General features: G+C 67.5%; 96 protein-coding genes. 41 read left to right on the plus strand and 55 right to left on the minus strand.

All coding sequences use genetic code 11. The annotated features are described in order from the left end of the window. The 6 genes from DSD19_RS20345 to fliF all read right to left on the minus strand — a co-directional run. On the minus strand, positions 1 to 891 hold an 891-nt coding region (locus DSD19_RS20345), incomplete at its 3' end, for a HAMP domain-containing protein (RefSeq protein WP_113670911.1). Between the two features lie 26 nt (positions 892 to 917). Beyond that, complete coding sequence (locus DSD19_RS20350; RefSeq protein ID WP_075784586.1) at positions 918 to 1,496, minus strand: hypothetical protein; 579 nt, start codon at positions 1,494 to 1,496, stop codon at positions 918 to 920. Between the two features lie 456 nt (positions 1,497 to 1,952). Continuing rightward, positions 1,953 to 2,690, minus strand: a complete 738-nt coding sequence (gene fliP, locus DSD19_RS20355; RefSeq protein WP_113670912.1) for a flagellar type III secretion system pore protein FliP — start codon at positions 2,688 to 2,690, stop codon at positions 1,953 to 1,955. A gap of 5 nt (positions 2,691 to 2,695) precedes the next feature. Next, complete coding sequence (locus tag DSD19_RS20360) at positions 2,696 to 2,989, minus strand: FliM/FliN family flagellar motor switch protein (protein ID WP_075784584.1); 294 nt, start codon at positions 2,987 to 2,989, stop codon at positions 2,696 to 2,698. Next, positions 2,982 to 3,587: a flagellar biosynthesis protein gene (locus DSD19_RS20365; protein WP_113670913.1), complete on the minus strand. Its 606-nt coding sequence runs from the start codon at positions 3,585 to 3,587 to the stop codon at positions 2,982 to 2,984. The genes DSD19_RS20360 and DSD19_RS20365 overlap by 8 nt, the downstream gene beginning before the upstream one ends. After that, positions 3,587 to 5,281, minus strand: a complete 1,695-nt coding sequence (gene fliF / locus DSD19_RS20370; RefSeq protein WP_337248268.1) for a flagellar basal-body MS-ring/collar protein FliF — start codon at positions 5,279 to 5,281, stop codon at positions 3,587 to 3,589. Before fliF ends, DSD19_RS20365 begins: the two co-directional genes overlap by 1 nt. Before the next feature lie 78 nt (positions 5,282 to 5,359). On the opposite strand from fliF, the gene fliL reads away from it, so the two are divergent. The 9 genes from fliL (at position 5,360) to DSD19_RS20415 (ending at position 15,018) form a co-directional block, all read left to right on the plus strand. Continuing rightward, positions 5,360 to 5,869, plus strand: a complete 510-nt coding sequence (gene fliL / locus DSD19_RS20375; protein ID WP_243628182.1) for a flagellar basal body-associated protein FliL — start codon at positions 5,360 to 5,362, stop codon at positions 5,867 to 5,869. 10 nt (positions 5,870 to 5,879) lie between these two features. Next, entirely contained in the window at positions 5,880 to 6,341 is a 462-nt protein-coding gene (locus DSD19_RS22500) for a hypothetical protein (RefSeq protein ID WP_075784580.1), read from the plus strand. Beyond that, positions 6,338 to 6,955 carry a MotE family protein gene (locus tag DSD19_RS20385; RefSeq protein WP_113670914.1) on the plus strand — a complete coding sequence of 206 codons (618 nt, stop codon included), beginning with the start codon at positions 6,338 to 6,340 and terminating at the stop codon, positions 6,953 to 6,955. The genes DSD19_RS22500 and DSD19_RS20385 overlap by 4 nt, the downstream gene beginning before the upstream one ends. Positions 6,956 to 7,019: 64 nt before the next feature. Then, positions 7,020 to 7,889: a flagellar motor stator protein MotA gene (gene motA / locus DSD19_RS20390; RefSeq protein WP_075784578.1), complete on the plus strand. Its 870-nt coding sequence runs from the start codon at positions 7,020 to 7,022 to the stop codon at positions 7,887 to 7,889. After that, entirely contained in the window at positions 7,886 to 10,300 is a 2,415-nt protein-coding gene (locus DSD19_RS20395) for a hypothetical protein (RefSeq protein ID WP_113670915.1), read from the plus strand. Before motA ends, DSD19_RS20395 begins: the two co-directional genes overlap by 4 nt. Positions 10,301 to 10,740: 440 nt before the next feature. Then, positions 10,741 to 12,828, plus strand: a complete 2,088-nt coding sequence (flhA, locus tag DSD19_RS20400; RefSeq protein ID WP_113670916.1) for a flagellar biosynthesis protein FlhA — start codon at positions 10,741 to 10,743, stop codon at positions 12,826 to 12,828. After that, positions 12,825 to 13,595: a flagellar biosynthetic protein FliR gene (locus DSD19_RS20405; RefSeq protein WP_075784575.1), complete on the plus strand. Its 771-nt coding sequence runs from the start codon at positions 12,825 to 12,827 to the stop codon at positions 13,593 to 13,595. The genes flhA and DSD19_RS20405 overlap by 4 nt, the downstream gene beginning before the upstream one ends. Next, positions 13,592 to 14,671, plus strand: coding sequence for a flagellar biosynthesis protein FlhB (locus DSD19_RS20410; protein ID WP_113670917.1), 1,080 nt, complete (start codon positions 13,592 to 13,594; stop codon positions 14,669 to 14,671). Before DSD19_RS20405 ends, DSD19_RS20410 begins: the two co-directional genes overlap by 4 nt. After that, complete coding sequence (locus DSD19_RS20415; protein ID WP_075784573.1) at positions 14,671 to 15,018, plus strand: hypothetical protein; 348 nt, start codon at positions 14,671 to 14,673, stop codon at positions 15,016 to 15,018. Before DSD19_RS20410 ends, DSD19_RS20415 begins: the two co-directional genes overlap by 1 nt. Before the next feature lie 20 nt (positions 15,019 to 15,038). Here the strand turns inward: DSD19_RS20415 and DSD19_RS20420 are convergent, their stop codons facing one another. Genes DSD19_RS20420 through DSD19_RS20460 form a run of 9 tightly spaced genes read right to left on the minus strand, consistent with a single transcriptional unit; the run spans position 15,039 to position 19,690 of the window. Beyond that, positions 15,039 to 15,584: a flagellar basal body-associated FliL family protein gene (locus DSD19_RS20420; RefSeq protein ID WP_113670918.1), complete on the minus strand. Its 546-nt coding sequence runs from the start codon at positions 15,582 to 15,584 to the stop codon at positions 15,039 to 15,041. Positions 15,585 to 15,592: 8 nt separating this feature from the next. Next, the gene (gene flgH / locus DSD19_RS20425; protein WP_075784571.1) at positions 15,593 to 16,330 is read right to left on the minus strand and encodes a flagellar basal body L-ring protein FlgH; all 738 of its coding nucleotides are present in this window, start codon (positions 16,328 to 16,330) and stop codon (positions 15,593 to 15,595) included. Between the two features lie 15 nt (positions 16,331 to 16,345). Then, complete coding sequence (flgA, locus tag DSD19_RS20430; protein WP_113670919.1) at positions 16,346 to 16,783, minus strand: flagellar basal body P-ring formation chaperone FlgA; 438 nt, start codon at positions 16,781 to 16,783, stop codon at positions 16,346 to 16,348. Beyond that, a complete protein-coding gene (flgG, locus tag DSD19_RS20435; RefSeq protein WP_075784569.1) occupies positions 16,783 to 17,568 on the minus strand; it encodes a flagellar basal-body rod protein FlgG in 786 nt (261 codons plus the stop codon). The genes flgA and flgG overlap by 1 nt, the downstream gene beginning before the upstream one ends. Positions 17,569 to 17,587: 19 nt before the next feature. Continuing rightward, positions 17,588 to 18,310: a flagellar hook-basal body complex protein gene (locus DSD19_RS20440; protein ID WP_113670920.1), complete on the minus strand. Its 723-nt coding sequence runs from the start codon at positions 18,308 to 18,310 to the stop codon at positions 17,588 to 17,590. 3 nt (positions 18,311 to 18,313) lie between these two features. Beyond that, positions 18,314 to 18,580: a flagellar biosynthetic protein FliQ gene (locus tag DSD19_RS20445; protein WP_075784567.1), complete on the minus strand. Its 267-nt coding sequence runs from the start codon at positions 18,578 to 18,580 to the stop codon at positions 18,314 to 18,316. Positions 18,581 to 18,584: 4 nt separating this feature from the next. Beyond that, on the minus strand, positions 18,585 to 18,875 hold the full coding sequence (gene fliE / locus DSD19_RS20450; RefSeq protein ID WP_075784566.1) for a flagellar hook-basal body complex protein FliE: 291 nt from the start codon (positions 18,873 to 18,875) through the stop codon (positions 18,585 to 18,587). A gap of 11 nt (positions 18,876 to 18,886) precedes the next feature. After that, a complete protein-coding gene (flgC, locus tag DSD19_RS20455) occupies positions 18,887 to 19,279 on the minus strand; it encodes a flagellar basal body rod protein FlgC (protein ID WP_075784565.1) in 393 nt (130 codons plus the stop codon). Between the two features lie 21 nt (positions 19,280 to 19,300). Beyond that, positions 19,301 to 19,690: a FlgB family protein gene (locus DSD19_RS20460; RefSeq protein ID WP_075784564.1), complete on the minus strand. Its 390-nt coding sequence runs from the start codon at positions 19,688 to 19,690 to the stop codon at positions 19,301 to 19,303. A gap of 84 nt (positions 19,691 to 19,774) precedes the next feature. Here DSD19_RS20460 and DSD19_RS20465 point away from each other — a divergent pair, with 84 nt between their 5' ends. Beyond that, positions 19,775 to 21,136: a FliI/YscN family ATPase gene (locus DSD19_RS20465; RefSeq protein ID WP_113670921.1), complete on the plus strand. Its 1,362-nt coding sequence runs from the start codon at positions 19,775 to 19,777 to the stop codon at positions 21,134 to 21,136. Between the two features lie 56 nt (positions 21,137 to 21,192). Here DSD19_RS20465 and DSD19_RS20470 read toward each other — a convergent pair whose 3' ends face one another. From DSD19_RS20470 to DSD19_RS20495, 6 genes are all read right to left on the minus strand, one after another. After that, on the minus strand, positions 21,193 to 22,524 hold the full coding sequence (locus DSD19_RS20470) for a DUF1217 domain-containing protein (RefSeq protein ID WP_113670922.1): 1,332 nt from the start codon (positions 22,522 to 22,524) through the stop codon (positions 21,193 to 21,195). Beyond that, the gene (gene flbT, locus DSD19_RS20475) at positions 22,521 to 22,931 is read right to left on the minus strand and encodes a flagellar biosynthesis repressor FlbT (RefSeq protein WP_113670923.1); all 411 of its coding nucleotides are present in this window, start codon (positions 22,929 to 22,931) and stop codon (positions 22,521 to 22,523) included. Before flbT ends, DSD19_RS20470 begins: the two co-directional genes overlap by 4 nt. After that, complete coding sequence (flaF, locus tag DSD19_RS20480; RefSeq protein ID WP_165828196.1) at positions 22,928 to 23,311, minus strand: flagellar biosynthesis regulator FlaF; 384 nt, start codon at positions 23,309 to 23,311, stop codon at positions 22,928 to 22,930. The genes flbT and flaF overlap by 4 nt, the downstream gene beginning before the upstream one ends. An 80-nt stretch (positions 23,312 to 23,391) precedes the next feature. Continuing rightward, the gene (locus DSD19_RS20485) at positions 23,392 to 24,630 is read right to left on the minus strand and encodes a flagellin (protein WP_113670924.1); all 1,239 of its coding nucleotides are present in this window, start codon (positions 24,628 to 24,630) and stop codon (positions 23,392 to 23,394) included. 209 nt (positions 24,631 to 24,839) lie between these two features. Beyond that, positions 24,840 to 25,178, minus strand: coding sequence for a hypothetical protein (locus DSD19_RS20490; RefSeq protein ID WP_075784559.1), 339 nt, complete (start codon positions 25,176 to 25,178; stop codon positions 24,840 to 24,842). After that, positions 25,165 to 25,473 (minus strand): rod-binding protein, encoded by a 309-nt coding sequence (locus DSD19_RS20495; protein ID WP_075784558.1) that lies wholly within the window; start codon positions 25,471 to 25,473, stop codon positions 25,165 to 25,167. Before DSD19_RS20495 ends, DSD19_RS20490 begins: the two co-directional genes overlap by 14 nt. Before the next feature lie 116 nt (positions 25,474 to 25,589). Between DSD19_RS20495 and DSD19_RS20500 the strand changes: the two genes are divergently transcribed. Together DSD19_RS20500 and DSD19_RS20505 are read left to right on the plus strand one after the other, a co-directional pair. Next, complete coding sequence (locus tag DSD19_RS20500; RefSeq protein WP_113670925.1) at positions 25,590 to 27,311, plus strand: flagellar hook-length control protein FliK; 1,722 nt, start codon at positions 25,590 to 25,592, stop codon at positions 27,309 to 27,311. A gap of 12 nt (positions 27,312 to 27,323) precedes the next feature. Next, on the plus strand, positions 27,324 to 27,989 hold the full coding sequence (locus tag DSD19_RS20505) for a flagellar hook capping FlgD N-terminal domain-containing protein (RefSeq protein WP_075784556.1): 666 nt from the start codon (positions 27,324 to 27,326) through the stop codon (positions 27,987 to 27,989). Positions 27,990 to 28,028: 39 nt separating this feature from the next. Here DSD19_RS20505 and ubiB read toward each other — a convergent pair whose 3' ends face one another. After that, the gene (ubiB, locus tag DSD19_RS20510; protein ID WP_113670926.1) at positions 28,029 to 29,564 is read right to left on the minus strand and encodes a 2-polyprenylphenol 6-hydroxylase; all 1,536 of its coding nucleotides are present in this window, start codon (positions 29,562 to 29,564) and stop codon (positions 28,029 to 28,031) included. Continuing rightward, positions 29,565 to 30,317 (minus strand): bifunctional demethylmenaquinone methyltransferase/2-methoxy-6-polyprenyl-1,4-benzoquinol methylase UbiE, encoded by a 753-nt coding sequence (gene ubiE, locus DSD19_RS20515; protein WP_075784554.1) that lies wholly within the window; start codon positions 30,315 to 30,317, stop codon positions 29,565 to 29,567. A gap of 85 nt (positions 30,318 to 30,402) precedes the next feature. Here ubiE and mutM point away from each other — a divergent pair, with 85 nt between their 5' ends. The 9 genes from mutM (at position 30,403) to gyrB (ending at position 40,471) form a co-directional block, all read left to right on the plus strand. After that, positions 30,403 to 31,254, plus strand: coding sequence for a bifunctional DNA-formamidopyrimidine glycosylase/DNA-(apurinic or apyrimidinic site) lyase (mutM, locus tag DSD19_RS20520; protein ID WP_075784553.1), 852 nt, complete (start codon positions 30,403 to 30,405; stop codon positions 31,252 to 31,254). A 62-nt stretch (positions 31,255 to 31,316) separates the two neighbouring features. After that, positions 31,317 to 32,093: an enoyl-CoA hydratase gene (locus DSD19_RS20525; RefSeq protein ID WP_075784552.1), complete on the plus strand. Its 777-nt coding sequence runs from the start codon at positions 31,317 to 31,319 to the stop codon at positions 32,091 to 32,093. A 182-nt stretch (positions 32,094 to 32,275) separates the two neighbouring features. After that, entirely contained in the window at positions 32,276 to 32,542 is a 267-nt protein-coding gene (gene rpsT / locus DSD19_RS20530) for a 30S ribosomal protein S20 (RefSeq protein WP_075784551.1), read from the plus strand. Positions 32,543 to 33,130: 588 nt separating this feature from the next. Further along, positions 33,131 to 34,486 (plus strand): chromosomal replication initiator protein DnaA, encoded by a 1,356-nt coding sequence (gene dnaA / locus DSD19_RS20535; RefSeq protein WP_075784550.1) that lies wholly within the window; start codon positions 33,131 to 33,133, stop codon positions 34,484 to 34,486. A gap of 123 nt (positions 34,487 to 34,609) precedes the next feature. Then, entirely contained in the window at positions 34,610 to 35,728 is a 1,119-nt protein-coding gene (dnaN, locus tag DSD19_RS20540) for a DNA polymerase III subunit beta (RefSeq protein ID WP_075784549.1), read from the plus strand. Between the two features lie 80 nt (positions 35,729 to 35,808). Then, the gene (gene recF / locus DSD19_RS20545) at positions 35,809 to 36,921 is read left to right on the plus strand and encodes a DNA replication/repair protein RecF (RefSeq protein ID WP_113670995.1); all 1,113 of its coding nucleotides are present in this window, start codon (positions 35,809 to 35,811) and stop codon (positions 36,919 to 36,921) included. Then, positions 36,918 to 37,358: a VOC family protein gene (locus tag DSD19_RS20550; protein ID WP_113670927.1), complete on the plus strand. Its 441-nt coding sequence runs from the start codon at positions 36,918 to 36,920 to the stop codon at positions 37,356 to 37,358. Before recF ends, DSD19_RS20550 begins: the two co-directional genes overlap by 4 nt. Then, entirely contained in the window at positions 37,355 to 37,975 is a 621-nt protein-coding gene (locus DSD19_RS20555; protein ID WP_075784547.1) for a LysE family translocator, read from the plus strand. The genes DSD19_RS20550 and DSD19_RS20555 overlap by 4 nt, the downstream gene beginning before the upstream one ends. Positions 37,976 to 38,053: 78 nt before the next feature. Further along, positions 38,054 to 40,471: a DNA topoisomerase (ATP-hydrolyzing) subunit B gene (gyrB, locus tag DSD19_RS20560; protein ID WP_113670928.1), complete on the plus strand. Its 2,418-nt coding sequence runs from the start codon at positions 38,054 to 38,056 to the stop codon at positions 40,469 to 40,471. Positions 40,472 to 40,495: 24 nt separating this feature from the next. Here the strand turns inward: gyrB and DSD19_RS22610 are convergent, their stop codons facing one another. Then, complete coding sequence (locus DSD19_RS22610) at positions 40,496 to 40,621, minus strand: hypothetical protein (RefSeq protein ID WP_256359804.1); 126 nt, start codon at positions 40,619 to 40,621, stop codon at positions 40,496 to 40,498. Positions 40,622 to 40,886: 265 nt separating this feature from the next. Here DSD19_RS22610 and DSD19_RS21550 point away from each other — a divergent pair, with 265 nt between their 5' ends. Continuing rightward, on the plus strand, positions 40,887 to 41,270 hold the full coding sequence (locus DSD19_RS21550) for a hypothetical protein (RefSeq protein WP_133260488.1): 384 nt from the start codon (positions 40,887 to 40,889) through the stop codon (positions 41,268 to 41,270). A gap of 277 nt (positions 41,271 to 41,547) precedes the next feature. Beyond that, a complete protein-coding gene (locus tag DSD19_RS20565; protein ID WP_113670929.1) occupies positions 41,548 to 42,774 on the plus strand; it encodes a S41 family peptidase in 1,227 nt (408 codons plus the stop codon). A 9-nt stretch (positions 42,775 to 42,783) separates the two neighbouring features. On the opposite strand, the gene DSD19_RS20570 is transcribed toward DSD19_RS20565, so the two are convergent. The 13 genes from DSD19_RS20570 to DSD19_RS20625 all read right to left on the minus strand — a co-directional run bounded on the left by DSD19_RS20570 (position 42,784) and on the right by DSD19_RS20625 (position 53,833). Next, complete coding sequence (locus DSD19_RS20570; protein WP_113670930.1) at positions 42,784 to 43,197, minus strand: hypothetical protein; 414 nt, start codon at positions 43,195 to 43,197, stop codon at positions 42,784 to 42,786. Further along, complete coding sequence (locus DSD19_RS20575; protein ID WP_165828197.1) at positions 43,190 to 44,347, minus strand: aldo/keto reductase; 1,158 nt, start codon at positions 44,345 to 44,347, stop codon at positions 43,190 to 43,192. Before DSD19_RS20575 ends, DSD19_RS20570 begins: the two co-directional genes overlap by 8 nt. A gap of 4 nt (positions 44,348 to 44,351) precedes the next feature. After that, complete coding sequence (locus DSD19_RS20580) at positions 44,352 to 45,761, minus strand: radical SAM/SPASM domain-containing protein (RefSeq protein ID WP_165828198.1); 1,410 nt, start codon at positions 45,759 to 45,761, stop codon at positions 44,352 to 44,354. 135 nt (positions 45,762 to 45,896) lie between these two features. Then, positions 45,897 to 46,682 (minus strand): nickel insertion protein, encoded by a 786-nt coding sequence (gene larC, locus DSD19_RS20585; protein WP_113670933.1) that lies wholly within the window; start codon positions 46,680 to 46,682, stop codon positions 45,897 to 45,899. Then, positions 46,679 to 47,314 carry a nickel pincer cofactor biosynthesis protein LarB gene (gene larB / locus DSD19_RS20590; RefSeq protein ID WP_113670934.1) on the minus strand — a complete coding sequence of 212 codons (636 nt, stop codon included), beginning with the start codon at positions 47,312 to 47,314 and terminating at the stop codon, positions 46,679 to 46,681. The genes larC and larB overlap by 4 nt, the downstream gene beginning before the upstream one ends. Next, positions 47,311 to 48,111 carry an ATPase gene (locus DSD19_RS20595; protein ID WP_133260489.1) on the minus strand — a complete coding sequence of 267 codons (801 nt, stop codon included), beginning with the start codon at positions 48,109 to 48,111 and terminating at the stop codon, positions 47,311 to 47,313. The genes larB and DSD19_RS20595 overlap by 4 nt, the downstream gene beginning before the upstream one ends. Beyond that, positions 48,104 to 48,709 (minus strand): nicotinate (nicotinamide) nucleotide adenylyltransferase, encoded by a 606-nt coding sequence (gene nadD / locus DSD19_RS20600; protein ID WP_113670936.1) that lies wholly within the window; start codon positions 48,707 to 48,709, stop codon positions 48,104 to 48,106. The genes DSD19_RS20595 and nadD overlap by 8 nt, the downstream gene beginning before the upstream one ends. Before the next feature lie 97 nt (positions 48,710 to 48,806). Next, complete coding sequence (gene ggpS, locus DSD19_RS20605) at positions 48,807 to 50,309, minus strand: glucosylglycerol-phosphate synthase (RefSeq protein WP_113670937.1); 1,503 nt, start codon at positions 50,307 to 50,309, stop codon at positions 48,807 to 48,809. A 3-nt stretch (positions 50,310 to 50,312) separates the two neighbouring features. Beyond that, a complete protein-coding gene (locus DSD19_RS20610) occupies positions 50,313 to 51,095 on the minus strand; it encodes an HAD-IIB family hydrolase (protein WP_113670938.1) in 783 nt (260 codons plus the stop codon). After that, the gene (locus DSD19_RS20615; protein ID WP_081382041.1) at positions 51,092 to 52,216 is read right to left on the minus strand and encodes an NAD(P)H-dependent glycerol-3-phosphate dehydrogenase; all 1,125 of its coding nucleotides are present in this window, start codon (positions 52,214 to 52,216) and stop codon (positions 51,092 to 51,094) included. Before DSD19_RS20615 ends, DSD19_RS20610 begins: the two co-directional genes overlap by 4 nt. A 211-nt stretch (positions 52,217 to 52,427) precedes the next feature. Further along, positions 52,428 to 52,553, minus strand: a complete 126-nt coding sequence (locus tag DSD19_RS22615) for a hypothetical protein (RefSeq protein WP_256359805.1) — start codon at positions 52,551 to 52,553, stop codon at positions 52,428 to 52,430. A 160-nt stretch (positions 52,554 to 52,713) separates the two neighbouring features. Next, a complete protein-coding gene (locus DSD19_RS20620; protein ID WP_113670939.1) occupies positions 52,714 to 53,436 on the minus strand; it encodes an LrgB family protein in 723 nt (240 codons plus the stop codon). Then, positions 53,411 to 53,833 carry a CidA/LrgA family protein gene (locus tag DSD19_RS20625; protein WP_207802498.1) on the minus strand — a complete coding sequence of 141 codons (423 nt, stop codon included), beginning with the start codon at positions 53,831 to 53,833 and terminating at the stop codon, positions 53,411 to 53,413. Before DSD19_RS20625 ends, DSD19_RS20620 begins: the two co-directional genes overlap by 26 nt. Positions 53,834 to 53,950: 117 nt before the next feature. On the opposite strand from DSD19_RS20625, the gene DSD19_RS20630 reads away from it, so the two are divergent. Genes DSD19_RS20630 through DSD19_RS20640 form a run of 3 tightly spaced genes read left to right on the plus strand, consistent with a single transcriptional unit; the run spans position 53,951 to position 58,683 of the window. After that, a complete protein-coding gene (locus DSD19_RS20630) occupies positions 53,951 to 54,832 on the plus strand; it encodes a LysR family transcriptional regulator (RefSeq protein ID WP_113670996.1) in 882 nt (293 codons plus the stop codon). 57 nt (positions 54,833 to 54,889) lie between these two features. Beyond that, entirely contained in the window at positions 54,890 to 57,754 is a 2,865-nt protein-coding gene (locus DSD19_RS20635) for an error-prone DNA polymerase (protein ID WP_113670941.1), read from the plus strand. Positions 57,755 to 57,801: 47 nt separating this feature from the next. Next, a complete protein-coding gene (locus DSD19_RS20640) occupies positions 57,802 to 58,683 on the plus strand; it encodes a hypothetical protein (RefSeq protein WP_113670942.1) in 882 nt (293 codons plus the stop codon). Positions 58,684 to 58,698: 15 nt separating this feature from the next. Here the strand turns inward: DSD19_RS20640 and DSD19_RS20645 are convergent, their stop codons facing one another. From DSD19_RS20645 to DSD19_RS20670, 6 genes are all read right to left on the minus strand, one after another. Continuing rightward, the gene (locus DSD19_RS20645; RefSeq protein WP_243628183.1) at positions 58,699 to 59,916 is read right to left on the minus strand and encodes a lytic murein transglycosylase; all 1,218 of its coding nucleotides are present in this window, start codon (positions 59,914 to 59,916) and stop codon (positions 58,699 to 58,701) included. Positions 59,917 to 60,174: 258 nt separating this feature from the next. Next, positions 60,175 to 62,430 carry a ribonuclease R gene (gene rnr, locus DSD19_RS20650; RefSeq protein ID WP_113670944.1) on the minus strand — a complete coding sequence of 752 codons (2,256 nt, stop codon included), beginning with the start codon at positions 62,428 to 62,430 and terminating at the stop codon, positions 60,175 to 60,177. Positions 62,431 to 62,496: 66 nt separating this feature from the next. Next, positions 62,497 to 63,636, minus strand: coding sequence for a succinyl-diaminopimelate desuccinylase (gene dapE, locus DSD19_RS20655; protein WP_113670945.1), 1,140 nt, complete (start codon positions 63,634 to 63,636; stop codon positions 62,497 to 62,499). Between the two features lie 146 nt (positions 63,637 to 63,782). Beyond that, on the minus strand, positions 63,783 to 64,469 hold the full coding sequence (locus DSD19_RS20660) for a fumarylacetoacetate hydrolase family protein (RefSeq protein WP_075784482.1): 687 nt from the start codon (positions 64,467 to 64,469) through the stop codon (positions 63,783 to 63,785). A 7-nt stretch (positions 64,470 to 64,476) separates the two neighbouring features. Beyond that, on the minus strand, positions 64,477 to 66,099 hold the full coding sequence (locus tag DSD19_RS20665; RefSeq protein WP_165828199.1) for a D-alanyl-D-alanine carboxypeptidase family protein: 1,623 nt from the start codon (positions 66,097 to 66,099) through the stop codon (positions 64,477 to 64,479). 174 nt (positions 66,100 to 66,273) lie between these two features. Next, a complete protein-coding gene (locus tag DSD19_RS20670; RefSeq protein WP_075784483.1) occupies positions 66,274 to 66,975 on the minus strand; it encodes an HAD family hydrolase in 702 nt (233 codons plus the stop codon). A 139-nt stretch (positions 66,976 to 67,114) separates the two neighbouring features. On the opposite strand from DSD19_RS20670, the gene clpS reads away from it, so the two are divergent. The 3 genes from clpS to DSD19_RS20685 are packed head-to-tail and all read left to right on the plus strand — an operon-like array spanning position 67,115 to position 69,306. Further along, the gene (gene clpS, locus DSD19_RS20675) at positions 67,115 to 67,435 is read left to right on the plus strand and encodes an ATP-dependent Clp protease adapter ClpS (protein WP_075787469.1); all 321 of its coding nucleotides are present in this window, start codon (positions 67,115 to 67,117) and stop codon (positions 67,433 to 67,435) included. Positions 67,436 to 67,455: 20 nt separating this feature from the next. Next, on the plus strand, positions 67,456 to 68,457 hold the full coding sequence (locus tag DSD19_RS20680) for a class I SAM-dependent methyltransferase (protein WP_113670947.1): 1,002 nt from the start codon (positions 67,456 to 67,458) through the stop codon (positions 68,455 to 68,457). Positions 68,458 to 68,496: 39 nt separating this feature from the next. Next, positions 68,497 to 69,306, plus strand: coding sequence for an SDR family NAD(P)-dependent oxidoreductase (locus DSD19_RS20685; protein WP_113670948.1), 810 nt, complete (start codon positions 68,497 to 68,499; stop codon positions 69,304 to 69,306). Positions 69,307 to 69,320: 14 nt separating this feature from the next. Here DSD19_RS20685 and DSD19_RS20690 read toward each other — a convergent pair whose 3' ends face one another. Further along, positions 69,321 to 69,722, minus strand: a complete 402-nt coding sequence (locus DSD19_RS20690; protein ID WP_075784486.1) for a hypothetical protein — start codon at positions 69,720 to 69,722, stop codon at positions 69,321 to 69,323. A gap of 122 nt (positions 69,723 to 69,844) precedes the next feature. On the opposite strand from DSD19_RS20690, the gene hemF reads away from it, so the two are divergent. Beyond that, positions 69,845 to 70,738: an oxygen-dependent coproporphyrinogen oxidase gene (gene hemF / locus DSD19_RS20695; protein WP_075784487.1), complete on the plus strand. Its 894-nt coding sequence runs from the start codon at positions 69,845 to 69,847 to the stop codon at positions 70,736 to 70,738. 21 nt (positions 70,739 to 70,759) lie between these two features. On the opposite strand, the gene DSD19_RS20700 is transcribed toward hemF, so the two are convergent. Both DSD19_RS20700 and hemE read right to left on the minus strand, forming a co-directional pair. Next, complete coding sequence (locus DSD19_RS20700) at positions 70,760 to 71,377, minus strand: TetR/AcrR family transcriptional regulator (RefSeq protein WP_075784488.1); 618 nt, start codon at positions 71,375 to 71,377, stop codon at positions 70,760 to 70,762. 153 nt (positions 71,378 to 71,530) lie between these two features. Beyond that, a complete protein-coding gene (hemE, locus tag DSD19_RS20705) occupies positions 71,531 to 72,562 on the minus strand; it encodes a uroporphyrinogen decarboxylase (RefSeq protein WP_075784489.1) in 1,032 nt (343 codons plus the stop codon). A 104-nt stretch (positions 72,563 to 72,666) separates the two neighbouring features. Here hemE and hemC point away from each other — a divergent pair, with 104 nt between their 5' ends. Then, entirely contained in the window at positions 72,667 to 73,611 is a 945-nt protein-coding gene (gene hemC / locus DSD19_RS20710) for a hydroxymethylbilane synthase (protein WP_113670949.1), read from the plus strand. Between the two features lie 136 nt (positions 73,612 to 73,747). Here the strand turns inward: hemC and DSD19_RS20715 are convergent, their stop codons facing one another. Both DSD19_RS20715 and DSD19_RS20720 read right to left on the minus strand, forming a co-directional pair. Further along, positions 73,748 to 75,166 (minus strand): FAD-binding oxidoreductase, encoded by a 1,419-nt coding sequence (locus tag DSD19_RS20715; protein ID WP_243628184.1) that lies wholly within the window; start codon positions 75,164 to 75,166, stop codon positions 73,748 to 73,750. A 178-nt stretch (positions 75,167 to 75,344) separates the two neighbouring features. Next, positions 75,345 to 75,965, minus strand: coding sequence for an arylesterase (locus DSD19_RS20720; protein WP_243628185.1), 621 nt, complete (start codon positions 75,963 to 75,965; stop codon positions 75,345 to 75,347). Between the two features lie 76 nt (positions 75,966 to 76,041). Here DSD19_RS20720 and DSD19_RS20725 point away from each other — a divergent pair, with 76 nt between their 5' ends. Together DSD19_RS20725 and DSD19_RS20730 are read left to right on the plus strand one after the other, a co-directional pair. Beyond that, positions 76,042 to 76,737, plus strand: a complete 696-nt coding sequence (locus tag DSD19_RS20725; RefSeq protein WP_113670951.1) for an ABC transporter ATP-binding protein — start codon at positions 76,042 to 76,044, stop codon at positions 76,735 to 76,737. Next, positions 76,734 to 79,256: an ABC transporter permease gene (locus tag DSD19_RS20730; protein ID WP_113670952.1), complete on the plus strand. Its 2,523-nt coding sequence runs from the start codon at positions 76,734 to 76,736 to the stop codon at positions 79,254 to 79,256. Before DSD19_RS20725 ends, DSD19_RS20730 begins: the two co-directional genes overlap by 4 nt. A gap of 16 nt (positions 79,257 to 79,272) precedes the next feature. On the opposite strand, the gene DSD19_RS20735 is transcribed toward DSD19_RS20730, so the two are convergent. Further along, positions 79,273 to 80,349 carry an AbrB family transcriptional regulator gene (locus DSD19_RS20735; RefSeq protein ID WP_165828201.1) on the minus strand — a complete coding sequence of 359 codons (1,077 nt, stop codon included), beginning with the start codon at positions 80,347 to 80,349 and terminating at the stop codon, positions 79,273 to 79,275. Between the two features lie 195 nt (positions 80,350 to 80,544). On the opposite strand from DSD19_RS20735, the gene DSD19_RS20740 reads away from it, so the two are divergent. Continuing rightward, complete coding sequence (locus tag DSD19_RS20740) at positions 80,545 to 81,870, plus strand: UDP-glucose/GDP-mannose dehydrogenase family protein (protein WP_113670954.1); 1,326 nt, start codon at positions 80,545 to 80,547, stop codon at positions 81,868 to 81,870. A 65-nt stretch (positions 81,871 to 81,935) separates the two neighbouring features. Here the strand turns inward: DSD19_RS20740 and DSD19_RS20745 are convergent, their stop codons facing one another. After that, a complete protein-coding gene (locus DSD19_RS20745) occupies positions 81,936 to 82,622 on the minus strand; it encodes a hypothetical protein (RefSeq protein WP_075784496.1) in 687 nt (228 codons plus the stop codon). Positions 82,623 to 82,853: 231 nt separating this feature from the next. Between DSD19_RS20745 and pncA the strand changes: the two genes are divergently transcribed. Both pncA and pncB read left to right on the plus strand, forming a co-directional pair. Further along, on the plus strand, positions 82,854 to 83,462 hold the full coding sequence (pncA, locus tag DSD19_RS20750) for a bifunctional nicotinamidase/pyrazinamidase (protein WP_075784497.1): 609 nt from the start codon (positions 82,854 to 82,856) through the stop codon (positions 83,460 to 83,462). A 3-nt stretch (positions 83,463 to 83,465) separates the two neighbouring features. Next, complete coding sequence (gene pncB / locus DSD19_RS20755; protein ID WP_113670955.1) at positions 83,466 to 84,758, plus strand: nicotinate phosphoribosyltransferase; 1,293 nt, start codon at positions 83,466 to 83,468, stop codon at positions 84,756 to 84,758. A 132-nt stretch (positions 84,759 to 84,890) separates the two neighbouring features. On the opposite strand, the gene DSD19_RS20760 is transcribed toward pncB, so the two are convergent. The 3 genes from DSD19_RS20760 to DSD19_RS20770 all read right to left on the minus strand — a co-directional run bounded on the left by DSD19_RS20760 (position 84,891) and on the right by DSD19_RS20770 (position 88,210). Continuing rightward, on the minus strand, positions 84,891 to 85,877 hold the full coding sequence (locus DSD19_RS20760) for a phosphotransferase enzyme family protein (protein WP_113670956.1): 987 nt from the start codon (positions 85,875 to 85,877) through the stop codon (positions 84,891 to 84,893). Beyond that, complete coding sequence (locus DSD19_RS20765; RefSeq protein WP_075784500.1) at positions 85,874 to 87,148, minus strand: aspartate aminotransferase family protein; 1,275 nt, start codon at positions 87,146 to 87,148, stop codon at positions 85,874 to 85,876. Before DSD19_RS20765 ends, DSD19_RS20760 begins: the two co-directional genes overlap by 4 nt. 66 nt (positions 87,149 to 87,214) lie before the next feature. Further along, on the minus strand, positions 87,215 to 88,210 hold the full coding sequence (locus DSD19_RS20770) for an asparaginase (protein ID WP_113670957.1): 996 nt from the start codon (positions 88,208 to 88,210) through the stop codon (positions 87,215 to 87,217). 200 nt (positions 88,211 to 88,410) lie between these two features. On the opposite strand from DSD19_RS20770, the gene DSD19_RS20775 reads away from it, so the two are divergent. Beyond that, positions 88,411 to 88,944, plus strand: a complete 534-nt coding sequence (locus tag DSD19_RS20775) for an invasion associated locus B family protein (RefSeq protein WP_075784502.1) — start codon at positions 88,411 to 88,413, stop codon at positions 88,942 to 88,944. A 51-nt stretch (positions 88,945 to 88,995) separates the two neighbouring features. Here the strand turns inward: DSD19_RS20775 and DSD19_RS20780 are convergent, their stop codons facing one another. Beyond that, a complete protein-coding gene (locus DSD19_RS20780) occupies positions 88,996 to 89,841 on the minus strand; it encodes a PEP-CTERM sorting domain-containing protein (RefSeq protein WP_133260490.1) in 846 nt (281 codons plus the stop codon). 326 nt (positions 89,842 to 90,167) lie between these two features. Here DSD19_RS20780 and rlmN point away from each other — a divergent pair, with 326 nt between their 5' ends. Together rlmN and DSD19_RS20790 are read left to right on the plus strand one after the other, a co-directional pair. Continuing rightward, positions 90,168 to 91,391 carry a 23S rRNA (adenine(2503)-C(2))-methyltransferase RlmN gene (gene rlmN / locus DSD19_RS20785; RefSeq protein WP_113670959.1) on the plus strand — a complete coding sequence of 408 codons (1,224 nt, stop codon included), beginning with the start codon at positions 90,168 to 90,170 and terminating at the stop codon, positions 91,389 to 91,391. A gap of 109 nt (positions 91,392 to 91,500) precedes the next feature. Continuing rightward, positions 91,501 to 92,421 carry a DMT family transporter gene (locus tag DSD19_RS20790; RefSeq protein ID WP_243628186.1) on the plus strand — a complete coding sequence of 307 codons (921 nt, stop codon included), beginning with the start codon at positions 91,501 to 91,503 and terminating at the stop codon, positions 92,419 to 92,421. Here the strand turns inward: DSD19_RS20790 and DSD19_RS20795 are convergent. After that, positions 92,418 to 93,236 (minus strand): TIGR00730 family Rossman fold protein, encoded by an 819-nt coding sequence (locus tag DSD19_RS20795; RefSeq protein ID WP_113670960.1) that lies wholly within the window; start codon positions 93,234 to 93,236, stop codon positions 92,418 to 92,420. The genes DSD19_RS20790 and DSD19_RS20795 overlap by 4 nt on opposite strands. A 91-nt stretch (positions 93,237 to 93,327) precedes the next feature. On the opposite strand from DSD19_RS20795, the gene dapD reads away from it, so the two are divergent. Next, positions 93,328 to 94,155: a 2,3,4,5-tetrahydropyridine-2,6-dicarboxylate N-succinyltransferase gene (gene dapD, locus DSD19_RS20800; RefSeq protein WP_113670961.1), complete on the plus strand. Its 828-nt coding sequence runs from the start codon at positions 93,328 to 93,330 to the stop codon at positions 94,153 to 94,155. After that, positions 94,148 to 94,474, plus strand: a complete 327-nt coding sequence (locus DSD19_RS20805) for a hypothetical protein (protein ID WP_113670962.1) — start codon at positions 94,148 to 94,150, stop codon at positions 94,472 to 94,474. The genes dapD and DSD19_RS20805 overlap by 8 nt, the downstream gene beginning before the upstream one ends. Positions 94,475 to 94,563 lie beyond the last annotated feature (89 nt).

Consider the following 94,563-nt stretch of genomic DNA (forward strand, 5'->3'; position numbering starts at 1 on the left):
CTCGTAATCCTCCGCGAACCGTTCATCGATCCGACTCGTCAGATCGCCGCCAGAAAGCGCCTGAAGCGCGCTGGCAAGGCCTTCGACTGCCTGCGCCTGGTCCGTCCGCGCCGCCTCGCGCCGCATCTCGGCGGCTCTCATCTGACTGAGGTCGCCACGCAGGCTTTCGAGGCTGCGGGCAAGTTCGCCAAGCTCGTCAGCACGGTCCGTCATGGGAATTGAATTGTCGAAATCGCCGCGCGCCAAGCTCCCCATCGACGCACAGAGTGCACTTAGGGGACGGCCCAGCATACGGCGCAACAACACTGCGGCCGCAAAAAGCAACCCCACAAACAGCACCATCGTCACGATCATGCCTGGCACAGCATTCCGAAAAACGGCCGTCACCGCACCTTGCGCAGTCCAGACGGCTCCTACCGCTCCGACAATTGCCTGATTAGGCCCAAACTTGACCGGAACGACCTGGGCGAGCGTTCCTCTTTGGAAGACAGTTTCCCCAGAGGAGATCGCCTGAAGAGCCATTTCCTGCAACTCGGCAGCGGCTCCAGGATCCCCCGTGCCGACCCGGGCGATGCTTTCGGCGTCGGCGTTCCAGACAGCGACCGACACCGCTTTATCGCCAGCGCGCTGAAGCTGACCGTTCAGGTCCTCTTCGATGGCTGCACTGTTCTTGAAACGCAAATGCGGGCCAAGATTTGCTGCGCTGCCGACAAGCACCGATTGCAGCTCTTCGCCAAGCGCATCGCCTACGATATCCAGCGCACTTCGCGTGGCGAACGTAGCCAGGAGGATCGCAACGACACATGTCGTCGCCGCGATCAATCCGGAGATTCGGATCAGAATCGAGCGCCCTGGAAGGGACGCCGGGGCGGCAGAAACTCCGTTCGGCATGGGCGCCACTCCTTTTTCCGGTTCGATCAGAACAGAGCCGCGCCGTCGACGGCGACGGTCATCGCGCCGATCGGCGCCCCGCTGTCCGGGTCGACAAGGGTGAAGGAGACCTGCGCCTGATAGCGCTGGGTGGACTCATCAAGTTCGATCTCGCCGAAATGGACGGCATCGGGCCCCACCGAATAGGTCATGGAATACTTGTCCTCGTCACCCTGCCAGTAATCCGAGGTCACGCCCGATGTCGCAACGTTGAGTCCGCGCGCATCCATCACGATCACTTCCGTCACCTTGCCGTTCGAGGCATCCACCTGGCCGCGCAGGAACTCGGCCGCTGCATTTCCGGTAACCGACGAGATCAGGTCCGAAGAGCCACTGTCGAGTTGCGCCCGCCAGGCCGCGTCGAGTTCGTCGATCTTTTCCTGCGAATAGCCGCCGGTGATGGCATTCTGAGCCTCGACCGCCTCAATCACGATCGGCGCTGCGGCCCAGGGCCGGATCGCGCTTTCGAGAAAGGCCGCCATCGCGGCATCGCCATCGGACGCAGGGGCGGGGGCCGCGAACAGCAGGCCGGCAAGGAGCGGGAAAGTGAAGGCTGTGCGGATCATGGTATTCCTTTCGCTTCGGACGCGGCCGGGACCGTCCCGGTCGCTTAAGAAATACGCGAAAAGACCCAACGGCAGCTTAATCGCGACATGTCGACACATCTTGCTATGGCGTTCTCAAATCGGTCGGACAGACTGGCCCCGCAGCGCCCGGGTCGTCTTCAAGTCATTGTTATGGAGCGCCTAACCGGCCGGTACGTCGCGGAGTCGGCGGCCAAGCCCGAGAACGCCTCCGGGCCGCAGGTGAACGTCGGGTCTCATTTGATCGCCCAGCCGATGGCACAACGGGAACGAGCTCGGGACTGATTCGAAGCCCGGCCAGACACGAAGGGTCGGCATTTTCACGTAGGGTCAAGGGATGGCGGGCAAACTTGGAGTTGCGACAAAGCCGAACGGCCCGCTTGCGAGGAAGCGGGCCGAAGCAGAGATGAAACGTCTGGAGGAGGGAAGACGCCCGGCTCAGCCGCCCGGGAAATACCCGCGCACCAGGGCCTCTGAAATCAGGCTCCAGCCATCGGCCACAACGAAGAAGGCCAGCTTGAACGGCATTGCCACAACCGCAGGCGGTACCATCATCATCCCCATCGACATCAGGATTGCGGCCACCACGAGGTCGATGATCAGGAATGGAAGAAATACCAGGAACCCGATCTCGAACGCCCTTTGGATCTCGCTGAGCATGAAGGAGGGCACAAGAAGCGACAGGGGCGCATCCGCGATCGCCGCAGTGGGATCGGCCTGCGGCCGAAGCGACAGAAGCCGCTCGTAGGTGTCGACATCGGCGCGGCCGGCCATGAAGGTTCGGAACGGATCAAGGATACGCGGGATCGCATCGTCAATTGGCAAGGTCTCGTTCATCATCGGCACCACACCCGCCTGCCAGGCCTGGGTGAAAGTCGGCTCCATCACGAAATAGGTCAGGAACATCGCCAGGCTGACGATCAGCATGTTGGGCGGCGATTGCTGCAATCCGATGGCCTGGCGCAACAGCGACAGGACCGTGACTATGAACGGAAAGCAGGTGAGCATGATGGCCAGACCGGGCGCCAGACTGAGCACGGTCACCAGCAGAATCATCTGGACCCCGCGCCCGGCCAGCGACCCGCCCTCGCCGAGCGAGATCGAGATTTCCTGCGCCTGGGCCGGCACGGCCAGGGAAAGCAGGATAAGAGCGGCCGGCAGCAGGCGCTTGAGCATGTCGGTCAGGCCCCCGAGACGGTGTCGATGATTTCCGTCAGGCGCACGGCGATCTGCCCCGCCTGGGCGCCTTCGACTTCCTGCAACTCTCCGCGGGCAATCAGCCGGTCGCCGATATAAAGCTCGACCGGATCGTCAATCCGGCGGTCGAGCGGCAGCACTCCGCCGCGGTCGATCTGCAACAGATCGCGCAGCAGCGGACGGGCCTTGCCGACCGAGACGGTGATCTCGATCGGAACCTGATCGAGAAACTTGGCACCGAGGCCTTCGCCCGGCGCTTCGGAAGATATGTCAGCCATGGCGGCGTGCCTCCTCTTCGGTGGTCATGAAGTCGTTCAGCGCGCTGCGGATCGCCGCCAGCATGCCGTCAATGTCGATTTCGCGTTCGCCCGCCCCGCCGCGCAGCAGCGCCTGTCCGGGCCCGAGGGTCGCATCGTCGACGATCTGAAGCGGCAGGCCGGGATCGGCCCCCGCAAGCTCTTCGAGCGCGTCGCGATTTTCCGGACAGACCCGAAGTTGAAGCGGCGTGTTGGCCTCGGCCTCGGCCAGTTCGAGTGCAATCTCGACGACCTTGCGGGCAAATCCCTGTCGCGCGAGATCGGGCAGGACACGGTCGACCATCGCGGACAGAAGCGGCTCGAGCGCCTCCATCACATGGGTGCGCGCCTCGTGATAGCTGAAGGAGAGCTCCTGCAGCGTCTTCTCGAAATCGGCACCGATCCGTGCGCGCGACTCGGCCTCGGCGGCGGTGGCATCGTCCCAGCCCGCCCGATAGCCCTCTTCGTAGGCGTCGAGCCGGACCTGCTGGGTGTCCTCGACCGGCGCCGGATCGGGCTCGCGCCCGGCCCGGGGCCTGGCGCCGTGGTTGGAGAAATCCTCCAGCAGCAACCGGGACATCACGCTTTCTCCTGCCGCTCTTCCATCCAGCCGCGCAGGATCGCAATGGACTCGTCACGGCGGCTTTCGATCAGATCGCGCAGACGGTCGACGGGGCTGCCGCCCCCGCCACCGAAGCCGTCCATGCCCAGAGGCTCGTCCGAGAAGTCCGACGGATCGATCGAGGCCATCGTCATCGCAGGCAGCCCGAGATCTCCCGGCAGCCCGCCAAGATCGTCCTGCGGACCGTCGGCCGGATCGATCTCGCCATTGAGCCAGGTCTGGTCGGCGCCACCGACCGGCGCGGGCAGTCCGGCAACCCCGGCCCTGCCATTGCTGGCCAGGATAGGACGGACGACAAAGAGGCCAAGGATCAACGCGACCACGGACAGCACGGCCAGCTGGATCAGCGTCAGCGGATCGAGCGTGAACTCGCCAAAGAGGCTGCTTTGCGGACCGGTGCCGTCTTCCGCGAGCGGCTGGAAGGGCATCGACTTGATGGTCAGCGCGTCACCGCGCTGTTCGTCGAACCCGGCCGCCGAGGCGATCAGTTCGCGCAGCGACTCGAGATCGGCATCGGGCAGCGGCTGCCAGGTCTCGGTGCCGTCCGCAGCGGTCGAAGTCACGCCCTCGACCAGAACGGCGATGCTCAGGCGCCGGATCGCGCCCGGCGCACGCAGGATCTCGCGTTCGGTTTCGGAGACCTCGTAATTGACCACTTCCTGGGTCTCGGTTTCCTTGTGCTGAGACGACCGGTCCGTGGATCCGTCCCCGTTCGGCAGATTGCTGGCCACGGTGACTGAGCCGCCATTGGTGTCGCTGGAGGTGGATTGCCGCTCCTGGGTGTTCTGGCTGATCGCGACACGGCCCTCGGGATCGATGATCCGTTCGCGGATCGACTCGCGCTGGGTTTCGGTATCGACACTGACCTCGACGATGGACCGCCCCGGTCCGAGCCGCGCGGAAAGCAGACGCTCGAGCCGCCCCTTGAGGATCTCGGCACGGTCGTCGCCCGCAGCGGCGATACTCGATTCGTCGGCGACAACGGTTCCGGTAGTCCCGTCGATCACCGACACATCCTCGGGCCTCATCCCCGAAACGCTGGAGGCCACGAGATAGCGGATCGCCTTCGCCTGGGCTGCGGAAATCGACCCGCCGGCCGGGGTCACGGTGATCGCCGCCGAGGGCTGCACGTCGCGGGCGAAGGGGCGCGCGCTGGGCGTGGCGATATGCACGCGCGCCGTCCGGAACTGGGAATTGCCGGCGATAGTGCGCGCGAGTTCGCCTTCCTTGGCGCGCCAGTATGCGGCATCGAACATCTGCGAGGTCGTGCCGAAGCCCGACAGTCCGTCAAGCAGTTCATAGCCTGCCGATCCGTTGGCCGGCAGCCCGTCGCTGGCCAGTGTCATCCGCAGCGAGTCGCGCTGGCTGCTGTCCACATAGATGGCCGGCCCCCGCACCTCGTAGGCGACCCCCGTCTGGTCGAGCGCGCGGATCACGTCCCCTGCGGCCGAGGTGTCGAGCCCGGAATAAAGCAAGGCCATACGCGGCGATGTGGCGACGCGCGACAGCGCCAGTACGGCCGCGAACATGGCGACGGTGGCGATGACCACGACCAGCCTTCTGCGTGGGCTCAGCCCGGTCCAAACGGACAACAGCTGCTGCAACTGAGTTCTCCCATTCCGGGGGGGGCTTCTGCCCCGTTTCTGCCGCACATCCTTCGCAGGCCCGGCTTAACAATCGGTTAGCCCTCATCCGGCTATAGATGGCGGGACACAGAAGGAGCCCAGGACATGGCTGCGACCGATATGGCCGAAGCGGAAGAACCCGCAAAATCTTCGAAGAAGCCCCTTATAATCGGGGTCGCGCTTGCCCTCATCCTGGGGGGCGGGGCTTTCTTTGCGTTGTATTCGGGCATGATTCTCGGGGGCGATACCGGGGCCGATGCGGGACATGGCGGTGGCGGAAAAGAGGGCGCCCATGGGGCCGAATCGGCACCGCTCGACGTGGCGTTCGTTCCGATCGAACAGATGATCATCTCGCTCGGGCCCGACGCCCAGAGCCGTCACCTGCGCTTCGAAGCCCAGCTGGAAGTCGGGCCCGCCTATCAGCAGGAAGTGACATTGCTGATGCCGCGCGTCCTCGACGTGCTGAACAGCTACCTGCGGGCGGTCGACATGGCCGAACTCGAAGACCCGACCACGCTCATTACCCTCCGCGCGCAAATGCTGCGGCGGGTGCAGCTCGTCACCGGCGACGACCGGGTGCGCGATCTGCTTATCACCGAATTCGTGCTGAACTGAGGAGAATCCCATGGCGCTGATCTCGGACATCCTGCTCATTGCCGGGGCACTCGGAGCGACACTCTATTGCTATGTCCTGGCGAGACGACTGCGGCGTTTCAATGACCTCGAAAAGGGCATGGGCGGTGCGATTGCCGTCCTGTCGGCACAGGTCGACGACATGACCAAGGTGCTCAAGGGTGCCCAGTTCTCGGCGAAAAGTTCGACCGACAGTCTCGAAGGCCTGACCGGCCGTGCCGAAGATGTCGCGCGAAGGCTCGAACTTCTTGTGGCGGCAATGCATGACCTGCCCGAAGACGCCGTCCCCGACACCGCCCGAAAAGCCTCGCGGCCCGCGCCCGCCGCAGAAGCGCCGAGCCCGGCCGCTCCCCAGACGGCCGCACCGACCCCCGCCGCACCGGCTTCGTCCGAGACCGGCGACACCGAACCCACGGTCCTGTTCCGCCGCAACGTACGGGAGGCCGCTGAATGACGAAGTCCTCGCGATCGAAACGGGCCAGTGGCGCCGTTCTGCCGGTTGTCGCCGGACTGTTTCTGGCCTCCGGTCTGATCCGCTTCGGCGACGGCACCGCGCAGGCCCTGGCGCAGGAATTGCGGGGCATGGCGGAAGATGCCGCTGCCTCCGGCCAGGGCGGGACCGCAGACCATGCGTCCGCAGCCGACCCTTGCCCACCCCCCGCGGACATTGCGGATCTGCTGAACGCTCTTAAGACCCGCGCGGCCGAACTGGACGCGCGCGAAGCCGAGCTCGACGACCGGGCCGCAACGCTGGATATCGCAGGCGAAGAGATATCAAGGCAGATGGCATCGCTTCAGGCCGCCGAGGACTCGTTGAAATCGACCCTCGCGCTGGCCGATCAGGCGGCCGAGAACGACGTCGCGCGCCTGACCGCCGTCTACGAAAGCATGAAGCCCGAGGAGGCATCGGCGCTTTTCGCGCAGATGGACCCGGAATTCGCGGCAGGATTCCTCGGGCGCATGCGCCCCGATCTTGCTGCCGCGGTGATGTCCGGCCTCGATCCGAACGTCGCCTATTCGATCAGTGTGATCCTGGCGGGACGGAATGCCCGCGCCCCCAAAGAGTAACCACACCTTGTTAACTCGGGTCTGAGACTGTCCCCAACAAGGTCAGAGTAGCGGAGCACCATCCATGATTGGTATCGTCGGGATCATTCTCATCTTCGTGATGGTGTTCGGCGGCTACGTAATGGCAGGCGGCAAGATGGGTATCATCTTGCATTCGCTGCCCTTCGAATTCGCGATGATCGGCGGCGCCGCAGCAGGTGCTTTCGTGATCAGCAACGACATGGCCGCCATCAAGCACACGATCAAGGATATCGGCAAGGTGTTCAAGGGCCCCCACTGGAAGCCCGACGACTACCGCGATCTGCTGTGCCTGTTGTTCGAGCTGATTCGCGTCGCCCGTCAGAACCCGCTGGAACTGGAAACCCATATCGAGGCGCCTGCCGACTCGGCGATCTTCGGGCGCTATCCCAAGATCGTGGCCGACCACGAGGCCGTCGATCTGATCTGCGATACGCTCCGTGCCGCGGGGATGAACTACGACGATCCCCATCAGGTGGAGGAAGTCCTTGAAAAACGCCTTGAGGCCCATCTGCACCACTCGATGCACTCAAGCCATGCCCTGCAGTCCGTTGCCGACGCCCTGCCCGCTCTCGGCATCGTCGCCGCCGTGCTGGGCGTGATCAAGACCATGGGCTCGATCGACCAGCCGCCGGAAGTGCTTGGCAAGATGATCGGCGGCGCACTGGTCGGAACGTTTCTGGGCGTGTTCCTCGCCTACGGTTTCATGGGACCCTTCGCGTCCAAGCTGAAGGCTGTGGTCGAGGAAGACGCGCATTTCTATCTGCTGATCCGTGAGGTTCTTGTCGCCAACCTGCACAATCACCCGCCGGCGATCTGCATCGAGGTTGGCAGACAGAACACCCCCGGCGGCAGCCGCCCCAGCTTCTCGGAACTGGAAGAGGCCCTCAAAGCCTCGAAACAGGAGGCGGCATGAAGGCCCGGCACGTCGTTCTGGCCCTGGCCCTGCTTGCAGGGTCGAAGGCCTTTGCCCAAGAGGTCGAGATCCGGTCCGGCGAGCATCCCGACTATTCGCGTCTCGTGTTCGAAACCGATGCGGCCCAGGCTTGGGTGCTTGGACGCGGGCCGGACGGCTATCTGCTGAAATTCGATAACCCCGATCTGCGCTTCGATCTTGGGGGCGTCTTCGACCGGATGCCGCGCCGCCGTCTGGCCGACGCCGCACTGGTCGCGCCCGGCCTCGTCTCACTCCGCGTGGGCACCGATGCCCACGTCGAGGCCTTCGAACTGCGCCCAGGCGTCCTCGTGCTCGATTTTCGGTCCGGCCCCGCTCCGAACGGCTCTCCGTTCGAGGCAGCACTTCTGCCTCCCGTCTCCGAGCCGACCTCTCCGCCGCCCCAAGCGCCCGAGCCACCCCAGCCGACCGTCCTCCCGGCCCCCCCGGCGCCCTCCCTCACCGCGCCTCAAGGCGACCCGGCGACAATCGCCGAGCCCGCGCCGCCACCGGTCCAACGCACCGAAAGTGCCGCAATACGACTGCCGATCGATCTGGATCTCAGGTCGCCGCTTGCGTCCGCAACCGGCATGAAGCCTCCGGCTGCGATGGTCGAGCAGATGCTCGAGCCGGAAATCCCCCCCGCCGAAACAGATCCACGCGTCGCGATGATGCAGTCGGAACTGATGAAACAGATCGGGCGGGCCACGGCACAGGGGCTTCTTGAACCCGCGGTCGACATCCCCTCGGTGGAGGCGTCGCCCGCGTCCAATGAGCCCCATGGCGATACGACCACCCCCGATCACGGCACCGCCGAGCATGGACAGGCGGAAACGCCCGAGACCGAGCATCATACGCCCTCCGATTGGCGCAACATGCGGGTCGAAACCAGCATGGATCTCGGGCTGGACTTTCCCTCGGGCGATGGCCCTATCGCAGCCGACGGCACGCGGTGTCTGTCCGACAGCAAGTTCGATCTGAATGGATGGGGCGGGGATCGTACGCCGGGCGAGGTCTTCGCCGAAAAGCGCGCGGCGCTTCTTGACATGCGGGATGCAACAGATCCGGCGGGTGCCGTTGGCCTTGCCCAAGCCTATATCGCCTTCGGGTTCGGAGCAGAAGCCCGCGCGGTTCTGAACGTGGCCGGGACCGACACGCCCGACGTCCCCTTGCTGCGCGAACTGGCTGCAATTGTAGATAACGGCCAGGCGGATAACCCCGAATTGTTCGACGGGCAGATGTCCTGCCCAACTCGTGCAGCGCTCTGGGCGGCGCTGGCAAGGCCCGTACTGGGCGATCTGTCGGATCTCGATCGCACCGCCTTGCTGGAAAGCTTCTCCGAGCTTCCGATCCATATTCGTCGCCATCTCGGTCCGACGCTGGCCGAACGGTTTCTGGCTGCAGGCGATCAGGCGACCGCCCTGCAAATCCGGAACGCCGTTGCCCGGACCGGTGAAAGGGGGCGCACAGAAGATCTTACCATCGTCGAGGCGCAGATCGAACTTGCCCGAGGCGCCGATGACAAGGCCGACCGGAAGATCGAGGAAGTGGTTTCCTCGGGCGGACAGGGCACGGCGGACGCTCTCGCACTCCAGATCGAAACCGGACTTGGCCGGGGCCGGGTTCCGTCGGTCGACTCGTTGAACCTCGCCGAATCGCTTGCCTTCGAGCGCCGCGGCACAGCAAGCGGCACCCGACTGTTGACGCTCGCGATCCGCGGACATGGTGCGCGGGGGGATTTTGAAACCGCTTTCGCCATGTTGGCCCATCACGGTCTCGAAGCTCAAACCGAACTGTCTTCCGAACTGCTCGAAGAACTGGCCCAACGAGGTTCGGACGAAGCGTTCATGCGTGAGGTCTATGCCGGCGCGATGACGCTTCCCAAGCTCTCCGCCGATTCCGAGGCCCGTCTGGCCGTCGCGGACCGGCTGACAAAAATGGGTTTCCCGGATCGCGCGTCTGCGGTTCTTCAGCCCGTGAAACCCAGAGGAACCACGCGCGAACGCCTGGTCCGCGCTCGCCTTGCCCTCGCGCAGGCACGCGCAGGAGAAGCCCAACAGTACCTTGCGGGCATCGAAACGGCGGAAGCCGACGAACTGCGCGCCCAGATCGCCAAGCAGCAGGGCAATCTTCAGTCTGCAGCCGACTATCTTGGCGCCGCAGGCGATTCCGAGGCGCAATCGGCAATGGCCTGGCGCGCGCGCGACTGGAACGGCGTCGAAACCCTGGGGGCACCGGAAGAGCGAGCCTTCGTCCAGACCCGGCGTGAACAGGAACCTGCGCCGATCTCGGACGAACCGAGCCTCGCGGTCGCCCGAGACGCACTTGGCGCAAGCGAGACGATGCGCGACCGGCTGCAGGCTATTCTGAACCGCCCGGCCACTCAGAACTGACCGGATCCGTTCCGCCGCCATTCAGCCTTTGTCAATTCCTACCCCATAGGCTGACTAAAAGTTAGAACGAATTGAGTTGGCCAGAATGGCACATGTTCCCTCCCTGCACGCGCCGGATGGCCGTGAAACACTGACCGACCCCCGACCGTTGCGGGCACGCCATCCGCACCGGTCGGCCTGTGTTGTCCGACCGGTCCGACCTAGCCCCGGATCGACACTCGGGCCCGACGCCAGAGCAACTCGGCAGATGTCTTTCCGCCCCCCCGATGACGGAGCCCCCCGCCAACGGGCCGGGCATCGGCGCAAGACCGCGCCGAGCCGTCTCGCGTTTTGGAAACTCACGGCCCGTCGTCTTGCCGCAAGCAGATCGGTGTCGCTCCGTGGCCATGACGCATAGACCCGGCAGCCTGCCGCACCTCCGGTCGAAAAGGATCTGACGCATGCCCGGTTTTTCGATCTCCGAGATCTTCCGCCCGACCATCCTGATGGCCCTCGCCCTCATGGCGATCATTGTCATGATGGTCCTTCCGATGCCTGCCTGGGTGCTCGACATAGGCCTTGCCGCCTCGTTCTCGATCGCGATCCTGATTTTCACGGTCACGCTTTTCATCGAGCGCCCGCTCGATTTCTCGTCCTTCCCCACCATCCTGCTGGCATCGCTGATGCTGCGTCTGTCGCTGAACGTGTCCTCGACCAAGCTCATCATCGGCCAGGGCCATACCGGCACCGGCGCGGCGGGCGACGTGATCGAGGGGTTCGCGATGTTCGTCATGGGCGGCAACGTATTCCTCGGGCTCGTGGTGTTCGGGGTGCTGATGATCGTGAACTTCATCGTCATCACCAAGGGCGCGGGTCGGATGGCCGAGGTCGGCGCCCGCTTCGCGCTTGACGGAATGCCTGGCAAACAGCTTGCCATCGACAGCGACATGGCTGCAGGCGCCATCGACCATGCCGAAGCGAAGGCGCGGCGCGAACGTGAACAGGCCGAGACCACCTTCTTCGGTTCGCTCGACGGGGCCTCGAAATTCGTCAAGGGCGATGCGGTGGCCGGCCTCCTGATTACCCTCCTCAACATGTTGATGGGGCTTGCGATCGGCGTGATCATGCACGGCATGCCGATTGGTCGCGCTTTCGAGACCTATGCCATCCTCACCGTCGGCGACGGCCTCGTCAGCCAGATCCCGGCGGTGATTATCTCGATCGCGGCGGCCCTTCTCCTGTCGCGAGGGGGGACCACCGGCACGGCCGATTTCGCGGTCTTCAACCAGCTCGGCAAGCATCCGGCCGCGCTCGGCACGGTCTCGGTGCTGCTGGGCCTTTTCGCGCTGGTCCCCGGGCTGCCCTTCGTGCCCTTCATCGTCGGCAGCCTCGTGCTGGGCGTCGCGTCCTTCACCCGCTGGCGCGCGATCCAGCGCGAGGCGGCGAAAGCCGCCAAACCCGAGGTCACCGAAAAGATCGAACCCGCAAGCCGCATGGGCGACTTGCTCGACCTTGACGATATTCACCTGGAATTCGCCCCCGATCTGGTCGGCATGGTGCTCGATCCGTCGACCGGAATTGAGGCGCGGATCGTTTCAATGCGGCGGCATGTGGCCGAGAGCTACGGGTTGATCTTGCCCGAGATGCGCCTGACCGACAACGGGGCCTTGCCGCCGGGCACTTATGTCGTGCGTATTCAAGGGGTTGAGCAGGCCCGGGATCGACTGCGGCCCGACCAGGTGCTGGCGTTGCAGGCGGGCGATGTCGCGCTTCTGCCGCGGGGCGAAGACGTGAGGGAGCCGGTCTACGGCGCTCCGGCGCGCTGGGTGTCCGCGGATCGGCGCGAAGAACTGGCTCTGCAGGGCGTGACCGTCGTCAACGCTTCCGAAGTTCTGGCCACCCATCTGCTGGAAGTCATCAAGAACAACTTCGCGCGGCTCCTGACCAACAAGGCCCTTCGCCAGATATTCGACGAATTGAAGAACCTGTCCGATCAGACCCGGGCACAGGCCAACCGGAGAATGATCGACGATCTGGTGCCCGACAAGGTTCCGCCGGACCTGCTGCTGGCGGTCCTCAGGCTGCTGCTGGACGAGCGGGTCTCGATCCGCAACATGCCCCTGATCCTCGAGGCCATCGCCGAAGCCCGTCCGAGCCATGTCGGCGCCGAATCGATCTGCGAACATGTTCGCCGCCGCCTCGGCTTCCAGCTGGTGGCCGAACACCGCCGCGAGGATGGAACCCTGCCGCTTCTGCAGCTTTCGCCGGAATGGGAGTCGCGCTTCTCGACCTATCAGGTGGGTGGCGAGACCGGGGTGCCCGACGTCGCCCTGCCCCCCGAAGACTTCAACCGCCTGGCCAGCGCGGTTTCGGAGAAACTGGCCAAGGCAGGCGAGAACGGCATCTTCCCGGTGATCGCCACTTCGGGCCGCCGCCGCCGGTTTCTGCAGATGGCCCTGTCCGCCAAGGGCATCGCGGCACCGGTGCTGTCCTTCGAGGAAATCGGCACCAATTCGCGCCCGGCGCTGGTCGGCATGGTCGCGGCATGACCCTGGAACTGGCCCCGGCGCTCGAGATCTGGCGGCCTCTGGCGATTGCTGCCTTTCTCGTTTTCCTAAGGGTCGGCGCGATCATGGCCATGCTGCCCGCCTTCGGTGAGCGCGCCGTTCCCACCCGGGTGCGGCTTGGTCTTGCGCTCGCCTTCACGGCGGTGGTGGCCCCGGCGGTCGCGCCCCGGCTCATCGAGGCGCCGCCCTCGCTGGCGGTATCCTTCGCCACCGAAACCGTGATCGGACTGGCGCTTGGGCTTGTGCTGAGGATGATGATCCTCGCGCTGCAGATGGCGGGCGAAATCGCCGCGCAGGCCACCTCGCTGTCCCAGATCCTAGGCGCCGCGTCGATGGACCCGCAACCGGCCATGGGTCGGCTGATGCTGATGGCAGGGCTGACCCTTGCGGTGATGTCGGGGCTTCACGTCCGCGCGGCCGAGGCGATGATCCTGTCCTACGACCTGCTGCCCGCGGGCCGGTTTCCGGACGCAGCCACGCTGGCGGATTGGGGCACCGGCAGCATCGCCAAGGGGTTCGCCCTGGCCGCGACGCTGGCCATGCCCTTCGTCATTGCCTCTCTGATCTATAACCTGGCGCTGGGTGTCATCAACAAGGCCATGCCGCAGCTGATGGTCGCCTTCGTCGGTGCCCCGGCCATCACGGCTGGCGGGCTTGTCATTCTTTTGCTGGCCCTGCCGCCGATGCTGACATTCTGGCAGGACCGGTTGCTGACGGTCTTCGCCGCCCCATTCGGAGCGGGTGGATGAGCGACGAAGATCCCGGCGACAAGCAGTTCGAGCCGACACAGAAAAAGCTCGACGACGCACGCCGCAAGGGCGAGATCGCGCGGTCGGTCGATATCAATACCGCCGCAGTCTATGCCGGTTTTGCCATCACAGCCTTTGCGCTGGGCGGCGCCAGCCTGATCCGTATGGGCGAACTTGGCGCGGGCATGATCAGCCAGGCCGACCGTCTGGCCCCCATGCTGCTTGGGGGGCATGGCACCGCTCCCACGGGAGGCCTGATGGCCGGATTCGGTCTGGCAGCCTTGCCCTGGCTCGGGATCCCGGCCATCGCGGCGCTCGCGGCCATCCTTGCCCAACGCAGCTTCGTCGTCGCGCCGGACAAGTTGATGCCCAAGCTTTCCCGGATCAATCCGATCGAGACCGCCAAAAACAAGTTTGGCAGATCCGGGCTTTTCGAATTCGCCAAGAGCGCGGTCAAGCTGGCGCTTTATACCGTGCTTCTGGCGCTTTATCTCGGCAAGCATCTCGAAGAGATGCTGGGAACGATGTACCTGTCACCGGCGATGGCCGCGGCCAAACTCGTGCGGATGTCGGTCGAGTTCCTGACCGTGGTGGTCGCCATCGCCGCCGCAATTGGTGCCATCGATTATCTTTGGCAGGTCGCCGAGCATCGTCGGCGCCACCGCATGTCGCTTGAGGAATTGAAGGAAGAACTCAAGCAGTCCGAAGGCGACCCCCATATCAAACAGCAACGGCGCCAGCGTGCGGTCGACATCGCAACCAACCGCATGCTGCGTGATGTGCCCGATGCCGATGTCGTCATCGTCAACCCGACCCATTATGCGGTCGCGCTGAAATGGGACCGCAAGAGCCGCGGGGCCCCGGTCTGCGTCGCCAAAGGCGTCGACGAAATCGCCGCGAGAATTCGCGAGGTCGCGGCGGAGGCCGGGGTTCCGATGCGGCGCGATCCGCCGACGGCGCGCGCGCTTTACGGCAGCGTCGAGATAGGTGACGAGATCAAACCTGAACATTACAAGGCCGTGGCCGCGGCAATCCGCTTTGCGGAAGAGATGCGGACCAGGGCGAAGGGGCTGTGATGGCAGAGCGCGACGACCGGCCCGGACGCCTGATGCAGATCGGCTCGATCCTGAAGGATGCGGCGCTGGGCCGGCTGCGGGTGGCAGCCCAGGACCGCCGCCGGATCGAGGCTGCCATCGAGACGCTGGACGACGAGGCGCGACGCGCGGCCGCCGATGACGACATCGCCGTGCGGGCCGTGATGGATGGCAGCCGGATGCTGCGCCATCAGCAACGCCGGACCGCACTGAACGCCCAGCTGGCCCGGGCGCGGGCGCAGGAAGCGGTGTTGATGAAAGAGGCGGCGCGGACCTTCGGGCGCGACGAGGCGCTGCGCGGTCTGTTCGACCGGACGCGCCGCCGCTGAGGCGCGTCCGTCCTGCGGGATCAGGCGTCCTGGCGAACCAGATCAGTAATCAGGATATCGGAGACGATGCGGCCAAGTACGCTTTGCGACGATTCCAGAAGCGCCCGGCGCAGCAGTGTCAGGTTGCCGCTTTCGGTAAAGGCGCCGTCGAAACCACCGGCATTGGCGTGATCGAACAGAACCTGAAGAAAGGCATCGCGCAGCCGGGGTTCTCGCTCGAAGACGAACTCGCTGCTTCCCGAAGGAACTTCGAGGCTGATCGACATCACGACCAGAGCCGCCACCTTACCCGACCGGATGACCGGAACGACGAATTGGTTGTTCAGCTTGGCATATTCGGGTCCTGCCGCCCCGTCGTCGCCCGACGCGCCATGTCCGGCGGTCGAGGATGCGGCGTCGCCATGAGCTTCGGCGGCCGACGCATGCGCGCCGTCCTCCGAAGCCCCCTCGGCCGCAGCGTGATCGGTTTCAGCCGGAGGGGGGGGCGCAGGTTTCAACAGGAATCCTGCCCCGCCTCCGACTGCGAGACCGACGACCGCGATGATGACTGGTAAAAGCTTGCCCATTTCAGGTCTCAGAATGGCAGCACAATATCGGCAATCTGATGGCCGATACGGGGCTGTTGCACGTCCATGATCTGACCACGGCCACCATAAGAGATCCGGGCCGCCGCAATCTTGTCATAGGTGATCTCGTTCTGGCGCGAGATGTCCTCTGGGCGGACATAGCCGCTGACCAGAAGCTCGCGCATCTCGTAGTTGACGCGGACCTCCTGCGAGCCCTCGATCTTCATGACGCCGTTGTTCAGTACGTCGGTGACGGTGGCCGCGATCCTGAGCGTCAGCTTTTCCTTGCGCTTGACCGACCCGTCCCCGCTGTGGCTTGAACTGGAATCCGCCTCGACGGCGTTGTCCATGGTCACCCCATCAGGCAGCGCCTTGTTGATCCGCTGCGGAATGCCCAGCATCTGCGGGATGCCCATCGAGGTTGCACCGCTGCGGCTGCGCGAGGTGCTGTTCGAGATTTCGGCCTTTTCGTCGATCTCGATCACCACGGTCAGGATGTCGCCGCGCCGCCCGGCCCGGTGATCGCCCAAAAGCGACTGACGGCCATGGGACCAGAGCGACGAGCTCTCCAGCGGGCTGCGCCGCTCGACCTGCATCGGCAGCGTCTCGCCATCGGTCATCGCATAATAGGCGTTGGAGCCCTCGACCGGCTTGAAGGACGGGGGACGCCCCACCTCCTTCAGCCGGTCGCACGCGGCCGGAACAAGCAGCGCCGTAGCGCAAAAGGCAATGACAAGGGGTCTCATGGACGGAAAGGCTCCTCAGGGTTTCATGCTGGCGCCGACGACCACACTGCCGTCGGGCGCGACAAATCCGGTGACGGTATTGCGCGAGGCGAGGTTCATCACCCGCAGCGCATCGCCCACCCCGGCGCGGTCGAGCGCCCGGGCGTCGGCGGCGATGACAAGTCCCCCGCTTCGGAAGCGCAGGGTCACGATCTGGTTGCGCTCGATGATCGCCGGCGGACCGACATCGGTGACGCGGATCGGGCGTCCCGCATAAAGATTGACGCGCGCTTCCTGACCGATGGCCTCTTCGGGTGCGATCAGCGTCCCCGCGACATCGCCTTCGATGACGGCGACATCGTCCGGACCGAGGATCGTCTGCCCCCGCACCGACCGGGTCGCAACCAGGATGTCGGCACCTGCGGGCACCGGTAACCCGGCGGCCAGGGCAGCAAGGAGGGCAAGCGTTCGCATCAGCGCACCTGTGTCGTTGCGCTCATCATCTGGTCGGCGGCAGTGATGACCTTGGCGTTCAGTTCGTAGCCGCGCTGCGCCTCGATCAGTTCGGTGATCTCGCGCACCGCATCGACCGAGCTGTCCTCGAGATAGCCCTGACGCAGGGTGCCGAAGCCGTCGACGCCGGGAGTACCCGCGATGGGCGCGCCCGAGGCCTCGGTCTCAACGAAAAGGTTCGACCCGATGGCCTCGAGTCCTTTGTCGTTGGAGAACATGCTCAGGTTGAACTGGCCCAGAAGCTGCGCCGCAACCTCGCCGTCGAAATAGGCGTAGACCTCGCCCTCGGAGTTGATCGAGAGACTGCGGGCATCGTCAGGAATGGTGATGCCCGGAACCACCGTGTAGCCGTCCGAGGTGACGATCAGCCCATCGCCGGTGCGCTTGAGCGCACCGTCCCGGGTATAGGCGGACTGGCCGGATGGCAGCGTCACCTCAAGATAGCCGCGGCCGTCGACAGCCAGATCGAGATCGCCATTGGTCTGCGACAGCGACCCCTGCGACAGAACCACCGACACCGACGCCGGACGCACGCCCAGACCCAGCTGCACGCCGGTCGGCAAGACCGTACCGTCGTTGGCATTGATGGTCCCGGGACGGGTAGCCTGCTGGTAGTGAAGATCGGCGAAATCGGCGCGGCGGGCGTTGTACCCCGTCGTGCTCATGTTCGCGAGGTTGTTCGAGATGACCTCGACCCGCATCTGCTGGGCCGACATGCCGGTGGCGGCGATCTGGAGGGCGCGCATGGGATTCGTCCTTTCTGAATCAGCTGCTGGACCCGAGGGTCCGGATGATGTCGCGGACGCGCTCATCCTCGCGGTCAAGGAATTTCTGGCCAAGCTCATAGGCGTGCTGGACCTCGATCATCCGGGTAATCTCGGTCACCGGCTGAACGTTCGATTGTTCGACATAGCCCTGCAGGATGCTGGTATCTTCCACCGGCTGCGGCGCCCCGCCCGGATCGAAAAGCGTCCCGGCGACATGGGTCATCGCGTTCGGATCGGCGGGAAGATAGATGCCGATCTGGGTCAGGGGGGTGCCGTCTGCACTGACCGTTCCATCGGCGGCAACCGCGAACGAGGTCGCATCCGGCGGCGCGAAGACCGGGGTGCCGCCGGCATCGAGCAGCTGGTGCCCGTCGGGCGACACCAGGTTGCCGGCCGCATCGGGCGTGAAACTTCCGGCGCGCGTCAAGCGCTGCCCCTGAGGCGTATTGAGCAGGAAGAACCCTTCGCCCTCGATGGCGAAATCGAAAGTGCCTCCGGTCTGCGTCAGCGGCGCCTGTCCCAGATCGGTGACGCGCACATTGGCCTCGGCCATCGACAGGGACCCGCCCGGCCCGTCGACATCGGCGATGTATTCCGAGAAGATCAGCCCCTCGCGGCGATAGCCGATCGTGGAACTGTTGGCGATGTTGTTGGCGATGCTCTGCATCTCGCGCATCAGGCCCGATTGCCGGGTGAGTGTGGTGTAGCCGGTGCTGTCCATCGGTCAGATCCCCGCGATCATGGGGACGATCCGGTCGGTGAAGAACCCGATCAGCGTTTCGGTCATGAACGCCATCGAGACCCAGAACACGATCAGGATCGCCGCAAGTTTGGGTACGAAGGTGAGCGTCATCTCCTGTACCGAAGTCAGGGCCTGAAACAGGCCGATCGCCACGCCGGTCACCAGCGCGGCCGTCAGAATCGGCATCGAGATCACGACAGAGATCCAGAGGCCCTGACGCAGGGTGTCGTAGAAGATGAGCTCATTCATGGCACTAGACCGGCATCCTCAGGATTTCCTGATAGGCCTCGACGACCTTGTCGCGGATCGTCACCGCGGTCTCGACCGCCAGTTCGGTCTGCGCCAGCGCCTGCACGAGAGCGTGCGGATCGGCGCCGCCGGTCATCGACGACATCGCGGTCTGTTCGGCGTTCCGGATCGTGTCCGAAAGTCCCTGGGCCGCCGATGCGAAGGTGTTCTCGGCGCTGTCTTCGCCATGCTGGGGTTGGGTGGCCGGGCGCGCCGTGGCGTAACCAAGGGCAGCGGCGCTGGATTTCATGTCCATCTCCGTCTCTCCTATCGGCGCAGCAGGTCGAGCAGACCGCGGGACATCTGCCGCGCCTGGTCGAACATTTTCAGGTTCGCCTCGTAACTGCGCTGCGCCTCGCGCGCGTCGGCGATCTCGACAACCAGATCCACGTTGGACCCGCTATAGTTGCCCTCGGCATCGGCCAAAGGATGCGACGGGTCATGGATCATGCTCAGATCCGACTGATCGAGCGTCACCCGGCCGGTCTGCACCTCGCCGGTCGGACCGTCCGAGGTCAGCTGGGTTTCGAAGGTTGTCAATTTGCGGCGATAGCCGGGCGTGTCGGCGTTGGCGATGTTCTCGGACACCAGCCGAAGCCGCGTCGCCTGGGCTTTCAGCCCGCTGGCCGAAAGGCCGAAACTCTGGCTAAGATCATTCATCTCAGGCTCCTACCATTCTGGTCATCGTTGCCGCCCGAGACTGGTTCTCAGGATCCCGAGCGAGCTTCGGTACACGGCCAGCGCGAGATCGTGCTGACGCTTTGTCTCGACCGCCTTCAGCATCTGATCCTCGACCGAGACGGAGTTGCCGTTCGGCTCTTCCGGATCGGAAGCATCGGCGCGCTGGGTGGCATAGGCGGTCTCGCTCCCGGCCAGATGGCCGGGGCGCGTGGCGCGCATGAGCGCGCCCGTGTCGGACCTGCGATAGGTCTTGGCAAAATCCGCGACATCCTGCGCCCGATAGCCGGGCGTGTCGGAGTTCGCGATATTTCGCGCTATGACGGTCTGGCGCGTTCCGGCATGTTCAGCCAGCCCGGACGCCATCCGGAAGATTTCAAGCTTCTCGAACATCGGGGTTTCTCCCTCGGTCTCAAACGATGCTTAAGCTTGATTCCTTTAGAAACCGTAAGTCATGATCGCCTCGGGAGAATCTTCATGCCACAGAACCCGTTCTCATCCCTGATCGCCCGCATTTCCGCCCTGACTCCGGTCCGGACGGTCGGGCGAGTCGTGGCCGCAGGCAGCGGGACTGTCACGGTGGCGGGCCTCTCCGACAGTGCCGGGCTTGGCGATCTGGTCGAGATCCGGCATGGCCGCGGCCCCCGGCGGCGCGGCGAGGTTCTGGCGCTGGCCGAAGGCACCGTCACGGTGTTGCCCGATGGCACGCCCGAGGGCCTGTCGGTCGGTGACCGGGCGATCCTGCTGGGACCGGGCGAAATCGCGCCGCACAGTTCCTGGCTGGGCCGGGTCGTCGATCCCTTCGGCCAGCCGCTTGACGGTCGGCCGCTGATGCCCGGTCCCGCGCCGCGCCCGCTGCGCGCCGCACCGCCGCCCGCGACCGAACGCCGTCCGCTTGGCGGGCGCCTCGGCACGGGGCTTGCCGCATTCGACACCCTGCTGCCGATCGTGCGCGGGCAGCGGATCGGGCTTTTTGCCGGGTCGGGCGTGGGCAAGTCATCGCTCTTGTCCAAATTCGCGCGCGGGGTCGAGGCCGACATGGCCGTCATCGCGCTGGTGGGTGAACGCGGTCGCGAGGTCGGCGAATTCGTCAGCCAGATCCTGGGGCCGGACGGCATGGCGCGCGCGGTGGTCGTGGCCGCGACCTCGGACCAGTCTCCGATGGTGCGCCGCCGCGCGGCCTGGGCGGCGATGGCCGTCGCCGAGCATTTCCGTGACCAGGGCAACCACGTTCTCTTTCTGGCCGACTCGGTGACCCGCTTCGCCGAAGCACATCGCGAGCTGGCGCTGGCCGCCCACGAACCGGCTGCGCTGCGCGGCTATCCGCCCTCCACCGCCCAGGCGATCATGGCCCTTGCCGAACGCGCCGGTCCCGGGGTCGCGGGCAGCGGCGACATCACCGCGGTGTTCTCGGTCCTGGTCGCGGGGTCGGATATGGAAGAACCCGTGGCGGACATCCTGCGCGGGGTTCTGGACGGGCACATCGTCCTCGACCGCCGCATCGCCGAGCGCGGGAGGTTCCCGGCGATCGACCTCCTTCGATCAGTATCGCGCAGTTTGCCGCGAGCGGCGACCGGCGATGAGAACGCGCTTATTGCAAGGGCACGCCGGATGCTCGGCGCCTATGACCGGGCCGAGATGATGATCCAGGCCGGGCTTTATGCCGCCGGATCCGACCCGGAAATCGACGCAGCCATCGCGGTCTGGCCCGCGCTTGATGCGTTCCTGTCCGAAGACGCTCCTGGCGGCGTCGCCGAGAGCTTTGCGCGCCTTGCCGGAATTCTCGAAACCGCAAAGCCCGCGCCGGTCAAACCGGGGCTTCGCACGATCCGGGGCTAAGCGCGCCCACCGAGCCGGAGCGGGACCGGTCCCGCCCCGGAAATTGGAGTGCGCAATCAGCCGCCCAGAAGCCTCAGCGCGATCTGCCCTGAACTGAACCCGGCACCGGTACTGGCTTCGGACCGGATCATGTACATCTTGATGAGCTTGTCGCGCATCTCGTCGCCCGAGAATTGCGAGACGCTGGCATCGCCGAACATCGCCTTGGCCTTAGCCTTGTAGACATCGAGCTGCCGGTCGAGATCGAGCGCCGCGAAGGAGTCAGGCAGGCCGAAAGCCATATCGAAGACCGACCGCATCGGCCCCGACCCCATGATCGAGAACCACTTGGCGTCCTCCGACATGTCGTCGGCGGCAAGCGTGACGAGCTCCCGGTCGATATTGAGCGCCAGACGCATGTCCTCGTTCTGTTCACCGACAGCAACTTCGAAGCTACGGGTCAGGAAGGCTGCAGTGATCGACGCGGCATCGAAGGTCTCCTGCGCCTCGACTGCCTCACCCCGCTTGAAACTGCCGAACCCGTCCTCAAGCGCACGCCCCGAGATCGGATCGCCCGACTCTTGGGTTACAACGAAGTAGGCCGTCTCATGATCGGCGGGCGTGGCGTTCTGGTCCTTGATTTCCTCTGTCGTGTCGGCTCCAAGCACGGCAAGGGCGTCTTCGTCGGAGAAACTGGTCAGGATAAGTCGACCTAGCAGAAGGCCTTGCCTGCCCCCTTCGAAGTGACCGTAGACCTCCCCCTTGTCATTGACAGTTAAAGTCTCGACGAAGTCAGGAATAGTGATACCAGAGAAGGCCGTTTCCTTACCGCCCGTATCGGTCCCATTGCCTGCGCCCGGCAACAGTTTCGCATCGCTGGAGGAGGCGACGGTGTAGCCCTCGGCGGTAACGATCTGACCGTCTGCGTTGCGCTTCAGGCTGGCATTTCGGGTATAGGCGACTTCGCCAGAAGGAGTCGTAACCGCGAGATATCCCGCGCCCTCGATCTTGAGGCTCAAATCGTTGGCGAAATCGTCTTTGGCCGCCGCGGCGGCTGCGCCCGAGGAAACGAACCTGAAGGCCTCGGCAAGCTTGTAGTAGCTCTTGTCGGCCAGCTTGTTGGCCAGAGCGCCCTCAGCGTCGACCCCCTCGGTCAGGACCTTCTTGATGAAAAACTTGTTGCCGATTTCATCCTGCAGACCAAAGGCCCCCAACGCGACCTTCAGCAGACGATAGTCTGATACCAGATCGTCCGCCGACGTCACCTTGCCGATGTTCTTGGCAAAGTAGTCGAGTTCCTTCTGTGTCGTCGGGCTCTTGTTGAAAGCATCCTGCTGGCGCTCCATCGTGCGTTCGAGGAAGCGCCAGCCGGCATAACCCGTCAGAGGGAGAACCGGCTGGAAACTCATTGGTCCCGAAGCCCCGCAAGAAGACGCTCTTCGCGCGGGAGGAGGCCGCGCAATGCCTTGAGCGCCTGGTAGTACTGGTCCTGCAGGACTGCATCGGTGGCCGCGGCAAGCTGCGCGCGGCTGTCCGGATCGGTCAACGCCTGGCTCAGTTGCTCGATCCCGCGCAGAAGTTGCGGACGCGCCTCGGTCGGCGTCGAGTCGCCGGAGAGCACCAGCTGGGCCAAATAGCAGACGCGGCGGACCGGAGTGTTGACCTCTTCGGGGTGGATCGCATCGCGCAGACGCAAGATGTTGGCATTCGGGGTCTTGATCGAAAGCCGGGTGCGCCGGTCGCCATTTTCGATCACCGCGCCATTCACCAGAACACGTTCTTTCGGACCGAGTTTAAGAACGAGGCCGCCACTCATGATGAGGCCTCCACCCGGACGGCGAGACCGCGCATGATTGCCGTATTGATCTCGATCAGAGGCAATGCCGTTGCACGACCGGCCAAGACCTCACCGGTATGGTGATCAGTGAATTCGTAGAGATAGAAGATCCGGGCGCGCAGGTCCGTGGGAAGTCCATTGTCCTTGTCTGCGACGTCTGCCGCGAGAATTCGCCACAGCTTGCGGTTTTGGTGCAGCGCGGCAGCCAACGCGGGAAAGGCGAGTTTGCCCGAATCGTGGGCTTGCTTGATCAGACTTGTGACCCTGCCGAAGGCGGCGTACTCGGTGGCGCGGGGGCTGCGGGTCTTGTTCTGGTTCGGCGCAGAATAGGCCGTTCGGGCCATCTGAAGTGCATTCACGTTCTGTCCTTCCATTCCTATCGTAGCTTTCAGCTCTCAGGCGGAGAAGGCCGGGGCGCTTCGGCCCCGGCCAGCCCTCCTTAACGGAAGAGCGACAGAAGGTTCTGCGGCCCCTGGTTGGCAATCGACAGCGCCTGGGTGCCCAGCTGCTGCTGCACCTGCAGCGCCTGGAGGCGGGCCGAAGCTTCCTCCATGTCGGCGTCGACGAGAGCGCCGATACCGGTTTTCAGCGAGTCGGTCAGGTTCTTGACGAATTCCGACTGGATTTCGAGACGCGACTCGATCGCACCGAATTGCGCCGCAGCATCGATCGAAGCGTTGATCATGGTTTCGACGTCCGCAATGGCCGTGGCGCCGGTGATGCTGAACCCGTTCAGCGCCCCAAGACCGCCGGTGCCCGCACCTTCGACACGAACCGTCACGGCCATGTCACTGCCGTCGCCCTTGCCGTTGCTGAAGACCAGGTCGCCAGGGGTGCCCGAGTCGTACTCGCCCGTGATCCCGTAGTTCGTGACGTTTCCGGCCGCATCGAAAGTCTTGCCAACGCCAGCAGCGTTGATCATGTCGGCCAGTTTGACCGCCACAAGATCCGAGGCCGTGTTGGAACCATTCACGTCGTCGGCGGTCACGGAATAGCTGTAGTTCTTGTTGTCGATCGTGACGGTGACGGTATCGCCAACGTCAAGGCCAGACAAGGCCACGCTTGCAGTGCTGCCATCCGTAATTGTGCCGCTGATCACGTTGGCGCCACCGGCGACAAAGGAAGTCCCATTGGTCGAGCCCGCGGCGACCGCACCGGTCGCGGCGGCGGCCGTGGTCGACAGGTCGATGGCGTCAACGGCAATGGTCGAGGCCGACACGCGGTTTCCGGAACGGTCAAGAGACGACAGGACAGTCTCGTTCGCAGCGCCGCTCTTGATCAGGTTCACCCCGTTGAACTGGGCAGCCCCGATGATCGATTCGACCTGGCCGATCAGCTGGTCAGCCTCGTTCTGCAGCTTGGCGGTATCGGCAGAGGGGTCCTGAGCCGCCACGACCTTGTCCTTGACCTGTCTCAGCAGATCGGTGATCGATTCGGTCGCGGTCCGGGCCACGCCGACCATCGCCTGACCGGTGGCAAGGCTGTCAGCGATGCCGCTGAAGCCCGACACGTCCGATTCCATCACTTTCGAGATGGCCCAGACGGCCGAGTTGTCCTTGGCGCTCGCGACCGCCTTGCCGGTGGAGATCTGAGCCTGGGTTTGATTGAGGTTCGAGTTGATGCTGCGAAGGGTCTGCAGCGCAACCATCGAGCTGGCGTTCGTCAGAATGCTGGTCATGGGTATGGTCCTTCCAAGTACAAGGCGCTTTGCGCCCAAGGGGTTAAGCCGCGTATAAGCGGCAATTGAAGGCGTTCTGACCCATACGGCTGCGGAGTTTCCCCGTGCCGTGCCACCCGTCTCAGGGTGCGCCCCGAACCTTTCAGTCCGGGGTTAAGGGACGACTAACTGGGGAAGGTTGTAATCGTCGGATTTGGCTAAAATAGGGCTCAGGCGCGGCGCGTGAGCGCCGAAGGGGTGGCACCGATACGGGTGCGCTCGCCGCGCTGCGTGTAGGTGTCCAGCGCCGCCGCCGGTTCGCGCAGCCGCTTCAGCGAGGCGCGGGCGGAGTCGAGCCCTTTCTCGACCGCCGCCAGCAGGCGATCGTTTCGCCGCGCCTTGCTGCGCAGCCGGTCCAGCGCGTCTCGGTCGGCCTCGGAAGGCATCTGTAACCGGGCGACCAGTTGTTCCTTCTCGTCGGTCAATGCGCGCAGCGCCGTGAAGTCGCTGTCCCGGAGCGCCTGATACTCGCGCTCGAGAAGGTCGGCGATTGTGTCAATCGAGGTCATCCATCCGCTCCTTGAGTGATTCGAAGATGCTTTCGGCAAGGCCGATACCCCCCGCGCGCGCCATTTCCGTGGCCTGGGCGTCGCGGAGGAAAGAGTTGAACTGGGATTCGCCGATGCCGCCACTGAACGCACCGCTGGACAATTCGCCGGACAGGTCGCCCAGACCGGCCGATTCGAGCATCTCGGACAGGAACTGGGCCTCGAGCTTCTCGGCGGCGGCACGGAGTTGGGCCAGACGGGCCTCGCGATCGGTGGCGCCGGTCGCGCCGGTCGGAGGCAGGGTGGGAGGCAGCATGGCGGAACTCCTAAACTGCGAGTCGTTTTTTCCGTTATTGGGGGAATCCGGTAAAGGACCGGTAACCGATCCCGGTCCAATCTGCGGCCAACTCCGACAGAAGTCTGGCTATACGCATGCAGGTTCCTTTCCCCTTCGATACGCTCGGCCCCTCCGGGCCTTCCCGATTCGACGCACCGGGCAGTTCCCGGCCTTCCAACACGGAGGGTTCGGATTTCCGCTCGGTCTTCGACGAGTCGACGCCCCCGGACCGGACCGAGCCGCCCGCTCGCGCCAAGGCCAGGGACAAGGCGTCCGAGGCCCCGCCGCGACGCGACGGCCCCCCCCCGGCCCCCGAAGATGCCGCGTCGGCCAAGACCGGCCCGGCAGAGACCGCCAAAGCGCCGGTGACCGAGGTCGAAGGCAAAGAAGCGCCCGGATCCGAAGCTGAGGCGGGCACCGCCAGCGACGGCCCGGCGGCGTCCGAGGACGCGGCGCAGCTTGCATCCCTGGACCTTGCGCCCTCGGTTCCGCCCCCCTTGGCCGTGCCGCCGTCGGCTGCCGCCACACCGGATGTCGCGGCGGCCGAACCCGCAGCCCGGCCGACTCCGGTGGGAGCCGTCGAAACGGCGCGCGCGGCCACGGCCGAAACCGTCCTCCCCTCCGACCCTGCGGGACGAACGCCTACGACGGCCCCCGCCCCGGGAGGCACGCTCACGGAAAATGCGACGCTCCCGTCGGCGACGACCCTCCCCAAAACCGCAGCAGAGACCGCAACGGCGCCCGCCGTGCCTGGGACCATCGTCCCTGATGCCAAAGACCCGCAGGCTGGCGACGCCGCTTCCGTCGACACCGCCGCACAGGCTGCGATCAGGGCGACCACCCAACCGCAGCCAACGGCGACCGATCAAGGCGCACCGCAATCCCCGGCGGAAGGTGTCCAGGCGCAATCGGCCTCGGCGGCCGATTCGCACGTAGAAAGCCAGAAGACCGAACTCCGAACCGGCAAGGGAACCGAAACCGCATCGGCCCCGTCGCCCGAGCCCTCACAAGCGAAAGCTTCGGCAACGCAGCAACAGACCCAGGCGACCGTCGATCCCGCCGCCCAGACGCCCCGCGACACCCTGCAGGCCAGTGCGGCTCAGGCCAGTGCGGCATCGGCCTCTGGCGGCAGGTCGGAGGGGCGCGGCGAGCATCGGGGCCGCGACTCGCTCCGGCAGGAGGCCGCGGCCCCTGCCACGGGACCGCAGACGGCCTCCGCTCCGGCGGCGCTGGCGCAGGCGGATGGCGCGGCCGCCCCCCAATTGGCGGGCGCCGGGTCCGATGGGTCGGCGGTCGCCGACGGTGGCCGCGCCGATCCGGCTGCGGCGACCGAAGGCGGCCTGTCAGATCGCGCCGGATCCGACCAGGCGCGGTCTTCCGAGGCCGCACGCTCTGCGTCGGCTTCTCCCCAACTGGCCGATGCGCCGCGCACGGCGATGCGCCAGATGGCCGAATCGCTTCACCGCGCTGCGGACGGGTCGGTCCATCTGACGCTCAGCCCGGAAGAGCTTGGCCGCGTGCGGTTGACCCTGACCCCAAGCGATCACGGCATCACGGTCAGCATTCTGGCCGATCGCGGCGATACGCTCGACCTGATGCGGCGCCATGGCGACATGCTGGCCAGCGCGATGCGGGATCTGGGCTATGGCGAGGTCGTCCTCGATTTCGCCGGGCAGCAGCGCAGCAATCAGGGCCAGGCGCGCGGTTTTGCCGCCGCCGGGCTCACGCCGGGTGAAGACGGGGCCGACACGGGCCCGCTTGCCACGAACAGTACCTCTGCCCGCACGTCGGGCGGTGGCCTCGATCTTCGTCTTTGAAGGGAATTTACCATGGTTGACAGCGTCTCCTCCGCCGCCAGCGCCGCCACGAACTCGTCCTCCGCTTCGACCAGCGGCAACTCGAAGACGATGATCAGCAGCGACTTCGAAACCTTCCTGCGCATGCTGACCACGCAACTCGAGAATCAGGACCCTCTGAACCCGATGGAATCGTCGGATTATGCGCTGCAGATCGCGACCTTCTCGGGGGTCGAACAGCAGGTGCAGACCAACGAATTGCTCAAGGCCCTCTCGGCCAATCTGGGCGGCGGTGGCCTGTCCCAATACGGATCCTGGGTCGGAATGGAAGGCCAGGCCGCTGTTCCCGCGAACTATGACGGAGTGACGCCCGTCACGGTTTTCCCGGAGATCGACAAGGACGCTTCGACTGCCAAGCTTGTGGTGCGCGATGACACCGGCGCCATCGTGCAGTCCGAGCCCATCCCCCCCGACACCAAGACCATACTCTGGTCCGGCGGCGAGGACCACGAGGCAGGGCTCTACGATTTCATCGTGGAAAGCTATGCCGAGGATGGCAGCAAACTGTCAGAGGCCCAGGCCCGGATCTATGCCCAGATCGCGGAAGTCCGCACCAACGAGGGTGAGATCAGCATCGTCTTCGACAGCGGCACCATCGTCAAGGCGTCGGAGGTTTCGGCACTGCGCGATCCGGTCTGATCGCCGCGAAGGCGGCCCTCACGGGCCGCCTGACGGGTTTCAGGACAGCAGCAGCAGGGCCAATCCGGCGCCGATCCAGGTCAGCGCGGCGCCGGCGCCCATCCATAGCAGTGGCTGCAGCCAGGGACGCGGCGGTCGCGCAGCCTCGGACTGCGACTGGCGGATCAGCGCGGCTTCGGCCAGTTCCGGCAGCCGAGGCCCGAAGCGCGACAACACCCGCACGGTGCGGCTGAGATCGCGGACCACCGCCTTTGGCCCGATGTTCTCCTTGATGTATTCCTCGACGATCGGCCGGGCGACTTCCCAGATGTTGATCGACGGGTTGAGCGAGCGCGCCACGCCCTCGACCACGACCATGGTCCGCTGCAACAGGATCAGCTCGGTCCGGGTCGCCATGCCGAACCGCTCGGTCACCTCGAACAGATAGGCCAGGAGCTTCGCCATCGAGATATGGGTCGCGTCCATGCCGAAGATCGGCTCGCCGACCGACCGCAGGGCCTGGGCGAATTCGTCGATCTCGCGGTCGGCGGGCACGTAGCCCGCCTCGAAATGCACCTCGGCCACCCGGCGGTAATCGCGGCGGATGAACCCGTACAGGATCTCGGCATAGACCCGGCGGGTATATTCGTCGATCCGGCCCATGATGCCGAAATCGAAGCACTGGATGTCGCCGTTCGCACCGACCTTCATGTTGCCCTGGTGCATGTCGGCATGGAAATAGCCGTCGCGCAGCGCATGGCGCAGGAACATCGACAGCACGCGCTCCCCAATCACTCGGCGGTCATGACCCGCAGCGTCCAGAGCGGCGTTGTCGCCGATCGGCACGCCCTCGCACCAGGACATGGTCATGACCCGCTTCGAGGACAGCGGCCAGATCACCCGGGGCACGGTAAAGCCCTTGTCGTTCTCGGTATTGGCGGCGAATTCGGCCGCCTGGGCAGTCTCGATCCGCAGGTCCAGCTCGCCCGTCACCACCCCGTCGAAATGGGCGATCACATCGGTCGGGCGCAGCCGACGCGAGAACGGCGCCAACAGTTCGATGGTCGAGGCGGCGAAATAGAAGGCGTCGATATCCTTGCGGAAGTTACGCTCGACCCCGGGCCGCAGCACCTTGACCGCCACCAGCTCGCCGGTCCGGGCGATCCGCGCCCGGTGCACCTGGGCGATAGACGCGGCAGCGATCGGCTCGGAGAATTCCGAGAACAGCTCGTCGGCAGGCTGGCCCAACTCTTGGGCGATGGTTTCCTTGGCGATCTCTGTCGGGAAGGGCGGCAGCTTGTCCTGCAGGACCCGAAGCTGCACCGCCAGTTCGTCGCCCACCACATCCGGCCGGGTCGAGAGGATCTGGCCGAACTTGATATAGGCCGGGCCCAGCGCGGTGATCGCCCGGGTCGCGGGCGGCAGCGCCGGATCGCCCTTCTCGCCCAGCACCTTGAACGGCCAGCCCATGACCCGCGCCGCGGCGCGGACACTGGCGGGCGCGCCCAGTTGTTCCAGCACAAAGCGGTTCGCACCGGTGCGCTCCATGGTGGCCAGTGTCTGCACCAGCCGCCAGATGTTGTGAGGCCCGCGCACCTAGATCTTCCAGCCCGAATGCAGCGCCGCGATGCCCATCGACAGGTTGCGGTAGCTCACCTGCTCGAACCCGGCGGTCCGGATCATCCCGGCGAAGGTTTCCTGATCGGGGAACTTGCGGATCGATTCCACCAGGTACTGATAGCTGTCGCGGTCATTGACCACGAACTGGCCCAGCGGCGGGATCACGTTGAACGAATACCGGTCATAGGCCCATTGCAGCAGCGGGTTCGGCATCTGGCTGAACTCGAGGATCATCATCCGCCCGCCGGGTTTCAGCACCCGGTAGGCCTCGTTCAGCGCATCCTGAATGCGGGTGATGTTCCGCGTGCCGAAGGAATTGGTGAAGACATCGAAGCTGTTATCGGCGAAGGGCAGCGCCATGCCGTCGCCCACCACCCAGTCGAGACTGGCGGCGAGGTTGTCGGCCTCGGCCCGCTTGCGGCCCTCGACCAGCATCGATTCCGTCATGTCGCAGACTACCGCCGTCGCGCCGGGCGCGCGGCCGAGGAACCGGAACGCGATGTCGCCGGTGCCGCCCGCCACGTCCAGAAGCCGCTGATGCGGCTGCGGCGCGAGCCAGTCCATCATCGCGTCCTTCCAGACCCGGTGGATGCCGCCCGACATCAGGTCGTTCATCAGGTCGTAGCGCGAGGCGACGCGGGTGAAGACCCCGTGCACGAGCCCCGCCTTCTCTTCTTCGGCGACGGTCTGGAACCCGAAATGGGTGGTTTTCTGGGCACTCTCGGTCATGGGGCCTTGCCGTTCATTTGTCCGGCCCTTCTTATAGGGCGCTCTGCGGGGACTACAATCCGTTCTGCCATGAAGTGAAGGTCCGATGCCGGAATTGCCAGAGGTAGAGACAGTGCGTCGCGGCCTGGTCCCCGTGCTGGAAGGTCGCACCATCCTCGCGACGCATCTCAACCGCCCCGACCTGCGCTGGCCCCTGCCCGAGCGCATGGCCGAGCGGCTGACCGGGGCACGGGTGCTGCGGCTCGGGCGGCGCTCGAAATACCTGCTTGCCGAGCTTTCGACCGGCGAGACGCTGATCGTGCATCTGGGCATGTCGGGCCGGATCCTGGTCTCGGGGGTCACGCTGGGCCACTTTGTCCATGACCATCCGGCGCCGCAGAAGCACGATCATGTCGTGTTCGAGATCGAGGGCGGCGCACGGATCACCTTCAACGACCCCCGCCGCTTCGGCGCCATGGATTTGACCGCCACCACCGCGCTGGATTGTCACCGGCTGCTGGCCGGACTTGGCCCCGAACCGCTGGGCAACGGCTTTCATGAGCTTTACCTGATCGGGCGGCTCGGCGGGCGGCAAACGCCGATCAAGGCTGCGCTGCTCGATCAGCGTGTGGTCGCGGGGCTTGGCAATATCTATGTCTGCGAGGCGCTGCACCGGGCCGGGATTTTGCCCTTGCGTCAGGCGGGCCGAATTGCCGCAGCCCGGCTGGCGATCCTTGTTCCGGCGATCCGGACGGTTCTGGCCGAAGCCATCGAGGCGGGTGGCTCGAGCCTTCGGGACTATCGCCAGGCCGATGGCGAACTGGGCTACTTCCAGCACAATTTCCGCGTCTACGGACGCGAGGGCAAGCCCTGCCCTACCCCCGGATGCCCCGGCACCATCCGCCGAGTCGTCCAGTCGGGGCGGTCGACATTCTACTGTCCGCAATGCCAAAGATAGCTTGATCGCAGGCCCGAGACTGTTAAGGACTCGGGCTCGAACCGAACGGAGGCCGACAGTCCATGGCTTACAAGACGCTGATCGTCGAGATCGAGGACCACGTAGCACTGGTCCGCCTGAACCGGCCCGAGGCGCTGAACGCGCTGAACGGCGAGCTGATGGGCGAGCTGGCCGACGCGGTAAGCGAGGCCAATGCCAATGAAAAGGTCCGCTGCATCGTCCTGACGGGGTCCGAGAAGGCCTTCGCCGCCGGTGCCGACGTCCGGGAGATGAGCGAGAAGAGCTTCGTCGACGTCTTCGCGGGCGACCTCTTCACCCCCGAGACGGAACGCCTGCTGGCCTGCCGCAAGCCGATCATCGCGGCCGTGGCGGGCTATGCTCTGGGCGGCGGCTGCGAACTGGCGATGCTGTGCGACTTCATCATTGCCGCCGACACCGCTAAATTCGGACAGCCAGAGATTAACCTCGGCGTTGTTGCCGGGATCGGCGGCACCCAGCGCCTGACCCGCGCCGTCGGCAAGTCGAAGGCGATGGACATGCACCTCACGGGCCGCTTCATGGATGCCGAAGAGGCCGAGCGCGCGGGGCTCGTCAGCCGCGTCGTCCCTGCCAAGAAGCTGATCGAAGAGGCGATGGCCGCGGCGCAGAAGATCGCCGAGAAATCGGCGCTGACCACGATGGCGGTCAAGGAATGCGTCAACCGCAGCTTCGAGACGACGCTCCGCGAGGGGCTGCTGTTCGAGCGGCGGATGTTCCACATGATGTTCGCGACCGAGGACCGGGCCGAGGGCATGCAGGCCTTCGTCGAGAAGCGCGAGCCCCAGTTCCGCGACAAGTGACGCGCGGCCCCGGGCCTGCGCATTTTCCGGTTTCCTTTTCCGGCAAGCCCGACTATAAGCCGCGCCTTACATGCGTGTGAGGCCCGCTTTGGCCGGAATCAGCCGGTGGCATCGAAACCCGGCCGGGGACTCGTTGCGCGAGAGATTTTGACCACGAGACCCGGAAAAGGGAAAAGGACCACATGGCCAATTCGCCCCAAGCCAAGAAGCGCGCCCGCCAGAACGAGCGCCGCTATGCCGTGAACAAGGCGCGTCGCTCGCGCATCCGCACTTTCCTGCGGAAGGTCGAAGAGGCCATCGCCTCGGGCGATCAGGATGCCGCTGCGGCCGCCCTTCGTCAGGCCCAACCCGAGCTGATGCGCGGCGTCACGAAGGGCGTCGTTCACAAGAACACGGCGGCCCGGAAAATGTCGCGACTGGCCTCGCGGGTGAAGGCGCTGAACGCCTGATCCGGGGCTGATTCCGCCATAAAAACAAGGGCTCCGAAGGGCGCGGTCGCAAGGCTGCGCCCTTCGCTATTTGGGCTCCCTCCCCGGCCTCTATGGGCCTGCGGCAACACGCTCTGGATTCGTTCCGCGCATGCTCGCCGTCAAGGCCGAAGTTCTGTTGCACCCCTCACGACCCCCGGTCTACCGTCTCTAGGCGATTCACATCGACTTGGGGGGGCATGACGCGGAAAGACCCGCGCCACGATCTGCTTTTTATCCGGCCAGAGCCGGCATGAGAGACGATCGAGGGGGGCTTGCCGGACAGGGCGTATATTCAGGGGATGCGCTCTGACCGAACGCTGCTGCGAGCCTGACGGAGCCTGGCTCTGTCCGTAGGGTTTTGTGTCATGTCCAAAGGACCGTGAGAGGCAAAGCGACTTGGGGACACCCGGGTGCCGCGATGGCGGAGCCCGGCAATGGAAGTGTCGCTTTTGCCGAAAGGGTCTTCTCCCGTTTCGATGCGCACCGGGGTTCCGACGGCCGCTCCATGACGGAGCGTCTCTCGGGCTGTCCGGTTTTGCGGGATCGGCTAAGAGCGGGCAAGAGAAGATGACAGACGACACCTGGGGACGCATTCGAGATGATCTGGAGAAATCGATCGGCAAGAACAACTTCGTAACCTGGATCGCTCCCTTGGAATTCCGCGCCCTCGAAGACGGGGTGGCGCGGTTCGGTGTCCCCACCAGCTTTGTCGGCGACTGGGTCAACCGTAACTTCGGCGACAAGATCCTCGAACATCTGACCCGCAGCGGTGTCGATGTGGACCGGCTGGAATTCGCGGTCGCGGCCCAGAAACCGGCAGAGCCCGCCCCAGCGGCGCAACCGCGCCGCGCCGCCGCGGCCGAGCGGCGCGACGAGGACGACATGCCGGGCGCGCCGCTGGACGCGCGCTTCACCTTCGACAGCTTCGTCACCGGCAAGCCGAACGAGTTGGCCCATGCCGCCGCGCGCCGCGTGGCCGAGGGCGGTCCGGTCGCGTTCAACCCGCTGTTCCTTTACGGCGGCGTGGGTCTGGGCAAGACCCACCTGATGCATGCCATCGCCTGGGATCTGCTGCACCGGGCGCCGGAAAAGAAGGTGGTCTATCTGTCGGCCGAACAGTTCATGTACCGCTTCGTGCAGGCGCTGCGCGAACGCGACATGATGGGCTTCAAGTCGCTGTTCCGTTCGGTCGACGTGCTGATGGTGGACGACGTGCAGTTCATCGCCGGCAAGGACAGCACGCAGGAGGAATTCTTCCACACCTTCAACGCGCTGGTGGACCAGAACAAGCAGATCGTGATTTCCGCCGACCGCGCGCCGGGCGAGATCAAGGACCTGGAGGACCGGATCCGCAGCCGCCTGCAATGCGGGCTGGTCGTGGACCTGCACCCGACCGACTATGAATTGCGGCTGGGCATCCTGCAGCAGAAGGTCGAGCTGTACCGGATGCAATATCCGGGTCTGGTGATCGCGGGCGGCGTGCTGGAATTTCTCGCCCACCGGATCACCACCAATGTCCGTGTGCTGGAAGGCGCGCTGACCCGGCTTTTCGCCTTTGCCTCGCTGGTCGGCAAGGAGATCACGCTGGATCTGGCCCAGGATTGCCTGGCCGACATCCTGCGCGCCTCGGACCGCAAGGTCACCATCGAGGAGATCCAGCGCAAGGTCAGCGAGCATTACAACATGCGGCTCAGCGACATGGTCGGCCCCAAGCGGCACCGCACCATCGCCCGTCCGCGCCAGATCGCGATGTATCTCTCCAAGCAGCTGACCCAGCGCAGCCTGCCTGAAATCGGGCGCCGCTTTGGCGGGCGCGACCACACCACGGTCATGCATGCGGTCAAGCGCATCGAGGAGCTGCGCGGAAAGGACAGCCAGATCGAAGAGGATCTGGAGCTTTTGCGCCGCATGCTGGAGGCCTGATCGGCCCCGGCCCAGGGCGCCCCTTGACGCCCTTGTGAAAGTCTCGGACAGTCCAACAAAACGCTTGAGCGGGGGGGCGAAACCGTTAGGGTTCGCCTCCCGGGCGCAAGAGGAGCGAGGGGCATGAAATTCAGCATCGAACGCGGCACACTTCTCAAGGCGGTGGGCCAGGCGCAGTCGGTGGTCGAGCGGCGCAACACCATTCCGATCCTCGCCAACGTCCTGATCGAAGCCGAGGGGGCAAGCGTCAGCTTCCGCGCCACCGATCTCGATATCGAGGTCGTGGACAAGGCCCCGGCGACGGTCGAACGCGCGGGCGCGACCACCGTGCCTGCGGTCACGCTGCACGAAATCGTCCGCAAGTTGCCCGATGGCGCGCTGGTCGAGCTGTCGGATGACGGCGCCTCGGGGCGGCTGACGGTCAATGCCGGCAAGTCCCATTTCAATCTGGCGACGCTGCCGCGCGAGGATTTCCCGGTGATGGCCTCGTCGGAATACAGCTCGAACTTCACCGCCAAGGCGCCGGTGCTGCGCCGGCTGTTCGACAAGTCGAAATTCGCGATCTCGACCGAAGAGACCCGCTATTACCTGAACGGCGTCTACATGCATGTGGCGACCGGCGAGGACGGGCAGGTGCTGCGCTGCGTCGCAACCGACGGCCACAGGCTCGCGCGGATCGACGCTGCCCTGCCCGCGGGCGCCGAGACCATGCCCGGCGTGATCGTCCCGCGCAAGACCGTGGGCGAGTTGCGCAAGCTTCTGGACGATGACGACATCGACATCGCGGTCTCGGTCAGCGAAACCAAGGTGCGCTTTGCCACGCCCGAAATTACCCTGACCTCGAAGGTCATCGACGGCACCTTCCCGGATTACTCGCGGGTGATCCCGATGAACAATGCCCGGCGGCTCGAGGTCGACGCGGCCGAATTCGCCCAGGCGGTCGACCGGGTGGCGACGGTCAGTTCCGAACGCTCGCGCGCGGTCAAGCTGGCGCTGGAAGAAGACCGGCTGACGCTGTCGGTCACCTCGCCCGACAGCGGCGCCGCCGAGGAAGAGCTGGCCGTGGCCTATGGCGACGAGCGGCTCGAGATCGGGTTCAACGCGAAATACCTGCTGGAAATTGCCGGTCAGGTCGATCGCGAGAATGCGGTCTTCCTGTTCAACTCGTCCGGCGATCCGACCCTGATGCGCGAGGGCGACGATGCCTCGGCGGTCTATGTCGTTATGCCGATGCGGGTCTGAGACCCGGTGAGCGAAGCGGAGCCCGGCAGATGCCGGGCGGCCTGCGGCGCGGGTATTTTCGCCAACAAGAAGGGCAAGCCGTGCCCGGGCTCTCGCTGACAGAGCTGACCCTTTCGCAGTTCCGCTCGCATGAGCGGACGCGTCTGGCGCTTGACGGGCGGCCGATCGCCGTCTTTGGCGCGAACGGGGCGGGCAAGACCAATCTTCTGGAAGCAGTATCGCTGATGTCGCCCGGCCGGGGCCTGCGCCGGGCCGGGGCCGAGGATCTGGCACGGGCACCGGGGCAGCTTGGCTGGAAGGTCGGGGCGGTGCTGGCCGGACCGGTGGCGGTTCACGAGATCGAGACCTGGGCCGAGCCGGGCGGCACGCGGCAGGTACGGCTTGACGGCAAGGCGGCCGCGCAGGTGGCCCTGGCGCGGATCGCGCGAATCTTGTGGCTGGTGCCGTCGATGGACCGGCTCTGGATCGAGGGGGCCGAGGGGCGGCGGCGGTTTCTGGACCGGATCGCGCTAAGCTTCGAACCCGGTCATGCCGAGGCGGCGCTGGCTTATGAAAAGGCGATGCGCGAGCGCAACCGCCTGCTGAAGGACGAGGTGCGCGACCCCCACTGGTTCGGCGCGCTCGAGGCGCAGATGGCCGAGGCCGGGGCGGTGCTGGGCGCCAACCGGCGGGCGGCGCTGGCCCGGCTCGACGCCGCGCAGGCCGAGGCCGAAACCGCCTTTCCCGCCGCGGCGCTGGCACTGGCGGGTCCCGAGGGCGCCGACCCCGAAGACCCCGAATCCCTGGCCGGGGCGCTGGCCGCGGGTCGGGGCCGCGACATGGCGGCGGGGCGGACGCTGGCCGGGCCGCACCGCGCCGATCTCGAGGCGGTCTTCACCACCAAAGGGGTCGCGGCGCGGCACTGTTCGACGGGCGAACAGAAGGCGTTGCTGATCGCGCTGATCCTTGCCAATGCGCGGGCGCTGGCGCAGGATTTCGGGGCACCGCCGCTTTTGCTGCTGGACGAGGTGGCGGCGCATCTGGATGCCGGTCGGCGGGCCGCGCTGTTCGACGAAATCTGCGCCCTGGGGGCTCAGGCCTGGATGACCGGCACCGGGGCGGAGCTTTTTTCCGACCTGGGGGGCCGGGCGCAGTATCTTGAGGTGGCCGAAACCGGCGGCACCAGCCGGATCGAGAGGAGGGACAGCCCGTGACCCCGCAGCGCGTCACCCTGATCACGCTGGGCGTGGACGATCTTGACCGCGCCCGCGCGTTCTACGAGGCGCTCGGGTGGCGGCCCGCCGAGGCCGAAGCGGGGATCGTGGTCTTTCAGCTCCATGGAATGGCACTGGGGCTTTTCGGACGGGCGGCGCTGGCTGCCGATCAGGGGCGCCCCGAGGCGGAGCTGGGCACCGGGGCGATGACGCTGGCGCAGAACTTTCCCAACCGCGCCGGGGTCGACTTGGCCTGGGAGGCCGCGCTGTCGGCCGGGGCCCAGCCGCTGAAATCGCCCCGAGAGGTGTTCTGGGGCGGCTATTCGGGTTATTTCACCGATCCCGACGGGCATGTCTGGGAGCTGGCGCATAACCCGTTCTGGCCGCTCGACGCCGAGGGACGGCTGACCGTGCCCCCCTCCCCGCCCGCATCATGACAGCCAGCGCCGCCGACCTGACGCTATACGCGGGCGCGGTGCTGATCCTCTTTCTGACGCCGGGGCCGGTCTGGCTGGCGCTGACCGCGCGGGCGCTGTCGGGCGGGTTCGCCGCCGCCTGGCCACTGGCGGCAGGCGTGATGGTGGGCGACGCACTCTGGCCGCCGCTTGCCATCTTCGGGCTGGGCTGGGCGGTGTCGGCCTTCGGAGGACTGCTGGCGATCCTGCGGCTTCTGGCCTCGGCGCTGTTCCTGACCATGGGGCTCATGCTGATCCTGCAGGCCGGGCGCGGAATCGTTGCTGACAGCCGCCTGACCCGGCCAGGCCGGATCGCAGGATTCCTGGCGGGGATGGCCGCGATCCTCGGCAACCCAAAGGCGATCCTGTTCTACATGGGCGTCCTGCCGGGCTTCTTCGATATCGACCGCCTGCAGGGTCCCGACATTGCCGCCATCGTGGCGATCTCGGTGCTGGTGCCGTTTCTGGGCAACCTGACGCTTGCGCTGTTCATCGACCGCGCGCGGCGGCTACTGGACGAGCCCCGGACGCTGCGGCGGGTCAACCGGATCGCGGGCGGCATGCTGATTGCGGTGGGGCTGGTCATTCCTTTCGCCTGATACCAAATATTGTGGCTCTTGCGTGACAATCCCACCACGACCCCGTATAAGATCGGCGACGAACAGAGGATCCAGCACATGGCCGAAAACGCACGGGTTGCCGAAGAATATGGCGCCGATTCCATCAAGGTTCTCAAGGGCCTGGAGGCGGTACGCAAACGGCCCGGGATGTATATCGGCGACACCGACGACGGCTCGGGTCTGCACCACATGGTCTATGAGGTCGTCGACAACGGCATCGACGAGGCTCTGGCCGGCCATGCCGACGCGGTGACCGTGAAGATTCACGCCGATTCCAGCGTCTCGGTCAGCGATAACGGCCGGGGCATTCCGGTCGGCATCCACGAGGAAGAGGGCGTCTCGGCGGCCGAGGTCATCATGACCCAGCTGCATGCCGGGGGCAAATTCGACCAGAACTCCTACAAGGTCTCGGGCGGGCTGCATGGCGTCGGCGTGTCGGTCGTGAACGCGCTTTCGGACTGGCTGGAACTGCGGATCTGGCGCGAAGGCCACGAACATTACGCGCGGTTCGAGCATGGCGATACCGCCGAGCATCTGCGCGTCGTCGGTCCCTCGGACGGGCGCACCGGCACCGAGGTCCGGTTTCTGGCCTCGACCTCGACCTTCTCGAATCTCGACTATTCGTTCAAGACGCTGGAAAACCGGCTGCGCGAACTGGCCTTCCTCAATTCCGGCGTCCGCATCGTGCTGGAAGACGAACGCGGCGCCGAGCCGCTGCGGTCCGAGCTGTTCTACGAAGGCGGCGTGCGCGAATTCGTCCGCTATCTCGACCGCCACAAGACCGCGCTGGTGCCCGATCCGATCTTCATGACCGGCGAACGCGACGGGATCGCGGTCGAGGTCGCGATGTGGTGGAACGACAGTTATCACGAGACCGTCCTGCCCTTCACCAACAACATCCCGCAGCGCGACGGCGGCACCCATATGGCGGGCTTCCGCGGGGCGCTGACCCGCAGCATCAACAACTACGCCATGTCGAGCGGCATCGCCAAGCGCGAGAAGGTCAACTTTACCGGCGACGATGCCCGCGAGGGACTGACCTGCGTCTTGTCGGTCAAGGTGCCAGATCCGAAATTTTCCAGCCAGACCAAGGACAAGCTGGTCAGTTCCGAGGTCCGCCCCGCGGTCGAGAGCCTGGTGAACGAAAAGCTCGCCGAATGGTTCGAGGAACACCCGCAAGAGGCTCGCAACATCGTCGGCAAGATCGTCGAGGCGGCGCTGGCCCGCGAGGCGGCACGCAAGGCGCGCGAACTGACCCGGCGCAAGACGGCGATGGACGTGGCCTCGCTTCCGGGCAAGCTGGCCGATTGCCAGGAACGCGATCCGTCCAAATCCGAAATCTTCCTCGTCGAGGGCGACAGCGCCGGCGGCTCGGCCAAGCAGGGCCGGGCCCGGGCCAATCAGGCGGTTCTGCCGCTCCGGGGCAAGATCCTCAACGTCGAACGCGCCCGCTTCGACCGGATGCTGTCCAGCCAGGAGATCGGTACGCTGATCACCGCGCTCGGCACCGGCATCGGGCGGGACGAGTTCGACATCTCGAAGCTGCGCTACCACAAGATCGTCATCATGACCGATGCCGATGTCGACGGCGCGCATATCCGGACGCTCTTGCTCACCTTCTTCTTCCGGCAGATGCCGAAGGTGATCGAGGGGGGCTTCCTCTACATCGCACAGCCGCCGCTTTACAAGGTCGCCCGCGGCAAGTCCGAGGTCTATCTGAAGGATCAGGCCGCGCTTGAGGATTATCTGGTCGAGATGGGCATCGACGGCGCGGTGCTGCAGCTGGGCGACGGCCAGCACCTGATCGGCAACGATCTGGCCCGGGTCATCGAAGAGGCCCGCCAGGTCCGCCGCATCCTGCAGGCCTTCCCGACCCATTACCCCGCGCATATCCTCGAACAGGCCGCCATCGCCGGGGCCTTCCGGCCCGGGCAGATCGACGCCGACCTGCAGGGCACGGCCGAGGCGGTGGCCCGGCGGCTCGACCTGATCGCGCTGGAATACGAACGCGGCTGGCAGGGGCGTCCGACCCAGGACAAGGGCCTGCGCTTCTCGCGCGTCGTCCGCGGCGTCGAAGAGGTGCGGGTGCTGGACGGTGCGGTGCTGCGCTCGGCCGAAGCCGCGCGGCTCGGGACCTTCACCGCCAAGCTGCAGGAGGTCTACGAACGTCCCGCCAAGCTCGTGCGCAAGGACCGCGACCAGCCGATCCATGCGCCTTCCGAACTGTTGCAGGCGATCCTCAGCGAGGGTGAAAAGGGCCTCTCGCTGCAACGCTACAAGGGTCTGGGCGAGATGAACCCCGAACAACTTTGGGAAACCACGCTCGACCCCGAGGCGCGGACGCTTCTGCAGGTGCGGGTCGAGGATGTGGCCGAGGCCGACGACATCTTCACCAAGCTGATGGGCGACGTGGTCGAGCCGCGCCGCGACTTCATCCAGCAGAACGCGCTGAGCGTCGCCAATCTCGATTTCTGAGGCCGTTGCGTCGGACCCGGGGCCCTAGCCAGGCGAGCAGGTGAAGGCGTCGGGATTGGCGACGGTCGCCACCACGCCCTGACAGGTCAGCGTCCGCCCGCCCGGCAGAGTGCAGGCAGCGGGCCCCTCGTCGGGAACCATCAGCCGCATCCTCCCGTCCGGCCCGACGCAGAAGAGGCCCCGGTCTCGGTGACATGCGCGGTTTCGGGCTTCGGCCAGGCGGTAGGCATTTCGAACCGGACGATGGCCGCCTCATGGCCGGGTTGGCGCGCGCCGGCATTGCAGAACTCGAAATCGGCCCTGGTCGACCCGTAAGATTCCAGAACGAAACAGCGCGCCGTGACCTTCTGGGCCCGAAACGCCCCGCTCGGGGCTGCGCGGACGCCCGGGCGCGGGCGGCCTCTTCGGCCCGCTGGTGGTCGCGCTCGGCCCGGGCGGCCATCCGGCCCGCCCGGCAAAAGGCGGCGGCTCTGCGCGCAACACCGCGCCCGGCACCATCTCGACGGTCTCGGCCCCGGCCGTCCAGCAGCGCGATATCGGCAAAGAACGCGTGGAACGCCGAGGCCGACGCCGGACTGTCCCGCCCATGCACCGACGAGACCATGCCCCCAATTGCCTCGGCCAGGGCGTCGGCATCGTCTTCGGGCTCGAAGATCAGCGCGATCTGGGTCAGTTCAGCGCGGGCAGCGTCGCTGCCCCGGTAGGCCATCGCCTCGAAAATCGTGCGCGCCGCCAGGGACCGGAAGGCCTCGGTCCGGCGGCGCCTCGCAAGTGTCAAGCGCGGCAGCAGGTGGCGTGAGGGGCGCAAGCGCAAGGGCAGCGGCAAGGAAGAGGCACGGGGCAGCATCGTCGGCCCTCTGCTCGCAGGGTCGGGGCGCGCGGTCTGTCCGCCTCGATACCGCCGGCCAGTCGGATCAAGTGGCGCGCCCCGATCCCGCCCTGTCAACCGCGGGACCCCTTTCGCACTCGCCGCCCCCCCGGCGGCACCGAAAGGAGGGTTACAGCATTTCGGCTGGACCGGATCGGCCGGGCGCCGCATCATCAAGCAAACGCCGTTCGGGCAGGAGGGGCCGAACGTGTCCTATCAGCGATCCGACTGGCTGGCCGATCTGGACTTTCTCGAAGGGGCGGTCGCGCTCTGGTGGGCCGGTCGGGCGCGTCATGCCGAACTTGACGGCACCGATCCGGGAGCCGTATTTTCGGCGTTGCGCGCGGTCGAGCCTGCGGGCGATCTCTGGGCCGGGGCGCGGGCGCTTCGCGGCGGGCTTTGGGCGCTGGGCGATTGTCACCTGAGACTGGCACCCAGCGTGATGGGGGCAGAGACCGGCTGGCAGTCGGGGCTGGCCTTCGCGCCCACGCCCGAAGGCCCGGCGCTTCTCTGGGCCGATCCTGCGATTTCGGCCTATCGGGCGGCCTCGGTCGGCGATCTCCTGACCGCCATCGACGGCGTTCCGGCCGAAAAGGTCCTGGCATCCCTCCGGCTGCGCCCCGGCTCGACGCCCCGGCAGAGGCACCTCTTTGCCCTGCAAAGCCTCTCGCACCGCGACTGCCTGCCGGGCGAGCCCCCCCTGCCCCGATGCCTGACCCTGACCGATGCGCGGGGGCACGATCTGACGCTTGCGCCCGAGTGGCGCACGCAGGCCCCCGCCGCCCCGCCGCCGCCTGCGGTGCGCGCCCGGCGGATTGGCGACCGGACCGGGCTGATCACGGTGCGCAGCTTTGCCTGCCGCGACCGGACGGGTCAGATCAGCGATGCCGAGATGGCGCGCCAGCTTGACGCCGCCCTTGGCGGGCTTGAGGGGTGCGACCGGCTGGCAATCGACCTGCGCGGCAATGGGGGCGGGCGCGACGAACAGGCCCGCATGCTGGCAACAAGGCTGACCGGTGCGCCGCTGGTCTGGATGCGCCATGCCCATCCCGCCCCCTATGGCGGAGAGCTCGGGCGGTTCCAGGATCTGATCCTTACGCCCACGGCCACGCCCCAGCCCTCCGGGCTGCGGCTGCTGATCGACGCGGGCACCGCCTCGACCGCCGAGATCTGTGCCGCGGCCCTTGCCGCCCTGCCCGGCGCGGCCCTGGTCGGCAGCCCAAGCGGCGGCGCCGTGGGCGATCCGGTCGAGTTCCGCCTGCCGCGGTCGCTTCTGGGGGTTTTCGTGCCGGTTGCCCGCTATGCGCGGCCCGGCACCGATGCGCCGATCGAGGGCGCGGGGCTCCTCCCCGCCATCGAGGCCGCGCCCGGGGCCGTCGATCTGCGCGAGGGCCGCGATCCGGTTCTGGACGCGGCGCTCGCCTCGTTCGACTGATCCGCGCCGCTATTTCTGCCGACGATTGGCCAGCGTCAGGATCATCGAGTTCATCTTTTCCATGTCGGAATGGAGCCGCAGCAGATCGACCTGCGGCTTGGGCAGCAGCACCCCAAGCTCGCGGGCGATGTTGATCGGGATGTCATCGGTCAGCGCCGCCGTCCCGCACGTGCCGCAGGTCCCGCAAGTGCCGCAGGTGCCACAGGTTCCGCAACTGGCGAGCACATCCCATTCCTCGATCCGTTGCCCGGGTTTGAGGATCACTTCGATCTCGCTCAGATCCACCTGCGGCGGCTCGGCGCGGATGACCTTGATCATCGCCTCCGCCAGCTCCTGCTGGAGCGCGTTGCGGAGCTTCTTCTTCTGCTCCTCGGGCAACTGCTCGGCAGTCACCTTCTTGAAGCCCTGGACTTCGTCAGCCATGCGTATTTTCCTCCTCTGTCTGTCTGGAACCGGCTGGACGGGTGGCTTGGGTCAACCGCGCATGCGCAAGCTGCAGCAGGCGGGCGATATCGAAATCCTCGGGGCAGACCTCGGCGCATTTTCCGCAGCGCGCGCAAGCCGAGGCATCGGGCTGCATCCGGGCATATTTGAACCGCGCGATCCCGGTCATGCCGAAAAAGCGGTCCTGATCGAGCAGGCGGAACACCTTGGGAATTTCGATCCCCTCGGGGCAGACGCCCAGACAGGCGGCGCAACGGGTGCATTCGCCGGGAGAGGCCGCCGCCACCCGGGCCTCAAGCCTCTGGCAGGCCCCGGGGTCCGGCCCGACGCCGATCCCTGCGGCCAGGTTCCGGCGCAGCTCGGTCCGGCTGGCCATGCCAAGCACGGCGGTCGCGATGCCGGGCTGCATCAGCGCATAGCGGATCGCCCCCGACAGCGTGTCCTGACCGGTGGCGGGATCGGCCAGAAACCCAAGCCGCGGCGCGCCATGTTTCATCTCGCCGCCCGCCAGCACCTTCATCACCACGACGCCGACACCGTTTGCGCGCGCCGCGGGCAACAGCCGGTCGCGATAGTCGGAAATGGGCGCGCCGAACACCGTCTCGCGGCCAAGCACGTTGAAAGGAAACATCACCACATCGAAGGCGCGCTCCTCGATGGCGCGCAGGATGACCTCGGTCGGGGCATGGAACGAGGCGCCGGTCGCACGCACCAACCCCGCCGTCCGGGCCGCGACCGCGACATCGCAGAACCCGCCCAGTTCGGTGCAAAGCTCATACTCGCGCATCGTCTCGACCATGTGCGTCATCCACAGATCGATATGGTCCCGGCCCATGGCCCGAAGCGAGGTCTGCAGATCGCGCAGGCAATGCGGCCCGCCCCGCGCGCCGGTCTTGGTGGCGATGGTCAGCCCGTCGCGCACGCGGGGCGGCAGATGGGCGATCACCGCCTCGCCGTTCACATAGCTGCGCGCGGTGTCGTAATAGGTGATGCCGCAGTCATAGGCCTCTGCCAGCAGCCCGGCCCAGTCGGCCGCGGCCCCGTGGCGGAACGGGCTCGACCCGATCCCCATCGCCGAGACCTCGATCCCGGTCTTGCCCAGCGGGCGTCTGTCGAGAGCCAGCGCCATGGCCTCAGGCCTCGACGGCCCGGGCCGCGACGCTGCGGATCTCGTCGATCCGCACGATGGCCGCCTCGACCAGCGCATGTTTCATCCGGCAATATTGCGGCAGCGGGTCGTCCGAGCCGTGCCCGGTCTGCGACTGATGCAGGCAGCCGCCGCCGCAGAGATAGCGCGCCCAGCAATCCTGACAGACCGGGCGGTCGTCGACCATGGTCAGGAAGCGGCTGTCAAGCTCGGTCGGCCCCTTGTCCTCGGCGATGCTGGAATAGGGATCGCGATAGATCCGCTGGCATTCGTAGATGTTGCCATCGGGCGCCACCGTCACCTCGGACACGCCCGCGCCGCAGCCATAGACCACGCGCTGCTGGCGCAGGATCTTGAGGATCGTGCCCTTCATTTCGTCGGGCAGGCCGGTCCAGGTCTCGAAGGCGCGGCCCAGATAGCGGTCGTAATGGGCCAGGAATTCTTCCCAGTCGGCCTCGTCGAACTGCGCCTCGCGGGCGTCGGTCGCCACCACCTCGAACGAGACCCTCTCGCCGCCCAGCGCGCTCAGCCCGCGGGTCACGGCATCGGGGTCCTTGTTGGCACGGGTCAGCACCGCGCGCAGGTTGAAATCGGCGCCCTTCTCGGCCAGCCTTTTGATATTGGGCAGGATCGCGGGCATGGTCGGACGGCCGTTCTTGAAGGTGCGAAAGCGGTCATGGGTCCGGCGGTCGCCATCGATGCTGACCTGCACCGTCACCCCGTGATCGACCAGAAAGCCCACCCTCTCTTCGTTCAGCAGCGTGCCGTTGGTGATCAGGTACTTGCTCAGGTCCTTGCCCTCGCGCACGGCCCAGGCGTCGATCCGTTCCACGACATGGGTCAGCACCTCCCAGTTCAGCAGCGGCTCGCCGCCGTAAAGCTGCACATGCGCCTTCGGCCCTTCCTGATGGCGGAAGAACCAGTCCAGAACCTCGTCGGCCCGCTCGCGGGTCATGACATTGGGCTTCTGATAGATCGGCACGTCTTTCTCGAAACAGTAACTGCAGCCCATGTTGCAGCCGCCCGCCAGCATCAGGACGAGGTTCTTGAAGGGCGGTCGGCCGGGCCGCGGTACCGGTTCGCAAGACAGCTCGCCCGCCACCAGCATTTCGAGAAAGCGCAGGTAGTGGCCGCGGATCTTGGCCTCGGACAACTCGCCCGCCAGATCCTCGACGATTTCGGGCAGGCTCATGCGCGCGGCACGGTCCAGAACCAGAGCCGCCCCTCGGTCAAGCTTGAAGATCGCGTATGACCGGCAGTCGAAGGCGTAGTGCTGGCCCTCGCGGGCAAAGACATGCACCTCGACCGGCATAAGGTAGTCTGTCTGGTAAACCGGCGCTGCAGAGGGGGTCTTGCGGCTTTCGCCCGCGGACGCGGGCACAGTCGTGGCGGTCACGGGCATCGCACACCTCGCGGTCAATGACTTTCGGGAACAAACGCCACTCGGTACGCGCCGCCAAGCTCGGCAAACGCAGAGAACGGAAACAAATTGCCTTTAATTTCATTATTATCTGCGCAAGTTAACGTTAAGTCAAGTGGACTCACTGCCTAGCTCTGTCAAGCCCTTGGACCGCTGTTCCACTGGGGCCAAACCCGCATCGCCCAGCGCGAAAAGCGCCCCGTTCGGCACCTCCGGCAGCACCCGCCCGCCATAGATCCGGGCGGTCTGTCGAATCACCATTTCGGGCCAGTATCCGAAGGCGAACCCGGCTGCGCGCAGGAAGGCGATGGCGGTCGGGGTCACGGTTTCGCCGGTCGAGGCAAGACCGCGGACCGGCACCCCGCGCAGAAGCTCCTGCACCGCAGGCGCGGGCGTCGGCAGCGGGCCATGGGCACAGCGGACCGTCCCGTCGCATAGCGGCAGCGGGCTGCAGACCAGCCGGTCGGGCGCAATCCGGGCCAGCAGCTCGGCCGCGACACAGGTGTCGAGGATCGAGTCAAGCGCGCCGACCTCGTGAAAGGCGATTTCCCCGGGCGGGCGGCCATGAACCGCGCCCTCGGCCTCGGCCAGCAGGGTGAAGGCCCGCGCCGCGACCGTCTTCGCCGGGGCGGACAGGTGGCTGGCCTCGATCAGCGCCAGAATATCGCCGAGGCGGCGGTGGGCATGTTCATGCGGCAGCCGGACCCGCGCCTGCCAGCCCGAGATGCCCTGCAAGGCATGCGGCCGGATCTCGACCGCATCGGGGGGCAAGGGCAGACCGGTCGCGGCCAGAACCGAGCCGATATCGGCCGCCTCTCCCGCCATCACCGCAAGCCCCGCCAGCAGCATGTCGCCGCTGAGCCCCGACGGCGTCCGGATCACCAGAACGCCGCTCACCGCGCCCGCCCCGCAAGGATCCGCAGCGCCGCCGAGGCCGCGCCGAAGCCGTTGTCGATATTGCAGACCAGGACCCCCTGGGCACAGCTGGCCAGCATCGCGTTCAGCGCCGTGCGCCCGCCCTCGGCCGCGCCATAGCCGACCGACGTGGGCACCCCGATCACCGGCACGCCCACCAGCCCGCCGATCACCGACACCAGTGCCCCGTCCATGCCCGCCACCGCGATCACCGCATCGCTGTCCCGGATCGTCTCGATCTGCTCTTCCAGCCGCCAGAGCCCGGCCACGCCGATATCGGCGATCAGGTCCGGCGAGAGCCCGCCAAAACGAAGCGTGCGCAGCGCTTCGATCGCCACCGGCAGATCGGCGGTGCCCGCCGTCACCACCCGCACAATGCCCGTCCGCGCGGGCAGACAGCCATTGACGATGGCAGTGCGCGAGGCGGGGTCGTAATCCTCGGGCGGGGCGGCCAGCGCGGCATGGCGCTCGGGCGCCAGACGCGTCAGCAGTGCGGGCCGACCCTGCAGCGCCTCGAGGATCGCGTCGAGATCGGCCAGCGCCTTGCCCTCGCAAAGGATCGCCTCGGGCTGGCCGATCCGGCGCGGCCGGTCGTGATCGAGCCGCACCCTCATCGCGCCCCGCGAAACGCCCGGCCCGGCGCATAGGGGCGCGGGTCGAGCCTGAGGTCACGGATGCCCGGATCGATGGCGCGGGCCTCGGCGGCGACGCGGGCGATCAGCCCGGGTCCGATCCGCGCGCCCTCGCCCGCCTCGACCTCGATCAGCATCAGATCGCCCCGGCGGCGGCAACGCAGCACCGAAAGCCCGGTCTCGGCCCGCAGCCGGTCCTCGGCCCGCTCGACCGCGCGCAGCCGTTCGGGCGTGACGGCAAGCCCGGTGTAAAGGCGGCTTGCCAGGCAGGGCGAGGCGGGCAGATCGGCGAAAGCGAGGCCCAGCACCCGGGCCAGCGCCCGGATATCGGCCTTGCCGATCCCCGCCTCGACATAGGGATGCCGCACGCCCAGCGCCTCGGCGGCGCGAAGGCCCGGGCGATACTCGCCCAGATCGTCGGCACTGGTGCCCGAAAGGATCGCGACCGGCCCGTCGAGCGCGGCCGTCACCTGCCGAAGGGTGGAATAAAGCCGCTGCTTGCAGAAGAAACAGCGGTCGACCGGGTTGGCCAGATAGTCGGGGTCGGAAAACTCGCCCGCATCGACCAGATCGAGCGCCCAGCCCTCGGCGCTGGCCTGCGCACGAACCCGCGCTGTGGCGGCGGCCGGGACGGCGGGGCTGACGGCATGAACGACGCGCGTGGCGTCCGGCGCCTGCCGATGAGCGAGTGTCGCCAGAAGCAGGCTGTCGATCCCGCCGCTGCAGGCCACCGCCCGCAAGGGCAGGCCTGCCAGCACGGCGCCAAGCCGCTCAGGCAAAGCGGGCTGCGGGGCCGGGCCGGGCATAGGGCTGCTCTGTCATCAGATAGGAGATCACCGCCGGAGGGCAGAGTCCGTCGAGCGGCGCGCCTGCCGCCAGACGCGCGCGGATCTGGGTCGAGGAGAGGTCGGGCAAGGGTCCATTAAGCCGCCCGACCCAGGGCGGCGCCGCGTCGAGCGGATGACCGGGCCGGGCCAGCGCAACGATACGCGCACCGGCACGGATCTCGTCGATGCCGCGCCAACGTGGCAACAGCGCCAGCTTGTCGCTGCCGATCAGCAGAACGATCTCGGTGCCGGGCGGCAGCGTTTCGCGAAATACGGCCAGCGTGTCGACGGCGAAGGGCGACGCGCCGGGACGGCATTCGACATTGCTGACCTCAAGCCAGGGGCGGCCTTCGCAAAGGCACCGCAGCATCGCAAGCCGATGCGCCGCCGGGGCGACAGCCTGCGCCTTGGGACCGGGCCGCGCGGCGGTCGAGTTTGCCGGGATCAGGATGACACGGTTTAGGTCAAGGGCCTGCCGCGCCAGCACCGCCGCCGCCAGATGCCCGTCGTGAACCGGATCGAAGCTTCCGCCGAACAAAGCGACGCGCACCGTACCCTCCCCACCGAAAGCCCGTCTTCCGCTGGCTCATGCTAGCAGAGGCGGGGCGCCCTGTCGCCCCGCAAGGTTCCGCTGCGTCAGAAAAAGACTACGCGGCGGGCAAGGCGGCCGCGCCCAGCGTCGGACCGGACAGCGCCTCCATCTGATGGTTGGCCCAGAACCGGACGTCGTGGCGATGCACCACATCGCGAAGCGCCGCCATGCGGTCGCGGCGTTCGGCCGCCGGCATGTCCAGCGCCTGGGCGATGGCGCTGTCCATCGAGCGGTGCGAGAACGGGTTGGTCAGCAGCGCCGCCCCCATCTCGACCGCGGCGCCCGCGAATTCCGACAAGACCAGCACCCCGTCGCCATCGACCCGTGCGGCGCAAAACTCCTTGCAGACCAGGTTCATCCCGTCTGCCAGCGGCGTGATCCAGGCGACATCGGCGGCGCGGTAATAGGCGACCAGATCCTCGAACGGGATCGCGCGCGAAATCAGCACGATGGGCTGCCAGTCGAGGCTGCCGAAACGGCCGTTGATCCGCCCCGCCATCTGTTCCAGCTCGTTCTGGATGTTCTCGTAAACCGTCATGTTGCGGTTCGCGGGCACCGAGACATGCATCAGCCGGACCTGGCCGCGCAAATCGGGCTGTGCCTCCAGCAGCCGCTCGTAGCTCAGCAACTGGTCGATCCCGCCCTTGGTGTAATCGGTACGCCCGACCGACAGCAGCAACTTGGCGCCGCCCATTTCCGTGCGGATCTCTTCGGCGCGGCGGGCGGTTTCCTCGCGCCGCGCGACCGCGTCGATATAATCGGCATCCACCCCCACCGGCGAGGCCTGCACCGCAACCCGCCGGTCTTCATAGACCAGTTCGGTCGGCACGCTGCGTTCGGAAAGCGCGGTCACCTCGGCGGCGAATTCCGGCTCGACCTTCTGGCGCGCCGTCACCTCGACATCGAGAAGGCTGCGCGCGGCCGAGACGAAATTCGACACATAGCGCGGGATGTGAAAGCCCACCACGTCGCAGGCCAGAAGGCTTTGCAGGATCTCCTTGCGCCAGGGCAGCACGTTGAACATGTCGGCCGCCGGGAAGGGCGTGTGGTGGAAGAAGCTGATCTTCACATCGGGGCGCAGGGTCCGCAGGTAGCCCGGCACCAGCCAGAGATTGTAGTCATGCACCCAGACGACGGCCCCTTCGGCGGCCTCGGCGGCGGCGGCCTCGGCAAAGGCCCAGTTCACCTCGCGAAAGGTCGGCCAGTCGACGGGGTCGTAATTGTAGCGTTCCTTGAAGGAATGCAGGATCGGCCAGAACGCCTCTTTCGAGGTGACGTGGTAGAAGCTCTTGACCTGGTCGGCGGTCAGCGGCAGCCGCGAGACCGTGTACTTGCCGAAAGCGTCGTCGACCTCGATCACCCGCTCGAAATCGGGACTGGCCGGGTCCTCGGCCTGTTTCCAGGCGATCCAGGCGCCTTTCTCGAACCTGCCGAAGAAGCTCTTCAGGGTCGGCACGATGCCATTCGGGCTCTTGTTTTCTCGCAGGACGATCTTTCCGTCTTCCTCCACCTCCTCATAGGGCTGGCGGTGATAGACGATGACCAGATCCGAAGGCATGTGTCAGGCTCCTTTGGGCAAAGTGTGAAGATCGAAAGCGGCGATGGCCTCCATGATGCCCGCGGCGCCATGCGCCCGGGCGATGTGCAGATGGTCGAGATCGCGGACCCGCTCGACCAGGGCGGGTTCGGAATTGCCGACGGCGACGGCTTTGAGACCGCATTCCAGCATCGACAGATCGTTCAGCGTATCGCCCGCGGCCAGCACCCGGCCCTCGGGGATCTGCAGATGCGCGACCAGCCGGCGCAGCGACGGCCCCTTGGACACGCCCTTCGGCAGCACGTCGAAATAGCAGTCGGCCGAGATCAGCCAGTCGAGCCCCATCGCCGCGACCTTCGCCTCGGCCGAGGGGTCGTAGGTCTCGGGGTCCATGTCGAAACTGACCCGGTAGCGGAACTCGGTGGGTTGCAGCGTCAGCCCCGGATGGCCGTCAAGCGCCGCGCGCACCCGGGCGCCGCTGTCGTCCCAGCGCTGCGCGATGTCGTCCTCCAGCGCCGGGATCGGCCGGATCGCCTCGCCGGGATGGACCTCGGCAATCGAGGTGCCGACATCGCCGACCACGTATTCGGGCCAGGGCAGGCCGTTCTCGGCGCACATCTGCATGATGAATTCCGGGTCGCGCCCGGTGACGAAGATCAACCCGACGCTGGCGCGGTTGGCCTCGATCCAGTCGTAAAGGCGCTGCCGCTCGGCCTCGGTCCCGCCAAGGAAGGTGCCGTCCAGATCGGTTGCCAGCACGAAGCGGCGGTCCGACAGCGGCGGGTGGGGGGCGGTGGCAAGGTTCATGAGGACACTCCGAAAGGCAGGGGAACGGTCGGGGCGGGATGATCGAGCGACAGCATCAGCGCGCGCGGCTCGGCCTCGATGGGCCGGGTCCAGAGCGCCGAGAAGCTGCTTTCGAGATCGGCGCCCTCGTGCAGGACGGCATTGACGGTCTCGCAGATCGGCATCGGCACCCCGATCCGGCGGGCCAGATCGACGACCGAGCGGGCATTGACCTCGCCCTCGACGACGACCGGGCGGCCGCCGAAACAGTCGGCACGCGCGATGCCCTGACCCAGCTGGGTGCCGAGCGCCATGTTGCGCGAGGTGGTCGAGGAACAGGTCAGCGTCAGGTCGCCCGCGCCCGAAAGCCCGGTCACGGTCTCGCGCTGCCCGCCCAGCGACTCGGCCAGCACCTTCATCTCGTCGACGCCGCGGGCGATCAGGGCCGCGCGGGTATTCTCGGCGAAACCCGCGCCCGACATCATCCCGCAGGCAATGGCGATCACGTTCTTGACCGCGCCGCCGACCTCGACGCCGACCAGATCGTCCGAGACATAGGGCCGGAAGCCGTGGCCGCCCACCGACATCGCCATCCGGGCGGCCGCGCTCGCGTGGGGCGCCAGCCGGTCGGCATAGGTGAAGGGAAAGGCCACGGTCGCCGCGGTCGGGTGACCCAGCGCGGTCTCGCGCGCAAAGGTCGGCCCCGAAATCGCGCCGATCGGGTGGCCCGGCAATTCCTCGGCCGCGACCTCGGACAGCAGAAGCCCCGAGCCAAGCTCGATGCCCTTGGCGCAAAGCGCGATCGGGATGCCCGGCGGCATATGCGGCGCCGCGGCCCGGCACATCTCGCGCAGGGTCGCCGACGGCGTGACCATCAGCACCGCCTCGGCCCCCTCCAGAGCCTCGGCCAGCGACGCGGTCGCGCGCAGCGTCTCGCCAAGCTCGATACCCGGCAGGTATTGCGAATTCTGCCCGGTGGCGGCGATCTCCTGCGCCAGCGCCTGCCGCCGCGCCCAAAGCCGCACCGCCCGGCCGTTCCGGGACAGCACACGCGCCAGCGCCGTGCCCCAGGACCCGGCGCCCAGCACGGCGACCGTCCCGAACGGAGAGGATTGCCGGTCTGCGGCTGCGATATCTTTCATCTCGAGTCGGGCTCCCTGCCACCTGTCGGAAGGACGGGCCCGGGAAAGTGGCGCAGAGGCGCATCCGGGCCGGCCCGCGGTCCGCCATCGCGCGGCCGCCCTATCGATGCCGTTGCGATACGGGAAGGATACGGGGCGCAAGCGTTGCGATACGCGCAAGCCAAAGCTATGCCATTACTTCGCCAAATCAAGTATACGCCGCATCGCAGCATCAGCGCGGGCCGAGATCGAAGGCGATTTCATTCGCTTCGCACAGGAAATATGCGCCGCGACCGATTTTTGCGCCATTTGGCCAATCGAGCCACACCTGCCTTTCTTTAACGGAAAAAAAGGCCATTCCGGATGGCGTCGGGCTGCTCGATCCACGATTTCGCCCCCCCCCTTACCCCCGTCCCCCGCCCCCGTCGCGCGCCCGCCAAGGGCCTGCATCTCCGTTTTTTCATTCGCCCTACAAACCATACCCGACACTAAGCATCTATCGGTTCGGTGCGTCCCGCTTATCCGGCGGCAAGACGGGCGGCCGAGACCAGCAGTGGCGCGAGGCAGACATTCAGCAGACCGACCAGCACCATGACAAGCCCCGCGACCGCCCCCTCGACCCGGCCGATCCGATGCGCCCGGGCAGTGCCCGCGCCATGGGCGGCGACCCCCAGAAACGCGCCCCGCGCCAGTGCCGAGCGCACCGGCAGCCAGGCCAGCACCACGTCGCCCAGCGCCGCGCCCAGAACGCCGGTCACCACCACGAAGACAGCCGTCAGGTCGGGCAATCCGCCGATATCGGCCGAGACCTCCATCGCGAAGGGCGTGCTGATCGACCGGGGCAGCAGGCTCAGCCTCAGGCTCTGGTCCAGCCCGAAAAGGCTCGCCAGCCCCCAGCTGACCGCCACCGCCGTCGCGCTGCCCGCCACCATTCCGACCAGCAGCACCGGCCAGGTGCGCCGGATCAGGGCGCGCTGCTCGTAGATCGGCACCGCGAAGGCCACGGTCGCGGGGCCCAGCATCAGCATCAGCCAGCCCGCTCCCCGGATATAGTCGCGATAGCTTTCATGCAGCGCCAGCACCGCGATCATCAACAGAGCGGGGGCCACTGCCAGCGGCATCAGCCACCAGCGCGGCCAGCGCCGGTAGACCCGCTTGGCCAGCAGATAGAACCCGACCGTCAGCGCCGTCCAGCCGGCAACCGGCGCAAGCTGGTCAATCCAGTGCAGAAGGCTGTCCATCGGCCCCGATCCCCCAGCGGCAGCACAGCTCGACCGTCAGCGCGGTCACCGCCATCACCGCGAGCGTGCCCAGAACGATGATCAGCAGGATCTGAAGCCCCAGCAGCCCCAGGAACTCGCGGTGGTTCAGCACCGCCAGAACGGCCGGCACGAAAAACAGCAGCATCTCGGCCAGAAACCAGTTCGCGCCCCGCCGCAGCGTGCCCGCGCGGATCAGCCCCGATCCCAACAGCCCCAGCGCCGCCGCCATCCCCACCAGCCCGCCCGGAAGCGGCAGCCCGGTCAGACGGACCACCCCCTCGCCCGCCAGCCAGAACCCGACCAGAAGGCCGATCTGCACCAGACGGCTCCGGCGCAGGGCGATGCGAAGCCGTCGGAAAAGGGTATGCGCGGTCACGGTCGGGCTCCTGAAGGTCCGCAGGGGGAGGACGCCCCGCAAGGGCTTGATGTGGGCAAGATGCCGCATTCTTCAAATGACTTGTTTGACTGGCCTCAAGTCACTATTGGAATGGAGATGGAATTCAGGACGCTCCGGGTCTTTGTCGAGGTCGTGCGCGCGGGCGGGTTTTCAGCCGCCTCCGGGCGCGTGCATGCGACCCAGTCGACCATCAGCAAGGCGGTGCGCCAGCTCGAGGACGAGATCGGGGTGCCGCTGCTCAATCGCGGCCCCGCGGGCGTCACCCCCACCGCCGCGGGCCGGATCGTGTTCCAGCGCGGCCAGGCCCTGCTGGCCGACCGCGACACGCTGATGACCGAGCTTCAGGAACTGGCCGGGCTCAAGCGCGGGCTCTTGCGGATCGGGTTGCCGCCGATCGGGTCGAGCGAGCTTTTCGCGCCGGTCTTCACGCTTTACCGGCAGCGCTATCCCGGGGTCGACATCACGCTGGTGGAACATGGCAGCGACCGGCTCGAAGAGCTGCTGCGGGCCAGCGAGATCGACCTGGCCGCGTCCCTGCTGCCGGTGTCGGACGAATTCGACTGGCGGCCTGTGCATCGCGACCCGCTGGTCGCGCTGATGGCCCCCGACGCGCCGCTGGCGCAAAGCGCGGGGCCGGTCACCCTGGCCGATCTGCGCGCCATGCCCTTCATCCTCTTCGACAGCGGCTTTGCGCTGAACCGGATCATCCGCGCGGCCTGCGCCCGGCACGGCTTCGAGCCCGAGGTGACGGCGCGGTCGAGCCAGATCGACTTCATCATCCGGCTCGCGGCCGCCGGGCTGGGCGTGGCCTTCCTGCCCCGGCTGATCGCCCGGGCGCGGGTGCATGTGCCGGTGGCGCAGGTGCCGCTGGACGAACCCTCGACCGACTGGGTGATGGCCACGCTCTGGCGGCGCGGCGCCTATCTGCCCCAGGCCGCCCGCGCCTGGCTGGAGATCGCGGCCAGCCGCCCCGACTAGCCGGGGCCGAAGCGGACTCCCGGACGGAACAAAACGGGAATATACTCCCGACTCGCCATGTTCGCCGAACTCGACGCCACCTCGAATTTCACCTTCCTCACCGGGGCCTCCCATCCCGAGGAATACATGGCGCGCGCCGCCGAGCTGGGGCTTGAGGCCCTGGCCATCGCCGACGAGAACACGGTCGCGGGTATCGTCCGCGCCCATGTCGCCGCGCGCGAGATCGCCCGGGCCGCGGACCGGGACGAGGCCGCGCCCACAGCCCTGCCCCGGCTGATCCCGGCCACGCGGCTGGTGCTGACCGACGGGCTCGACCTCACCTTGCTGCCGCGCGACCGCGCCGCCTGGGGGCGGCTTTGCCGGATGCTCTCGACCGGGCGGCTCCGGGCCGCCAAGGGCGCCTGCCAGCTCGGCCTCGACGACCTCATGGACTGGGGCGACGGCGCCGAAATCCTGCTCCACCCGCCACAGGCGCAACGCCTGCAGGGCGGCGCGGGCGCATGGCGGCCACAGGCGGACCGGCTGACGCGCCGCTTCCCCGGCGCCGTCGCGCTTGCGATGGCCCCGGCCTATGACGGCGACGACGCCGCCCGCTTCGACCGCCTGGCCGCGCTCGCCGCCGATCTGGGGCTCGCACCCGTCGCCACCGCCAGCCCGATCCTGCATCACGGCCGCCGCCGCAGGCTGGCCGATGTGCTGACCGCGATCCGGACCGGCACCCGGGTCGACGCGCTGGGTCGGGCGGCGCTGGCCAATGCCGAATGCCGCCTGCGCAGCGAGCCAGAGATGCTGCGGCTGTTCCGCGGCCACGAGGCCGCCGTCCACCGCGCAGGCGAAATCGCCCGGCGCTGCGGCTTCTCGCTCGACGAGTTGCGCTACGAGTATCCCTCGGAATGCGGCGATGGCGAAACCGCCGCGCGGCGCCTCGCCCGGCTGGCCGAGGCCGGGCTGGCCTGGCGCTATCCGCAGGGCGCCCCCGCCAAGGTCCGGGCGATGATGGATCACGAACTCGCGCTGATCGGCAAGCTCGGCTATGAGCCCTATTTCCTGACCGTCAACGACATCGTGGCCTTCGCCCGCGCCCGCGGCATTCTCTGCCAGGGCCGCGGCTCGGCCGCCAATTCGGTCACCTGCTATGCGCTCGGCATCACCTCGGTCTCGCCCGAGATCGGCACCATGGTCTTCGAACGCTTCGTCTCCGAGGCCCGGGACGAGCCCCCCGACATCGACGTCGATTTCGAACACGAGCGCCGCGAAGAGGTGATCCAGCACATCTACGACCGCTACGGCCGCCACCGCGCCGGGCTTTGCACCACCGTCATCCATTACCGTGGCAAGCGCGCGATCCGCGAGGTCGGCCGCGCCATGGGGCTCAGCGAGGACACGCTGGCTGCCCTGTCCAGCCAGGTCTGGGGCTGGGGCTCGGGCCGGATCGCGCCCGAGCGGCTGACCGAGATCGGGCTCGACCCCGCCGACCCGCGGCTCCGCCGCACCCTCGAGCTGATCGAGGAAATCCAGGGCTTTCCGCGCCACCTCTCGCAGCATGTGGGCGGCTTCGTCATCACCGAGGGGCGGCTTGACGAGCTGGTGCCGATCGAGAACGCCACCATGGAAGGCCGAACCGTCATCTGCTGGGACAAGGACGACATCGACGCGCTGGGCATTCTCAAGGTCGACGTGCTGGCGCTGGGGATGCTGACCTGCCTGCGCAAGGCCTTCGACCTGATCGACGGCCACCATGGCCGGCGCTTCGACCTCGCCACCCTGCCCGCCGAGGACCCGGCCACCTATGACATGCTCTGCAAGGCCGACAGCCTTGGCGTGTTTCAGGTCGAAAGCCGGGCGCAGATGAACTTTCTGCCCCGGATGCGGCCGCGCAGCTTCTACGATCTGGTGATCCAGGTCGCGATCATCCGGCCCGGGCCGATCCAGGGCGACATGGTCCACCCCTATCTGCGCCGACGCAACCGCGAGGAAGAGGTGCGCTTTCCCTCGGACGCGCTGGGCCAGGTGCTGGGCAAGACCCTGGGCGTGCCGCTGTTCCAGGAACAGGCGATGCAGATCGCCATCATCGGCGCGAACTTCTCGCCCGAAGAGGCCGACCGGCTGCGCCGCTCGCTTGCCACCTTCAAGAAACACGGCAATGTCAGCGAATTCCGCGACCGGTTTCTCGCCGGAATGGCGGCGAACGGCTATGAGGCCGAGTTCGCCGAACGCTGCTTTTCCCAGATCGAGGGCTTCGGCAGCTACGGCTTTCCCGAAAGCCATGCCGCCAGCTTCGCGCTTCTGGTCTATGCCTCGGCCTGGATCAAGCGCCACCACCCGGCGGTCTTTGCCTGCGCGCTGCTGAATTCCCAGCCGATGGGGTTCTACGCCCCCGCCCAGATCGTGCGCGACGCCCGCGCGCATGGGGTCGAGCTGCGCCCGGTCTGCGTCAATGCCAGCCGCTGGGACAACGCGCTGGAACCCGACGGCCGCGGCGGGCTGGCGCTGCGGCTGGGCTTTCGCCAGGTACGCGGCCTGCCCGAGGACGACGCCGCCTGGATCGCGGCCGCGCGCGGCAACGGCTATGCCTCGGTCGAGGATCTCTGGCGCCGGGCCGGGCTTGGCCCCGGGCTGCTGACGGTACTGGCCGAGGCCGACGCCTTCGCCGCGCTGGGGCTGTCCCGGCGCGAGGCGCTGTGGGCGGCCCGGGCGCTGGGCGGCCCCGAACGCATCGCCTCCCCCTTGCCGCTTTTCGCCCGCGACCTCGACGGCGAGGGCCGCGCCGAACCAACCGTCGCCCTGCCCGCCATGACCGAGGGCGAAGAGGTCGTCGAAGACTATCTGGCCCTGCACCTGACGCTTCGCGCCCATCCGGTGGCCTTCCTCAGAAAGCGACTGACACCCGACTTTCCGGTTGCTAGAATACCCCCCGATTGAAACGGTTTCGCCGTTTCGCGCTTAACGGTCGTCGAGGGAGACTGGCCATGATCCGCAAGGCACCTTCCCGCGCCGTCAGGCAAACGCCCTCGCCCGCCGCGACACGCCCCGTCTCGGCCCTGCAGGACGCCGCCGATTCCAGTCCGGCCACACGGGCTCTCCGGACGCTGCAGACCAAGGCTCAAGGCGCCGCCCAAAGCGGCACAACCGCCCCGCTTCAACTGAAAAGCCGGCAGACGGTCAGCGGCGAATTCCTGAATGGCGGCTACGCCGCCAATATGACCATAGGCTTCTTCGGCCATCACATCGCGCTGAACGGGCACGACAATCTCGCCGCCGTCCGCACCCATGCCGCGCGCAATCCGCCGCCGCAGACCAACACGGTCATCATGGATGCGCACGCCCTCAAGACCGGCCTTGCGGCTGGTGCCTGGGCCGACCTGGGCAATGCCTGGCGTGTCACGACGGCCGGAAACGTGACCCTGCAGGACACGACCAAGGCCCCGGGCCCGTTCAATGGCGGCTTTCCCGGAAATGCCGCTCTGCTGCCGCCCGCGACCACCGGTGCCGATGCCGATCGCTTCACGGTGGCAAACGGCGTCGTGACGGCGGTGACCGACGCGACCCAGCAAGAAGTTGCCAATGCCGTCGCGCAGATCGGCGCCTATCCTCCCGGCACCAAGAAAGACCGGCGCCGGGACTATCGCAAACGGCTCGTCGAGGCGATCAACGCGGCGCGAACCGCCGCGGCCGAGGCCGGGCAGGCCGCCTGGGTCACGGGAAATTTCAGTCAGATCGGCGCAACCCCGGTCGCCAACAACCCGGCGGTGACCACGCTGGCCGAGATCAACGCGATCGCCAAACGTCAGGCGCAGGTAAGCGTTCGCGTCGACAAGGACAGCGGCAACATCTTCCACTACGGCGCCTGAACGGACCCGGCGGCCTTATCTCAGCCGCCGCAGCACCGCCATGCTGGCATAGCCGTCGGGGACCAGCCCGACCGCGCTTTGATAGGCCCGAAGTGCCGAGACCGTGTCGGGTCCGATCCGTCCGTCGACGCCCTTGGTGTCGTATCCGGCGCGGGTCAGGCGTTCCTGCAACTCCTTGCGTTCGGCCGAGGCCAGCACCTGATCGTCGCGCGGCCAGCCCCCGAGGATCGGCCCGCCGCCCTTCAGCCGGTCGGCCAGATGCCCGACCCCGATCACATAGGCATCGGCGGGGTTGTAGCGTTCGATCACCCGGAAATTGTCGAAGATCATGAAGGCCGTGCCCCGCGCGCCCGCGGGCAGCAGGATCGCCGCGCGGCCAAAGTCGCGCACCGCCCGGCCGTTCATGTCGCGTACCCCCATCCGGGCCCAGTCCGAGGGAAGATGCGTGACCGACCGGTCGGCCAGCCGGTGATCGAAGCCCCGCGGCAGTTGCACCTCGACGCCCCAGGGCTGCCCCCTGGTCCAGCCGAAATGCGCCAGATAGGCTGCGGTCGAGGCCAGCGCGTCGGTCGGATCGTCCGACCAGATGTCGCGCCGCCCGTCGCCGGTGAAATCGACCGCATGCGCGAGGTAAGAGCTTGGCATGAACTGAGTATGGCCCATCGCCCCGGCCCAGCTTCCGGTCATGTGCCGGGCATCGGTATCGCCCGCCTGAATGATCTTCAGCGCATCGACCAGCTGGGTCTCGAAGAACGCAGCGCGGCGGCCGTCATAGGCCAAGGTCGCCAGCGAATCGACGATCGGGGCCGAACCGCGATAGCTGCCGTAAGAGGTCTCCATGCCCCAGATCGCGGCGACAATTTCCTTGTCGACGCCATAGCGCGCCTCGATCCGGGTCAGCACCGCGCCGTATTGCGCCAGCGCCGCACGGCCGTTCTGCACCCGGGTCTCGGACACTGCGCTGTCGAGATAGTCCCAGATCGGCTTGACGAATTCCGACTGGTTGCGGTCGCGCCGGATCACGTCGGCCTGGAAGGTCACGCCCTCGAAGGCAAGGTCGAAGACGCCCGGCGCAATGCCCTGCGCCAGCGCCCGCCCGCGAAAGCCCGCGATCCAGCCCGGAAAGCCCCGCGCCTCGTCGGCGATGGTATCGGCCGCGACCGCCTCGGCCAGGGCGGCGGCGACGGCGGGCCGCAGGTCCGGGCGGGTTTCGGGGCGCAGGCTCCGGCTCATTTCCGGCGTCTCCGGACGGGGCAAGGGACGGGGCGCGCGGTCGAGAACCGCATCGGCGGGACTGCCCAGGCCAAGGGCAACCCCAAGGGCAACCCCAAGGGCAACCCCGAGGCCGGGGGCCAAGGATCTGTGTCGGGTCATCTGCTCGCACCTTTTATCAGGCTTTGAGCCAGTGTAGCGCAGGTCCGTTCAACCGCAAAGCGGGGTTTCGGGGGCGGCTTTCGCCCGGCCGCCCGCAGGCGCCGGACCGCGCATCGCCTAGCGCCGGGTCCGCTTGACCTTGCCCTTGACCTTGTCCGATTTTGCCTTGGCGCGGACCACCTTGCGCCGCACCGGCTTGCCCCGCCCGCGCACGGCCCCGCGCGGCACCGCCCGGTCCTCGATCGACAAAAGCTCGAAGGTCAGCCCGCCGGTCACCGGCACCGCCTCGGCCAGCCGCACCGTCACCCGCTGGCCGATGCCGATCACCAGCCCGCTATTGGACCCCATCAGGGTCTGGGCATCGCGGTCGTGGTGGAAATACTCGTTCCCGAGCTCGCGGATCGGAATGAGCCCGTCGGCCCCGGTCTCGTCGAGCGAGACGAAGACGCCGAACCGCGCGATCCCCGAGATCCGGCCGCCGAATTCGTTGCCCACCCGTTCCGACAGATAGGCGGCAAGGTAGCGGTCGGTGGTGTCGCGCTCGGCCGCCATCGAGCGGCGCTCGGTCTCGCTGATATGCTTGGCCGTTGCTTCCAGTTCGTCGACATCCTCGGGGCCGAGCCCGTCCTTGCCCCAGCCATGGGCCGAGATCAGCGCCCGGTGCACGATCAGGTCGGCATAACGCCGGATCGGCGAGGTGAAATGCGCATAGGATTTCAGTGCCAGACCGAAATGGCCGAAATTCTCGGGAAAGTAATAGGCCTGGGTCATCGAGCGCAGGGTCGAGAGGTTGATGAGTTCTGAAAACTCGGTCCCCATCGCCTGATCGAGCAGGTCGTTCAGCTGGCGCGTATGCAGCACCTGGCCCTTGGCCAGTGTGAACCCCGAGGCGCCAGCCACCTCGCGCAGCGCGTCAAGCTTTTCGGGGCTCGGCTCTTCATGGACGCGGAACAGCAGCGGGCGTTGCAGCCGGGTCAGCTCCTCGGCGGCGGCGACATTGGCCAGCACCATGAATTCCTCGATCAGCCGGTGCGCGTCCAGCCGGTCGCGGAACCTGACCGACGCCACCTTGCCCTCGTCGGACAGCTCGATCCGCCGCTCGGGCAGGTCGAGATCGAGCGGCTGGCGCGCCTCGCGCGCCCGGATCAGAGCGCGATAGGCGGCGTAAAGCGGGTGGATCACCTCGTCGAGCAGGGGCGCGATGCGGTCAGAGGGCGTGCCCTCCTCGGCCGCCTGCACCTCTTCATAGGCGAAGGCCCCGGCCGATTGCATCAGCCCGCGGGTGAAGCGGTGCGCGATCTTGCGGCCCTCGGCGTCGATGGTCATCCGGACCGCGATGCAGGCCCGCGGGACGCCTTCGTGCAGCGAACACAGATCGCCCGACAGCCGGTCGGGCAGCATCGGCACCACCCGGTCGGGGAAATAGGTGGAATTGCCCCGCCGCCGCGCCTCGCGGTCGAGCCGCGAGCCCGGGGTCACGTAATGGGCGACATCGGCGATGGCCACCCAGAGGACATGCCCGCCCGGGTTCGCCGGATCGTCGTCGGGCATCGCCAGTACCGCGTCGTCGCGGTCGCGCGCGTCCGCGGGGTCGATGGTGACCAGCGGCAGCGCCCGCAGATCCTCGCGGTTGCCCAGCCCCGCGGGCTTGGCGCGGTCGGCCTCGGCGATCACCTCGTCGGGGAAGTCGTCGGGGATGCCATGCTGGTGGATGGCGATCAGGCTGACCGCCCTCGGCGCGGTCGGATCGCCCAGCCGCTCGACAATGCGGGCCCTGGGCAGGCCCATGCGGCCGCGCGGCCCGGCCAGTTCGGCCTCGACCAGCTCGCCGTCCTTCGCGCCATGGGTCAGGCTGGCGGCGACCGTCCATTCCTTGTCGGCGCCCTTGTCGATGGGCACGATCCGCCCGCCCTCGGTGGCCTTGCGGAAGATCCCCAGAATGCGTTTCGGGTTCGAGCCGATCTTGCGGATCAGCCGCGCCTCGTATTGGTGATCCTCGGCGCGGACCTCCTGCAGCTTGGCCAGGATCCGGTCGCCCTCGCCCAGCGCGGCGTCGCTTTGCCGGGGCAGGAACAGCACCTTCGGCGCCGCGCCCTCGCCATGCCATTCCAGCGGCCGGGCAAAAAGATCGCCATCGGCATTGGGCGCGAGGATCGAGAGAACGGTCACCGGCGGCAGCTTTTCGGGGTCGCGGTAGGTGCGTTTGCGCTTTTCCAGATGGCCCTCGTCTTCAAGCTCCTTCAGCAGGCGCTTGAGGTCGATCCGGTCGGCCCCCTTCAGCCCGAACGCCTTGGCGATGTCGCGCTTGTTGGTCTGGCCGGGATGGGCGGCGATCCAGTCGAGGATCTCGGTCTTGGAAGGAATGCGGGTCATGGCCGAGACCTAGCACGCGGCCCTTTCGCCGTCAGCCGGAAAGCGCGGGCGCCGGGGCCAGGCAGATCAGCCGAAATAGCCGCTCAGGATGCGCGTGTAGATCCGCTTCAGCTCGTCGATCTGGGCGGTCTCGACCCGTTCGTCGACCTGATGCATGGTCTTGCCGACCAGCCCGAATTCGACCACCGGGCACAGGTCCTTGACGAAGCGCGCATCCGACGTGCCGCCCGAGGTCGACAACTCGGGCCGTCGCCCGGTCTCGGCCTCGACCGCATCGGCCACCAGCGCCGAAAGCGGGCCAGGGGGCGTGACGAAGCTCTCGCCCGAGACCTTGATTTCCATCGCGATCTCGATGCCGGTCTCTTCGGTGACGCGGGCGGCCTCGGCGGCCATCCAGTCGGCGAGGCTCTCCGAGCTGTGCGCCTCGTTGAAGCGGATGTTGACGGTGGCGCGGCACTGGCCCGGGATGACATTGGTCGCCGGATTGCCGGTATCGAAGGTGGTCACGGCCAGCGTCGAGGGGTCGAAATGCCGGGTGCCCTGATCGAGGCTGTAGGCATCGAGCCGCTGCACCAGCCGCGCCAGCGCCGGGATCGGGTTGCGGGCGCGCTGCGGATAGGCCGAATGCCCCTGCACACCCCGGGCGGTGAAATACGCCGTCATCGACCCGCGCCGCCCGATCTTCATCATGTCGCCCATGGCCTCGCGGCAGGTGGGCTCGCCGACCAGACAGACCGCCATATGCTCGCCCTCGGTCTGCATCCAGTCCAGCAGTGCGATGGTGCCATCGGTCGCGTCGCCCTCCTCGTCGCCGGTCAGGGTCAGCACGATGGCGCCATCGGGCGGGGTCTCGGTCACGAAGTCGATGGCGGCAGCCACGAAGGCCGCGACGCCCGATTTCATGTCGGTGGCGCCCCGGCCCCACAGCTGGCCCTCGCGGATCTCGGCGCCGAACGGGTCGGCGGTCCAGGCGGCGGTGTCGCCCGCGGGCACGACATCGGTATGGCCGTTGAAGCCGAAGGTCTTCTCATGCCCCCGCCCGCCCCAGCGGGCGAAGAGGTTCGACGTGCCGTTCCGGTCGACCCGGCGGCAGTCGAACCCGGCCGCCGACAGCCGCGCGGCCAGCAGCACTAGGGCACCGCCCTCGGTGGGTGTGACCGAGCGACAGCGGATCAGCTCGGCGGTGAGGGCGACGGGATCGGTCATCGGCGGCTCCGGCGTGGCGTTCGGTCAGACCGATACCCCTGCGGACGCCATGCCGCAAGGCGGCGTGGGCCTGTCGGAGCCATCCCTTTTGCCGCCCGGGGGCAGCCGCCCGCGCGCGGCGCGCGGCAGGCGAGCCCCCGTTGGGCCTAGAGGACGCGGGTCGAGACCCGGCCGACGCCCTCGATCTCGACGCTGCAGGTCTGTCCGCGGGCGATCGCGCCCACGCCCGCCGGGGTGCCGGTATAGATCAGGTCGCCCGGGGCCAGCGCGACCAGCCGCGACAGATGCGAGACGATCTCGGGCACGGACCAGATCATGTCGCCAAGATCGCCCTCCTGCCGCAGCACGCCGTCGACATGGCAGGCGATCCGGCCCCGGGCGGGATGGCCGATCCGGGCGGCGGGCCGCAGCGCGCCGCAGATCGCCGAGGCGTCGAAGCCCTTGGCCATGTCCCAGGGACGGCGCGCGGCCTTGGCCTCGGCCTGCAGGTCGCGCCGGGTCAGATCGTTGCCCGCCGCATAGCCCCAGACATGGTCAAGCGCGGCCGCCGCCGCGATGTCGGCGCCGCCCCGGCCCAGGGCGACCACAAGTTCGGCTTCGTGATGCAGATCGGCCGTGGCGGGCGGATAGGCGATATCGGCATCGTCCGTCACCAGCGCATCGCCGGGCTTGGTGAAGAAGAAGGGCGGCTCGCGGTCGTCCGCGCCCATCTCGCGGGCATGCTCGGCATAGTTCCGGCCGACGCAGAAGATCCGCCGCACCGGGAAGCGCGCCGCGTCTCCGTCGATGGACAGCGCGGGGACAGGCGGAAGCGGCAGGGCATAGGCGGTCATCGGCGGATCACGACGGGGGCTGGCCGAAGGTGCTGCAGGTCGAGCCGTGCGATTGCAGGCGGCGACAGGCCTGGTCGGCCTCAAGCTCGGTCATGCCGACGAAATTGGCCTCGAACCCGCGGCGGCCCTGCACCACCTTGCGCAGGGCGTTGTCGAGAATGCCCATTTCCTGCAGGGCGGTGCGCAGCAGCACGCGCTCGGCCTGATAGCGCGAATTGTAGTTGCCGACATTGATCCCCCAGTAGCGCCCGCCCGAAGACGACATCCGCGACACGATCTGGGGTTCGTCCTCGGCCAGGGCCAGTTCGACCGCATCAGGCGCGGCGGGCGGGGCGGAGGCCGCTGCGGCGGCCGCGGCCGCAACGGCGGCAAGATCGGTGGCCGCGGGTTCGGAGGCTGCCGGGACCGCTGCGGCGACCGCCAAAGGGTCCGCGACAGGGGCCGGCGTCACCGGCGCCACGGCTTCGGGGGCCAGACCGGCCGGCCGGGCCCGGGGCGGTATCGAGACCGCGAGGACCGCCGCACCCGATGCTGACGCGACCTCCGCCTCTGGCGCGGACGCCGCGGCGGGCGCGGGAACGGTCAGTTCGGCCTTGGCCGCGCTGACCGACGTGCTGACATCGGCGGCAAGGGCCGCGATCAGCGCCTCGGTCGGGGCAGCGGCGCCGGGCCGGGCCCGAGGCCGCATCGAGCGCGCCATCACCGCAGGCGCAGACGCGGATGGCGCGGCCTCGACCGGCGGCACGGCCGCAAGGCGGGCGGCTCCGGTCAGATAGGGCGGCTTTTGCGGGCTGCGCAGGGCGACGCGGCTGGGCGCCTTGCGGAAACCCAGATCCAGGAGCTTGGCGACCTCGGCATTGCGCGCGGCCGTGCTGCGCCCGCCCAGAACCGTGGCGATGATGCGTTCCTGACCACGGATGGCAGAGCCCACGAGGTTGTAGCCCGCCGCATTGGTATAGCCGGTCTTGATCCCGTCGGCGCCGGAATAGCTGCCAAGAAACCGGCGGTTGGTGCTGTAGACCTGACGCCCGCCGGCATCGTCGGTGACCCGCGAGAAAATGTTGTAATAGCCCGGATAGTCGTAGACGACATGCCGCGCGAGAATGGTCAGGTCGCGCGCGGTCGACAGGTGACCTTCCTCGGTCAGCCCGTTGGCATTGCGGAAGGTGGTGCGGTTCATGCCCATCGCCCGGGCGGTGCGGTTCATCCGCCGGGCGAAGGCGGCCTCGGACCCCTCCAGCGCTTCGCCGATGGCGGTGGCCGCGTCATTGGCCGATTTGATGGCGGCGGCGCGGATCAGATACTTGAAGCGGATCTTCTGACCGGCGCGCAGGCCCAGCTTGGAGGGAGGCTCGGAAGCCGCATGCGCCGAGATGGTCACCACGGTTTCAGGGGAAATCTCGCCATGCTCGATCGCCTCGAAGGCAAGATACAGCGTCATCATCTTGGTCAGGGAGGCCGGGTGCAGCCTCGTATCGGCGTTCTCGGCATGCAGCACCTCGCCGGTCCGGGCATCGACCACGAACGAGGCCGAGGGCGCGGCCCGAAGGCCGGTCGCGGCGACCGAAATGCCGACTGCAAGGATTGCGAATAGAAGCGCGTGCCGAACGCACAGACTCGCTCGTCTCACCGGGACCTGCCTTTTCACTGCCTCTCGCCACCCGATTGTCGTGCCGGGCGGTCTGTTTCAGCGGCACCCTACCACGTTGCGGAATGAGGGAAAACAGCTCTGTTTCAATGGGATTGGGGCCGATCCTGGGACATTGCAACATGTCGCGGTCACGCCTGCGACATCTACAACATGTCAGCCCAGCCGCGCGATCAGGTCCGGCAATTCGCCAAGGTGTTGCAGTTCGGCAAAGCGGGCATGGGCCCGGGGCGGGTCGGCATGTTCCAGTTCCCAGGTCAGGTCATGCGGCACGAAGACCCCCCAGGCGCCCGCCTCGATGGCGGGAATCACGTCCGATTTCAGAGAGTTGCCCACCATCATCGCGCGCTCGGCACCGTCGCCGTGGCGGGCGAAGATGGCGCCGTAGCGCGGCGCCGTCTTGTCGCTGACGATCTCGACGCCGTCGAACAGCTCGCCCAGCCCCGACTGCGCCAGCTTGCGTTCCTGATCGAGAAGATCTCCCTTTGTTATCAGAAGGATGCGATACGTTCCTGCAAGTGCCAGAATGGCCTCCCGGGCCTCGGGCATCAGCTCGATCGGGTGACGCAGCATCTCCTGCCCGGCCGCCAGCAGATCGCGGATGACGGCGGCGGGAACCCGCTCGTCGGTGACCTCGATGGCGGTCTCGATCATCGACAGAACGAAGCCCTTGATGCCGAACCCGTAATGCCCGACGTTGCGGCGCTCGGCCTCCAGCAGCCGGTCCATCAGCGCCTCGGGCGGAGCGAAATCTGCCAGCAACTCGGCGAATCGCGCCTGGGTCAGTCGGAAGAACCGTTCGTTCTGCCAGAGCGTATCGTCGGCATCGAAACCGATGGTTGTCAGCTGTCCGGCCAATCGCGTTCCCTCGTGCGGCACTGCGCCCTTTTCAGACCGGCCCTTTTCAGACCGGCGCGCTCGCATATATAAGATCACTTGAACCGAACACCACCACCTTCGCCGGAGCCCGGACCCCGTGACGAACGACCTTCGCATGATGGCCGACAAGAGTGGCGACCCCGAAGGCGAAACCGGGGTCATCACCAAGACCAAGCCAAAGACCCAGCGGCCGCCGCTTTACAAGGTGCTGTTGCTGAACGACGACTACACGCCGATGGAATTCGTCGTGCATGTGCTGGAGCGTTTCTTCGGCATGAGCCACGCCCAGGCCTTCGAGATCATGCTGGTCGTGCACAAGAAGGGCGTCGCCGTGGTCGGCGTGTTCAGCTTCGAGGTGGCCGAGACCAAGGTCGCCCAGGTGATGGATTTCGCCCGCCGCCACCAGCACCCCCTGCAATGCACGATGGAAAAGGAGTAGGGCCCGAGGCCCGCCCGTCCATGACCGTTTCCAGACTGACCCTGGCGCTGCAAGGCGGTGCCGTTTCGTTGCCGCCCGAGGGGCGGATCGCCGTTTTCGACGCCCCGGCCGCGGCCGACCTGTCGGCCCTGCCCAAGGAGCGGGTGCAGATCGTGCAGGGCTTCGCCCCCGATCATGCCGCCTGGGCCACGCGCGGCTGGGACGTCGCGGTCGCGCCCTCGGGCGCGTTCTCGGCCGCACTTGTCCTGCTGCCGCGCGCCAAGGCCGCGGCCCAGGCCCGGCTGGCCGAGGCGCTGGGGCTGACCGGCGGCGGGCCGGTGCTGGTCGACGGCGCCAAGACCGACGGGGTCGACAGCCTGCTGAAGGCGCTGCGCCAGGGCGGCGCCGAGGTCTCGGCCCCGTTCGCCAAGGCCCATGGCAAGACCTTCTCGGTCCGGGCCGATCCTGCGGACTTCGAGGCCTGGCGCCCCCGCGCTGGCGAGATGGTGGCGGGACGTTACCGCACCCTGCCCGGCGTCTTCTCGGCCGATGGCGTGGATCGCGGCTCGGCGCTTCTGGTGGGCGCGCTGCAGACGCCGCTGAAGGGCCGGGTTGCCGATCTGGGCGCGGGTTGGGGCTATGTCGCCGCCGAGGCGCTGGCCGCGCATCCCGGTATCGCCGAGATGCATCTGATCGAAGCCGACCACGCGGCGCTGAGCTGCGCGCGCGAGAATGTCCCCGACCCGCGCGCCCGGTTCCACTGGGCCGACGCCATTGCCTTCACCGCCGAGAAGGGCTTCGACACGGTGCTGACCAACCCGCCCTTCCATGTCTCGCGCGCCGCCGATCCGGGGCTCGGGCGGGCCTTTCTGGCAGCGGCGGCGCGGCTGCTGGCGCCGCACGGACAGGCGCTGATCGTTGCCAACCGGCACCTGCCCTACGAACGGGATCTGACCGCGCTGTTCGCGGAAACCCATGAAATCGGCGGCGATGCGGGGTTCAAGGTTTTGCTGGCGCGGCGGCCGTCTCGCCGCCCCCGGTGAAATCGCATAGTCTGACCAACCGAATCAGGAGGCTTCTCGATGTCCTTCTCCATCCAGGGCAAGACAGCCATCGTCACCGGCGCGGCCAACGGGCTGGGACTGGCCATCGCCCGGCATTTCAGCGACCGCGGCGCGAATGTGATGTTCGCCGACCGGGACGAGCCCCGGCTGGTCGACGAATGCGGCAAGAATCCCGAAACCGAAAGCACGGTGCGCTACTTCGCAGGCGATTTGCGCGAGCGGCTGACCATCGCCAACCTGCTGTCGGCCACCATCGACGCCTTCGACCGGATCGACATCCTGGTCAATGCCAGCCGCCAGATGGTGCTGTCCGATCCGCTGGACCCCGACAATGACGGGTTCGACGTGATGATGGAACAGAACGTGATGACCTCGCTCCGGCTCAGCCAGATCGTGTCGCGGCGGATGATCCGTCAGGCCGAGGAGGCGGGCCAGACCGAGGGACAGGCGGGTGCCATCGTCAACATCTCGTCGATCGCCGCGACCCGTACCCATGGCGAGCTTCTGGCCTATTCGGTCAGCTGCGCGGCGCTGGAACAGCTGACCCGCTCGATGGCGGTGGCGCTGGCGCCGCACCGGATCCGGGTCAATGGCGTGGCCTTCGGCTCGGTGATGTCGGCGAGCCTGCAGAACATCCTCAAGGATCAGCCCGACTACCGCAACGAGATCCGCGCCCACACGCCTCTGGGGCGCATCGCCAAGGCCTCGGAACTCAGCGAGACGGTGCAGTTCCTGTCGTCGGACGCGGCGCAGTTCATGACCGGCCAGATCCTGGCTGTCGATGGCGGGCGTACCCTGATCGACCCGGTGGCCGCGCCCGCGCACTGACGCGCCCGCCGACTCTATCCCTTTTCGTCGCCCGGATACCGTGCCTCGCAGGCGGACAGCGCGCGCGCGGCGCGCCGCGCGGCCTCGGTCCGCTTGGCCTTCAGCTCGGCGAGGTTGCGCCGTTCGGCGGCCAGATCGACCGTCACCGGCACCTCGCGGATCCCCACATCGGGATAGTCGCAGAAGGTGAACCCCATCGCCGGGCTGCGCCCGAAACGTGACCCGTAGCAGAAATCGAACCGGGTGCGTTCATACGGTTCGCGGCGATAGCCATAGCCGCGCGCGATGGTCTGTTCGGACTCGCGGATCAGCGTGTCGAGCACGCGCAGGTCGTAAAGCGCCGCCCGTTCGCAGGACTGGCGCGGGGTGGCACAGGCGGCAAGCGGCAGAAGCATCAAGAGGGCAAGCTTACGCATCGAAGGACTCCCGGTCGGATGGCGCATCCTACGCCGCGCCGCGCGGCAACGGAACCGTGCGGCATGGTGGCGCGGGCGGAGATAAGCTGATAACCGGTTAACAAAACAGGGAGACCCGCGCGATGACCGAAATGTTCGACGACCGAAAGGCGCAGGCTTCGGCCTGGTTCCGCCGCCTCCGCGACGAGATCGTGGCCGCCTTCGAGGCGCTGGAAGAGGCCCCGCCCCCGGCCCCGGTGGCCGAGCTGCCGCCCGGGCGGTTCAACGTGACCGAGACCCGTCGCCAGTCCGAGGACGGATCGGATGCGGGCGGCGGCCTGATGAGCGTGATGCGCGGCGGCCGGATCTTCGAGAAGGTGGGCGTCAATGTCTCGACCGTCTATGGTACGCTGAACCCGCGGGCACAGGCGGCGATGGCCGCGCGCAAGGGGCTGGAGGGGATGAAGGACGACCCCCGGTTCTGGGCCTCGGGGCTGAGCCTCGTCGCCCACATGCGCAATCCGCACACGCCCGCCGTCCATCTCAACACCCGGATGTTCTGGACCCCGCAGGACTGGTGGTTCGGCGGCGGCACCGATCTGAACCCCTGCCTGCCCCATGACGAAGATACGGCGGATTTCCACGCGGTGCTGAAGGCCCATTGCGACCGCCACGACCTCAGCCATTACCCGCGCTTCAAGGCCTGGGCCGACGAGTATTTCTATGTGCCGCATCGCGGCCGGGTCCGGGGCGTCGGCGGCATCTTCTTCGACGATCTGAATTCGGGCGACTGGCCGGCGGATTTCGCCTTCACCCAGGATGTCGGCCGCGCCTTCCTGCCGGCCTTCCTGCCGCTGGTCGAACGGCGCGCAGGCACCCCCTGGACCGAGCGCGACCGCGAAGCACAGCTGGCGCATCGCGGTCTTTATGCCGAATACAACCTCCTTTACGACCGCGGCACGCGCTTCGGGCTTGAGACCGGGCATGACCCGGAAGCCGTGCTGATGAGCATGCCGCCGCTGGCCAGCTGGCCCTGAGCCCGCGAGAATGGCCGGGTTTCAGTCGTCGCCGGACGCGCAGATCAGGTCGATCAGTAGGTCGAGGGTCTGCGCGGCCTGGTCCCATTTGCCGCCCGACCGGTTCGGGCCATCGGCATCCAGCGCCAGAACCGCGACGCCATGGATCGTGGTCCAGAGCAGAAAGGCAAGCTCGCGCGCCTTGCCGGTGCTCCGTCCCCGATACGCACGACAGCGCCGAACGCCCTCGGTCAGCGCCTCGAGCGAGTCGGGCGGAACGATGACGTCGATGATATGGGCGATCCCGCCATCGCCCGGATCGCAATAAAGAAGGCGATAGAGCGCAGGGTTCGTCCGGGCGAACTCAAGATGGGCGCGGCCGCCCTCGCGCAGGCGAGTGGGCGGGTGCCCGTCCGGGTCGAAATAGCGGGCGGTCAGCCGGGCCGCGAGCCGGTCGTAGCAGACCCGCCGCAATTCCGAGACCAGCGCATCCCGGTCGGGAAAGGCGGCCCGCACCCGGCTTTCGGGGACGCCCGCGGCCTCGGCCACCTCGCCCAGCGTGAACCGCGCGGTTCCGCGCTCGCGCAGCAGCACGATCAGGGCATCCACGACCCTGACGCGAAAGCCGGACGCAGCAAAGAGTTCGGACGGTTGGGCCATGGGGTCCCGGTCAAGGCATGGGGCAAATTCAACTATAGCTAGCGACCACAACGGACACCTTCAACCTGACCAAAAGGCGGGCCTCGGCGGGAAAACGCCCGCGCGAAGCGATCCGCGCGGGCGTTTGCCGGGTTCCGTCCCGAAGGGTGCGCCTTAGGCGCGCAGGGCCTCGAGCATCACCGTCACGTTCTCGGGATCGGCATCGGGGGTGATGCCATGGCCGAGATTGAAGATATGCGGCCCTTTCGAGAAGGCCTCCTTGATGCGCCTGGTCTCGTCGATCAGCGCCTGACCGCCGGTGACCATCAGTTTCGGGTCCATGTTGCCCTGGACGCAGCCGTCCTTCTGCACGTTCTCGACGGCCCATTCGGCCGAGACCGAATTGTCGAGCGCGACGCAATCGGCGCCGGTCGCCTTGGCGAAACCGACATACTTGTCGCCCGCCTCGCGCGGGAAGGCGATGCAGGGCAGGCCCGGATGGCGCGCCTTCATCTCGGCGATGATCCGTTTCGCGGGTTCCATCGCGTATTTGTCGAAGGCCTCGCCCTTCAGCGACCCGGCCCAGCTGTCGAAGATCTTGACCACTTCGCAGCCCGCCTCGACCTGTTTCGACAGGTATTCGATGGTGGCGTCGGTCAAGAGGTCGATCAGCGCGGCAAAGGTCGCCTCGTCCTCCGTGCGCAGCGCATGGGCCGGAGCCTGATCCTTGGTGCCGCGACCGGCGATCATGTAGGTCGCGACCGTCCAGGGGGCGCCCGCGAAGCCGATCAGAGTGGTTTCCTTCGGCAGCTCGCGCGACAGGATCCGGCAGGTCTCGTAGACCGGCGCCATGTGGTCGTGGATGTCGTCCTTGCCCTTCAGCGCCTTCAGCCCTTGCGCGTCGGTGATCGTCGACATGCGCGGGCCTTCGCCCGTTTCGAACCACAGCTCGGCGCCCAGCGCCTGGGGCAGCAACAGGATGTCGGCGAACAGGATGGCGGCGTCGAACCCGTAGCGGCGGATCGGCTGCAGCGTCACCTCGGCCGCAAGTTCCGAGTTGTAGCAGAGCGACAGAAAGTCGCCCGCTTCGGCCCGGGTAGCCCTGTATTCGGGCAGATATCGCCCCGCTTGCCGCATCAGCCAGACCGGGGGCACGTCCATCGTCTCTCCGGAAAGTGCCCGCAGCAGTTTTTTAGTTTCCGCCATCGTCGTCCCCGTTTATGTGTGCGGCCTGTCGTCCCCTGCTTGCGTCAGCATGTCAAGACAGGCCGAGTTGTCAGGACGACGTGACGCGATTAGAGGTTTGGCGCATGGCTATCACACTTCCTTCCCCCGCTTCACCCCTCAAGATCGGCACGCGCGGCTCGCCGCTCGCGCTGGCTCAGGCCCATGAAACCCGCGAACGGCTGATGAAGGCGTTCGATCTGCCGGAGGATGCCTTCGAGATCGTGGTGATCAACACGATCGCCGACCGGGTGCTGGACCGGGCGCTGAAGGAGATCGGCGGCAAGGGTCTCTTCACCAAGGAGATCGAGGACGCCATGCTGGGCGGCCAGATCGACATCGCGGTCCATTCGACCAAGGACATGGCGGTCGCGCAGCCCGAGGGGCTGGTGCTGGACACCTTCCTGCCGCGCGAGAATTACCGTGACGCCTTCATCTCGAAAAGCGTCAAGGGGCTGAAGGATCTGGCCGAGGGCGCTGTGGTCGGCACCTCGTCGCTGCGCCGCCGGGCCCAGCTGCTGAACTACCGCCCCGACCTGAAGGTGGTCGAATTCCGCGGCAACGTGCAGACCCGGCTGAAAAAGCTGGAAGACGGCGTGGCCGAGGCAACCTTCCTGGCCATGGCCGGGCTGAACCGTCTGGGGCTGGAAGAGGTCGCGCAATCGACCATCGAGCCCGAAGAGATGCTGCCGGCCGTGGCCCAGGGCGCCATCGGGATCGAGCGGCGCGTCGACGATGCGCAGGCCGCGCATCTGCTCGAGGCGCTGCATGACAAGGCCACGGGCGAGATGATGGCTTGCGAACGCGCCTTCCTCGACGCCCTCGATGGGTCTTGCGAAACCCCCATTGGCGGGCTTGCGCTGCACGAAGGCGGCAATCTGTGGCTGCGCGGCGAGATCCTGCGCCCCGACGGGTCCGAACGGATCGCGGGCGAGGATCGCGCGACCATCGAGGACGCGGCCGAGATGGGCTTTGCGCTGGGCAAGAAGCTGCGCGAGCAGGCGGGCGAAGGCTTCTTCGACTGGGAGTGATCCCGTCCGGGACGATCCCCCTCATCGGACCCGCAGCCATAGGGACCAATCGTCAGACGCCCGGCCTTTCGGCCGGGCGTTTCCGTTTTCAAGAGTGCGCGTCCGGTCCGGGACCGGCCGGTCGTCCCTTGGACGGTCAGTCCTGCCCCGGCGGGATCAGCTTGCCGGGGTTCATGATGTTCTGGGGGTCGATCGCGGCCTTGATCCGGCGCATCACGTCCAGCGCGACCGGATCCTTGCGGCGGGTCATGGTCGAAAGCTTCGATAGCCCGATCCCGTGTTCGGCCGAGAAACTGCCCCTGAGCGCGGCGACCTCGTCCTCGACGGCCTCGCGGATGATCTCTTTCATCTCGGGGCGGTCGGTCGCGGGCCAGACGGTGTAATGCAGGTTGCCGTCCCCCAGATGGCCGACATTGACCGTTTCGGCGCCGGGGTCGATCTCTTGCAGCCGCGCCTCCATCCGGTCGAGGAAGGTCCCCACCAGATCGAGCGGCAGCGCCACGTCATTGTCGATGACCGGCTGGCGCGAAAAGCAGATTTCGGCCGACAATTCGCGCCGCTGCCAGATCTCGGCCCGCTGGGCCTCGTTCTGGGCGACGACCGCGTCCAGAACCTCGCCCCGCTCCATCGCCTCGGCCAGCGCCTCTTCGAGGATCGCCACGACCGGCAGGCGGCCATCGGGGCCGGGGGTCGCGTCGCGGGGCGCGGTGGCGCCGATCTCGACCATGATGTTGATCTCGTGCGGCTCGGCGAAGGGCGGGCGCAGCTCGGGGCGGCAGCGGAAGAGGTGGCGCATGAAGTTGCCGGGCATGTATTCGAAGGCCTCGACGGCGCCGCCGGTGGTCTCCTGCAGCCGGTTCAGCAGATCGAGCGCGGCGGGCAGGCTTTCGACCGCGGCCATCGCCGTGGCATAGGCGCGCGGCCTGGGAAAAAGCCGCACCACCGCGGCGGTGATGATCCCCAGCGTGCCCTCGGCCCCGATCATCAGATCCTTGAGGTCGAGCCCGGTATTGTCCTTGTAAAGCGGGCTCATCACATCCATCACCCGGCCGTCGGGCAGCACCGCCTCGAGCCCGAGGCAAAGCGCCCGGGTGGTGCCGTAACGCAGCACGTTGGAACCGCCCGCATTGGTCGACAGCACCCCGCCGATCCGCGCCGAGCCGCGCGCGCCGAAGGTCAGCGGAAAGACCATGTCCTGGGCGGCGGCCGCGTCGTGCAACTGCGACAGGATCACCCCCGCCTCGACCGTCGCGGTCCGGGCGCGCGGATTGATCTCGCGGATCCGGTTCAGCCGCTCGACCGAGACCATCAGAGCGCCCTCGGCATAGGCGCCACCCGAAAGCCCGGTATTGCCCGCGACCGGCACGACCGGAATCCGGTGCTGCGAGGCGAAGGTCACGATGGCGGCCAGCTGGTCGCGGTCGGCCGGGCGCAGCACGGCGCGGGGCGCGCTGTTGTATTTGCCGGTCCAGTCATGGGCATAGCGCCGGGTGTCGTCGCCGGTCAGCACATGGGCGGGGCCGAGAAGCTCGGTAAGGTGGGGGATCGGGTCCAAGGGTGCCTCCGTAAGTCGGAAAGCACCTAACGCCATGCGGGCAGGCTTGACCAGAGGCTTGGGGCCTTGGCGCCGGACTATGGGGACACCATTCCTGTTCCAAAGGCGCGCCTTGCGGCGCAAGATCCCTGTCTCGGGCCCGGCCTTCGGGCCGGTCCCTCTGGAGGGCGTCGCAAGGTCAGCCTCCCGCCGCGACCTTGGCGCGCGCGACCAGTTCCAGAACGCTTGGCCCCATTGCCTCGACGACCCGCGCGACGCCCTCGGCCGAGGGGTGGATGCCATCGGCCTGCATGTAACGCGCCATCGCCGCGCCGCGATCCGGCAGGTCGGTCAGGCCCTTGAGGAAGTTCGGGAAATAAAGCGCGTCATGGGCCTTGGCGAGTTCGGGATACATCGCGTCGAAAGCCGCCTTGAACTCGGGGCCGTAATTGCCCGGCGCATCGAGCCCGACCAGCAGGACCGGCACGTGAGCCGCATCCGCCCGGGTCAGGATCGCGTCCAGATTGGCGCGCGAGGCGGCCGGGTCGATGCCGCGCAAGAGATCGTTTCCGCCCAGCGCCACGATCAGCCCGCCGACCTCGGGCGTCAGCGTCCAGCCGATCCGCGACAGCCCGCCCGCCGTGGTATCGCCCGAGACCCCGGCATTCAGCACCGTGACCTCGGCCCCCTGCGCGTTCAGCCAGGCTTCAAGCTGGGGCACGAAGCCCTCCTCCTGCGGCAACCCGTAGCCCTGGGTCAGGCTGTCGCCCAAGGCGGCGATGGTGACCGGTTGGGCCGTGGCGGCTGTACCAGCCAGCACCAGGGCCGCGGCGAGCTTGAGCGTGCGGCGCGCGGCCCCATATCGAAGGAGAGGCAGGCAACGGAGGCAGCGCTCGATGGCAGACCCGATTCTTTCGCTCAGCGACGTCACCTTGACGCTCGACGGCAATGCCGGGCCGGTCGAGATCCTGCATGGCATCTCGCTCGACGTGACGCCGGGCGAGACGCTGGGGCTGGTCGGTCCGTCTGGGTCGGGCAAGTCGTCTCTCCTCATGCTGATGGGCGGGCTCGAACGGGCGACCTCGGGCCGCGTGCTGGCGCTGGACCGCGACCTGACGGCCATGAACGAGGACCAGCTTGCCCGGTTCCGCAGGGAACATATGGGCGTGGTCTTCCAGTCTTTCCACCTGATCCCGACCATGACCGCGCTGGAAAACGTGGCGACACCGCTGGAGCTTGCCGGTCATCGCGACGCCTTCGAGCGCGCCGCCGACGAATTGCGCACGGTCGGGCTTGGCGCCCGGATGGACCATTACCCCAGCCAGATGTCGGGCGGCGAGCAGCAGCGCGTGGCGCTGGCCCGCGCCGCCGCGCCGCGCCCGCATCTGCTGCTGGCCGACGAGCCCACCGGCAATCTCGACGGCGCCAACGGGGCGGCGATCATGGACCTGCTGTTCGGGCTGCGCGACCGCCATGGCGCGACGCTGGTGCTGGTGACCCATGCCCCCGATCTGGCCGCACGCTGCGACCGGGTAATCGAGCTGGCCGACGGACGGATCGCGGGCCAGACCGCGCGGAGGGCCGCGGAATGAGCCTGCCGGTCGCGGCGCGGATCGCCCGGCGCGAGCTGCGGGGCGGGCTGCGGGGCTTTTACGTCTTTCTCGCCTGTCTTGCGCTGGGGGTCGCCGCCATCGCCGCGGTCGGGTCCGTCCGCGAAAGCATCGAAGGCGGGCTGACGCGCGAGGGCGCGGTGCTTCTGGGCGGCGATGCCGAGATGACGCTGACCTACCGCTTTGCCTCGGACGAGGAACGCGCCTGGATGGAGGGCGTGTCGGACGCGCTGTCGGAAGTGGTCGATTTCCGCTCGATGGTGGCGGTCGTGCGCGACGGCGAGACCGAGCGCGGCCTGACCCAGGTCAAGGCGGTGGACGACGCCTATCCGCTTTACGGCGCGGTCGCGCTCGACCCGCCGCTGCCGCTGGATCAGGCCATCGCCGGGAATGGCGCGGTGATGGAGCGGGTGCTGGCCGACCGGCTGGGGCTGAAGCCGGGCGACAGCTTCCGGCTGGGAACCGCCGATTACACGCTGTCGGCGGTGCTGGCGCGCGAACCCGACGGGGCGGGCGACGGCTTCGGGCTGGGGCCGCGGCTGATCCTGCGCACGGCGGCTCTGGAGCCCTCGGGCCTCCTGGCGCCGGGCACGCTGTACGAGGTCAAGTACCGGCTGAAACTGCCGCCCGGCCATGACATCGCGGCGCTGGAGCGCGAGGCCGAGACGCGCTTTTCCGACCGGGGCATGCGCTGGCGCGACGCCCGGAACGGCGCGCCCGGCATGACCCGCTTCGTCGACCGCATGGCGTCTTTCCTCGTGCTGGTCGGGCTTGCCGGGCTTGCGGTGGGCGGCGTCGGCGTCTCTGCGGCGGTGCGGTCCTATATCGACGGCAAGACCGAGGTCATCGCCACGCTGAAGACGCTGGGCGCCGAGGGCCGCACGATCCTTGCCGCCTATCTGATGCAGATCGGGGTGCTGGCCGGGCTGGGCATCGGGCTGGGGCTTGTGCTGGGCGCTGTGCTGCCGCTGGCGGCGGGGCCGCTGATCGAGCCGCGGCTGCCGGTCCCGGCCGATTTCACCGTCCATGCCCGCCCGCTGGCCGAGGCCGCCGTCTATGGCGTGCTGACGGCGCTTCTCTTCACGCTCTGGCCGCTGGCGCGCACCGAAGAGGTGCGGGCGGCGGCGCTGTTCCGCGACGCCTCGGGCCGGGTCCGGGCCTGGCCCCGGCCGCGCTATGTGGCGGCAACGACAGGGCTGGCGCTTTTGCTGATCGGGGTGGCGGCCGCCTTCTCGGGGGTGCCGAAGCTGGCGCTCTGGGCGGCGGCGGGCATTCTGGGCGCGCTGGGCCTTCTGGTGCTGGCGGCGGCGGCGCTGCGCCTGATCGCGCGGCGCGCGGCCCGGGCGCGGGCTTTGCGCGGGCGCACCGCGCTTCGGCTGGCGATGGGCGCGGTCGGCGGCCCGGGGGGCGAGACCCAATCGGTGGTGCTGTCGCTGGGGCTCGGCCTTTCGATCCTCGCGGCGGTCGGGCAGATCGACTGGAACCTGCGCAGCGCGATCCAGCAGGAACTGCCAGACCGCGCGCCGTCCTATTTCGTCGTCGACATCCAGCCCGACCAGCTTGACGGCTTCCTGCGGCGGCTGAACCGCGACCCGGGCGTCAGCCGGGTCGAGACCGCGCCGATGATGCGCGGCGTCATCACCCGCATCAACGGCCGCCCCGCGCGCGAGGTCGCGGGCGATCACTGGGTGGTCACGGGCGACCGGGGCGTGACCTACGCCGCCGAGCCGCCAGAGAACACCGTGGTCACCGACGGGCTCTGGTGGCCCTCCGATTATGACGGGCCGCCGCAGATCAGCTTTGCCCGCGAGGAAGCCGAGGAGATCGGGTTGAAGCTCGGCGACGAGATCACCGTGAACATCCTGGGCCGCGACATCACCGCGACGGTCACAAGCTTTCGCGAGGTCGATTTCTCGACCGCGGGCATCGGCTTCGTGATGACGATGGACCCGGCCGCCGTGCAGGGCGCGCCGCATACCCATATCGCCACGATCTATGCCGAGCCCTCGGCCGAGGCGGCAATCCTGCGCGATCTGGCCTCGGCCTATCCCAACATCACCGCGATCCGGGTCAAGGACGCGATCGACCGGGTGGCCGAGGTGCTGGCGGGCCTTGCCGCCGCCATCGCCTATGGCGCCTCGGCCACGCTGGTGACCGGGGTGATCGTGCTGATCGGCGCTGCCGCGGCGGGCCAGCGGACGCGGATCTTCGAGGCCGCGGTGCTGAAGACGGTGGGCGCGGTCCGGGGCCAGATCCTGGCCTATTTCGCACTTCGCTCTGCCATGCTGGGCGCGGCAGCGGGCGCGGTCGCGATCCTCGCGGGCGGCATCGCGGGCTGGGCGGTGATGCGCTTCGTGATGGAGGGCAGCTACCGGTTCGAGCCGGTCTCGGCTCTGGCCATCGTGCTCGGCGGGGCGCTCGCCACGCTGATCGCGGGGCTCGTCTTCGCCTGGCGCCCGCTGGCCGCGCGCCCGGCCCGGGTGCTGCGGGCACGGGAATAGCGCCTGGCGCGCGGGCCTAGTCCCGGGGCGGCCGGGCCGCCGCCTCGCGCCCCATTACCCTGCGGGTCCGGGCCACCAGCACCGGAACCACGACCGTCAGCATCAGCAGGCGAAAGACGTGATGCGTGGTCACATAGGCCGGATCGGCGTTCAGCAGCAACGACATGGCGATCATCGTCTCAAGCCCGCCCGGAGCGAAGGCGATCAGCGCGCTCAGGATCGGCAGGCCCAGCAGCTTGGAGACCAGCGCCGCCGCCGCCAGCGAGACCAGCGTCGCGAACAGGGTCAGCAGGCTCGCGGCCCCCAGCGCCTTCCCCAGCATCCTTGGCGTCACGCCGGAAAAGCGGGTGCCGATCAGGGTGCCCATGGCGACGAAGGCCGGAACCGACAGCCAGGCCGGGACCGACCCCGGGATCGTGCCGGTCGCATGACCCAGCGCAGAAAGCCCCATCCCGCCCAGCAAAAGCGCCGCCGGGACCCGCAGCCGCAGCAGCACAAGCCCGGCCAGGGTCGACAACGCCACAAGCGGCAGCAGGATCCAGAGCGGCATCGGCGGCGCGCCTTGGGGCGGAAGCACCGGCAGGTCGCCATGGCCCAGCAGCGGCGCCAGGAACGGCACCAGCAGGGTCAGCGCCAGCACCCGGATCGTCTGGATCATCGTGACCTGAAGCAGGTCGGCCCGGACATCGGTCGACAGGCTCAGCACGAAACTCAGATGCCCCGGCGTCGCGGTCAGCAGCGCGCTCATCCGGTCGAAGCCGAACAGGCGCCGCAGCAGGCGCGATCCCAGCAGGATGATCGCCAGCACCGAGAGTGCCAGCACGACAAGGCTCAGCGGCCAGCGGATCGCGGTCTCGATTGCCTCGGGGGTGACGCTGGCGCCAAGGTTGACGCCCACCAGCACGAAACAGGCATCGCGGAACCGGTCGGGAAGCCGGGCCTGCAGGCCCGCCAGCGCGGCCAGCGTCACGCTCAGCGCCGGGCCGGTCAGGAACGGCGCGGGCAGGTGCAACAGCGCGGCGAAAGCCGCGCCCGCGGCGCCGATGGCGAGGGTCAGGAGGGCGGGGCCCAGCGAAGAGTCGGTCGATGTCATGCGCGCTTCCGCAGGCATCGTCCGCCTGCCGGGTCCAGAAACCTGTCTGCCGCCGGATTGTCAATTCCGGGTGGCCGCTCCGTACCCCGGCGACCACAGCCGTGGGCCCGCCGCAGGAGCGGCAGGCAAAGCACGGTTGACTTGAGCCGCGCGCCGTCGCATGCGGCGTTGCAACAGGTTTCGAGGAGACTTTGCATGAAGATCGCGATGGTGGGAACGGGCTATGTCGGGCTGGTCTCCGGGGTCTGCTTTTCCGATTTCGGGCACGAAGTCGTCTGCATCGACAAGGACCCCCGCAAGATCGAGATGCTGATGCGCGGCGAGGTGCCGATCTACGAGCCGGGGCTTGAGGACGTCATGGCGCGCAACGTGGCCGCGGGGCGGCTGTCCTTCACCGGCGATCTGGCCGCGGCGGTGGCCGGGGCAGATGCCGTCTTCATCGCGGTGGGCACTCCCACCCGGCGCGGCGACGGCCATGCCGATCTCAGCTATGTGATGGCCGCGGCGGAAGAAATCGCCAAGGCGCTGACCGGCTATTGCGTCATCGTCACCAAGTCGACCGTGCCCGTCGGCACCAACCGGCAGGTCGCCGAGGTCGTGTCGAAGGCCAATCCGGCGGCCGAGTTCGACGTCGCCTCGAACCCCGAATTCCTGCGCGAGGGCGCGGCCATCGACGACTTCATGCGCCCCGACCGGGTCGTGGTGGGGGTCGAGGCCGACCGTGCCCGGGCGGTGATGTCCGACATCTACCGGCCGCTTTTCCTGCGCGAATTCCCCATCGTCTACACCGATCTGGAATCGGCCGAGATGATCAAATACGCGGCCAATGCCTTCCTCGCGACCAAGATCACCTTCATCAACGAGATGGCGATGCTGTGCGAACGGGTGGGCGCCGACATCAAGGCCGTGTCCAAGGGCATGGGGCTCGACGGCCGGATCGGCAACAAGTTCCTGCATGCAGGCCCCGGCTATGGCGGCTCGTGTTTCCCCAAGGATACCAATGCCCTGGCCCGGATCGGGCAGGATCACGCCTCGCCTTGCGCGATCACCGAGACGGTGATCGAGGTCAATAACCGGGTCAAGCGGCGGATGATCGACAAGCTGGTCGATCTGTGCGGCGGGTCGGTCAACGGCAAGACCGTGGCGGTGCTGGGCGTCACCTTCAAGCCCAATACCGACGACATGCGCGAGGCGCCCTCGCTGACCATCGTGCCCGCGCTGGTGGGCAGCGGGGCGAAGGTCCGCGTGGTCGATCCGCAGGGACGGCGCGAGGGTGAACACCTGCTGCCCGGCGTCGACTGGGTCGACGACCCCTATGCCGCTGCGACAGGGGCCGATGCGCTGGTCATCCTGACCGAGTGGAACGAATTCCGCGCGCTCGACCTCGGCCAGATGGCCCGGTCGATGGCGACGCCGCGTCTGGCCGATCTGCGCAACATCTACCCGCCCGAGGATGTACGCGCCGCCGGGTTCGAGGCCTATGTGGCGGTCGGCCGCCGGGGCTTCGGCCTCGACGCCTGATCCGTTCGGGTTCGCGCTTCCCGCCCGGCGGGCGGGGGCGCCGATGCGCAAGGTCGCACGACGCGTCAGGCCGTCGCCAGCGCCTCCAGCCGGGCATGGGCAGAGACGCTGCGCGCATCCAGCGTCACGTCATGCAGGAACCGGCCCAGCGCGAGGCTGGTGATATGCATCCTCTCTTCGGTGAACTCGGCGTCGAACAGGGTGTCGCGGATCAGCTGGCGTTCTTCCTCGTCCATCTCCAGGATCTGGGGCTCCGGCGTCGCGGTCTGCAGCGACACCAGCGTGATCGGCGGAATTCGCGCCAGCGAGGACTGTTCGATCACCAGATGCAGATCGCCCGCCCGCATGCCGCGTCGGGCCGCGATCCGGGTCAGGATCTCGCGGCCGCGCACCCGGGCGATATCGGCGCCGCGTTCGGCCTCTTCCTCGGGCATCAGCCGGTGACGCCGGTCGGCATTGTCGACGGACAGCACCCGCGACTCGACCAGATAGACGACAAGGAACATGAAGGCCGGAAACTGCCCGATCGGCAGCGCCGCCTCGGGAAACAACAGCATCGCGACCGGAAAGGGCGTCAGCGCGGCGCAATAGCGCAGGAAGGAAATCTCGGTCGCCATGCGCCAGAAGATCGCGCGCCCGAACGAGCCGTGGGGCAACAGCCCCATCCCGTGCCCGATCAACTGGCGCGGTACTTTCCGGATCCGCATGACGGCCCGGTTGGTCACGGTCGACGGCGTCACGACATGAAGCATCGGCAGGACTCCGCAAGGTTGTCACTGATTAGATCTAACCGCCCACGGCCCCGCGTCCAGCCCGGCGCCCGTCCCCATCGACAGGCACGGGACGGGCCTGTTAGGCTGCCTCCGGGACCCGGTGGAACGGCCGCGCATGGCGCGATGCAAGAAGACTGCGGCAAGAGCGGGGCATTGACCTGACCCGGTCGGCCCCTTAACCCCTGATCGACAGTGACCGGAGGAAGGCCAATGCGACCCGCCAACGAAGCCCTGATCGTCGTCGACATCCAGAACGACTTTTGCACCGGGGGGGCGCTTGCCGTGCCGGGCGGCGAAGAGATCATTGCCCGCGTCAACGCCCTGCTCGACGAGTTCCAGCTTCGCGTCTTCACCCAAGACTGGCATCCGGCCGATCACAGCTCGTTTGCGGACAATCACGAGGGCCGCAAGCCCTACGAGGTGATCGACATGCCCTACGGGTCGCAGATCCTGTGGCCGGTGCATTGCGTGGCCGATACCGTCGGCGCCGCCTTTCATCCCGATCTTGACGTTGCGAAAGCCGATCACGTCGTGCGCAAGGGTGGCGATCCGGCCATCGACAGCTATTCGGCCTTCTTCGAGAACGATCACGAGACGCCCACCGGGCTTGACGACTACCTGTCGTCCAAGGGGATCGAGAAGATCACCCTGGCCGGGCTCGCCACCGATTTCTGCGTGCTCTATTCGGCGCTCGACGCCAACCGGCTGGGCTATGCGGTGACCGTTCTGGAAGGCGCCTGCCGCGGAATAGACCTGAACGGGTCGCTCGAGGATGCGCGCACCACCATGCTGGATGCCAACATCGTCCTGGAGCCCTGAGCGATGGCCGACATCGCGACCCGGGTCTACAATCACAAATGGAAGATCGACCCGATCGTCCGGTCCCTGCTGGATACGGACTTCTACAAGCTTCTGATGTGCCAGTCGGTGTTCCGCAACCATCCCGACACCCAGGTCCGGTTCTCGCTGATCAACCGCACGACCGATATCCGGCTGGCCGAGCTGATCGACGAAGGCGAACTGCGCCAGCAGCTGGACCATATCCGCACGCTGCGGCTGACCCGGGGCGAGTCGACCTGGCTCAGGGGCAACACCTTCTACGGCAAGCGCCAGATGTTCCGCCCCGAATTCATGGAGTGGTTCGAAGAGCTCCGCCTGCCGCCCTACACGCTGGAAAAGCGCAACGGCCAGTACGAGCTGACCTTCGAAGGCCGCTGGCCCGAGGTCATGATGTGGGAAATCCCGGCGCTGTCGGTGCTGATGGAGCTGCGCTCGCGCGCGGTGCTGGAACGGCTCGGCAAGTTCGAGCTGCAGGTGCTTTATGCGCGCGCCATGACCAAGCTCTGGGAAAAGATCGAGCGGCTGCGCGGGCTCGAGGACGTGAAGGTCGCCGATTTCGGAACCCGGCGGCGGCATTCGTTCCTGTGGCAGGACTGGTGTGTGCAGGCGATGATCGAGGGGCTGGGCGACCGCTTTACCGGCACCTCGAACTGCCTGATCGCGATGCGCCACGACATCGAGGCCATCGGCACCAATGCCCATGAGCTGCCGATGGTGCAGGCCGCGCTGGCCGAAACCGATGCCGAGCTGGCCCGCGCGCCCTACAAGGTGCTTGCCGACTGGCACGAAGAACATGACGGCAACCTGCGGATCATCCTGCCCGACACCTTCGGCTCGCGCGGGTTTCTGGAAAACGCGCCCGACTGGCTGGCGGGCTGGACCGGCATCCGCATCGATTCCGGCGACCCGGCCGAAGGCGCCGAGGCCGCCATTGCCTGGTGGAAGGCCCGCGGCGAGGACCCGACGCGCAAGCTCATCATCTTTTCCGACGGTCTCGACGTCGACAAGATCGTCGAGCTGCACCACCGCTTTGCGGGCCGCGCCAAGATCAGCTTCGGCTGGGGCACCCTGCTGACCAACGATTTCCGCGGCCTCGTGCCCGGCGACGGGCTCGCGCCGTTCAGCCTGGTCTGCAAGGCGGTCAGCGCCAACGGACGCCCCACGGTCAAGCTCAGCGACAACCCGAACAAGGCGATGGGACCGGCGGGCGAGATCGAGCGCTACAAACGGGTCTTCGCGGTCGGTGCCCAGGCGCCTATGGAGGTCGTGGTCTGACACCCTGACGGCCCGCCCTTTGCAAGCCTCGCGTATTGGGTATTTAAGCCAAGAAGAAGCAGAGATACGCGCTTCTTCTTGGTCCAAATACCCAAGGCGCACCACAGGCCAGAGGCGCGGCGTCTGGGCGGCTCACCCGATCCGGAACAGCGGGCGGCCTTCCATCACCGCATGGGCGGTGCGCACGGCCCGGTTCAGATACGCGCGGATGCGCGGGTCGTGGGGCTCGAGCCGGGGCATGGTCCAGCCCACCGAGGCCAGCGTACGCAGCATGACGAAGACCGGCAGCATCGCCAGATCGGCCTCGCTCAGCCCCCGTTCGGTGGCGTAGCCCTCGACGAGACCTGTCGCGATGGCATCGAGCCCGGGTTCCTCGAGATTGGGCACCAGCGCGGTCCCGAGGTCGTAGATCCGGAAGCCGAAGCCGCAATCGTCGAAGTCGATCAGATGCGCCTGGGCCCCGTCGAACAGCACGTTTTCCCGCATCAGATCGGCATGGATCAGCCCCGCGTCGCCGCCCGCCGCGGCATAGGCCGACAGCTTTTCGCGGGCGAAGCGGCGGGCTTCCTGCAGCAGGATCGCCTCGGCATCGCTGGCCGCCGGATGATCCCAGAACCGGCCCCAGAACGGCGCGGGGCCAAGCAGGCTGTCGGCGTCCCATCGGGGCCGCACAAAGCCCTGGGGCAGGGTCAGCCGGTCGGTTGCCACATGAAGCCGCCCGATGGCCCGCCCGAGCCCGGCGAACCGCGTCATCTGCTCGGCCGGGGTGCCGTCGAGCGGCCGTGCGCCAAGGCCGAGCGGCGCGCCCTCGACCCAGCCCAGAACCGAGGCCACGCGCCCGTCGCCCAGATGGGCCAGCAGGGCGCCGTCGCGGGTCGCCTCGGGGTCGGGCACCGGTATTCCGGCCTGCGCCAGGGCGGCCATCCACCACAGTTCCGACCGGATCGCGTCGACGCTTTGATAGCCGCGCCGGTGGAGCCGCAGCACGCCGCGGCGGTTCTCGGGCAGGGCGACGGCGAAGACCGCGTTCTCGCGATGCGACAACAGCCGGGGGGCGGTGCAGCCCTCCCAGTGGGTGGCGGCCTCCTCGGCCAGCGACAGCGTTTCGGCCTCGGTCATCGCGGCACCTCCGTACGGACCAGGACCCGGTCCAGACTATCGAGCGCAAGATCCGCATGCGCGCGCGAAAACGGCATCGGCGGGCGGAACTTGAGCGTGTTCATCGCGCGCCCGATCCGCCCCGCAAGGATACCCTCGGCGCGGAGCCCCTCGACCAGCCGGGCGGCGAATTCGGTGGCAGGCGCGCCGGTCTCGTCGACGAACTCGGCGCCGAAGAACATCCCCCTGCCCCGCACCTCGGCCAGCCAGGGATGGCGCAGCGCCCCGAGCCGTTCGAGCGCGTAGGCGCCGACGGTGCGGGCGTTTTCCATCAGGCCGTCCTCTTCGATGACCTCAAGCGTTGCCAGTGCCGCGGCCATCGCGACCGGATTGCCGCCGAAGGTGTTGAAATAGCCGAAGGCTCCGCGGAAAGCGGCCATGATCTCGGGCCGGGTCACCACCGCACCGACCGGATGGCCATTGGCCATCGGCTTGCCCAGCGTGACGACATCGGGGGCAAAGCCCAGCACCTCGTGGCCCCAGAAGGCCGTGCCGAGCCGCCCGAAGCCCGGCTGCACCTCGTCGGCAAGGATCAGCCCGCCCGCCTGCCGCACCACCGCGACCGTCGGGTCGAGAAAGCCCGGGGCCAGCGTCGGAAAGCCCTCATTGGCGAAGAACGGGCAAAGCATGAAGCCCGCGAAACCGTGGCCTGCCGCGTCCAGCTCGGCGATGGCGCGGGCGACATTGGCGGCGAAGGCCCTGGGCTGGGCCTCGGCGCTGCCGCCCAGCGGAGCGAGGCTGTCGGGGGCCGGCACCAGCCGCACATGGGGCGGGTAGCCACCGATCGGCGGGCGCCGGGTCGAGAGCGCGCTGACCGCAGCCGTATTGCCGTGATAGGTGTTGTCGGTCGCGATCAGCCCGGTCCTGCCGGTCGCGGCCTGCGCCATCCGCAGCGCGACGTCATTGGCCTCGGACCCGGTGCAGACCATCACCGCCTGGCTCAGCCCATGGCCGAGTGTGGCGGTCAGCCGCTCGACATAGTCGAGGATACCCTCATGCAGGTAACGGGTATGGGTGTTCAGCCGCGCGGCCTGGGCGGCAATGGCCGCGACCACCTTCGGATGGCAATGGCCGACATGGGGGACGTTGTTATAGGCGTCGAGATAGCGCCGCCCGGCGGCGTCCCAAAGCCACACGCCCTCGCCCCGGACGATATGGGCTGGCTCGTCGTAGAAGGTGGGCACATTCGGTCCCAGCAGGCGTGCGCGCCGCTCGATCAGGGGGTCGGTCATGAAAGGGCACCTCGAACGTCTGCGTCTCAATCAGAGCGCAGTGGCGGGGCGCTTGCAAGGCCCAGTTCAGGCGAAGCCCGGTGCCAGCCGCATCTGGCCGGTCTCGATGCCGCGCCAGTTGACGATCGGACCCACCATCCGCTTGCGCGCGGCCGGATGGGCCGGGTCGAGCGCCCCCAGATGGACCAGAAGCCCGGCAATGGCGGCCTCGGCCGCGCGGGTGGCGCCATCCTCGATCTTGACCGCGACGCCAAGGCCGCGTTCGGGCAGGAAGGCCACGAAGACGCCCTCGGCCCCGGTCTTGACCGCGACGCGGCCCTCTGTCGCCCGCATGAGCTCGGTACAGGCCCGGCCCTCGCCCGCGACCAGATCGGGATGGTGCCGCATCGCCTCGCTCAACCGTCCGGCGGCGCGGGACCGGGCGTCGCCCGCATCGGGCCGGGCGGCGGCAAAGACCGCCATCGCGCGGGCAAGCCCCGCGACCGTGGTGGCGAAGTTGGGCGCCGAACAGCCGTCGATGCCGAAACCCGGGCTCGCCCTCCCGGTGACCTCTTCGAAGGCGGCACGGACCGCGCGCTGCACCGGATGGGCGGGATCGACATAGTCGGGTCCCGCGCCCAGATGCCGGGCGAGCGTCAGAAAGCCCGCATGCTTGCCCGAACAGTTGTTGTGCAGCTGGCAGGCGCTTTCGCCCGCGCGGATCATCCGGACGCGCTCGTCGCGGTCGCGGGTCGGTTGCACGCCGCACAGCAGGTCGGCCTCGCCAAAGCCCACCCCGTCGAGCCAGGCCGCGACCTTGCCCACATGGAGCGGCGCACCCTGATGCGAGGCACAGGCCAGCGCCAGATGCTCGGACCCCAGACCGGCCGCGTCGGCCGCGCCGCTTTCGACCAGCGGCAGCGCCTGCACCATCTTGCAGGACGACCGGGGCAGGATCAGCGCCTCGGGGTCGCCCCAGGCGGCCACAAGACCCGAGGCATCGCAAATCGCCGCATGGCCGCGATGGCAGGATTCGACCATGCCCCCGCGCAGCAGCTCGACCATGGCGACGGCACCGGTCATTCCTTGCCTGCCATCCGGTCCGGCTCCGGCATCGTGTCCCTGCTCCCCTTCAAGTCCGATTGACTTTGTGCCATGAAGACTTTCATTTCCCCGCGTGCCTAGGCTAGGCTGCGGATATCGAGTTCGGACCTGCCACGCCACTGGAAACGCTTCCCCAAAAGGCGGGCCGAGAGGCAACGACAGCTGGAGGCTGTAAGACGATGACATCCCTTTTCAGAGCGGCCATCGCGGGCGGCGCTTTGGCGTTGGCGGTGACAGCGGCACATGCCCAGGAGGAATCGACCAACAACGTGGCGGTCAAGACCGACTGGAACGTGTTCGTCGAGACCGATCCCACCGAATGCTGGAGCGTGTCGCCCCCCAAGAAGACGGTCAACAGCCGCGACGGTCAGGTCGTGTCCGTGCGGCGGGGCGAGATCCTTCTGTTCGTGACCTTCCGCCCCGGCGACGGCATCAAGGGAGAGGTGTCTTTCTCGGGCGGCTATCCGTTCAAGCCCGGCTCGACCGTGGCGCTGACCGTGGGCGACAGCAATTTCGACCTGTTCACCGAAGGCGAATGGGCCTGGCCCGCCTCGAAGGCGGACGATGCCAAGATCATCGAGGCGATGAAGCGCGGCGCCGAGGCCGAACTGGTCGGGTTCTCGTCGCGGGGGACCAAGACCGCAGACACCTTCTCGCTTTACGGCTTCACCGCCGCGATGGACGAGGCCGCGCGCCGCTGCTCGGGCAACTGATCCGGCCACCCGGTCGCCAAGGCATGACGTCGATGCCTTGGCCAGGGAAGCTCAGGACCGGCGGAGGACAAGGCCGAAGGCCGCAAGCCCCGACAGCACCAGCGGCAGGGGCGCGGGCACCGGCACGGGCGCCGGATCGTCCGCCAGGACATAGCGATAAAGCCGCGTATAGGCGTCGAGTTCGCCCTCGACAGCCTGCGGGTCGATCACCCTCTCGACATGCATCTCAAGGCCGCCATCGGCCAGTTCGCGCGGGGCAAGCCCCTCGGTTTCGAACCGGATGTCGCCCTCGAAGATCGGCAGCTGGAACAGCTCCGCGACATGGGCGGTCGCCAGATCGAGACTGTAGACCGATTTCGTGCCGATATCGGTGGAAAGATACATCCTCCCGTCCAGAACCTTGGCGCCCTGAACGCGCTTCAGCTCCTGATCCATCGGCAGCGTGCCGAGATAGCTCCAGTCGGTCGTGTCATAGACGTTAAGCGTATCGCCAAGCGCCCATTCCTTGCCGTAGCCCAGCCCGGTCTCGGGGTCGATCGCCGTCCAGTTGGCGACATCGTCGCGCCGGTTGGTCGAAGCGCCCATCATTTCGTGACGCGCGCCGGGATAGGCCAGGGTCGAGGCGTCGAAGTACGCCACGTGGCCGTTCTGATAGTCGCCTTCGGCACTGTCGGGAGAGGCGTGAACGATGCCGTCCTTGATCTCGAAATCGCCGATATGGTCGAAGCCCCGATCGGCCAGCGCAGCCGGAATGCCGCTGACGACCTGCCCGGTTTCAGGATCGCAATGCCCGCTGGCCTCGATGAACTGCCAGTCTTCGGTGAAGCGGGCGAGCCCGTATTGCCAGGAAGTGAGCCATTCATTGGCCGCGGCGTTCCAGGCGATGCGCTGGGTCATCTGAAGCCCGGTCTGGTCTTTTTCGAGGACGGGCATAATCGGCAAAGCTGTCGAGCGTCCAGCTTGCGGCATGAACCGAGCCGGCCGCCAGAACGCCCGTGGCAGTGGTGAACAGAAGACGCATTCGTCTCTCCAAGATCTGAGTCCTGCCCCAAGTGCGGGCGCCGCCAGCGGTAGGCGCGGCGCCTCACAGTCCGGTAACGTTCTGCGCCCCGGATTGTGACGCGATGCCGTTCCGTAGCGAAGCGGACCAAAGCTGCCCGCGGCCCTTTCAAAACGGGCACGACTCTGCTAAGGGGTACCGCTTTCCGAACAGGAGTCCTCCGATGTCCGCGCCCATCGTCCAGGATGTGCTGCCGCTGCCCCGCAAGCTGCCGGAAACCGACCGGGTCAATCTGGTCGGCCTGACCCGCCCGAGCCTGCGCGAGGCGCTGATTGCCGCCGGAACGCCCGAGGTCCAGGCCAAGATGCGGGTGAACCAGCTTTGGCAGTGGATCTACCAGAAGGGCGTGCGCGACTTCGACGCCATGACCAACCTGGCCAAGGACTACCGCGCGCTTCTGAAGGACCATTTCGCCATCGAGGTGCCCGAAATCGTCACCCGCTCGGTCTCGGCCGACGGCACCCGCAAGTATCTGGTGCGGATCGCGGGCGGCCATGAGATCGAGGTGGTCTACATCCCCGAGGACGGGCGCGGCACGCTGTGCATCTCGTCGCAGGTGGGCTGTACCCTGACCTGCACCTTCTGCCACACGGGCACCCAGCGGCTGGTGCGCAACCTCACCGCGGCCGAGATCGTGGGCCAGGTCATGCTGGCGCGCGACGATCTGGGCGAATGGCCGAAACCCGGCCGCAACCCGAAGGACGAGACCCGGCTGATTTCGAACCTCGTGCTGATGGGCATGGGCGAGCCGCTTTACAATTTCGAGGCGGTGCGCGACGCCATGCTGATCGCGATGGATGGCGAAGGCATTTCGCTGTCGCGGCGCCGGATCACGCTGTCGACCTCGGGCGTGGTGCCGGAGATCGCGCGCGCAGGCCGCGAGATCGGCTGCATGCTGGCGATCAGCCTGCACGCGACCACCGACGAGCTGCGCAACAAGATCGTGCCGATCAACCGAAAATACCCCATCGCCCAGTTGTTCGAAGCGCTCCGGGCCTATCCGAAGCTGTCGAATTCGGAACGGATCACGTTCGAATATGTGATGCTGAAGGGCGTGAACGACAGCGATGCCGATGCCCGCCAGCTGGTCCGGCTGATTGCGGGCATTCCGGCCAAGATCAACCTGATCCCGTTCAACGAATGGCCCGGTGCGCCCTATCAGCGATCCGACTGGGACCGGATCGAAGCCTTTGCCAATATCGTCTACAAGGCGGGCTATGCGAGCCCGATCCGCACACCGCGGGGCGAGGACATCATGGCCGCCTGCGGCCAGCTGAAATCGGCAACCGAGCGCGCCCGCAAGAACCGCTTCCAGATCGCGGCCGAGGCCGGTCTGCCCGAGCCCGAACGCATCGTCCGCCGCCCCGACGCCCCCGACGTTCACTGACCTCCGGCCATTGCGCGCGGCGGTCTCTGGCCGCCGGTTTGCGCAGCTTCCGGGTCGCCTGCGCTGGCCTGCAGCGCCAGTCTGCGCGAAAGCGGCAGGAGGGCATGACATGACAACCATCGCGGACCCGGCAGAGCGTCTGACCATGGGGCGGGCCGAATGGGCCATGCTACTGGCCCTGTCGGTTCTGTGGGGCGGGTCGTTCCTGTTCGTGGGCATCGCCGTGGCCGAACTGCCGACCCTGACGCTGGTCTGGCTGCGGGTGGCGCTGGCGGCGCTGGTGCTATGGGCGGCGGTCGCGGCGACCGGGCGGCGGCTGCCGCGCGTGCCAAGGGTCTGGGCAGCCTTCCTCGGCATGGGGCTTCTGAACAATGTCATCCCGTTCAGCCTGATCGTGGCCGGACAGCACAGCATCGCCTCGGGGCTGGCCTCGATCCTCAACGCCACGACGCCGCTTTTCACCGTGGCGGTGGCCGGGCTGCTGCTGGCCGACGAACGGCTGAGCCGATTGAAACTCTGCGGCGTTGCGGCGGGGCTGGCCGGTGTGGCCGTCATGATCGGCCCCGACGCGCTGGCCGGGCTCGGGACGAATGCGCTGGCCCAGCTGGCGGTGCTGGGCGGGGCGCTGTCTTATGCCTGCGCGGCGGTGTTCGGGCGGCGGTTCCGCCGGATGAGGGTCGATCCGCTGGTCACGGCAGCCGGCCAGGTCGGCGCCGCGACGCTGCTGTTGAGCCCGGCGATGCTGATTGTCGACCGGCCCTGGACGCTGCCGATGCCCGGTGCGGCCACCTGCGCCGCGGTTCTGGGACTGGCGGTGCTGTCGACCGCGCTGGCCTATCTGCTGTATTTCCGCATCCTCGCCCGCGCCGGGGCCACCAGCCTCTCGCTCGTGACCTTCCTGATCCCGGTCTCGGCGATCCTGCTGGGCGGGCTGGTGCTGGGCGAGCGGCTGGCCCCCACCGATTTCGCCGGCATGGCCTGCATCGCGCTGGGGCTTGCGGCGGTCGATGGCCGGATCTTCCGGCGCTAGCGCGGCGCGGTCCAGCCCTCGATGATCGCGACGGCCTCTTCGGCGGTCTCGACGAAGGAAAACAGCTTCAGGTCCTCGGGGCTGATGGTTCCGGCCTCGGCCAGGGCCTCCCAGTTGATGACGCTTTCCCAGAAGGCGCGCCCGAACAGCAGGAACGGCACAGGGTCCATGCGCCGGGTCTGGATCAGGGTCAGCGCCTCGAACATCTCGTCCAGCGTGCCGAAGCCGCCGGGAAAGATCGCGATCGCCGCCGCGCGCAGCAGGAAATGCATCTTGCGCATCGCGAAATAGTGGAAGTTGAAGCAAAGCTCGGGCGTCACATAGGGGTTCGGCACCTGTTCATGCGGCAACACGATGTTCAGCCCGATCGACACGCCCCCCGCATCGGCCGCGCCGCGATTGCCGGCCTCCATCACCCCCGGCCCGCCGCCGGTCACGATCACATGGTCAAGCCGGTCGCCCTGCTGCCCCTTCAGCGTCATCCGCCGGGCGAATTCCCGCGCTTCGTCATAGTATCTCGACAGGTCCGCCAGGGTTTCGGTCCGGGCCGTGTCGCGATGCGCGGGGTCGGGGATGCGGGCGCCGCCGAACAGCACGATGGTGCTTTCGATGCCGTAGTCCCGCATCATCAGCTCGGGCTTCAGCAGTTCCAGCTGCACCCGGACCGCGCGCATCTCGTCGCGGCACAGAAATTCGGGATCGGCAAAGGCCAGCCGGTACGAGGCCGACCGGGCCTGCGCCGTGTCCGGGCTGTCCCGCGCGCTTTCGATATCGCGGAAGGCGTCGCGGAGCGGGCGGCGGGCGTCGTCATGCATGGGGGTCTCGCTTGGATTGCGCGTTGAGCAACTAGCGTCTATAGCCTGACCGCCAACGAGACCAGAAACCTTTTGACGGGAGGTTACGCCCATGTCCAATGCCCAGCTCGAAACGGCCATCGAGGCCGCCTGGGAGGCCCGCGACACGATCACGCCCGCCACCCGGGGCGAGACCCGCGAGGCCATCGAGGCCACGCTGGAGGCGCTGGACAAGGGCACGCTGCGCGTCGCCGAAAAGCAGGCCTCGGGCGACTGGCATGTCAATCAATGGGCCAAGAAGGCGGTGCTTCTGGGTTTCCGGATCAAGGACATGGAGTGCCACGAGGGCGGGCCGCAGGACGGCGGCTGGTGGGACAAGGTCGACAGCAAGTTCAAGGGCTGGGGCCAGGCCGACTGGCGCGCCGCGGGCTTTCGCGCGGTGCCGAACTGCGTGGTGCGCAAATCGGCCTATATCGCGCCGGGCGTGGTCCTGATGCCCTCCTTCGTCAATCTCGGCGCCTATGTCGACGAGGGCACGATGGTCGACACCTGGGCCACGGTCGGATCCTGCGCCCAGATCGGCCGTGGCGTGCACCTCTCGGGCGGCGTCGGCATCGGCGGCGTGCTCGAACCGATGCAGGCCGGCCCCACCATCATCGAGGATAACTGCTTCATCGGCGCCCGGTCCGAGGTGGTCGAGGGCTGCATCGTGCGCGAGGGCTCGGTGCTCGGCATGGGCGTCTTCATCGGCAAGTCGACCAAGATCGTCGACCGCGAGACCGGTGAGGTGATGTATGGCGAGGTGCCGCCCTATTCGGTGGTGGTGGCGGGTTCGATGCCCTCGAAGGGCGGCGTCAGCCTCTATTGCGCGGTGATCGTGAAACGCGTCGACGCGAAAACCCGGTCCAAGACCGGCATCAACGAGCTTCTGCGTGACTGACAGACCCGCCAGCCGCCAGCAGGTCTACACCCTGTTGGTCGAGGTCGGGCGCAAGCCCGATGACGGCCTGCCCGACGGCGCCACCGGGGCGGGGCTGATGTGCTACGCCTCGGGCGTCGACGAGGCCGAGGCGGTGCGCGAGACGGTCGCCGTGCTGAAACAGGCGGGCCTCGCCCCGCTCGACGTCACCGGCTATGGCACCGCCGCAGACCGTCGCGAAGAAGGCCAAGAGATCGGCCCCGAGGAAGAGGCCCTGATGGCCCGCGCCCTGGCCGAGAACGCGGTCATCGTGGCCCAGATGGACCCCTTCTTCGACTAGAGCCGCCGATCCCCGAACAGCCCCGCGCCCCTCTTCTTCTTGGTCGAAATACCCCGGGGGTGCGGGGGCAGAGCCCCCCCCCAGCCGCC

It is taken from the genome of Rhodovulum sp. BSW8 (genome assembly GCF_003314725.1).
GTDB lineage: Bacteria > Pseudomonadota > Alphaproteobacteria > Rhodobacterales > Rhodobacteraceae > Rhodovulum > Rhodovulum visakhapatnamense.

Excerpts from the sequence above, each read along its gene's own strand:
- DSD19_RS20350 (WP_075784586.1), bottom strand. The coding sequence starts at position 1,496 with ATGATCCGCACAGCCTTCACTTTCCCGCTCCTTGCCGGCCTGCTGTTC.
- fliP (WP_113670912.1), bottom strand. The coding sequence starts at position 2,690 with ATGCTCAAGCGCCTGCTGCCGGCCGCTCTTATCCTGCTTTCCCTGGCC.
- DSD19_RS20360 (WP_075784584.1), bottom strand. The coding sequence starts at position 2,989 with ATGGCTGACATATCTTCCGAAGCGCCGGGCGAAGGCCTCGGTGCCAAG.
- DSD19_RS20365 (WP_113670913.1), bottom strand. The coding sequence starts at position 3,587 with ATGTCCCGGTTGCTGCTGGAGGATTTCTCCAACCACGGCGCCAGGCCC.
- fliL (WP_243628182.1), top strand. The coding sequence starts at position 5,360 with ATGGCTGCGACCGATATGGCCGAAGCGGAAGAACCCGCAAAATCTTCG.
- DSD19_RS22500 (WP_075784580.1), top strand. The coding sequence starts at position 5,880 with ATGGCGCTGATCTCGGACATCCTGCTCATTGCCGGGGCACTCGGAGCG.
- DSD19_RS20385 (WP_113670914.1), top strand. The coding sequence starts at position 6,338 with ATGACGAAGTCCTCGCGATCGAAACGGGCCAGTGGCGCCGTTCTGCCG.
- motA (WP_075784578.1), top strand. The coding sequence starts at position 7,020 with ATGATTGGTATCGTCGGGATCATTCTCATCTTCGTGATGGTGTTCGGC.
- DSD19_RS20395 (WP_113670915.1), top strand. The coding sequence starts at position 7,886 with ATGAAGGCCCGGCACGTCGTTCTGGCCCTGGCCCTGCTTGCAGGGTCG.
- flhA (WP_113670916.1), top strand. The coding sequence starts at position 10,741 with ATGCCCGGTTTTTCGATCTCCGAGATCTTCCGCCCGACCATCCTGATG.
- DSD19_RS20405 (WP_075784575.1), top strand. The coding sequence starts at position 12,825 with ATGACCCTGGAACTGGCCCCGGCGCTCGAGATCTGGCGGCCTCTGGCG.
- DSD19_RS20410 (WP_113670917.1), top strand. The coding sequence starts at position 13,592 with ATGAGCGACGAAGATCCCGGCGACAAGCAGTTCGAGCCGACACAGAAA.
- DSD19_RS20415 (WP_075784573.1), top strand. The coding sequence starts at position 14,671 with ATGGCAGAGCGCGACGACCGGCCCGGACGCCTGATGCAGATCGGCTCG.
- DSD19_RS20420 (WP_113670918.1), bottom strand. The coding sequence starts at position 15,584 with ATGGGCAAGCTTTTACCAGTCATCATCGCGGTCGTCGGTCTCGCAGTC.
- flgH (WP_075784571.1), bottom strand. The coding sequence starts at position 16,330 with ATGAGACCCCTTGTCATTGCCTTTTGCGCTACGGCGCTGCTTGTTCCG.
- flgA (WP_113670919.1), bottom strand. The coding sequence starts at position 16,783 with ATGCGAACGCTTGCCCTCCTTGCTGCCCTGGCCGCCGGGTTACCGGTG.
- flgG (WP_075784569.1), bottom strand. The coding sequence starts at position 17,568 with ATGCGCGCCCTCCAGATCGCCGCCACCGGCATGTCGGCCCAGCAGATG.
- DSD19_RS20440 (WP_113670920.1), bottom strand. The coding sequence starts at position 18,310 with ATGGACAGCACCGGCTACACCACACTCACCCGGCAATCGGGCCTGATG.
- DSD19_RS20445 (WP_075784567.1), bottom strand. The coding sequence starts at position 18,580 with ATGAATGAGCTCATCTTCTACGACACCCTGCGTCAGGGCCTCTGGATC.
- fliE (WP_075784566.1), bottom strand. The coding sequence starts at position 18,875 with ATGGACATGAAATCCAGCGCCGCTGCCCTTGGTTACGCCACGGCGCGC.
- flgC (WP_075784565.1), bottom strand. The coding sequence starts at position 19,279 with ATGAATGATCTTAGCCAGAGTTTCGGCCTTTCGGCCAGCGGGCTGAAA.
- DSD19_RS20460 (WP_075784564.1), bottom strand. The coding sequence starts at position 19,690 with ATGTTCGAGAAGCTTGAAATCTTCCGGATGGCGTCCGGGCTGGCTGAA.
- DSD19_RS20465 (WP_113670921.1), top strand. The coding sequence starts at position 19,775 with ATGCCACAGAACCCGTTCTCATCCCTGATCGCCCGCATTTCCGCCCTG.
- DSD19_RS20470 (WP_113670922.1), bottom strand. The coding sequence starts at position 22,524 with ATGAGTTTCCAGCCGGTTCTCCCTCTGACGGGTTATGCCGGCTGGCGC.
- flbT (WP_113670923.1), bottom strand. The coding sequence starts at position 22,931 with ATGAGTGGCGGCCTCGTTCTTAAACTCGGTCCGAAAGAACGTGTTCTG.
- DSD19_RS20485 (WP_113670924.1), bottom strand. The coding sequence starts at position 24,630 with ATGACCAGCATTCTGACGAACGCCAGCTCGATGGTTGCGCTGCAGACC.
- DSD19_RS20490 (WP_075784559.1), bottom strand. The coding sequence starts at position 25,178 with ATGACCTCGATTGACACAATCGCCGACCTTCTCGAGCGCGAGTATCAG.
- DSD19_RS20495 (WP_075784558.1), bottom strand. The coding sequence starts at position 25,473 with ATGCTGCCTCCCACCCTGCCTCCGACCGGCGCGACCGGCGCCACCGAT.
- DSD19_RS20500 (WP_113670925.1), top strand. The coding sequence starts at position 25,590 with ATGCAGGTTCCTTTCCCCTTCGATACGCTCGGCCCCTCCGGGCCTTCC.
- DSD19_RS20505 (WP_075784556.1), top strand. The coding sequence starts at position 27,324 with ATGGTTGACAGCGTCTCCTCCGCCGCCAGCGCCGCCACGAACTCGTCC.
- ubiE (WP_075784554.1), bottom strand. The coding sequence starts at position 30,317 with ATGACCGAGAGTGCCCAGAAAACCACCCATTTCGGGTTCCAGACCGTC.
- mutM (WP_075784553.1), top strand. The coding sequence starts at position 30,403 with ATGCCGGAATTGCCAGAGGTAGAGACAGTGCGTCGCGGCCTGGTCCCC.
- DSD19_RS20525 (WP_075784552.1), top strand. The coding sequence starts at position 31,317 with ATGGCTTACAAGACGCTGATCGTCGAGATCGAGGACCACGTAGCACTG.
- rpsT (WP_075784551.1), top strand. The coding sequence starts at position 32,276 with ATGGCCAATTCGCCCCAAGCCAAGAAGCGCGCCCGCCAGAACGAGCGC.
- dnaA (WP_075784550.1), top strand. The coding sequence starts at position 33,131 with ATGACAGACGACACCTGGGGACGCATTCGAGATGATCTGGAGAAATCG.
- dnaN (WP_075784549.1), top strand. The coding sequence starts at position 34,610 with ATGAAATTCAGCATCGAACGCGGCACACTTCTCAAGGCGGTGGGCCAG.
- DSD19_RS20555 (WP_075784547.1), top strand. The coding sequence starts at position 37,355 with ATGACAGCCAGCGCCGCCGACCTGACGCTATACGCGGGCGCGGTGCTG.
- gyrB (WP_113670928.1), top strand. The coding sequence starts at position 38,054 with ATGGCCGAAAACGCACGGGTTGCCGAAGAATATGGCGCCGATTCCATC.
- DSD19_RS22610 (WP_256359804.1), bottom strand. The coding sequence starts at position 40,621 with ATGCGGCTGATGGTTCCCGACGAGGGGCCCGCTGCCTGCACTCTGCCG.
- DSD19_RS20570 (WP_113670930.1), bottom strand. The coding sequence starts at position 43,197 with ATGGCTGACGAAGTCCAGGGCTTCAAGAAGGTGACTGCCGAGCAGTTG.
- DSD19_RS20575 (WP_165828197.1), bottom strand. The coding sequence starts at position 44,347 with ATGGCGCTGGCTCTCGACAGACGCCCGCTGGGCAAGACCGGGATCGAG.
- larB (WP_113670934.1), bottom strand. The coding sequence starts at position 47,314 with ATGAGGGTGCGGCTCGATCACGACCGGCCGCGCCGGATCGGCCAGCCC.
- ggpS (WP_113670937.1), bottom strand. The coding sequence starts at position 50,309 with ATGCCTTCGGATCTGGTCATCGTCTATCACCGCCAGCCCTATGAGGAG.
- DSD19_RS20610 (WP_113670938.1), bottom strand. The coding sequence starts at position 51,095 with ATGAACCTTGCCACCGCCCCCCACCCGCCGCTGTCGGACCGCCGCTTC.
- DSD19_RS20615 (WP_081382041.1), bottom strand. The coding sequence starts at position 52,216 with ATGAAAGATATCGCAGCCGCAGACCGGCAATCCTCTCCGTTCGGGACG.
- DSD19_RS22615 (WP_256359805.1), bottom strand. The coding sequence starts at position 52,553 with ATGGCCTTTTTTTCCGTTAAAGAAAGGCAGGTGTGGCTCGATTGGCCA.
- DSD19_RS20620 (WP_113670939.1), bottom strand. The coding sequence starts at position 53,436 with ATGGACAGCCTTCTGCACTGGATTGACCAGCTTGCGCCGGTTGCCGGC.
- DSD19_RS20630 (WP_113670996.1), top strand. The coding sequence starts at position 53,951 with ATGGAATTCAGGACGCTCCGGGTCTTTGTCGAGGTCGTGCGCGCGGGC.
- DSD19_RS20635 (WP_113670941.1), top strand. The coding sequence starts at position 54,890 with ATGTTCGCCGAACTCGACGCCACCTCGAATTTCACCTTCCTCACCGGG.
- DSD19_RS20640 (WP_113670942.1), top strand. The coding sequence starts at position 57,802 with ATGATCCGCAAGGCACCTTCCCGCGCCGTCAGGCAAACGCCCTCGCCC.
- DSD19_RS20645 (WP_243628183.1), bottom strand. The coding sequence starts at position 59,916 with ATGAGCCGGAGCCTGCGCCCCGAAACCCGCCCGGACCTGCGGCCCGCC.
- rnr (WP_113670944.1), bottom strand. The coding sequence starts at position 62,430 with ATGACCCGCATTCCTTCCAAGACCGAGATCCTCGACTGGATCGCCGCC.
- dapE (WP_113670945.1), bottom strand. The coding sequence starts at position 63,636 with ATGACCGATCCCGTCGCCCTCACCGCCGAGCTGATCCGCTGTCGCTCG.
- DSD19_RS20660 (WP_075784482.1), bottom strand. The coding sequence starts at position 64,469 with ATGACCGCCTATGCCCTGCCGCTTCCGCCTGTCCCCGCGCTGTCCATC.
- clpS (WP_075787469.1), top strand. The coding sequence starts at position 67,115 with ATGGCCGACAAGAGTGGCGACCCCGAAGGCGAAACCGGGGTCATCACC.
- DSD19_RS20680 (WP_113670947.1), top strand. The coding sequence starts at position 67,456 with ATGACCGTTTCCAGACTGACCCTGGCGCTGCAAGGCGGTGCCGTTTCG.
- DSD19_RS20685 (WP_113670948.1), top strand. The coding sequence starts at position 68,497 with ATGTCCTTCTCCATCCAGGGCAAGACAGCCATCGTCACCGGCGCGGCC.
- DSD19_RS20690 (WP_075784486.1), bottom strand. The coding sequence starts at position 69,722 with ATGCGTAAGCTTGCCCTCTTGATGCTTCTGCCGCTTGCCGCCTGTGCC.
- hemF (WP_075784487.1), top strand. The coding sequence starts at position 69,845 with ATGACCGAAATGTTCGACGACCGAAAGGCGCAGGCTTCGGCCTGGTTC.
- DSD19_RS20700 (WP_075784488.1), bottom strand. The coding sequence starts at position 71,377 with ATGGCCCAACCGTCCGAACTCTTTGCTGCGTCCGGCTTTCGCGTCAGG.
- hemE (WP_075784489.1), bottom strand. The coding sequence starts at position 72,562 with ATGGCGGAAACTAAAAAACTGCTGCGGGCACTTTCCGGAGAGACGATG.
- hemC (WP_113670949.1), top strand. The coding sequence starts at position 72,667 with ATGGCTATCACACTTCCTTCCCCCGCTTCACCCCTCAAGATCGGCACG.
- DSD19_RS20725 (WP_113670951.1), top strand. The coding sequence starts at position 76,042 with ATGGCAGACCCGATTCTTTCGCTCAGCGACGTCACCTTGACGCTCGAC.
- DSD19_RS20730 (WP_113670952.1), top strand. The coding sequence starts at position 76,734 with ATGAGCCTGCCGGTCGCGGCGCGGATCGCCCGGCGCGAGCTGCGGGGC.
- DSD19_RS20735 (WP_165828201.1), bottom strand. The coding sequence starts at position 80,349 with ATGACATCGACCGACTCTTCGCTGGGCCCCGCCCTCCTGACCCTCGCC.
- DSD19_RS20740 (WP_113670954.1), top strand. The coding sequence starts at position 80,545 with ATGAAGATCGCGATGGTGGGAACGGGCTATGTCGGGCTGGTCTCCGGG.
- DSD19_RS20745 (WP_075784496.1), bottom strand. The coding sequence starts at position 82,622 with ATGCTTCATGTCGTGACGCCGTCGACCGTGACCAACCGGGCCGTCATG.
- pncA (WP_075784497.1), top strand. The coding sequence starts at position 82,854 with ATGCGACCCGCCAACGAAGCCCTGATCGTCGTCGACATCCAGAACGAC.
- pncB (WP_113670955.1), top strand. The coding sequence starts at position 83,466 with ATGGCCGACATCGCGACCCGGGTCTACAATCACAAATGGAAGATCGAC.
- DSD19_RS20760 (WP_113670956.1), bottom strand. The coding sequence starts at position 85,877 with ATGACCGAGGCCGAAACGCTGTCGCTGGCCGAGGAGGCCGCCACCCAC.
- DSD19_RS20765 (WP_075784500.1), bottom strand. The coding sequence starts at position 87,148 with ATGACCGACCCCCTGATCGAGCGGCGCGCACGCCTGCTGGGACCGAAT.
- DSD19_RS20770 (WP_113670957.1), bottom strand. The coding sequence starts at position 88,210 with ATGACCGGTGCCGTCGCCATGGTCGAGCTGCTGCGCGGGGGCATGGTC.
- DSD19_RS20775 (WP_075784502.1), top strand. The coding sequence starts at position 88,411 with ATGACATCCCTTTTCAGAGCGGCCATCGCGGGCGGCGCTTTGGCGTTG.
- DSD19_RS20780 (WP_133260490.1), bottom strand. The coding sequence starts at position 89,841 with ATGACCCAGCGCATCGCCTGGAACGCCGCGGCCAATGAATGGCTCACT.
- rlmN (WP_113670959.1), top strand. The coding sequence starts at position 90,168 with ATGTCCGCGCCCATCGTCCAGGATGTGCTGCCGCTGCCCCGCAAGCTG.
- DSD19_RS20790 (WP_243628186.1), top strand. The coding sequence starts at position 91,501 with ATGACAACCATCGCGGACCCGGCAGAGCGTCTGACCATGGGGCGGGCC.
- DSD19_RS20795 (WP_113670960.1), bottom strand. The coding sequence starts at position 93,236 with ATGCATGACGACGCCCGCCGCCCGCTCCGCGACGCCTTCCGCGATATC.
- dapD (WP_113670961.1), top strand. The coding sequence starts at position 93,328 with ATGTCCAATGCCCAGCTCGAAACGGCCATCGAGGCCGCCTGGGAGGCC.